Below are 113,321 nucleotides of genomic sequence, written 5' to 3'. Positions count from 1 at the left end.
TTTGACGAACGACAGATCGAGATATTCGTCCGGCTGGTGGGCCTGAGCGATGTGGCCGGGCCCCAGCACTATGGTTTCACAACCGAGCTGCTGGATGAAGGGGGCCTCGGTGCAATAGTTCACGGATTCGGCGGCCCGCCCGCTGGCCCGTTCGGCCTCGCGCACCAGCTCCGAGTCATCGGCGCAGGCGTAGGCGGGGATGGGCTCGTGCAGGTGCTGCAGGTGCAGGCAGCCCGGCTGGTGGATCTCGATGGGGGAGAGCGCTTCTTTGAGCATGCCCATCAGCTCGTCTGGGCCCACCTGCGGAGTGGGGCGCATGTCGATGTGCAGTTCGCAGCAGCCGCAGATGCGGTTCGGGCTGTCGCCCCCCTGGATGTAGCCGAGGTTCAGGGTCGGCTGAGGCACGGCGAATCTGTGGTCGGCGTACTTCTCCTTCAGGCTGTGCTGCAGCTTGAGCACCTGGCCCATAGCCTGGTGCATGATCTCCAGCGCGTTGACGCCGTTGGCAGGATCCGAACTGTGACCGCTCTTGCCTGTGATGCGGATGGCTTCCGACATGTGCCCCTTGTGGGCCACCACCGGCACCAGTCCGGTCGGCTCGCCGATCACCGCATAGTCGGGTTTCAGCTCAGCTGCAGCGGCGATGGCGCGGGCCCCCGCCATGGTGGTCTCTTCATCGGCGGTGGCCAGGATGCGCAGCGGCTTGTTGAGCGTCTTGAGATCGATCTCCTTGAGCGCCTCGACGATAAAGGCGAAGAAGCCCTTCATATCGATGGTACCGAGGCCATAGAGGCGGTTGCCCTCTTCGGTCACCTTGAAGGGATCCTTGCGCCAGGCTCCCTCATCGAACGGCACCGTATCTGTGTGGCCCGCCAGCAGCAGCCCCCCTTCACCCTGACCTATCGTCGCCACCAGATTGAACTTGCCCGGCAGCTCGGGCAGGGCGGTCACCTCGCACTGAAAGCCGAGCTGACCGAACCAGTCGGCCAGCAGCCGGATCACCGCCTCATTGCTCTGATCCCAGCGGGGATCCGTGCTGCTGATGGACGGAATCGCAATAATATTCTTGTAGAGTGAAAAAAAATCCAGATTGGCCACCTGCTCCTCCTTGCTTCCCCGGAATGTTTCTGTTAGAAAATACAAATGCAAAGTGAGTGCATGAATATTCTGTAAGTTTGCCTGAATACGTGGCTCATCGACAAGGCTTCTAGTTGTAAGGGAAAGTTAATGTTCTGTCACCTGATCTATAACCGACGACACACACCCGCCTGAATTGCCCCTCCGCACTCGTGCATGGGGCATCGAACCCCCTTGTGCACCGCAGCACCATGCTGTGAATCTCGAACTCTGACTTGGAATACTCAACATGCTTAACACCGTTATCGTCGGTGCCAGTGGCTACGCGGGAGCCGAGCTGGCCGCCCTGGTCCAGAACCATCCACAACTCAAGCTGTTCGGCCTCTATGTTTCCGCCGGCAGCCAGGACGCCCACAAGCGTTTCTCTTCCCTGCATCCCCAGTGGGTCGGCGCGCTCGATCAGCCGCTGCTGCCGCTGGACGAAGATGGCATGACCCGGATCCTGACCCAGGCCGACCTGGTGCTGCTGGCCACCGCCCATGAGGTGAGTGCCGAGCTGGCGCCCAAGTTCCTGGCCAAGGGGCTGCCGGTGTTCGATCTCTCCGGTGCCTTCCGGGTCAGGGATCAGCAGTTCTACGCCTCCTACTACGGCTTCACCCATGAGAGCGAGCAGTGGCTGGATCAGGCCGCCTACGGCCTGGCCGAGTGGAATGCCGAAGCGGTCAAGGCGGCCCAGCTGATTGCCGTGCCCGGTTGCTACCCGACCGCCTCCCTCTGCGCCCTCAAGCCGCTGCAGCAGGCCGGTCTCATCGCCAAGGGGTGGCAGCCCATCATCAACGCCGTCTCCGGGGTCTCCGGTGCCGGTCGCAAGGCGGCCATCAACACCAGCTTCTGCGAAGTGAGCCTCAACCCCTACGGCACCTTCAATCACAGGCACCAGCCGGAGATCAGCCACCACCTCGGCAAGGAGGTGCTGTTTCAGCCTCACCTTGGCAACTATGTGCGCGGCATCCTGGCCACCATCTATGTACAGCTGGCAGACGGTGTGACGCCGACCCAGGTGGATCAGGCCTACCTCAAGGCCTACGAGGGCAAGCCGCTGGTGCGTCTGACCGGCCAAATGCCCTCCATTCGTGGCGTCGCGGGCACCCCTTACTGCGACCTCGCCTGGCAACAGCAGGGCAACATGCTGGTGGTGGTATCCGCCATCGACAACCTGCTCAAGGGCGCCGCCTCCCAGGCCATGCAGTGCATAAATATCAAATTCGGATTTGAACCGGCCACCGGCCTGATTTAAGGACTCAAGGAAGGATCGTAACGATGAACAAGCAGACTCTGGTAATCAAGCTGGGCGGCGCACTGATCGAGAACGACGAGGCGCTGACCGCCCTGTTCGCCACCCTCAAAAGCTTTCTGGACGAGCAGCACAGACCCCTGGTGCTGGTGCACGGCGGTGGCTGCCTGGTGGATGACCTGCTCAAGGGGCTGGGTCTCACCTCCACCAAGAAGAACGGCCTGCGGGTGACCCCGTTCGAGCAGATCCCCTTCATTGCCGGCGCGCTAGCCGGTACCGCCAACAAGCAGATGATGGCCAAGGCCATCGCCACCGACATCCCGGCGGTGGGGCTCTGTCTGGCGGACGGCGGTCTGTGCCAGGTGACCCAGCTCGACCCGGCACTCGGCGCTGTGGGTGACTGCCAGCCGGGCAACCCGGCGCTGGTGGCGGGGATCCTCGCTCAGGGCTTCCTGCCGGTGGTGAGCTCCATCGGCATCACCGCAGACGGCCAGCTGATGAACGTCAACGCGGATCAGGCGGCTACTGCCATTGCCGAGGCGCTTGGCGCCGACCTGGTGATGCTGTCGGATGTGAGCGGCATCCTGGATGGCAAGGGCAAGCTGGTGCCTCAGCTCGACAAGCTGACTGCACTGGATCTGATGGAGAAGGGGGTGATCAGCGACGGCATGGCGGTCAAGGTGAAAGCCGCCCTGCATGCCGCCGAGACCCTGGGCAAACCGGTCTGTGTCGCCAGCTGGCGCTACCCGGATCAGCTGCTCAAGCTGCTGGCTGGCGGTGCGGTTGGCACCCAGGTCTCTCTCTGATCTCTACCGGAACAAGGAACATCCGATGCAACATCTTCTGAAAGACAGCGACTTGAGCAAGGCCCAGATCGAGGCGCTGATCGCGCTAGGCAAATCGGTCAAGGCCGATCCGAAAAAGTACGGCCAGGCACTGGCGGGCAAGAGCGTGGTGACCCTGTTCGAGAAACCCTCCCTGCGCACCCGGGTTACCTTCGACATCGGCATCGCCAAACTGGGTGGCCACAGTGTCTATCTGGATCAGCAGAACGGCGCACTCGGCAAGCGCGAATCGGTGAAGGATTTCGCCGCCAACCTGTCGCGCTGGTGTGATGCCATCGTCGCCCGGGTGTTCGATCACCAGACCCTGGTCGAGCTGGCGGAGCACGGCACTGTGCCGGTGGTGAACAGCCTGTGCAACCTCTACCACCCCTGTCAGGGGCTGGCGGACTTCATGACCATCAGCGAGCACTACGCCGATCTGTCCAAGGTGAAGCTGGCTTATCTCGGCGATGGCAACAACGTCAGCCACTCACTGCTGCTGCTGGGTGCGACCCTCGGCACCGACGTGACCCTGGTCTGCCCGAAAGGCCACGGCCCGGATACCCAGATCTTCCTGCAAGCCCAGGCGCTGGCGGCCCAGTCGGGGGCGACCATCCACATCAGCGACGACGTGGCGGCCATCGAAGGGTTTGACGTGGCCTACACGGATACCTGGGTCTCCATGGGTGACAACACGCCAATGGAGCAGGTAAAAGATATCTTTATGCCTTATCAGATCAACCAGGCCCTGCTCGACCGCACCGGCATCCAGCACGTGCTGCACTGCCAGCCGGCGCACCGGGAGCTGGAGATCACCTCTCAGGTCATGGACGGGCCTGGCTCCCTCATCATGGACGAGGCTGAAAACCGGATGCATATCCAGAACGCCGTACTGCTGACCTTGCTTGGACATGGTCAGGGGCACAAATAACGGCAACCGACCCCAAATCACACCCTTTTATCGAATCATCATGGAGAGAAGTAAATGAGCGGAATCAACAAGATCGTACTGGCTTACTCGGGCGGACTGGATACCTCGGCCATCATTCCCTGGCTGAAGGAAAACTATGATGCGGAGATCATCGCCTTCGTCGCCGACGTCGGTCAGGAGCGTGACGATCTGGAAGGGATCGAGCAAAAAGCCATCGCCTCCGGCGCCACCAAGTGCATCGTCAAGGATCTGCGGGAAGAGTTCGTCAAAGAGTACGTCTACCCGACCCTGAAGACCGGCGCCGTCTATGAGGGCACCTATCTGCTGGGTACCTCCATGGCCCGTCCGGTGATCGCCAAGGCGATGGTCGAGGCGGCGCTGGCGGAAGGGGCTGACGCCATCTCCCACGGTTGCACCGGCAAGGGCAACGACCAGGTGCGTTTCGAAGGTGCGGTGGCCGCACTGGCGCCCCAGCTGAAAGTGATCGCCCCCTGGCGTCTGTGGGACATGCGCTCCCGGGAAGATCTGCTGGCCTACCTGGAAGCCCGTCAGATCCCCTGCAAGGCGACCCTGAAGAAGATCTACAGCCGTGACGCCAACGCCTGGCACATCTCCACCGAGGGTGGCGAGCTGGAGAGCACCTGGAACGAGCCGTCCGAAGCGGTGTGGCAGTGGACCGTTTCCGCCGAACAGGCACCGGATCAGCCGGAGTACGTCAAGCTGACCGTGGCCCAGGGTGAAGTGGTGGCCGTTGACGACCAGCCGCTCAGCCCGCACCAGATCCTGATGACCCTGAACGAGCGTGCCGGCAAGCACGGCGTGGGCCGCATCGACATCACCGAAAACCGGATGGTGGGTATGAAGTCTCGTGGCTGCTACGAGACCCCGGGCGGTACCGTGATGGTCGCTGCTCTGCGCGCGGTAGAGGAGCTGGTCTTGGATCGCCCGACCCGCGCCTGGCGGGAAAAGCTGGGTGCCGAGTTCTCCCACCTGGTCTATGACGGTCGCTGGTTCACCCCGCTGTGCAAGGCCATCGTCGCCTCTGCCAACGCCATCGCCGAAGATCTGGACGGTGAAGTGGTGCTGAAGATGTACAAGGGTCAGGTCACCGCGGTGCAGAAGAAGTCGCCGAACAGCCTCTACTCCGAAGACTTCGCCACCTTCGGCGCCGACGAAGTGTACGACCAGAGCCATGCCGAAGGCTTTATCCGTCTCTACACCCTGGCGAGCCGGATCCGCGCCATGAAGGAACAGCACCAGGCCATCGGTGGCGATCACACCCACGGCTAACCCTATAGGTTCCAAGCCGCAGAAACAGGTGAGGGGGCTTGGCCCCCTCACTCATAAGCGGCGACCTGATTCCCTCGCCTGTGAGCGGGAGAAGGATAACCGATGAGCTGTGACAAGAGGGCTGCGCCTGGGACATGTCTATGAGATAACAGGGGCGGCTTTCAATGAGGGGTGTGCTTTGCCCCCTTCTCCCGCTTACGTGGAAAACAGGGGGAGAAGGGTTGGGGATGAGGGGGGAAATTGCCCTCACCCTAGCCCTCTCCCAAAGGGAGAGGGGACCGGTTCGCAGTTGCTGGATGCGACATGTTCAACGGCAACAGCACTCCTCACCACCGCACTGTTATACAGGAAAATACAGGGCAAGATTTCTGCGCGCAGGCCAAGGGGCCGCGCGAGTACGGCAGGCGCAAACGCCTACCGACAACGCATTCAAGGAGAGCAGTATGGCACTTTGGGGTGGACGCTTCAGTCAGGGAGCCGATAGCCGGTTCAAGCAGTTCAACGATTCGCTGCGGTTCGATTACCGGCTGGCGGAGCAGGATATTCAGGGCTCCATGGCCTGGGCCAAAGCGCTGGTCAAGGTGGGTGTATTGACTGCCGATGAGCAGGGCAAACTGCAACAGGCGATGGAAGTGCTGCTCACCTCGGTGCAGCAGGATCCCCAGCAGATCCTGAGCTCGGACGCCGAAGACATTCACTCCTGGGTCGAGAGCCAGCTTATCGCCGCCGTCGGCGATCTTGGCAAGAAGCTGCACACCGGCCGCTCGCGCAACGATCAGGTCGCCACCGACCTGAAACTCTGGTGCAAGGCACAGGGTGAGCTGCTGCTCGGCTCCATTACCGCCCTGCAACAGGGGTTGGTGGCCTCCGCCCGTGCCAACCAGGCCGCGGTGCTGCCCGGCTACACCCACCTGCAGCGGGCCCAGCCGGTCACTTACGCCCACTGGGCGCTGGCCTATGTGGAGATGCTGGAGCGGGATTACTCCCGGCTGCAGGATGCCATCAAACGCCTCGACACCAGCCCGCTCGGCTGCGGCGCGCTGGCAGGCACCGCCTACGCCATCGACCGCGAAGCCTTGGCGCTCGACATGGGTTTTGCCGGCGCCACCCGCAACAGTCTGGATTCGGTCTCTGATCGGGATCACGTGGTGGAGCTGATGCACGTGGCGTCGCTGTCCATGACCCACCTGTCGCGCTTTGCCGAAGATCTCATCTTCTACAACACCGGCGAGGCTGGCTTTGTCGAGCTCTCCGATGCGGTCACTTCCGGCTCGTCGCTGATGCCGCAGAAGAAGAACCCGGATGCGCTGGAGCTTATTCGCGGCAAGACCGGCCGGGTGGTCGGCGCCCAGATGGGCATGCTGATGAGCCTGAAGGCGCTGCCGCTGGCCTACAACAAGGACATGCAGGAAGACAAAGAGGGGCTGTTCGATGCCCTCGACACCTGGCACGACTGCCTCGACATGGCGGCGCTGGTGCTGATCGATCTGAAGGTCAATGGCGAGCGCACCATGGCGGCAGCCCAGGGCGGCTACGCCAATGCCACCGAGCTGGCAGACTATCTGGTGGCCAAGGGCATCCCGTTCCGTGAGGCGCACCATATCGTCGGTGAAACCGTGGTCTACGCGATCCAGGTGAAGAAGCCGTTGGAAGAGCTCTCCCTCCCCGAGTTCCAGCGCTTCAGTCCCGTGGTGGGGGAAGATGTCTACCCGAATCTGGAGCTGGAGGCGACCCTGGCCAAGCGGGTTGCCAAGGGCGGCGTCGCCCGCGAGCTGATCGAATCGGCCCTCACCGCCGCCGAACAGTGGCTGGCCAAACGCGCCTAAGCGCACAGGAACATCAAGAGAGGGCGTCAGCCCTCTTTTTTATGTCGGCTTATCAGCCTGTTTCGCTTGCCCCGAGGGCGGCAAAGCGGGCATAAATCCCTGACCAGGCTGAATGGAACTCAGCGCCAACCAGAAGGAACCTGCATGTACTTGCCACCCCATTTTGCCGTCACCGACTCCGAGACTCTGCACCAGCTGATCCGGGCCTATCCGCTGGGGGCTCTGATCACCCATGGTGAAGGGGGGCTGGATGCCAACCACCTGCCGTTCGAATTCGATGCTGGAGCAGGGGAACATGGCGTCCTGCGCGCCCACGTTGCCCGCAACAATCCGCTCTGGCAGGAGGTGAAAGACGGTGACGAGGTGCTGGTGATCTTCAAGGCTGCAGATGGTTACATCTCTCCCAGCTGGTATCCGGGCAAGCAGGAGCATCACAAGCTGGTACCGACCTGGAACTACAGCGTGGTGCATGCTCACGGTCGCATCCAGATCCGCGACGATGCCCGCTTCGTGCGCCGTCTGCTGGCAAATCTGACCCGCACCCATGAAGCCGCAGAGCCAACTCCCTGGAAGATGGCGGACGCGCCGCGAGATTATCTCGAGGCCATGGTGCAGGCGGTCGTCGGCATTGAAATCGAGATAACCGGGCTGGTCGGCAAGTTCAAGCTGGGTCAGAACAAGGAGGCGGCGGATCGCCTGGGGGCGGCCAATGCCTTGCAGGATCGTGGGCAGAGCGCGCTGGCAGAGGCGATGCTGACTCCACCTTCCTCACTACCCTAGCGTGGCATCATGGGATCCGGCCCGGCAAAAACGGCAACCAGGAGGTTGCCGTTTTTTATTGCTCACCGCCGTTCACGCACTGGCATTGAGCAGCTTGCCGACGCCTTCCCCCTTGCCATTGGGCAGGGTCTGCTTGAAGGCGAAGAGCAGCTGATCGAGGCTGAGGTCGCTGTTGCCAAGGGAGCCCTTGAGGGTGTCGAGCTCGCCCTGCAGGGCGTCGAGGCGGGTGCTCTGGGTGCCGTTTGCCAGCTGGGTGCGAGCGGCGTCGATGGCCTGGGGCAGCGACTGGCCCGAGTACTCCTGACCCAGGGTCTGCATCAGCGCTCCCATGAAGTGGTTGATGGCGGGACGGTTTTGCTCGCTGTTGGCCTCCTTGACGCCGAGGCGCTGGAACAGGCTCTGCACCGTGGGGGCGAGCCGCTCTTCCTGCACGGGGGGCTCGGTCTGGGCCGGTGGCGTGCTGTCCCCAAGCAGCTTGCTGCCGAGCTTGAGGGCGAGGGAGGCGAGGGGAAGCAGGGTGCCGATGGCGATCATGATGTCACTCTCCGTACTACTGATGTCATGACGGAGCAGGGAACGGGCCAATTTGGCGAAAATTTAGTCTTAGAGTGGCAGGGGACTGATCCTGCTGTGAATTTAGTTTTGGCCAGGCAGAGGGCGGGCGAGTGCGAGAGAGGGCGGCGGCAAACCCTTGCAGCCCGGGGGCTGGCGGTTTGCCACCCGGCTTGCCGGATCAGAGCTCCTTGAACGGGCGGCGCTTCTCCTCCTCGATGACGATGGCCTCCAGATTGGCGATGCGCTCCTGCAGCTCGTTGATGAGCATGTCCTGCTTGCCGAGACGATCGGTGATGCGGGCATCCCCCAACTGGTAGCGGGCCCGCTTGCTGAGAAAGCCGAACAGAGCGCTGATGAAGACGATCAGCACGATACCGGTCCACATGGTCATGAATGACTCCTTGCCGATGAACAAACGAGAAAACAACCTTGTTGCCATCTGTTGTCTCATACCCGATTGCCGGCTGCAATGGCCGGCAAGGGGGTAGACGGGAATGTCGAGGGGCTGTTTTGCCCGCGTCAGACCGTCTGCCAGAGCGGACGGCCGAGCCAGAGCCCCCACAGGGTCAGGTGCAGCAGCACGATGAACCAGAATACCCTGCGATAACTCCCCTTCTGGGTCTTGTGGCGCAGCCAGTGGCGGGCCACCAGGGCGCCGGGCCAGCCGCCGAACAGCTCGAGCAGGTGGAGCCGGGACTCGGGGATGCGCCAGCCGCCGCGCACCGCCTGGCGCTTGTCGTGGGCGTAGGCCAGCATCGTCAGCAGACTCATTGTGGTGATGATGGCCAGCGGCCACCAGTTGGCGTCGGCCAGGCCGAGCCAGGCGGTCCACAGCAGGGGGAGCAGGGCGAGCCAGATCACAGGGCCAGCTCCCAGCCACGGGGGGCGTCCGGGCTCAGGCTGCGGATCACGCGCGCCGGGTTGCCCACCGCCACCGAGTCGGCCGGGATGTCGCGGGTGACCACGGCGCCGGCCCCTATGATGGAGCGCGGCCCTATGGTGACGCCGGGGCAGATGATGGCGCCGCCGCCAATCCAGCAGTCATCGCCGATCCGCACCGGCTTGTTGTAGGCGGTCCAGTTGCGTCGCTCCAGATAGTCCATGGTGTGGGTGGCGGTGTAGATCTGCACGTTGGGGGCCAGCAGCACATGGCTGCCGATGTGTACCTCGCCCACGTCGAGAATGGTGATGTTGAAGTTGAAGAAGGTCTTCTCGCCGATGTGGATGTTGCGGCCGAATTCGCAGGTGAAGGGAGTGCTGATCCAGCAGGAGTCGGGGCAGTGGCCGAACAGCTCGCCGCACAGGCGCTGGCGCAGGGCTTGGTCACCGGCCGGGGAGGCGTTGAGTTGTGCCAGCAGCGCCTGACCGCGGATCCGGTCGTTCGCTATCTCCTCGCTCTGGCTGTCCAGGGCACCGCCCGCCAGTACCTTGTCCCAATCGCTTGCCATGCTACCGCTCCTCTCATGTGCCAAGAGGAGCCAGTATACGCGAGCACTTTGGCGGCGTCAGGCTGTCACTTGCTGCAAGATCAGGCGCCGGGCCAGATCAGCGGCAGGATCAGCAGGGCCGAGACGAAGTAGGGCAACAGCACCCGCAGCCCCAGCCGGCGGCCGCCGATCCCCAGGGCCAGCAGCCCCTTCACCAGCGAGTTGACCAGCCCGGCCAGCAGGATGCCACGGGCCGCCACCTCCAGCGCCAGCTCCTTGTGGGAGAGCTGGGAGAGCGACAAGGTGATGGCGTCCACGTCGGTGATGCCGGAGACCAGCGACAGCAGGTAGACCCCGGAGTTGCCCACCTTGTTCTGCAACAGGGTGGCCATGAAGCCGATCAGCGCCAGCAGCAGGCCGAACTTGATGGCGGTGGCGAGATCGAGCGGGTTGCTGGTCTGGGGCTGCACCGGGCCGTCGGTCAGCTCCTCGCGTTGGCGCCAGAACCAGAAGGCGAAGCCGTAGACGGTGGCCGCCAGCAGCAGCAGGGGCGCCGCCAGGCGCATCGCCAGCTCGTTGTGGATGAGCAGCACCAGCACCAGCAGTCGCAGCCACATGGTGGCTCCCGCCAGCAGGATGCCGGTGGCCAGCAGCCGCTCCAGCCCCCCCTGCTCCTTGTTGAGACGGGCAAACTGCAGGGTGAGGGCGGTGGAGGAGGCGAGCCCGGCCAGCATGCTGGTGAGCACCAGCCCGGCGCGGGTGCCGAGCAGGCGTACCGCGAAGTGACCGCAAAACGAGATGCCGGCGATCACCACCACCATCAGCCAGATCTTGAAGGGGTTGAAGGCATCGAGCGGGCCCATCTCCTCATTGGGCAGCACCGGCAGCAGCACCAGGGAGATGAGCAAAAAGCGCAGGGTGGCGTGAAATTCGGTCTCGCTCAGAAACAGCATCCCCTGCTGGATCTTGCCCTTGAGCCCCATCAGCAGGGCCGCCAGCACGGCGCAGGCAACCGCCTCGCTCGGGCTCAGCAGCACCGACATCAGCCCCAGCAGATAGGTGAGCAGCATGGCCACCGAGCTGGTGAGGCCGAACTCCCCCTGCCAGCGCTGGGCCAGCCAGACCGAGAGGCCGCAGCCAATCACCACCGCCAGCAGGCCGAGCAGCGGCAGCCAGGGACCCAGGGTGGGCAGCAGCAGGGCGCAGACCCCGCCGAGCAGGCCGATGAGGCCGTAGGTCCGCATCCCGGCGATGCGTTGGTTGTCCCCCAGCTGGCGCACCTGCCAGCCCCGCTCCAGCCCTATGATGAGGCCGATGGCCAGCGACACCAGGGCACCATTGACGGGTTCTGCGTTAATCCACATAACGACTTCCTGTTCGTCATCTGCCTGCCTTGTTTCCATGATGGCACAGCCGGCACCGGGCCAGCGCGGCCTGGCTCACAGAGTGCGCGAATGGCGCCTTTGCCCTCCTGATATGAGCAAATGAGATAAGCAAAGCGTTATTTCTTGGTTCTCGGCATAACAAGCCCGCGGCATGCTGAACTCAACCCAACGAGATATGGAGTATCCCCATGAAACTGCGAACGACAGCCCTGACCCTGCTCTCCCTGCTGGCCCTCGGTCAGGCCAATGCCGCCGAAATCCGCCTGCTCAACGTCTCCTACGATCCGACCCGCGAACTGTTCCAGGAGTACAACGGCGCCTTCGCCAGGGAGTGGAAGGTGAAGACCGGCGACGATGTTGTGGTCAGCCAGTCCCATGGTGGCTCCGGCAAGCAGGCGCGCGCCGTGGTGGACGGGCTGGAAGCGGACGTGGTGTCGCTGGCGCTGGCCTACGATGTCAATGCCGTGGCCAGGCAGGGGCTGATTGGCGCCGACTGGCAGAGCCGGCTGGCCAACAATGCGGCGCCCTACACCTCCACCATCGTGTTCCTGGTGCGCAAGGACAATCCCAAGCAGATCAAGGACTGGGATGATCTGGTGCGCAAGGACGTGGCCATCGTCACCCCCAACCCCAAGACTTCCGGCGGGGCGCGCTGGAACTACCTGGCTGCCTGGGGCTACGCCCTGAAGAAGAGCGGCAGCGAGGAGGGGGCCAAGCAGTTCGTCGGCGATCTCTACAAGAACGTGAAGGTGCTGGACTCCGGTGCCCGCGGTGCCACCACCAGCTTCATCGAGCGCGGCCTCGGCGATGTGCTGCTGGCCTGGGAGAACGAAGCCCTGCTGGTGCTGGGTCAGCCCGGCAATCGCGACAAGTTCGAGCTGGTGGTGCCGTCGGTCTCCATCCTGGCCGAGCCGCCGGTGGCGGTGGTGGACAAGGTGGCCAAAAAGCACGGCACCGAGGCGGTGGCCAAGGCTTACCTCGACTACCTCTACTCCGACGAGGGGCAGCGCATCGTCGCCAAATATCACTATCGCCCCAGCAACCCGGCGATCCTGAAGGAGACCGCAGCCCAGTTCCCGCAGCTGACCCTGTTCACCGTCAAGGATCTGGAAGGGGACTGGGACAAGGTGCAGAAGAAGCACTTCGCCCAGGGCGCCCTGTTTGACCAGATCTATCAGCCGGGTCGCTGAGCGGCCGGCCATCGTCAACTGAACTGGCCCCTGTGCCAGCTGATAGGAGCACCAAGATGAACAAGATCCTCCTGGTTCCCGGTCTGCACAACAGCGGGCCGGATCACTGGCAGAGCCGCTGGCACCAACAATTCCCCCACTGGCAGCGGATGGTGGGGCTGCCGTGGGATCGGCCCGACCTCACGGTCTGGAGCGCCAAGCTGGCGAGCAAGCTCAAAAGCCGGCGCGGGCGGGCTCACCTGGTGGCCCACTCCTTCGGCGCGCTGGCAGCCATCACGGCGGCGCGCCGGCAGCCCGACAAGGTGGCCTCGCTGTTTATCGTGGCGCCGGCGGATCCGGCCCGCTTCGGCTTGCCAGACGAGCTGCTGGCAGGCTCGCTCAAGGTGTCGGCCCAGCTGGTGGCCAGCCGCAACGATCCCTGGATGAGCTTCGAGCGGGCCGAATACTGGAGCCGCCAGTGGCAGGTGCCGCTGTTCGATGCCGGCGAGGTAGGCCACCTCAATGCCCAGTCCGGCCACGGCGAGTGGCACCAGGGGCTCAACCTGCTCGGCACCCTCTATCGGCGGGCCGAGATGGTGGTGGCGCCGACGCCGGCGGTGTGGGAGCGGCGGGCGGCCTTGAGTTTTCGCTAAGCGGCGAGCGTTGATCACAGAGGTTTGGAACAGAGAGGGAGGGCAGGCAGCCGACACCACGACAGTCTGATTTAGATAGCTTGGTACATTGCACGACGCTCCATTTTTAGGTCTTTTATTTATATAAAAGACCTTTTTTTCATTTTATGGCTCTAAAAGCCTTGTATGTCGTTGTTAGATAAAAAAGTGCTTAGCAAAGGCGTTATTGGTGTTTGTTGCCCCTGACAGGAGTGCGCAGAATCGCTGTATCTAATGTTTTTCATAACAAACGGATGCGTTATGCGATTTGGTTCTTACTCCGTGCTGCCGGGCTTCGGCCCGACCCTCGGCTTCAGCCTGCTCTATCTGGGCGTGCTGGTGCTGCTACCGCTCTCGGCGCTGGTGCTGTTCGCGCTGAACAATCTGACCCTGGCCGAGTTCTGGCAGGTGATAGGTTCGCCGCGGGTGCTCGTCTCCTTTCGTCTGAGCTTCGGGGCCGCTCTGGTGGCTGCGCTGCTCAACGCCCTGTTCGGCCTGATCCTGGCCTGGGTGCTGGTGCGCTACACCTTCCCCGGTCGTCGACTGGTGGATGCCCTGATCGACCTGCCGTTCGCCATGCCCACCGCCGTCTCCGGCATCGCCCTGTGCGCCATCTTCGCCCCCAACGGCTGGATCGGGCAGTGGGTCGCCCCGTTTGGCATCGAGCTCGCCTACAACCCCATCGGCGTGGTGATCGCTCTCACCTTCATCGGGCTGCCCTTCGTGGTGCGCACTCTGCAGCCGGTGCTGCGGGAAGCCGAGACCGAGCAGGAGGAGGCCGCCGCCAGCCTGGGTGCCAACCGCTGGCAGACCTTCATCCGGGTGCTGTGGCCGACCCTGGTGCCGGCCCTGCTCACCGGCTTTGCCCTCGCCTTCGCGCGGGCGGTGGGGGAGTACGGCTCCGTCATCTTTATCGCTGGCAACCTGCCGATGGTGTCGGAGATCGCGCCGCTGATGATCATGAGCCACCTGGAGGAGTACGACTACGCCGGCGCCTCCGCCATCGCCGTGGTCATGCTGCTGATCTCTTTCATTTTGTTACTGCTTATCAACAAGTTGCAGGCCTGGAGCTGGGCCCGTATCGGGGGGAGCCGGATATGAACGCATCCAACGCAAGCCTGGCGCTGGCCACGGGTGAGGTGGCGCCGACCACCTCGGTGCGCCAGCCCCCCGTCATCCGCGAGCCGGTCTGGGTCAAGTGGCTGCTGATCACGGTCGGCCTCGGCTGGTTTGCCGCCCTGCTGCTGCTGCCGCTGGCCACCGTCTTTATCCAGGCCTTGTCCCCCGGATTGAGTTTCTTCTGGCACGCCATCAGCGAGCCGGACGCCCTCAGTGCCCTCGGCCTCACCGCCCTGGTGACCCTCTGCTCGGTGCCCCTCAACCTGCTGTTCGGGGTCGCCGCGGCCTGGGCCATCGCCCGCTTCCGCTTCCCGGGCCGGCAGTTGCTCATCACCCTTATCGATCTGCCGTTCTCCGTGTCGCCGGTGATCGCGGGCCTGATGTTCGTGCTGATGTTCGGCAGCCGCGGCTGGTTCGGCGAATGGCTGAGCGAGCACGACATCAAGGTGATCTTCGCCACCCCAGGCATCATCCTGGCCACCACTTTCATCACTGTGCCCTTCGTGGTGCGCGAGCTGCTGCCCCAGATGGAGGCGCGCGGCCCGGAAGAGGAGGAGGCGGCCATCATGCTGGGGGCGAGCGGCCTGCAGATGTTCTGGCGGGTCACTCTACCCGGCATCCGCTGGAGCCTGATGTACGGCCTGCTGCTCTGTACCGCCCGGGCGGTGGGGGAGTTCGGCGCCGTGTCGGTGGTCTCCGGCCACATTCGCGGCCAGACCAACACCCTGCCGCTGCACATCGAGATCCTCTACAACGAGTACCAGACCGGCGCAGCCTTCGCGGTGGCCAGCCTGTTGGCCCTGTTCGGGATCTTCACCCTGCTGGGGGAAACCCTGCTGGCCCGGCTGCGTGCCCAGCCCGTTCACTCTCACTGATCACCGAATTCAAGAGGCTGCCATGAGCATTCAGGTACAAGGACTCAACAAGCATTTCAACCAGTACGCGGCGCTGGCCGACATCAACCTCGACTTTCACGACGGTGAGCTGGTGGCGCTGCTCGGCCCCTCCGGCTGCGGCAAGACCACTCTGCTGCGGATCATCGCCGGGCTGGAGCAGGCCGACAGCGGCCACGTCATCATCCGCGGCGAGGATGCCTCGGATCTGCACGTGCGCGAGCGCAACGTCGGCTTCGTGTTCCAGCACTACGCCCTGTTTCGCCACATGACGGTGTTCGAGAACGTGGCGTTTGGCCTTAGGGTCAAGCCGCGCCGCGAGCGACCGGCCGAGGCGGCGATCCGCGCCCGGGTCAAGGAGCTGCTGGATCTGGTGCAGCTCAGCCACGTGGCCGCGCGCTACCCGACCCAGCTCTCCGGCGGTCAGCGCCAGCGGGTCGCCCTGGCCCGCGCGTTGGCGGTGCAGCCCAAGGTGCTGCTGCTGGACGAGCCCTTCGGCGCCCTCGACGCCCAGGTGCGCAAGGAGCTGCGCCGCTGGCTGCGCGAGCTGCACGACGAGCTGCACGTTACCAGCCTGTTCGTCACCCACGATCAGGAGGAGGCGCTGGAGGTGGCGGACCGGGTGGTGCTGATGAATGCCGGCAAGGTCGAGCAGATCGGTACCCCGGCCGAGGTCTACGACCAGCCCGCCAGCTCCTTCGTGCACAGCTTCCTCGGCAGCGTGAACCTGTTTCGCGGCCGGGTGGCCGGGCAGGGGCTCGGCATCGGCGAGCAGCTGCTGGGCGGGCCCATCAGCTCCCAGCTGGCGGAGGGCAGCGCCGCCGTCGCCTATGTGCGTCCCCACGAGCTGGAGATAGTGCCGGCGGATGCGCCGGGCGGCATCAGCGCCACCATTACCCGATTGCTGCCCATGGGGCCGCGCATCCGGGTGGAACTGCGTGGCAATGGGGATACAAACGGTGCACACTTCGAGGCCGAGCTGAGCAAGGAGGCAGCCCGTGCCTTCCACCCGGGCCAGGGGGTGCGGCTGGTGGCCAGACAGGCCCAGCTCTACCCGGATTACCAGATTTAAGTAGCAGGCCCCTGGCGGGCCGCGCAGGCAAGCAGCATGACCAGGGAGGGGTCTGCCCACCTGGGATGCAACAGGGTCAGTATGGCGGCCAGAGTTCAGGCTCGGGCAGTCAGACAAGATAACAACAAGGCGGCGGGGAGGGCCCCGACCGGCCGGTCAGCGCAGGAGGCGATGACGTGAATTTTCAGCAGTTGCGAATCATTCGGGAGGCGGCACGGCGGGATTACAACCTGACCGAGGTGGCCAATGCCCTGTTTACCTCCCAGTCCGGGGTCAGCCGCCATATCCGCGAGCTGGAAGAGGAGCTGGGGATCGAGTTGTTCATCCGCTACGGCAAGCGGCTGCTCGGCATGACAGAGCCGGGCAAGGAGCTGCTGGTGATCGCCGAGCGCATCCTCGGGGATGCCGAGAACATCCGCAAGCTGGCCAGCACCTTCGCCAACCGCGACTCGGGCCGGCTGCTGGTGGCGACCACCCACACCCAGGCCCGCTACGCCCTGCCGCGGGTGGTGAAGGCGTTTCGCGAGCAGTTCCCGCTGGTGCAGCTGGAGCTGCGCCAGGGCGGTCCGGAGGAGATAGTGCGGCTGGTGCAGACCGGCGAGGTGGACATCGGCATCAGCAGCGAGCAGCTCGACAAGAGCGAAGGGGTGGTGGCGTTTCCCTACTACCGCTGGCACCACAACATAGTGGTGCCGGAGCAGCATCCGCTCAGTGCCGAGCAGGAGCTGACCTTGGCGGCGCTGGCCCAGTGGCCCATCATCACCTATCAGGCCGGGCTGACCGGGCGGGCGCGGGTGGACGAGGCGTTTGCCGAGGCCGGTATCGCCCCGCAGATCCTGTTGACCGCACAGGACTCCGACGTCATCAAGACCTATGTCGAGCTGGAGATGGGGGTGGGCATACTGGCGGACATGGCGTTCGACACCCAGCGCGACAAGGGGCTGGTGCAGCTGGACGGCAGCCGGTTGTTTGCGCCCCACACCGCCTGGATCGGTCTCAAGCAGGGGCAGTTCCAGCACAACTTCGCCTGGCAGTTCATCCAGCTCTGCAACCCTGAGCTGGCGCTGGCGGACATTCAGGCCCGCGCCATGGGCGGCGAGCCCGCCATCGACTTCCAGATCTGAGCGGTCACAGCAGAGAACACCAGAGAAAACGGGGAGCCAGTGGCTCCCCGTTTTGTTGATGGCGTCATGCTGCGCCTGCGGATCAGTTCACCAGGATCCAGGCATCCTGCCAATTGCTACCGACCCCGGGTTCATACTGGGTGGCGCTGGCCGACCACTGGCTGCACCAGCCGCGATAGGGGAAGGGCTTGCACTGGTAGATCTTGCCGTTCTTGGGCTGCAGCACCCTGGTGCCGTCGGTGTAGGACTTGAGCCCCTCCGGGAAGGTGAACTGGTAGTCACCGCCGGCGGCCGGATCCTTGAGCATCAGGTCCAGAGTCTGCTGCACCGCCTCGCCACCGGCCTTGGGTTTGCCTTCGATCACCAGCTGGTGGTGACCGGCGCTGAGCCCGGTGAGAGGCATGGTGAAGCTGTGGCTGCTGTCCTTGATGTCGGCGCTGGTCTGTCCCTTGGCGGCCCCACCGTGATCATACAAGGTGTTGGTGACGGTCAGATCGCCCTCGGCGGCCACGGTAAAGTTGAGGGTGAGTTTGCCCTCGTCGAGCAGGTAGTCGCTCTCCAGGCCGCTCACGCTGACACCGTTGCTCACCGGCGGCTGCTGCTGTTCGAGCTGAATCTCGACCCGCTCCAGCGCGCTGCCGGCCTTGAAGTAGACCGGGTTCTGGCCGTAGACGGGGTTGAACTGGCCTTCGCCGCTCTGCTGGCCAGCGCGGATCTGGCTTTGCTCCGCATTGATCTTGCTCGCCAGGGCGTGGGTCCAGTTGTTCTTCTGGCCCTGCTCCGGGCTGGCGATGGTCAGCTCGGTCTGCAGATCGGGGCGCACGCCGTTGGCGTCGAACACCAGGGTTCTGGCCTTGTCGCCGACCGCCAGCTCGGTGGAGGGGTAGATGGTGCCGCCCTGGCTCCATTCCAGCGGTGGCTGGGTGCCGCCCTTGAAGTTGGCGTCGATCACGTTATAGAAGCTGTTGCTGGTGTCACCCACTTCCCACACCCCCAGGATCACCTGATAGCCGGTGCGCTCGGGCAGGTTGCACTGGTGGGTGACCTGCTTGGGCGGCTGGGTCATGTTGCCGTCCACCACGCAGAAGGGGGTGAGCTCGAAGGCGGCGCGAGTCAGCGGCTGGTTCGGGTTCCAGTCCTGCTTGGTGAGGTAGTAGCGCCAGTTGCGGGTGACGTGGTTGGCGGTGAAGGTCCAGCTGATGGCGAAGGGGCCGGCCTGTACCTCGCGGCGGGTCCAGCGGTCGCTGGTCTGGGCGTTCAGCTCGCCCCAGCTGGCGCTACCGGCCGAGGCGATCTGGCCGTCGGCAGGGCCACCATTCGGGAAGCCGGAGGGGCCTTCCACGCTCTGGGGTTCCCATTGCACCGCGCCGCACTGGCTGTTGCCGCCGGTCTTGCACAGGTAGTTGCGCGACTCCGGCTGGCTGATGTAGCCGTGGGCGAGCACGCTGCCACTGACCAGCAGGGCCAGCGTTGCAGCGACGTGATTGAGTTGGATTTTTGCTGCCATACATTCCTCTGTTCGACAGATGTGGGCAGTCAAGTTGGCAGGGGCGTGCCCCGAAACACTGTGTGGCAACCCCGCTATCCTGGACGACATGTCTTTAGACCGGAGGCTTTGCGTCCTGGCCTTTCAACCAGTTTGCCAAATGACTACATAAAGGGTCATGGTGTCGCGTTTGGCGACAACTCATCATGACTATTTTTGATTAAATAATTAAGTGTAAATCTTTACAGCTTGACCTCATCGGAGTAGAGCAAACACTTAACTTTCTGTTTTTAAATGGCTATTAACTCGGCGTCACGGCATCAAGTTCGTCGAACAGGTCGACAAGATGCAAATATTTGGCATTTTTTCGCAATGAAAAACGCCCCCGCCAGCCGATCTGGCGGGGGCGTGCGCTGCGACAAGCCAGGACGGATCAGTGGCGGATGCGCGGGCGATCCTCCTGCTGCGGCGGTTGCGGCATCCGTGGCTGGGTTGCCGGCTGGTGGTTGGCCGAGCCCAGTTTGAACAGGGCCAGCCGCTCGTCCAGGCTGCGGGAGAGTCCGGCCAGCAGCTCGCTCTCCTGAGCCAGCTGGGAGGCGGACTGGGACATCTCCAGCGCCGAGTCGTTGATGCCGCTGACGTTGCGGTTCATGTCCTCCGCCACCATGCTCTGCTGTTCCGCCGCGGTGGCGATCTGGGTCGCCATGTCGCTGACGTGCTGGATGTGGTTGACGATGAGGGAGAGATCCTGGCCCGCCTTCTCGGACTGGCCGACGCTACTCTCCGCCAGCTTGCGGCTGGCGTCCATGGCGTCGGCCGCACTCACCGCCCGCTGCTGCAACTGGGCTATGGTGCTCTGGATCTCCTCGGTGGACTGGCGGGTGCGGCTCGCCAGCTGGCGAACCTCGTCGGCCACCACGGCAAAGCCGCGGCCCTGCTCGCCGGCGCGGGCCGCCTCGATGGCGGCGTTGAGGGCCAGCAGGTTGGTCTGCTCCGAGATGGCGCTGATGACCGCTGTCACCTCGCTTATCTGCATCACCCCCTCCTTGAGCTGGTTGACCTGCAAGGTGGCCTGCTCCACCTCGCTGGCCAGCGCCTGGATGCCGTGCACGCTGGCGTGCACGTCCCGGTTGCCGAGGCCGGCCTCGCTGGTGGCGTCCTGGGTATCGCGGGCGGTGTTCTCGGCGTGGCCGGCCACGTCGGCGATGGTGGCGCTCATCTCGTTCATGGCAGTGGCGAGCTGGGCCAGCTGATCCCGCTGGCTGTTGACCGCCTGGTTGGTCTGCTCGGCGGAGGCGGCGATGCGCAGGGCGGCATCCGCCACGTTGCCGGCCCCCTGGCTTGCCTCCAGCAGGGCGTGCCGGATGGCGCTGAGTCCCTGGTTGGTGCAGCTGGCGACGGCCCCCAGCTCATCCTTGCCGTGCACCGGGATGCTCACCACCAGATCGCCGGCGGCCACCTGCTGCATGGCCCGGTTGATCTCGGCCAGCGGGTTGACGATGGAGCGGCTGATGGCAAAGCCCAGCAGCCCCATCAGCAGGGTCACCAGCAGGGTGGCGCCCCCCATCAGCTGGTACTGGGACCAGATGGTGGCCTGGATGTCCTGCAGCAGTACGCCGGAGCCGAGGATCCAGCCCCAGGGCTGATAGCCGGCCACCAGCGACAGTTTCTGGGCCGATTCGCCGGAGGGGGAGACCCACTGGTACTCCAGCCGACCCTGCTGACCCCCTCTGCCGAGATCCACCATCCGCTGCCAGTGCGCGCCGGCGGTGGCGGATCCGCTCTCGCCCATCTGCTGGCCGACCAGCTCGGGCCGGACGGGGTGCACCAGCATCCGGCGGTTCTCGTCCAGCACGAACAGGTAGTTGTCACCGTCAAAGCGCATGCTGTTGAGCATGGCCCTGGCCTCGGCCTGTGCCTGCGGGGCGGGCAGGGTGGCGGCCAGCGCCTGGATCCGGCTCATGGCCAGGTCCAGCACAGCCTGCAGCCTGGCTTCCCGTTCACTCATCAGATTACGCTGCAGGGCACTGGCGGAGATGAGCAGCAGTGCGATGAAGCCGACCAGCGCCAGTGAGAGCAACAGCATCAATTTGCGGCTCACGGCAATATCACCGAGCTTGAACATAGTCTCTTCCTTAACTTTCCCATGCGGGTCTGGTGGTGACCAGTCTGTCGGCTGGCCCTGATTATTTTTCATTTAACATTTAATTAACTTTCAAAGGCTTGGCGCGACAGCACGCCAATTGAGAAGTTTGACACCAGTATAGCCAGCAGACAGAAACCCTCGCTTTTGGTAGCGTGTTCGCGCGCATCCCGGCGCACCATTTGCCGGATTATTTGCAGAAAATGTGAATGAGTCGGCATTTCACCAAAAAGGAGTGGGCACCCCGTGCTGCCCCATAACAAGAGGGAATTTATGAGTTCCATTGCCAGGAATTATCTCAACCAGCTCAACGCCGACTACCTGCAGGTGCACAGGCGCAAGGAGGATCTGTTCTGGTCCACCTACATGGGCACCAGTGACGATCAGGCCGGCTTCACCGCCGCCGAGCAGGCCTACAAGGCCTTCTGCGCCGACCCGGCGCGCCTGCCGGTGCTGCGGGAGATGCATGCCATGGCCGAGGAGACCGAGCTCAAGCGCGGTCTGGCAGGCTGGATCGCCTTCTTCGAATGCAACGTCATCGAGGCGCCGGCCGCCGCTGCCCTGATGGACGAGCTGGTGGCCGCCGAGGCGGCGCTGTTTGCCCGCCGTCGGGAGCTGAAGCTGACCTTGCTGGACGAGCAGGGCCGCGAGGTGGCAGGCAGTCTGCCCGCCGCCAGCACGGCACTGGCCGCCAGTAGCAACGAGGCGGTGCGCCAGAGCGCGCTCGCCATGTTCCACACCCTGGAAAACTGGGTGGTCGACAACGGCTACCTGGCCATAGTCGCGCTGCGCAACCGCTTCGCCCGGGCCATGGGGTATCGCGACTACTTCGACTACAAGGTGCACAAGAACGAGCAGATGAGCCCGGCGCAGCTGTTCGCCATCCTCGACGACTTCATCGCCGGCACCGAGCAGCGGCTGCACCAGAGCCTGGCCGAGCTGAAAGCGGCCAAGGGGGAGGCGGCCCTGCTGCCCCACAACCTGCGCTACAGCGTGAGCGGCGACGTGACTCGCCAGCTCGACCCTTACGTGCCTTTCTCCCGTGCCTTGCAGGATTGGGTCGAGAGCTTCCGCCGCCTCGGCATCCAGTACCGCGGCGCCAGCCTCACTCTGGATCTGCTGACCCGGGAGGGGAAATACGAGAACGGCTTCTGCCACGGCCCGGTGCCGAGCTTCTGGCAGGAGGGGGAGTGGGTGCCGGCGGTGGTCAACTTCACCAGCCTGGCCGACCCGGCCCAGGTGGGCAGCGGCTGGAGCGGGCTCAACACCCTGTTCCACGAGGGGGGCCATGCGGCGCACTTTGCCAACGTCACCGGCAACGCCCCCTGCTTCTCCCAGGAGTTCCCGCCCACCTCCATGGCCTACGCCGAGACCCAGTCCATGTTCTGCGACAGCCTGCTGGATGACGCGGACTGGCTCAAGCGCTATGCCAGGAATGCGGCGGGGGAGCCGATCCCGGATGCGCTGATCAAGGCGATGATCGAGGCACGCCAGCCGTTTCGCGCCTTCAACGAGCGCCAGATCGCGCTGGTGGCTTACTTCGAGCGTGATCTCTACGCCATGGACGAGGCCGAACTCACCCCGGCTGCCGTGCTGGCGCTGGCCCGCCGCTGGGAGCGCCAGATCCTGGGGGTGGAGAGCCCGCGTCCGCTGCTGGCCATCCCGCACCTGCTCAACCAGGAGTCGGCCTGTGCCTACCACGGTTACCTGCTGGCGCTGATGGCGGTGGAGCAGACCCGCGCCTATTTCCTGAAGCGCGACGGCTACCTCACCGACAACCCGCGCATCGGGCCGGATCTGGCCGCCCACTACTGGGGGCCGGGCAACGGCATGACCCATGACGAGACCCTGCGTAGCCTGACCGGCAAGGGCTTCAGCGCCGGCCCGCTGGCCGCGGTGTGCAACCAGAGCGTGGCCGAGGCGTGGCAGCAGGCCGAGGCTTGCATGGCGGCGGCCCGTCAGCGTCCGCCGGCCGGCGAGGGGGCACCGCTCGATGCCCGCATTCGGGTAGTTCACGGCGACCAGCTTATCGCCGACAATAGCGACTCAGAGGAAGCCATGTTGGCCGGCTTCGAACGCTGGATCCGCCACCACTACCAGGAGGCGGCCACCAGTCACTGAGGCGCAAGCCGGTGAACATGCGTTATGTCAGACCCCTGCCACGGCAGGGGTCTGTTTTTCATGGGAAGGAGTCGAGGGTGGGAACAAGATCGCGGTGGAGGTGGCTGCTGGCCACGCTGCTGCTGACGGGGTCGCTGGCGCAGCCGGCCCGGGCACTGCAGGCGCTGACCGAGCAGATGCCCCCTTACAACTACCAGCTGGCCGGCCAGCCGGTGAGCGGTTTCTCGGTGGATCTGCTGCACGCCCTGCTGGCGCGCAGCGGCCTGGCGCTGCGCGGCGACATCCAGCTGCTGCCCTGGGCGCGGGCCTATCAGAATGCCCGCTATCGGGCGGGCAGCATCCTCTTCTCGGTGGCGCGCACCCCGGAGCGGGAGCACCAGTTCCAGTGGGTGGGGCCGGTCGGGCCGCGCACCATCAGGGTGTGGCGGCTGAGCTCGCGCACCAATATCCAGCCCCGCAGCCTGCAGGAGGCGAGCGACTACCGGATCGCCGTGGTACGCAACTCGGCCTCGGCCCAGCAGCTGATCCGCCAGGGGCTGGCGCCGGTCAGCGTCAACAGCGAGGAGGACAAGTTTCGCATGCTGCTGCGCGGCCGGGTGGAGCTGGTGACGGCGCTGGATCTGGGGGCGGCCTTCCACATGCACCAGCTGGGGCACGGCTTCGAGGCGCTCACCCCGCTGTTTGTCTATGACGACAGCGAGCAGTACTACTTTGCCCTCAACCTGGCGACGGAGCCGGCCAAGGTGCAGGCCCTGCAGCAGGCCCTCGACCAGATGCGCCAGGATGGCTCGCTGGAGACCCTGCGCCGGCGCTGGCTCAACCTCCATTCGCAGCCCACCGTCTCGCTCGGCGGGGCTGCCCCTTTCTGATCCCCCGTCACCCCGCCGGGCCTAGCCCTGGATCTTCAGCACGCTGACCGGTTTGCCCTTGAGCGCCACCAGCAGCTGCCGGCCCGCCAGTTTGTGGCCGTCTATCATGATGGAGTTGTGGCTGAAGTTGGCCACCAGTCGGCTGCCGTCGGAGAAGCGGGTCTCCTGCACCCGGCCCACCCCGTCACGCCAGCGAAAGCCCACCAGCGCCTTGTCCCACAGCGCCTCGTGCAGCGGGGCGAACTGCTCGCTCAGCCGGGTCAGCTCCGGCAGGCGACTGGCCAGCGTGCTGCGGCTCAGGTTGACCAGCGGCGGGGTGTTGTAGAGCAGACCGAGCAGGGCGCGCTCCTCCTTGATGCCGGGGAATTTGAGGTTGTCCAGCAGCCAGTGGTGGCTGTTGAGCACGGAGTCGTGGAATACCGCCTGATAGAGGGGCAGCCGATCCGCCGGATTGAACACCGTCTTCAGGTAGCGCGGCTTGAGCCGGGCGGGCTGGAAGAAGACCTGCGGCGCCTCGTCCGGCCACCACTTGCCGAGGTAGTAGGGGGACTTGGCCTGCTTGCGCATGGCGGCATCCTCCCAGCCAAAGCCCCAGCTCTGGATGCCGTGGGCAAACAGCAGCGGCTTGCTGGTGAGGGCGTTGCCATCCTCCGAGCCCAGCACCAGCCCGAGTCGCTCTCCCACCCAGCGCATGCGGGCGTTGCGGTCGGCGATCATGGCCTGGCTGCCCTGCTGGTGGGCCGGGTTGTAGTCGTTGGAGGCCATGGCGGTGCCATCCACGTCGAGGAACAGGCTGTTGATGCCGCTGGCCTTGGCCAGCTCGCTCATGCGCCCCTTGGCAAAGGGCAGGGTGCAGCCGGGGTTGAGATAGACCCCCTCGCCGCCAAAGCCCGGCTTGGGCTTGCCGTTGGCCTCGACGATGGCGCAGCGCTTGCCGATCTCCGGCGGCAGCTGGGCGGTGAGCCAGCTGTCGTTGGTGCCGGGCGCGATGGCGGTGTCGTAGGAGTCATAACTGCCCACCAGATAGCCCTGGCGCTGGGCGGCGGTGAGGGCATAGCCCTGCTGCAGGGCCGCCGTCCACTGCGGAGTGCCGAGCCACAGCTTGCGCAGTCCCGCCTGCTGCAGCGCCTCGATCACCGGCAGCGACAGCCCCTGGCCCCAGCGCTCCTGGGGCACCAGCAGATCCCCCAGCTGACCCTTGACCCACTGCTGGCGCAGGGCCAGCACCTTGCTCTGGGCCTGCGGGCCCTGCTGGGCAGGCAGCGGCAGCTGGCTGGCAATCAGCCGGTTGAGGCCGGCCATGATCAGGCTCTGCTGCCAGATCTCGGGATGGGCGGCGGCCAGCGCCTCCCGCTCCTCGGCATTGAAGATCTGCAGCCACTCTGGCTTTTGCTGCAATCTGGCCTGCAAAGCGGGCCACGCTTTCACGTCCTGCCGATCGAGCAGGGCATCCCCCCACAGGTAGACATGGCTGGCGCCGATCAGTCGCCGGCCGGCCGGGACGCGGGCAATCTTGTCGGCCAGGGATTGCCAGGCCCCCTCGCTCTGCAACCACGCCCGGTAGCGGCGGGCGCCGGCCAGCCAGTCATCCCCCACGCTCAGCCGCACCACCATGGGCGCCTGAGCGTTGAAGCTGCTGAACTCGTGGCTGGCGCTCAGCTGCAGCCGGCCCCCCTGGCGGCTGAACTTGAGCCGGTTGTCGTAGGGGCTCTGCAGGATCCAGCTGTAGGTCTGCTTGCCCGCATCCTGGCTCCAGAGCGGCAGCTTGAGGTCGTAGTGGGTGTTGAGCTCGGCCAGCTCGTCGCCGACATAGCCGAGCCAGTCGCTGTCGCGCACCGAGAAGCGGCTGCCCTCACCGATGGCGAGGGAGAGGTGGGTCTGGTTTCTCGGCAGGCTGTACCAGGTCAGCTGACGGGGACTGTCGCTGGCAAGCGTCAGCAGCAGGTCGTCGCCATCCAGCCTGACCTCCACCCTGGCCTCCTGGGCGGGCCAGCGCCAGCTGGCCTGCTGGTCATCCTGCTGCAGCTGATCGACCTGGCGGGCGGGCTGGCCCGCGCTGACCGGGATCCGGTTCACCGCAATGGCCAGGGTATCGGGATCGATGCTGTAACTTTGAGTCCCGCCCTGCAGGGTCAGAGGGGCGGCGGCGAGTGGCGCCGCCAGCCATGAAATTGCCAGCCAGCCCAGTGCTGGCGCCGTTATCCGCAAACCGTTCATGCAACATCCTTGACCTGATCAATGCCATCAGGGTACGCCGCCGCCCGCCTCCCGGTACAGCCAAATTTGTTTAACCCATATGGGGTGAAGGGAGTCATGCCGGTCGTTTTCACGGACGTTTTATCGCAGCAAAAAAGCATCATTCGAACCCTTCCTCAGCCCCCGCCAGCGCTGGCTTTGTCGACTCAAATGGATGTGAGCAAACACCACCGTCGATTTTTCAGACGCCCCATATAGGGGGGTGCCAGTCTTGTCGCCAGTTTCTAGCATGCCCCCTCAATTTGAATGCAATCCATTGTTTTATAAGGATTGTTTTTGACTGGAGTATCAGTATGAAGAGAGCGAAGTGGGGGCTTGGGCTGGCGTTGTGTGCCCTCTTGGTCGGGGTGATCGGCTGGTGGCTGTGGTCGCAGCCGGTGGCGCCCGGCGCAGTGACGGCAGGGGATGAGGCGCGTGGGGCAGAGTCGGCCCCGCTGGCGGAGCTGACGCCACTCGCCGCCATGCCGGCACCCGAGCTCAAGCCGGCGCCGGTCACGCCCCCCGCCAAGCCGGATCGGCTGCGGGAAGATGGCAGCCAGCAGCTGGAGACCCCCTGGCAGGCGGCCGAGGTGGATGCGGACTTTCCGCTGGCGGAGCCGGGCGATGCGGTCGAGCAACCCCAGCCGATCGCCCTGCAGGGCAGCGATCTGGAGCGGGCTCAGGTGGGTGACAGCGTGGCGTTGCCGCTGCCGGATGGCAGCACCCTGCAGGCCAGGGTGACCAAGGTCGAGCTGCAGCGGGGCGGGGAGCGCAACTGGCAAGGGGAGATTCGGGTCGACGGTGACAGCTATCCGGTCAATTTCACCGTCGGCAAGCAAGCGACTTTCGGGTTCATCGGCACGCCGCAAGGCAGTTACTCCGTCGAGACCCTGGGAGGCAAGGGCTGGGTTTACAAGAACCCGCCGCTGGATCTGGGTCATGGCGGCGATGACGCCCTGATCCCGACTCACCAATAACAACAGAAAAGGAAGATCACATGCAGAAAACTACCTTGGGGATCATGATTGCGGGATTGCTCGGGGCGACCCCCGTGCTGGCGGAAACCATCGACCTGATGGTGCTGCACAGCCCGGGGCTGGCGGCCCGCTATCAGGGGGATGCGCAGACCCGGATCCAGCACATGATCAACGTCACCAACCAGATCTATGCCGCCAGCGGCCTGGATCTGACGGTGCGGAGCGTGCACGACCAGCAGGTCAATTACCCGGATGGCGGCACCGACGAATCCGCGCTCAACGCGGTGACCTACCAGCAGGATCCGGCTTTCAAGCAGGTACCGACCCTGCGCACCCGTTATGGCGCCGACATGGTGGTGCTGATGCGCCCCCAGACAGGTGATCACGGCAGCTGCGGGCTGGCCTGGGTTGGTGGTTCCGCGACCTATAGCGATGGCCGCAAGGCGTATGCCGACGGGGATGTCTCCCAGGATGCCGGCAGCATGTTCAGTCATGTCACAGCCACCGGCTGTGGCGACGTGGTGCTGGCGCACGAGCTGGGTCACAACATGGGGCTCAACCACTCCCGCCTGCAAGATGGCACGGGGGGCACTTATCACTATGCGCTGGGGCACGGGGTGCGGGGTTCCTTCGCTACCGTGATGGCCTATCCCTCCAGCTTCGGGGTCTACAGCCACGAGTACAAGTTCTCCAGCCCGGACCTGGTCTGCAAGGGGCAGCCGTGCGGCGTGGATTACCGGGATCAGGCCAACGGGGCCGATGCGGTGCGGGCGCTGAAGGTGACCACGCCGCAGATCGCCGCCTTCTACCCCACCATGGTGACGGAAGCGCTGCCGGATCTGGGCGAGCTGGAACGCTCCCTCGAAACCCGGCGCCAGGACCTGGCGGCGGCCCAGGAGCACTACAGCCAGCAGGTGGCGGCCAGAACCGCCCTGCAGGATCGCCAGCAGACGCTCAAGGGCAACTTTGATCGCTACCAGCGCGAGCTGAACCAGCTGAACCAGCGCAACCGCCAGACGGTGCAGGAGATCAACCGGCTGGTGCGCGAGTACAACAGCTACAGCGGCAGCTACGGCCCGGAAGAGTATCGCCGGATCCGCGCCATCCAGGCGGGCCTGAGCACCCGCATCGATCAGCTGCACGATGAGAACAACGCCATCATTCGCCAGTCCAACGAGATCAGCCAGCGTTACCAGGCCGAGGTGAAGGAGTACAACGGCAGCTGGGATCGCTACAACCAGCTGGTGGCGGCGGTGAAGAGCGCCGACGGCAAGGTGGACGAGGCGCGCCGTGAGCTGGAGCTGGCCGAGCACAGGTATCAGCTGGCACTGGCCCGCCAGCCGGCCGAGACGCAGCCGGCCTGATGCAACAAGGGCGCCCCGCAACAGGCGGGGCGCCCTTGATGTCTGTCTGTCAAAGGAGCCGACCGGGCAAGCCCGGCCGGCTCCTCTTTTTATGGCGGACCTATCTGGCCGCCGGTAGCTGGGCGAGGGCGGCCTGCACCGCGGCTTCCAGCTGGGGATCGCGCCCCGTCACCATGTCGGCCGGGGTCAGCGCCACCTGCACGTCCGGGACCAGCTCCTGGTTCTCGTACAGGGTGCCGTCGGGGTTGCGCAGCCCCAGGGTCGGGATGCCGTAGGCAAGGCCCGGGATCAGCCTGGAGGTGTGGCCGTACACCATGGTGCCGGTGCCCGGCACCGGCTCGCCGACGATGGGCCCCACCTTGAGGGTGCGGTAGTACTGGGGAAAGGCCGAGCCTTCCGAGTAGCTGCCCGCATTGACCAGCACCACCGAGGGCTTGGTCCACTGGCGGGTGGCGGCGTCCGTCTCACCCTTGCCAAGGCGCGGCCAGCTGCTGGCCATGCCCTGGGCGCTGCCGCTGCCGGTCAGGAACTCCACCAGGGTGTTGGCCAGATAACCCCCCTTGTTGAAGCGCACGTCGACGATCAGCGCCTCGCGGTTGCGCTGGCGACCGAGGGCGTCGGCCACCACCTCCTCATAGACGGCGCTGTTCATCCCCGGCAGATAGACGTAGCCGACCCGCCCCTGGCTCAACTGTTCTACCTGGTTGCGGCGCTTGGCGACCCAGCCGTCGAGCTGCAGCTGATACTCCTGCTGCTGGTCGATGGCGGTGACCTCCAGCTGGTGCGGCTCCTTGGCCCCCTTGGGCAGCAGGGTGAGGGCCAGTCGCTGGCCGGCCTGATGGTTGAGCAGGGCATCCAGCTCGTTGAGGCTGTGCAGCTCGGTGCCGTTGATGGCCAGCAGGCGGGCGCCCGGCGCCAGATCCGTCTCCTGCTCCAGCGGGCCGCCGGCCAGCAGGGCGGCCAGCTCGACTGCTCCCTGCCGCTCGCGCCAGTAGCCGCCGAGGCTGGCGGTGTCGTCCGGCATGCGCTGGGAGGAGTCGGGGACGCTGCCCCAGGTGTGAGAAACATTGAGCTCGCCGGCCAGCTCCGCCAGCAGGTTGCCGAAGTCACGCTCGTTGCTGATGCCGGGCAGCAGGCGGCGATAGGCGGCCACGTAGCCGTCCCAGTCCACCCCGTTCATGTCGGCCTGGTAGAATTCGTCCCGGGTGAGGCGGGTGATCTGGTCGAAGGCAGCTGTCATCCGATCCTGCCAGCTGGCGGTGATCAGCAGATTGAAGGGGTGGCTGCTGGCCTCGCCGGAGCGGGTATCGATGAGGGCGATCTCCCCCTCCCGCACCAGGGTGGCGAGGCTGGCATCCTGGTTGAGGCTGGCCAGCGCCGGCCCCGGCTGTTCGGCAAACAGCAGCTTGGTCTCGCCCTTGCGCAGATCCCGGGCGTAGCCCTTGATCTCGTTCTCGCCGTTGGCCCCGCTGGTCTCCACCAGATAGACCAGGTGATCGTCGACGATGCGGCTGGCGAGGACGGTGCCTTCTGGCTGCAACTGCAGCGCCTCGCGGTGTGCCAGCCGGTCGGTTTCGAAGCCGTAGCCCGCCTTGGGCGGCGCCTGTTCGGCAAGGAAGTCGCTTCTGGCGGTGCGGCTGCTGTAGAGGCCGAGCAGGCTGCCGCCGAGGGGCTCGCCATCGGCGCCCAGCACGCCGTACTTGGTGGACTGCCAGTAGAGGATGCCGCCATCCTGACTCCAGGCTGGCTCGCCATCCCGATAGCCGTTGAGGCTGACGTTGACCGGCTTGGCCTTGGCATCCCGGGTGTCGATGACGGCGATCTCCTGCTGGCTGGAGTCGGGCTGCACGGTCAGCGCCAGGTAGCGCGAGTCGGGGGCAAAGGCGAGCTCCACCGCATGGCGGGAGGGATTGAACTCGGCGGCGACCAGCTGGCGCTGCTTGCCGCTGGCCAAGTCCAGCAGGTGCACGGCCTGGCCATCCACCACGAAGGCGAGCTGCTTGCCGTCGGGGGAGAGGGTCGGCACGCTGATGGCGGCGCCCGGGATGGCCAGCAGCTTCTCCTCGATCAGGGTGCCGGGGGCGCTGAACAGGGTGTCAGGCTGCTCCTTCTTGAGGCGATACAGCGCCGCCGGCCCCTCCTGTTCGGAGAGGTAGATGAGCGCCTGCTCTTTATCCAGATAGCGCGGCGCTGACTGCTCGCTGGGGTGGCGGGTGAGCTGGCGTACCCGCTCACGCCGGGTGTCGACTGCGTAGAGATCCCCCTGGCTGACCAGGATCACCTCTTCTCCGTCCTGGCGGGCGATGGCCTCGTCGATGGGGCCGGGCTGCCAGCTCTGTTCGGCCGGCACCTTGGCGAACAGCGGCTGGATGGCGAGCTTGTGCGGGGTGTTGCTGCCGGCATCGAGGCGGTAGAGCTCCCCCTGCCAGGACCAGACCAGATCCCCCTGGCGGGAGGCACTGAGGCCGCGCACCGGGTGACCCTTGAAGTGGGTGAGCTGGCGATCCTGGCCGCTGGCCAGATCCCGTTGCCAGACGTTGAAGTCGCCGCTGCGCTCGCTCAGGTAGTAGAGCTGCTTGCCCTGCTCATCCCAGACCGGATCGCTGGCGGCTACCCTGTCTTCGGTCAGCTGGCGATGCTGCTTGCCGTCGAACAGCCAGAGCCGGGAGACGGCGAACGAATGCTGATGCTTGCGAAACGGCTGATCCATGCCCGGCATCTGGTAGGCCAGCTGGTTGCCGTGGGGGCGGGCCAGGGTGGCGGGCAGGGGCTGGGCCGGGGTCAGCGGGCCGCCGGTAACCGGCGTCCAGTAGAGGTTGCTGGCCCGATACCCCTCCGCCACGAAGTGATCGGCGTCGGGGTTGGTCAGGCGCTGGCTGCTCAGCAGCAGCTGTTTGCCGTCGGCGCTGAAGGCCTGGGGCAGATCGGGGCGCGAGTCGCGGGTCAGCCGCACCATCTCGCCGCCGCGGCTCGGCACCACGAACACGTCCTCGTTGCCGTAGAGGTTGGCGGCAAAGGCTATGAGCTTGCCATCCGGCGACCAGAGCGGGCGCTGGCTCAGATAGCTGCCGTCGGTGAGGGGCACGGCGGGGCCACCATCCCCCGCACTCAGGTAGACGCGACCCTGCCAGGTGAAGGCAAGCTGCTTGCCGTCGGGGGAGAGGGCGGGCTCGCGCAGCCAGAGTGGCTCGGCCGCCTGCAGGGGGGAGCAGATCAGCAAGAGCAGCAGGGAGAGTCGGTATCGCATCGTGAGGTTCCTGAGAGGTGAAAAGCGCCTTATCTTCCCCCAATGTCCCGCCCGGGACTATCCCGAGATAGGGGGGTTATCCCGTTGTTTTGGCAGTTAATTGTAACAATCTATAAAAGATGGCGCGGGATATGTTTCTCTGGATATATTGAGTATTGATGGCGATCCAATATGATGGCGCTCGCCCGCCACACCAGGCGGTGCAGTTCAGATGATTTGGTAACAGAAAAGCCCTTACCAGAGGCTTGCCGAGGGATGGAATGAGAGCCGTATTACTGTGTTTGCTGGGGCTGTGGCCCGCATTGAGTTTTGCCACCCTGTCCGCCGATATGGTGGTGGTGAAGAAATCGAGTTATAGCCTGACCCTGATGAAGGATGGCAAGGAGGTCAAACGCTACTGGATCGCTCTGGGTCCGGCTCCCAAGGGGCACAAGCAGCGGGAAGGGGATCAGCGCACGCCGGAAGGCCGTTACATCCTCGACTACAAGAAGACCAACTCCAACTATTACAAGGCCATCCACATCAACTACCCGAATCTGGACGACATCAAGGCGGCCAACGAGATGGGTGTGCGACCGGGCGGCATGATCATGATCCACGGTCAGCGCAACAGCATAGGCAACACCCGTTTGCAGCCGTCCAACTGGACCAATGGCTGCATCGCCATGCTCAACAAGGATCTGGACGAAGTGTGGAACGCCATTGAACCCGGCACCCCCATCATCATTCAGCCCTGACTCTCTGCAGCGCGCCACCTCCGGGTGGCGTTTTGTTTTTTGGCTCCCTCCTTTCTTTACCCGCAGCCTCTTGGTATCCGTCCCCGTGCTGTGCTAGTTTTTCCGGCTCGCCGTGGCCGCAACAAGGATGATCCCATGCCGTCAGCAACCCTCTCTCAGTCCGTCGGGGCAGAGAGTACCCGCGCGCTCTGGTGGCGCGCCTCCATCGATATTTTGCCGCTCTCCGTCTCGGTGATCCCCTGGGGGATCCTATGCGGCGCCCTGGCGCTGCAGGTGGGGCTGAGCCCGCTGCAGGCCCAGCTGATGTCGCTGCTGGTCTATGCCGGCGCCGCCCAGCTATCGGCCACTACCCTGTTCGGGGCCGGCACGCCGCTGCTGCCCATCATGGGCTCCACCTTCGTCATCACCTCCCAGCACCTGCTCTACGGCTTTACCTTTCGCCGCGACGTGCTGCCGCTCTCCCTGCGCTGGCGCGCCAGTCTCGCCTTCTTCCTGACCGACGAGATGTTCGCGGTGGCGCTCAAAGACAGGGAGCGCAGCGGCCGTTTCGATCCGGCCTATGCGCTCATCGCCGGCTTCGTCTTCTATCTGTTCTGGAATGTGGCGACCCTGCTCGGCATCGCCGCCGGCCAGTACATCGACGGGCTGGATCAGATGGGGTTGGACTTTGCCATCGCAGCCACTTTCATCGCCATGACCATTCCCGCCATGAAGAACCTGCCCATGGTGGCGGCCACCCTGGTGAGTGGTGCCATGGCGCTGCTCACCAAGCCGCTGCTGGCGGAGGTCTACATCATCATCTCGGCGCTCTCCGGCATGCTGGTGGGTTATGTGTTGCACCGGATGAGGAGGTAATCATGAGCTGGCTGATGATAGGCCTGCTGGCCCTGATCACCTTCTTCAACCGCTTCGCCTTCTTCTCGCGGCTGACCCGCTATCAGCCAGGGGCCGAGATGGGGGCCTTTCTCAGTTTCTCGGCCCAGTCGGTGCTGACCGCCATCTGGCTGCCCATCGTCTTCAGCTACCAGCCGGGCATGGGGCTGAGCTGGGATCCGGACTATCTGGTCGCCACCCTGCTGGTGACGGCGCTGACCCTGCTGCGGCTGCCGACCCTGCTGGTAGTGGTGGTCGGCATGGGGGGCTTCTTCCTGCTGCGCTGGCAGGGGGGCGTGGCACAGCTGCTGCCCTGGCTGGGCTAGGCCCGTGATCCTGCATGGCGGATGTCTTCATTGGATATCCGCCATGTTGTGAATGTCACTTCAAAAAACACCTCTCAAGTGTGAGGATTTAGCTCCCATCCGTCGAGGAGCGAGCCATGTCCTTCACCGAAACCTGCCAGCGCATCGTGCGCGATCCCCTGTTGTCACCGGCCCAGAAGAGCCATGCCCTGGCGCTGGCCGCCGAGAATGCGCTGCCCTATCCCGAGCTGCCCGCCGAGGTGAGCGAGGCGATGGCCAAAGGCTTTGTCTGCGACATGTTCGAGGGGCACGCCCCCTACAAGCCGCGCTATGTGCTGCCGGATTACGAGAAGTTTCTGCGCCAGGGCTCCGCCTGGCTGGAGCTGGCACCGCCGCAGGATTTCGACGAGGCGCTCGATGCCCTGCGCATCCTCTACCACCACGTGCCTTCCGTCACCGGCATGCCGGTCTGGCTGGGCCGGCTCGACCACCTGCTGCTGCCCTTCGTCAGGGATCTGGATGACGAGACCCTCTATCGCAAGCTGAAGGGGTTCTGGATCTACCTGGACCGGGTGCTGCCGGATGCCTTTATGCACGTAAATATCGGCCCGGACGACAACCGTCTCTGCCGCCTGATCCTGCGCATCGACGGCGAGCTCAAGCAGGTGGCCCCCAACCTCACCCTGCTCCACGATCCGGCGCAGACCCCGGACAGCCTGCTGCTGCAGGGGGTACAGAACATAGCGGCTTGCAGCAAGCCCCACATCGCCAACTACCCGCTGCATCGCAACACCTTCGACGAGCGCGGCTTCGGCATCGTCAGCTGCTACAACGCCCTGCCCCAGGCGGGCGGCGCCAATACCCTGGTACGGGTCTCCCTCAAGCGGGTGGCCGAGCAGGCCCACGGCATCGACGACTTCCTGGGTTGCCTGCTGCCCCACTACTGCCGCCTCGCCTCCCGCCTGATCGAGGCGCGTGCCGCTTTCCTGCACCAGGAGTCCGGCTTCTTCGACAGCTTCCTGGTGCAGGAGGGGCTGCTGGAGGAGGGGCGCTTCGTGCCCATGTTTGGCATCTACGGCATGGCCGAGGCGGTCAACCTTCTGATGGACAAGGAGAATCTGCCGGAGCGCTACGGCCGTGACGAGGAGGCGAACCAGCTGGGCTATCGCATCTCGGCCCAGCTAGCCCGCCACGTGAGCGAAACGCCGCAGCGCCACGCCTGGGGCGGCCGCGCCCTGCTCCACTCCCAGGGCGGGCTCAGCGTGGATCGCGGGGTCACCCCCGGGGTGCGCATCCCCTATGGCGAGGAGCCGGATCCCGCCAGCCACGTGCTGGCGCTGGCGCCCCACCACGGCTTCTATCACTCCGGGATCAGCGAGATCCTCACCCTGGATCCCACCATCCGCCAGAACCCGCAGGCGCTGCTGCAGCTGTGCAAGGGGGCGCTCGCCATCGGCATGCGCGAGTTCACCGCCAACGTGGCAGACAGCGACTTGGTGCGGGTGACCGGCTACATGATCCGCAAGAGCGACGTGGCCCGCTTCGCGGCAGAAGGCTCACGGCTGCAGACCACCTGCCTCGGCGCCGAGGCGAGCGAGCTGACCGGGATCCGCCAGCGGGCACCGCGGGTGGTGGGGCGCGAGGCGACCCTGTGTGACTACTGAGTGCGGCAGGCGGGCAGGGGCGGCGCGCACCGCGACGGTGAGCCGCTGGCTGCCCTTCTCCTGCGTGGACGGCCCCGGCAACCGGCTGGTGCTGTTTCTGCAGGGCTGCAACTTCGCCTGCCCCGGTTGTCACAACCCGCACACCATCGGCCTCTGCGATCACTGCGGTGACTGCGTGCCCGGTTGTCCGAGCGGGGCGCTGACCCTGCACGAGGGGCGGGTGAGCTGGCAGGCGGCACGCTGCACCGACTGCGATGCCTGTCTCGATGTGTGCCCCCGCAGCGCCAGCCCCAAGACCGCCACCATGACGGTGGCCGAGGTGCTGGCCCTGCTGCGCCGCTACGGCCCGCTGCTGACCGGCATTACCGTCTCCGGCGGTGAGGCCACCACCCAGCTGCCATTCGTGATCGCGCTGTTCACGGCCATCAAGGAGGCGCCGGATCTGGCCCATCTTGGCTGCCTGCTCGACAGCAACGGTTCGCTCGCCGAGGCTGGCTGGCAGCGGCTGCTGCCGGTGCTGGACGGCGCCATGATCGACCTCAAGGGGTGGCGCGACTCTGTGCATCACACGCTGACCGGCTATGGCCGCGAGCGGGTGCTGGCCTCGCTGCAACTGCTGGCGCGGGCGGGCAAGCTGGCGGAGGTGCGCCTGCTGCAGGTGCCGGGGCAGAGCGATTATCTCGCCGCCGACGGCAGTCTGGATGGCGGGCTCGCCGCCTTCTTGCGCGCTCTCGGGCCCGTGCCCATCCGCCTCAACGGCTTTCGCCATCACGGCGTGCGCGGGGCGGCGCAGGGCTGGCCAGAGGCGACGCGAGAGGAGCTGGAGCAACTGGCCGCGGCGCTGGCGGCGGCGGGGCTTGGCCCCGTCACTCTGCCGCCGCTGCTCTGAATAGCTGGATGCTAATCAGCTGATCGCAAAGGGATTTAATACGACAAGGCAAGATTGGGCGGCGAACCGAGCGGTTCGGCGTGGCTTTTATGTTGCCTGAGTCTTGAGATGACGTAACTGTGATTGCTGTCTATTTGAGCTCTGCGAGGGGGCGGCTAGAATGGGTCAATCGCCCACCATCAACAGACGAACATGAGTGAATCCAACGCCTTATATCGAGTGCAGTTCATTTGTCACAACGAGCGTTACGAAGTCTATGTCAGGGAAGTGAGCCAGGGTCAGCTGTTCGGCTTTATCGAGATCGCCAACTTCGTGTGGGACAACCACACGGCGCTTATCGTCGACCCCAGCCACGAGAAGTTGAAGAGTGAGTTTGCCGACGTCAATCGCACCATGATCCCCATGCACCACGTGCTGCGGGTCGATCAGGTGCGCAAGCAGGGGGCTGCCCGCATCACCGAGCTGGGCAACAACGTCTCTCCTTTCCCCGGCCCCATCTACACCAAGAAACCCTGAGCACAGTCGTGCCTGGCACAGCCTGTGCCGGGCACGGCCCTCATCATGCCAACTCGCGGGCCAGCTGCAGGATCCGCTGGCGAAACCAGCGTCGCGCCGGCTCCTCTCCGGCCGGGCCGTACCATACCAGGCTGTGGGTGACGGCGCCGTAATCAAACGGTACCGGCCGGCTCACCAGATCGTGCGGGGCCGCCTGCTCGGCCCAGCCGTTGACGGCGGTGAGGATCAGATCGCTCTGGCGCAGCAGGGTCGCCGCACTGCCAAAATCGGGCAGGATGGCGGCGATCTGCCGGCGCACCTGCAACTGGGCCAGGCTCTGCTCGAAGAAGGGGTTGGCCAGCTCCTGATCACGAATGGCGATATGGCGCCAGCTCAGGTAGGCATCGAGATCCCAGGGCCGCGCCAGCGCCGGGTGATCCGCGCGCAGCAGGCAGACCAGCTTGTCCTCTCGCAGCGTCTCCCACACCAGCCCTTGCTGGCGGGGCAGGGGCTGGCTCTGGTCGTGGGGCAGGATCACGAAGTCCAGCTTGCCCGCCGCCAGCGCCGCCAGCCCCTGCTCATCCTTGTTGCGAATGTCGGGCACCAGGCCAGGCACCTCGCGCATCAGCTGTGCCAGGATGGGCCCCATGGGCCAGACCATGCCGCTCTCGCGCAGGGCGAATTTCAGCTGCCCCTGCCAGCTGGCAGGATCGAACCCGCCCTGGCCGGTGAGGCCGTTGAGCTCGCTCAGCAGCCGGTGCAGGGTGGGGCCGAGCCGCTCGGCGAACGGGGTCAGCAACAGCTGGTTGCCCTGGCGGTAGAGCAGCTGATCGCCGAGCAGATCCCGCAACTGATTGAGGGTCTTGCTGACGGTGGAGGGGGTGGTGCAGAGCCGCTCGGCGGTGCGGGTGACGCTCTGGCTGTCGAGCAGCAGGTGCAGGGTAACCAGGTGGCGGCCGCCGAGGCGGGAGAGGGCAATGAGATCCATAACGGTTCCACGAGCAAACGGGACAAACAAAAAGCCCCGCCTGAGCGGGGCTTGCGGGGATCAGCCCTTGAGCACGGCGGCCATGGCGTCGGCCACATAGTCGACGTTGCGGCTGTTGAGGCCCGCCACGCACATGCGACCGGAGCGCACCAGATAGACGGCGAACTCTTCGCGCAGGCGGTCCACCTGCTCCGGGGTGAAGCCGGTGTAGCTGAACATGCCGCGCTGGTTGATGAAGTAGCCAAAATCGCGGCCCGGCACCTTGGCGCTCAGCACCTCGAACAGCTTCTGGCGCATCGCCTTGATGCGAGTGCGCATCTCGGTCACCTCGTCGACCCACATGGCGTGCAGTTCGGGCTGGCTCATCACGGCCGCGGTGATCTGGCCGCCGTGGGTGGGGGGGCTGGAGTAGTTGCGGCGCACGGTGGCCTTCATCTGGCCCAGTACCCGACCCGCCTCTTCGGCATCCTGGCAGATGACCGACAAGCCGCCACAGCGCTCGCCGTAGAAGGAGAGGTTCTTGGAGAAGGAGTTGCTGACGAAGAAGCTGACGCCGGCGGCCACCATGGCGCGAATGGCGTAGGCATCCTCTTCCAGCCCGTCGCCAAAGCCCTGGTAGGCGATGTCCATAAAGGGGATCAGGTTCTTCTCGGCCACCAGCGCGATCACCTGGTCCCACTGGGCGCGGGAGAGATCCACCCCGGTCGGGTTGTGGCAGCAGGGGTGCAGCAGCACGATGCTTTTCGCCGGCAGGGCGCTCAGGCAGTCGATCATGGCGTCGAACTGCACGCCGCCGGTGGCTGCATCGTAGTAGGGGTAGTCGTGCACCTTAATGCCGGCGCCCTCGAACATCGCCTTGTGGTTGTCCCAGGTGGGATTGCTGACCCACACCTCTGAGGTCGGGAAGTAGCGCTTGAGCAGATCGGCGCCGATCTTCAGGGCGCCCGAGCCGCCGATGGTCTGGATGGTGGCGATGCGACCCGTCTTGACCGCTTCGTGGTCGGCACCGAACAGCAGGTGCTGCACCGCGGTGCGGTAGTTGGCGGCGCCTTCCATCGGCTGGTAGGGGCGCGGGGCCGGGGCGGCGGCGCGCTGGGCTTCGGCCTGCTGGACCGAGGCCAGCAGCGGAATGCGGCCCTGCTCGTCGTAATAGAGGCCGATCCCCAGGTTCACCTTCTGCTCGCGGGTGTCTTTGTGGAAGGTCTCGACCAGGGTCAGGATGGGGTCGCCAGCATAGGCATCGACGTGTTCAAACATGGGGGGTCCTTGCGAAATGGAATCCAGGGTATGGCGATCAATGATCGGCGGTCATCATGGCGTAAAGCCGGCGAGGGCTCAAGTCTGAAAGGGGCGGGGAGCGTGGGGCCGATGCCGCCCAGCCGTAAACGGGATGAGGCGGGTCGCTCGCGGCCCCCTCCACCGGCCTTACTTCAGATAGGATCGCAACACCCGCACCACCTGATCCAGATCCTCCAGCCGCTCGGCCGGGGTCGCCTCTTCGGCGCCGAGATGCTCGCGCATGTGGCCCTCCAGTACCTCCAGCATCAGGCCGTTGACGGCGCCGCGAATGGCGGCGATCTGCTGCAAGATGGCGGCGCAGTCACTCTCCTGCTCCAGCGCGCTCTCCAGTGCCCCTGCCTGCCCCTTGATGCGGCGCACCCGCGCCAGCAGCTTCTTCTTGCCGTGAATGGTGTGTGACATGCAGGATCCTCTCGATCAATAAAACTATACTGGGGTATAGTATATTGCATCCTCGTCCTCAGGAGAAATCCATGTCATCCCTCGCCTCATCCCACTGCCACCAACCCGTCGTCCACGAAGGGAATCCGCTGGCGGAACAGAAGACCCGCTGGGCCGTGCTGCTGACCGTCGTCATGATGGTGGCGGAGATCGGCGGCGGCTGGTTCTACAACTCCATGGCGCTGCTGGCCGACGGCTGGCACATGAGCTCCCACGCGCTGGCGCTCGGCCTCTCGGTGCTGGCCTACCGCGCCGCCCGCTACTTCGCCCGCGACCACAGATTCAGCTTCGGCACCTGGAAGATCGAGGTGCTGGGGGGCTTCACCAGCGCCCTCTTGCTGGTGGGGGTGGCCGGTATGATGCTGTTCGAGTCGGTGTTCCGGCTGCTGGATCCCAGCCCAATCCACTACCAGCAGGCCATCGCCATCGCCATCGTCGGCCTGCTGGTGAACCTGGCCTGTGCCTGGCTGCTCAAGGATGATCACGGTCATCATCACCATGGGCATGGCCACGACCACCATCATGATCATCACGACCAGGATCACTCACACGATCATCACGGCCATCAGGATCTCAACCTGCGCGCCGCCTACATCCACGTGCTGGCGGATGCGGCCACTTCGGTGCTGGCGATTCTGGCGCTGGTGGGGGGCATGCTGTGGGGGGCCGACTGGCTCGATCCCCTGATGGGCATAGTGGGCGCCGTGCTGGTGGCGGTGTGGGCTTGGGGCCTGCTGCGCGACTCCGGCCGGGTGCTGCTGGATGCCGAGATGGATGCGCCGCTGGTGGCAGAGATCCGCGAGGTGATAGCCGAGCTGCCACAGACCGAGATCCGCGATCTGCACGTCTGGCGGGTGGGGCAGCAGCAGTATGCCTGCGTGCTTTCCCTGCTGATGGCGGTGCCGCTCTCCGCCAGCGAGATCCGCGAGCGGCTCGCCATCCACGAGGAGCTGGTGCACGTCACCATAGAGGTGGGCACCCCCTGATCCTGGCCGGTTGGCCGCAACAGCAGGAAGGGGCCAAGGCCCCTTCCTGTTTTCTGGCTCAGTGCGGCGGGCCCTGCACATCGTCCGGTTTGTGCTGCCAGATGGCGCCGAGCAGCAGCTTGAGCAGCAGCCCGGGCGGATTGTCCAGCAGCCGGCCCGACTCCAGCTGCAGCTGGCCGTCGGGATGAAAGCCGAGGCTGGCGTGGACGGTGCCATCCTCGCCGCACACCTGGATGAGACCGCTCAGGCTGCCGCGCTCCCCCGGCTGGCAGCGCAGCCGCAGCTCCCGTGGCTCCCCCAGCAGGGTGAAGGCGCGGGCGAGGGGCGGGGTATCCTCGTAATCCGGCCAGTTGAAGAAGTGGTACTGCTCGGCCAGGGTGCCCGCCTGCTGGCAGAACTGGTCGAACAGCTGGGCAATCCCCTGATACTCCTGATCCAGCCGCCTGGCCTGCTCTTCAATCCGTTTCATCTCCGGTTGCTCCTTTGCTCGCTCTTGTTCACTTATCCATTTGATCGGAAATCTTTTTTTCCGAAATTGGACGCGCCTTCCGCTGGTATGGGCCGAAACGGACGACGGGTCTGTGAGCCCGATCCGATTTTCGTTATGAAAACGTTATCTTGTTGAAAGAGGTTAACTTTTTTGCCTTCCTGCTCACATTTGAAACGATTTCAGCTGATTAATATGGCCCCGCTCGGCAATGACCGGGTACTCGAATATCGAGACTAACTACAGCGGGAATTATAAAAAAATGGATATGAAAAAGACCAAGGTGGCGCTGGTAACAGCCTCACTGCTCGCGCTTTTGTCCGGCTGCAATGACAACAGCACTTCCCCCACCCCGGAACCCTCGGACGGCCCAGTCGCCCGTCTGCCCAATGTACAACCCCCGGCCGAACAGCTGGTGGCCGGGCCCGATCAGGCGGTGATCGCCCTGGTGGATACCCAGACCAGCGCCGCCCGCGGGGTCACTGGCCCCTTCGCCAACTACAGCCTGCACCTGTGGAACAACGACGCCTGCAACGCCACCGCCGAGAGCGGCCTCAACGCGGGCTGGGACGACAAGGCCAACACCCCGGCCGCGGTCGACGGCTTCGGTCCGAGCTGGGTGGTGCCCCTCAGCAAGGTGGAAGGGTGCATCAACTTTATCGCCCGCAACGGCGATCTGGCCAACCTGACCGGCAGCGACATGAAGGTGGTCTTCAGCGATCATCCGGACCGCACCGTGGCCATCGTCGCCGGCAAGAACGAGATCTTCGGCAGCCGGGCCGAGGCTTTCACCGCCGCCTTCGGCGTGGCGGGGGCCAGTGCCCACCTGATCGACGGCAACACCCTGATCTGGCAAGGGGGCAAGGACAAGCCCCATGTCCGTCTCTACTACACCGACTCCGGCACCATCAAGGCCAACGCGGAAGGGGTGTTCGACTTCCCCTACATCACCCTTACCCCGACCAGCCTGACTGCCGAGCAGCAGGCCAAGTATCCGCATCTCAAGGATGCCGCCGCCTTCGCCCTGCCGGCCGGGAAAGATCTCAAGCCGCTGCTCAAGGGTGAGCTGGTGGCCATCGGTACCGACGCCGACGGCATTCTGCAGGGGGCGACCCTGGTACAGAGCGCCGGCGCCCTCGATGCCCTCTACAGCGAGGCGGCCACCAAGCTGAGCTATGGCGCCGTGGTGGAGGGGGGCAATGTCACCTTCCGGCTGTGGGCGCCGACCGCAAGATCGGTCAAGCTGGCGCTGTTCGACGAGCAGCACAAGTCGCTCGGCGAGCGCACCATGACCCTGGACGAGGCCAGCGGCAGCTGGAGCGTGCAGGGCGGCAGCGAGCTGGTGGGCAAGTTCTACCGCTACGACATCCAGGTCTATCACCCGGTCAGCCGCAAGCTGGAATCCTATCAGGTGACCGACCCCTACTCCCTGAGCCTGGCGATGAACTCCGAGTTCAGCCAGGTAGTGGATCTCAACGATCCGGCCCTCAAGCCGGAAGGGTGGGACAGCCTGAAGGCGCCCCACAGCCAGCAGAACCCCGCCGACATCACCATCTATGAGGCCCATGTCCGCGATCTGACCGGTAACGACGATTCCACACCGGCCGAGCACCGCGGCAAGTTCCTCGGCCTGACCGATACCGACACGGCGCCGGTCAAGCACCTGCAGGCGCTGGCCAAGAGCGGCGTCAGCCACCTGCACTTGCTGCCGGTGTTCGACATCGCCACCGTCAACGAAGATCCGGCCAAGGTCGCCAACATCGGCGACGACTTCGGCAAGCTGTGCCAGGTCAACCCCGAGGTGCAGAACTCCAAGTTCGCCGGCTACTGCAGCAGCGGCCAGACCATCGAGGCCGTGCTCGGCGATCTGCAAGGAAGTGACAGCAAGGAGAACCCGCAGGTGCAGGAGCTCTACGGCTATCTGCGCGGCGTCGACTCCTTCAACTGGGGTTATGACCCCTACCACTACACCACCCCGGAAGGCTCCTACGCCACCAACGCCGAAGGCAGCCAGCGCATCCTGGAGTTCCGCGAAATGGTCAAGGCCATCAAGCAGAACATCGGCATGAACGTGGTGATGGACGTGGTCTACAACCACACCAACGAGGCGGGCCTGGGGCCCAAGTCGGTGCTCGACAAGATAGTGCCCTGGTACTATCAGCGCCTCAATCCGGAGACCGGCTCGGTGGAGAACTCCACCTGCTGCTCCAACACGGCGCCGGAACACGCCATGTTCGCCAAGCTGATGGATGACTCCCTGGTCACCTGGGCCCGCGACTACAAGATCGATGCCTTCCGCTTCGACCTGATGGGCCACCACCCGAAAGATCAGATGGTGCAGGCGCTGGCCGCGGTGAAGCAGGTCAACCCCGAGATGTACTTCTACGGCGAGGGCTGGAACTTCGGCGAGGTGCAGGATGACAAGCGCTTCGTGCAGGCGACCCAGAAACACCTGGCCGGCACCGGCATCGGCTCCTTCTCCGACCGGCTGCGGGATGCGGTGCGCGGTGGCAGTCCGTTCGACGGCGGTGACACCATTCGCAAGACCCAGGGCTTTGGCAACGGCGCCCTGGTGGATGCCAACGAGATGGATGGCGTCGATCGCGCCACCGCCCTGCATCAGAGCGACCTGGTGCGCCTCGGCATGGCCGGCAACCTGAAGGACTTCATTCTGACCGACAAGGACGGGATGCCGAAGAAGGGTTCCGATATCGACTACAACGGTCAACCGGCGGGCTATGCCCAGGATCCGACCGAAATCCAGAACTACGTCGACAAGCACGACAACCAGACCCTGTTCGACAACCTGATCTACAAGGCGCCGCAAGGGGCTGATCTGGTGCGGATGCAGGGGGTATCGCTCGCCACCGCCATGCTGGGGCAGGGCATTCCCTTCACCCACGCCGGTGTCGAGCTGCTGCGTTCCAAATCCATGGAGCGGGACAGCTACGACTCCGGTGACTGGTACAACCGGGTCGACTACACCCTGGCCGACAACAACTTCGACAAGGGGCTGCCGCGCAAGGACAAGGATGGCGACAACTATCCGCTGATCGAGAAAGTACTCGGCAAGCACGTCAAGCCGAGCGGTGCCGACATGGCGACTATGGTGGGCTTCTATCAGGAGCTGGCCGAGCTGCGTCAATCCTCCCGTCTACTGCGTCTGGGCAGTGGCGCCGAGGTGATCAAGCGGGTCGATTTTCGCAATACCGGCCCGGATCAGGTGCCCGGCCTCATCGTGATGACGGTGGATGACGGTGTCAATGCGGGGGCGGATCTGGATCCGGCCATCGACGGTCTGGTGGTGATGATCAACGCCACCAATGCTCCCCAGAGCATCGGCGACTTCCGTGACGGCAACGATCAGCCCATCGACCTGACCAGCCTGCAGCTGAGCCCGGCCCACCACGGCGGCGAGAGCATCGCCCGCGATGCCGCCGTCAATGGTGGTACCCTGACCCTGGGAGCCTGGTCGGCGGCGGTGTTCGTCAAGCCGCAGAGCGGTGCCCAGGGTAGCGGCCTGCCGGTCGGCAAGAAGACGGATCTGAGCACGGTACCGCCGTTCGGTGACACCGCCGTCTATCTGAAGGGGTTCCTCGATGAGTGGGGCAACACCAACCAGATGACCTTCAGCAGCAACTTCATGTACGAGTTCACCACCGAGGTGAGCAGCGACAAGCTGGGCACCACCAACGTCAAGATCGCGGACGCCAGCTGGGGTCCCCTCAACTACGGCAGCTGCAACGCCGGTGACAAGCTGGTGGTCGGCACTCCGCTGACCCTCTGCAAGGGTGGCGATACCGGCAACATCGGGCTCGATCTGGCCAAGGCGGGCAGCTACAAGTTCGTGTTTACCGCCATGAACAAGGACAAGCCCACCCTGAGCGTCAGCTTTACCGAGCCGGTGCAGAGCTGCAAGGTGCTGGACACGGTGGCGGGCAATCCGCTCGGCTACAACCTGTTCGTCAAAGGCGAGCTCTCCGGCTGGGCCGCTCAGCCCCAGTACCAGTTGAGCTACAAGGGGATGGATGGCGATCTGGCCATCTATCAGGCGGCCTTCAACTACACCGGCAGCACCGAGTTCAAGGTGGCCAACGAGGACTGGAGCAAGGAGTACCTGCTCAACGGTGGCGGTGCGCTGAAGGCGGAGACCGGTTACCCGTTCGCCTTCTCCCAGGCGGGTAGCGCCAACAACAGCATCACCTTGCCGCAAGGGCTGTGGAGCGTGCTGGTGAAGGTTGACCCGGCCGGTGCCAAGGCCGGTACCGCGGTGATCCAGGAGTGCAGCGCCAAGTAGTCATTCCCATCGAGCCCGGGGCTGGCTCGGCAGCCCAGGGTTGAATTCCACCTTGCCAAGGGTGGGATAACACCGAGAGAGTAAGCAAAGCGCGACTGCCGACCGGCAGCCGCGCTTTTTCTTTGCTCGTGGGCGAGGCAATAAAAAAGCCGCCCCGTTGGGGCGGCTGTTGGTTGTGCCGTCAACGGCCGGCTTAGCGCTTGCGCAGCAGGCGCAGGGCGTTGGCGGTGACCAGGGCGGTGGCGCCGGTATCGGCCAGCACCGCAATCCACAGGCCGGTGATGCCGAGCAGGCTGGTGACCAGGAAGATGGCCTTGAGCCCCAGCGCCAGCGCTATGTTCTGGTGGATGTTGGCCAGTGCCGCGCGGGAGAGCCGGATCATGGCGGCGACCCCGCCGAGCTGGTTGTGGGTCAGCGCCGCATCGGCGGTCTCCAGCGCCACGTCGGTGCCGCCCCCCATGGCGATGCCGATGCTGGCCCGTTTCATGGCCGGCGCGTCGTTGATGCCGTCGCCGATCATCGCAACCTTTTGCGTGAGGCCGAGCTTGGCGATCTCATCGACCTTGCCCTCCGGCAGCAGGCCGGCGCGCCAGCCCATGCCGAGCTCGCCGGCGATGGCCTCGGCGGCGCGGGGGTTGTCACCGGTCAGCATGATGCTCTGCAGGCCAAGCTCGCTCAGCTCGCGCAGGGCCGGGGCCGCCTCGGGGCGGATCTGGTCGCGCAGAGCCAGCAGGGCCGCCGGGGCGGCGTCAGGCTGACCGAGCACCACCACCGTCTTGCCTTGCTGCTCCAGGGTGGCAACCCGGGCCTGCATCGCCGCATCCAGGGTGGCGACCCGGCTCGGTGCCAACAGCTGCCAGAGGGTACCGTCGATGCGACCCTCCACCCCCATGCCGGGCAGGGCGCGCAACTCCTGGGCCGCAGCGGGGCTGAGGCCCCGTTCGCCGGCCGCCGTCACCACGGCGCGGGCCAGCGGGTGGTGGGAGCCCTGCTCGATGGCCGCCGCCAGTGCCAACAGCTCGGCCTCAGGCTGGCCATTGAGGCTCACCAGTTCGGTCAGCTGCGGCTTGCCCAGAGTCAGGGTGCCGGTCTTGTCAAAGGCCAGGGTATCGATGTGGGCGAGGCGCTCCAGCGCGGCGCCCCCCTTGATGAGGGCCCCCTGCCGGGTGGCTGCCGCCAGCGCCGAGGTGACCGCCGCCGGGGTGGAGATGACCAGGGCGCAGGGGCAACCGATCAGCAGCAGCGCAAGCCCGCGATAGACCCACTCGTCCCAGCTCTGGCCGAAGGCGAGCGGCGGCACCAGTACCACCAGCAGGGCGACCAGCATCATGGCCGGGGTATACCAGCGGCTGAAGCGGTCGATGAAGCGCTCGATGGGCGCGCGCTGGGTCTCGGCCTCCTCGATGAGATGCAGGATGCGGTCGATGGCGTTGTTGCCGGGCTCTGACACCACCTCGAGGCGCAGCACCCGATCCGCCGCCAGACTGCCGGCGGGCACCTTGTCACCCTGACGGCGCTCCACCGGGATGGATTCGCCGGTCAGGGCACTCTCGTCAAAGGCGCCGAGGGCGTCGAGCAGGCGGGCATCGGCGGCCAGGCGGGCACCCGGGGCGATCTCTATGATGTCGCCGGGGCGCAGCTGGTCGGCAGCGACGTCTTCCCGCTCCTCGCCCTCGGTAGTAGTGCGGATGCGCAGCGCCTTGTCGGGCACCAGCGCCATCAGGGCGGTGACCCCGGCGCGGGCGCGGCCGGCGGCGTAGGCCTCCAGGTGTTCGCCCAGCATGAACAGCAGCAGCACCATGGCCGCTTCGGCGGTTTCACCGAGGAACAGGGCCCCCACGGCAGCGACCGTCATCAGGGTCTCGATGGCGAAGGGGGAGCCGCTTTTGGTCAGTGCCCACGCCTTGCGGGAGATGGGCCACAGGCCCCAGAGGGTGGCCAGGGTAAACAGCGGCTGACCGATCTGGCTCGGCAGCAGGGCCGCCACCAACATCAGGCCGGCCAGCGACAGCGGTTGCCAATATTTGCCGAGCAGGGTCTGCAGCGGGCCGCGTTCGCGGCCGGACTCCGGCTTGGCAGCGCGCTCGCCCTTGAGCTGGAAGCCGGCGGCCAGCACGGCGGCGGTGACGGGATCGGGGGAGAGGCCGGGGGCCAGATCCACCACCAGCTTCTCGGTGGCAAACAGCACGCGGGCCTGTTGCACGCCGTTCACCCGGCTGACGGCGGTCTCTATCTTGCGGGCGCAGCTGGGGCAGTCCATCCCCAGCACCTGCCAGCTGTGGCGGCGGCTGTTCTGCTCGGGGGCGTCCAGCGGCGGCTCGTCCGCGGGGGAGGCGTGCTCGTGCGCATGACCCTGCTCATGGTGCTGGCCGTGGTCGTGTTTGGTGTCGGTGCAGCAGCCCCCTCTGGGGGGCTCTTCGTCGCCGGGGACGTCGGCGACCCCGCGCGCCTGATGATCGTGGGGAGCCGGGGTGGCCGCGCAACTGGCCGTTGCCGTGTTGTCACAGCAGTGGCTGGTGTGGCTGTGCTCGGCCTGGGAGGCGGCCGCCTTGCTGACGGCCTTGATGGGGGCGGCGTGTTGATGGCTGCAGCAGGATTTGCTCATGGTGCGTTCCTCTTGAGGGACCCCGCCCCTGCGGGATCCTGGATGACTGAGTCGAGTGTAAACCTTGGTGTTTAGTCCAAGGTCAACCCCCTTTCTCTCCGCTTCTCCAGACGGGTGCTTTGGCGATCCTATATCCCTGTGATTGGCGGGTGTTTGTCCCCGCCCGGCGGGCCTATACTGGAGGCCCTGATCCTCCCTCGATAATCAAGGACATAACATGAGCAATACCGTTACTCTGCAAGGCAACCCGGTTTCCGTCGCCGGTCACTTCCCGGTTGTTGGCGAACAGGCCAAGCCCTTCTCCCTGGTGGCCAAGGATCTCTGTGACGTGACTCTGGCGAGCTTCGCCGGTCAGCGCAAAATCCTGAACATCTTCCCGAGCGTCGATACCCCGACCTGCGCCACCTCAGTGCGCAAGTTCAACGAGCAGGCAAGCAGCCTGAACAACGCCGTGGTGCTGTGCATCTCCGCCGACCTGCCGTTCGCCCAGGCCCGCTTCTGCGGCGCCGAGGGTCTGGACAAGGTGGTGAACCTGTCCACCCTGCGTGGCGTCTCCTTCCTGCAGGACTACGGTGTGGCCTTCTCCTCCGGCCCGCTGGTGGGTCTGGCTGCCCGCGCCATCGTGGTGCTGGATGAGCACGACAAGGTGCTTCACAGCGAGCTGGTGGCCGAAGTGGCCGACGAGCCGAACTACGCCGCCGCCCTGGCCGTGCTGTAATCGCGTCGGATCGACAAAAATCCCGCCGGGGCCATGCCGCGGCGGGATTTTTTTATGGGCGGCTGCCGTCAGGGGGAGGTGGCGAGCGGCTGTGATGGGGGCTTGGGTTGCCACTCCACGTAGGGGCGGTGCAACCTGGCGTAGATCTCGGCCAGCTTGCCGGAGGCGGCGAGCCGGTCAATCGCCTCGCCGAGGAAGCGATCCATCTCGTCGCCGGCGGGTCCTTTGGCGATGATGAAGACATCCTCGAAATCCCCCAGGTGTTCCCGATGGATGTTGGTGAGCTTGAGCCGGCGCAACATCAGGTCGGCCTCCTCCTGGGCCCAGATGAAGGCATCGATGCGACCGCGGGATAGCTTGCGCAGGGACTGCTCTATGCTCATCGACCGCTGCAGCGGAATGGGCAGAAAGCCGGGGGTCGCCTCGATCAGCAGATCCCGCTTGGTGGGCACTATGCCGTAGGCCATGTCGGGGGTGATGATGTGGTCGGTATTGCTGTAGAGCACGTGGGTCACCTTGCCGAAACTGCGGGTGCTGAAGCGATAGGGCAGCAGGTCGGCATCCTGCAGGTTGCGGATGGCGGGCAGGCTGAAGTCGGCGGTGCCGGCGATCACCCCGGCCATGGCCCGGGCGAGGGGATAGATGGTGATCCGGATGCTGATATCCGGATAGAGATCGTCGATGGCGCGCACCAGATCGACGAAAGGACCCGTCTTGTCGGCATTGATCAGGCCCGGCAGCTCGCCGAGGTGGGCGTTGATGATGCGTACCGGCTTGGCGGCGGGGGTGGTCTGGGGAGCGGCGCGGGAGAGCCCCAGGCTGGTCAGCCCCAGCAGGGCGAGCAGCAGCAAGAGAGGCAGGGTGGGGGATCGGGTCATGGTCGGGTCGCTCCGCCTTGAGAGGTTTTCTGAAGTGTAGCCAGATGCACCCTGTCGCGGCGGTACTGCCCGGAACCGGCATCTGGGCGGATTGGGTTTTACTTATGGGCCCCCGCTCACTAGACTTCGCCCTCCCACTTGCTTATCCGTACCGTGCCATGACCTTTGACCAGCTCGCCCTTGCCCCCGCCCTGCTGGCGGCCTTGCCAACCAATCTTCAGCACCCGACCCGGGTACAGCAACTGGCCATTCCCGCCGCGCTGGCGGGACGGGATCTGCTGGCGCTGGCCCGCACCGGCAGCGGCAAGACCCTGGCGTTCGGCTTGCCGCTGCTGCAGCGGCTGGATCCCGCCCTGGCAGAGGTGCAGGGGCTGGTGCTGGTACCGACCCGCGAGCTGGCGGTGCAGGTGAGCGAGGCGTTGCAGGGGCCGGCCGCCGGGCTGGGTCTGCGGCTGGTGACCCTGTGCGGCGGGGTGGAACAGGCGCAGCAACAGGCCGAGCTGGCGCTGGGGCCGCAATTGCTGGTGGCGACCCCGGGGCGGCTGCGGGATCTGCTGGGCCAGCAGCTGCTGACCCTGGCCGGCCTGCGCACTCTGGTGCTGGACGAGGCGGACAGGCTGCTGGAGATGGGGTTCTGGCCCGATATCCAGTGGCTGATGAAGGCGATGCCGGACGCGCGGCAGCAGATGCTCTTCTCCGCCACCCTGCCTGCCGAGCTGGAGGCGCTGGCTACCGGTCTGCTGAAAGAGCCCGCTCGGGTGGAGGCGGATCCTCGCAACAGCGTGGCCGACGACATCGAGGAGCGGCTCTATCTGGTCAACAAGAGCAGCAAGGTGCCGGCGCTCATCAGCCTGCTCAAGGCCCACGAGTGGCCGCAGGTGCTGGTCTTCATCAGTGCTCGCGACGACGCCGACGGGGTGGCCCGCAAGCTGGCCAAGGCGGGCATCGCGGTGGCGGCCCTGCACGGTGAGAAGGAGCAGGCGGTGCGCGAACAGGCGCTTGGCGACTTCAAGGTGGGCAAGGTGCGGGTGCTGGTGGCCACCGATCTGATGGCGCGCGGCATTCACGTGGAGGCGCTGCCGCTGGTGATCAACCTGGACTTGCCCGCCAGCGCCTCCGTCTACGTGCACCGCATCGGCCGCACCGCCCGGGCAGGGCGCAGCGGGCTCGCCATCTCGCTCACCTGCCATGGCGAGGCCGACACCCTGGCGGCGATCCGCACCCTGACCGGGCGCGAGTTGCCGCTGGCGGCGCTCGCCGGCTTCCCGGTGACCGACAAGCCAGCCAGCGGGGAGGGCAAGCGTGCGCCGCGGGACAAGCAGGCAAACCGCCGCACCCAGGCCAAGCGCAGCGTCAAGCAGTTCAAGAGCAAGGCGTAGCGCCCCCCGCCATGGCCGGTGTGACAGGCCGGTTCATCGCAGCACCAAACAGTGAAAGGGTCGGGGCCAAACCCTGACCCTTTCTGTTTGCCCACCTGGTCACTATCAAATAGCGGTCGCTTCGCTATGCTCCATGGGTTTCACCATGGAGGGATGACGAATGACCAGTCTGGTAATGGGCCCCCTGCTGGGCCTCGAGTCAGAGACCGAGTACAGCATCTGTTTTATGGCGCAGGCCAGTTGCAAGAGTGCAGCCGTGCGGATCAACGGCGAGCTGCTGGCTGCCAGCAAGCAGGCGGATACCCCGAGAGGCGGCTTCTGGCGGCTGGTCTGGCAGGCCAGCCCCAAGAGCAAGGCCGGCACCCCCGTCGACTACGAGATCCTGCTGGACAAGCAGCCGGCGCAGGATCTGGCGGGATACGACAAGTGGCAGTTCCATCTGCCGGGCAAGAAGGAGCCGGTGCGGATAGGCTACGCCTCCTGCAACGGCTTCTCCGACTTCAAGCTGCTCACCTCCACCCCGGCCCCCTACGTCATGTGGGACAAGCTGGCCGCGGAGCACAAGGCCCATCCCTTCTCCCTGTTGCTGATGGGAGGAGATCAGGTCTATGCGGACTCCCTCTGGACGAGCGTGCCGACCCTCAAGGCCTGGAACGAGCTGGACCGGGCGGAGAAGGTCAAGCGCAAGGCGACCCGGGCCATGGTGGAGCAGCTCGACCGCTTCTATTGCGATCTCTACTGCAAACAGTGGGGCCGCCTCGAGGTCGCCTTCATGCTGGCCCGGGTACCGAGCGCCATGATGTGGGACGACCACGACATCTTCGATGGCTGGGGCAGCTACCCCGAGGATCTGCAGCGCTGCGAGGTCTATCAGGCCATCTATGCCGCCGCCACCAAGTACTTCCGGCTGTTCCAGCTGCGCACCGGTGCCAACGGGGCGCTGCTGGACAAGGGGCTGAATCACCACTCCTGGCGGCTCGGTTTCAGGGGCTACCAGATCCTGGCGCTGGACAACCGGGCCAATCGCACCCGCGACCAGGTAATGAGCCCGTCCCAGTGGGATCAGGTCAACGCCGCGCTGGCCGCCTGCGACACGGGCCACCTGCTGGTACTGGCGGGGGTGCCCGTGGTCTATCGCGACTTCTCCTTCACCGAGGCGGCGTTCGATGCCACCCCCTGGGAGGAGGAGCTGACCGACGATCTCAAGGATCACTGGCGGGCCAAGGCCCATCAGGGGGAGCGGGCCCGCCTCATCATGCGGCTGCTGGACAACGCCAGGCAGCGGCGCCAGAAGGAGCCTGGCTGCAAGACCCTGATCCTCTCCGGCGACGTGCACGTGGGTTGCCTCGGGGTCATTCAGGACAAGCGGGAGGGGCTCAACGTGCACCAGCTGGTCTCCTCCGGCATCGTCCACCCCTGTCCCACCCAGTTCCAGTGGATGGGGATCCTCGCCATGACCAACGACGATCCCGAATACCTCGACGAGAGCCGGCTGATCCGCGCCGAGCTTATCAAGCCGTTCGGCGCCCCCGTCTACCTGCGTACCCGCAACTTCGCCACCCTGCTGATGGGCAGTGACGACAAGCTGTGGGCCAACTGGCATTGCGAGAACGGCCTGGCGGCCAGCTACCCGCTGGCCTGATGGCCGGGGAAATACGAAGGGCCCGTCAGGGCCCTTTTTTCATTGCGTTGGTGTGGCGGAGTCACGGGCGAAGAAGTCGCGCCGGAACTGGCCGAGCACCGCCTCCCTGTGCTGCTGCCAGCTCGCCTCGTCCATGTTGCCCCGGCTGGCCGCCAGCTGCTGCTCGAGCTCGGTCAACTGCTGCTGGTAGCGGCTGCGCTGATCCAGCTGCTGCTGGCGGCTGGCGGCAAACTGCAGGGTCGCCTCGGCCTCTGCGGCCGGCAGGAAGTGGCGGGCCAGGGTGGCGAGCTCCTCGTCCCCCCACAGCTGGCGTGCCTGCTGCAGCCGGGCCGCCGGGTTGAACAGTTCAGTCGCCAGATCCGGGTGCTCCGCCACCCACTCATCCTGCAAGCGGCTGAGGGCATCCAGCCGCTCGGCCAGCGGCAGCTGCTCGCTCTCCTGCGCCATCTGCTCGAGCGCCAGGGAGTAGCGCCCCTGCAGCCGAAACAGGCTCTCTCCCTCGCCAAGCCAGCTGGCCTCTGCACCTTCCAGATTGGCCAGCCGCTCGGCCAGCGGCAGATCGCTGTCGCTTACCTCGCTGGCGAGCTGCTGGCTCAGCGCCTCCGGCATGGCCCGCCAGCTGGCGGGAGGCGGCTCGGAGCCGGTCTGTGTGGCTGCAACCGGCAGGGCAACCGGCGAGGCGAGCGCCGGGGAGCCTGGCAGCTGTGCCTGCACGGGCGCAGCGGCGCCCGATGGGGGCTGACTGGTTGAGGCCGGGCGCGCCGGCTCCTCCTGTGCGCCCAGGTTGAGCAGCAACAAGGCCAGCAGCGCCAGCGCCAGCAAGCCGTAACGGCGCTTCATCGGCTGATCTCTCCCTTGACCGGGAAGTGATCGGAGAGGTTGCTGGCGGGCCAGAGGCTGCCGTCGCTGCTGCGCGGGATCCAGACGCTGTTGAGGTTGTGGCTTGCGGCGCCGTACTCCCGGCTCACCACCAGATAGTCGAGGTACTCCACGTTGGCGCCGCCGGAGAGCGGGCCGCCGGCATAGGGGTTGATCCTGGGATCGAAGGTGGCCTCGGTGTAGCCGCCGTAGGCCGGCTCGTCGGCGTTGAGATTGGCCAGCATGCCGGCGTAGTCATCGGCAAACTTGCGCTTGTTGACGTTGAAGTCGCCGCCGTAGATGACGGTGTCGCTGGCGGGAATATTGAGGCTGGCGGCCAGGGTGCGCATCTGGCCGAACTGGATCTGGCGCAGGCGGCGCGCCTCGTCGGTGTCAAAGCTGGCGGTGTGGGTGGCGAACAGGTGCCAGGCCTTGCCCCCCTTGATCACCTCCGCATACATCACCCCCTTGTCGGCGAAGCAGTCGGTGCCGGTGCACTGGGGATAGACCAGCTGGGCCTCGCGCACTATGGGGTAGCGGCTGACGATCACCACGCCGCCGTCGTGGATGTTGACCCCCGGCTTGTCGAGCACCTTGGTCTGGTAGGGGTACTCTTTGGCCAGCGCCTGCAGGAAGCCCTCGCGGCGGCCATCGAACACCTCCTGCAGCAGCAGGGCGTCATAGCCCTTGAGGTGTTCGGGCAGCAGCGCCAGCCGCTCGCCAATGCTGGAGGCGATCACCGGCAGCGCCCAGACGTTGTAGCTGGCCACCTTCAACCTGGTTTCGGCAGGCTCGGGTTGCTCCACCTGTTTGGGCGGGGTCAGCATGTAGTGCAGATCGTCGTAGCGACCGGTGAACTTGGCGGCGAAGGCCAGCTCCTGCGGCCCGTTCAGGCGGTGGATGGCGCGATCGCTCTGCCAGCCTGAGCTGTCTGCCGGCGTCTCGCCGCCGTGTTGCAGGGTGCTGTTCCACCAGGTGCCCTCCATCCGCTGGTTGAGGCGATAGGTGTCACCGCTGGGGGTGGTGACCCGGGTTTCGAACAGATAGCTCTTGCCCGCCTTCACCCCCTCGTAGCGGTTGAAGCTGAGCACCATGGCGCTCTCCCAGGGGCCCAGCTCAGTCCTGTGCTGGAGCCACTGGCTGCCGGCCTGCAGCTCGCCGGAGCCGCTCTGGCGGATCTCCAGCTGGACCGGATCCGGGCTGTTGTTGGTGAGGTAGACATCGGTATCGGCTAGCGCCTGCAGCGGAAACTGGCTGGCCAGCAGCAGGGCGGCATAACTGACGGGCTTGTGCATCATGAAGTCCTTTTGGTTGAGACACGCAGGAAAGTGACTGTTATGGCGGGCACAGAGGTCATTTCATTTACATTTTTGTTACAAATAAATGAAAGGCCCCATATGGGGAGGTAGGGCGAGCGGACAGGTTGGCGAAGAGGCGGGGCGTGCCGGTTGGCACGCCCCCGAGGGGCTCAGCGGCTGGCCAGCGGGTAGGTGAAGAGGGCCAGGTGGGCGAAGTTGAACAGGAAGTGGATCGCGATGGCGACGCTGAGGCGCCCGCTCAGCAGGAACGCCAGACCATAACAGGCCCCCGCCAGCGCGGCGAACAGCACCAGCAGCGGGCCACCGGCCAGGTGGGCGGCGCCGAACAGCAGGCTCGCTACCAGCACCCCAAGCCAGCGCCGGCTGCGTGCGGCTATCCCCTGCTGCAGGAAGCCGCGAAACAGCGCCTCTTCCGCCACGCAGGTGAACAGCAGGTTGTTGATGGCAAACAGCCACCACCAGCCGGGCAGTCCTACCTCGGGTTTGAGGGCCCCCAGCTGCCAGGCGGCGATCAGCAGGGCCGCCAGCGGCACCAGCAGCAGTGCCAGCCTGCGCCACTGAACGGCGCCGCCTGGGCCGAGCAGGGCGGGCCAGGCCAGCAGCAGACCGAAGAAGACCAGCGGCTTGTCGAGGTTGAGGTACATGTTGAAGGGCACGCTGGCGGGGCCGGCCTGCACCTGATCCAGCACCTTCAGGTTGGTGAAGCCGGGGATGAGGTGCAGCATCAGCGCCACCGCCCACAGCAGTACGGCGCCCAGGGCGACGGCGCGCCAGGGCTGGGGCAGGGAGGGGGTACGCCAGGCCAGCAGCAGACCTGCCGCGCTGGCCAGCAGGGCGACAGGGCTCAGGTGGCCGAGGCCAAGAGCCGCCAGCAGGGCGACCGCCAGCATGATGAAGCCAGGCAGACGCTGCCGGGCCAGACAGAGCAAGACGGCCAGCGCCAGTGCTCCCCAGATGAGTGAATCAGGTAGAGGTAACATTGAGTCTCCAGGGCCGATGAAAGTGCCGCACCTTAACAATGGGACATCCCATGAGACAAGGCTCAATAAGCTGGTCGGATCCCCACGCGGCAGGAGAGAGCAGGCGAGCGGCCATAAAAAAACCGGAGCTGGGCTCCGGTTTTGGCAAGGATGCGACGCTATCAGCGGCCGGATTCGGCGATCACCCGAGCGATGATGTCGGCGCGCAGGTTGGCGTCCAGCTCGCCCAGGGCGATCAGGCCGGCCTTGAAGATCACGTTCTTCGGCAGGCTGACGTCGTCCAGGGTGGTGATGGCCTCCACGTGCAGGCCGTTCAGGCGGCTGGCATCGCGCGGGCTCAGGTTGACCTGGGTATTCAGCACCTGCTTGCCCTTCTTCTTGGGCTGGGCGGGTTTCTTCGGCTGCTCTTCCAGCTCGTCTTCCGGCAGTTCGTCATCAAAATCGTAAATAGACATAGTCAATCCTGTTGGTTGGGCGAGGGGCCGTGAGCCCGACGTGGTTGTTCCGATGGGGTCAATCAGCCCATATCCTCGTTGCGGATAAAGGCGCGCCAGGAGACGAGCACCTGGGCAAAATCTTCCAGCCCGCACATGGCCAGCTGTTCATCATCGTAGTAGGCGAGATCGTCGAGATCCTCATCCTGCTCGATATTGAGGACGTTGGCCTTCACCTCGGCCTCCTCGTGGGTCAGCAGCAGGGAGTAGTCGCCGCCAAGCAGCCGGTATTCGGTGCGGGCCCGGCTGGAGAGCTGATCGATGATGGCGAACAGCTCGTCGAGTTTCTCCTCGTCCTTGCCCACTTCGTCGATCAGCCACTGACCGATGGCCTCGTGGCCCATGGAGAACCGGGCGCGATAACCGCCGAACGGATCGCGGCGAAATTCATAATCCATAGTTCAGTCCATAGCGGAAGGGTGAGTCGTCATGGGCAGGGGAAAATCCTGCTCCATGGCGGGGCGCATATAGCGTAAAGTGGCCTATTCTAGCGAGCCCCCCCTCGCTTGTCTTGAAGATGTGGCATCTTTGCCCCGCTACCGGCGCTTTGTGGCCGCTCCGGCCCCCGCTTTGGAGATGTGATGCAGCTAAACGATACCCTCGCGCGCCAGAGAATCAGTCGGGCGATGAAGATCCTCTCTTCTTCGGCCAAGGTGATGGATGAGCCACAGCGACTCATCATCGCCTCAAGCTATGCCCTGTTCGTTCAGCGGAGTACCTATGCAGCTCAATGACACGCTTGCACGGCAGATTGTCAGCCGGGCGATGAAGATCCTCTCTTTTTCGGTCAACGTGATGGACGAGCCACTGCGACTCATCATCGCCTCAGGTTATGCCCGGTCTGTTCAGCGGAAGTAGCTATGCAACTCAATGACACCCTCGCACGGCAGATTGTCAGCCGGGCGATGAAGATCCTCTCTTTTTCGGTTAACGTGATGGACGAGCACGGTCTTATCATCGCGTCCGGCAACCCGGAGCGACTCCATCAGCGTCATGAGGGGGCCGTGCTGGCGCTGACCGAGAACCGGGTGGTGGAGATCAGCGACGCCACCGCCCGCGAGCTCAAGGGGGTGCGCCCCGGCATCAACCTGCCCATCGCTTATCAGGGGGAGCTGCTCGGGGTCATCGGCATCTCGGGCGATCCGGACGAAGTGCGTGCTTACGCCGAGCTGGTGCGGATGACGGCCGAGCTCATTCTGGAGCAGGCGGCGCTCACCGAACAACTGCAGTGGGACAAGCGCCACAAGGAGGAGCTGGTGTTGCAGCTCATCCGTGGTGAAGGGCGCGAAGATCAGTTGCAGCAGGCGGCCCGCTTCCTCGGGCTGGATCTGGCCCAGCCGCGGGTGGTGGCGGTGCTGGCGCTGGAGGAGGCCGACCCGGCCCGGCTGCGGGAGCTGGTACACCTGCTGGAAAACCCGGAGCGGGACAATCTGGTGGCCATCAACGGCCTGGACGAGATAGTGGTGCTCAAGCCCGCCCAGCTCAGTGACGGCATCTGGCAGTCAGAGCAGGAGCGCAGTCGCATCAAGCAATTGCTGGCCCGCATCCCCCACTTTCGGGTGCGCATCGGGGTGGGTGATTACTTCGCCGGCACCGGCGGGCTGGCGCGCTCCTACCAGACGGCGCGGGACACCTTGCGCCGCGGCATGCGGCAGGCGCCGCGCAAGCAGGTCTATTTCTTCGAGGATTACCGGCTGCCGGTGTTGCTCGGCAGTCTGGCGGACTCCTGGCAGGCGGATCAGCTGCGGGCTCCGCTGCACAAGCTGGCGCAGGAGGATACAAAGGGAACACTGCTGAAGACGCTGCGCCAATATTTCTTGCAGGATTGTGATCTGCATCCCTGTGCCGAAGCCCTGTTCATCCACCCCAATACCCTGCGCTATCGGCTGACCCGGATCGAGCAGATAACCGGGTTGAATTTCAACAAGTTAGATGACAAGTTCCTGCTCTATCTCGGGCTCAATCTCGATAGCTGACTTGTTCATTCATACAAAAACCAGCGTTTTTATAAGGTGATGTTTGGTTTTTTGACCAAAGCATTCCGATCCCGGATCACCATAATGGCCACCATTCACTCACTAGAAAGGTGCCCGTCATGACCCCGGTTACAGCCCTTGGCGCCCTCGCGGCGCTCTCCATCGCCATCTTCCTGATCCTGAAGAAGGTGCCACCCGCTTACGGCATGATCGTCGGCGCCCTTGCCGGCGGCCTGATCGGCGGTGCCGATCTGACCCAGACCGTCGCCCTGATGATCGGCGGTGCCCAGGGGATCACCACGGCGGTGATGCGGATCCTGGCGGCGGGTGTATTGGCCGGCGTGCTGATCGAATCGGGCGCCGCCACCACCATCGCCGAGACCATCGTCAAGAAGCTGGGCGAAACCCGCGCTCTGCTGGCGCTGGCGCTGGCCACCCTGATCCTGACCGCGGTCGGCGTATTCGTGGACGTGGCCGTCATCACGGTCGCCCCCATTGCGCTGGCCATCGCCCGCCGTGCCGATCTCTCCAAGGCGGCCATCCTGCTGGCGATGATCGGCGGCGGCAAGGCGGGCAATGTCATGTCGCCCAACCCCAACGCCATCGCGGCGGCGGACGCCTTCCACCTGCCACTCACCTCCGTCATGGCGGCCGGCATCATCCCGGGCCTGTTCGGGCTGGTGATGGCCTACTGGCTGGCCAAGCGCCTCAACAACAAGGGCAGCAAGGTGGCCGCCGACGAGGTGGTGAGCTTCGATGGCAGCAAGCTGCCGGGCTTTGCCGCCGCCATCAGTGCGCCGCTGGTGGCCATCCTGCTGCTGGCCCTGCGCCCCATCGCCGGCATAGTGGTGGATCCGCTCATCGCACTGCCTCTCGGTGGCCTGGTCGGTGCCCTGATGATGGGCAAGTTCGGCAAGGTGAACCAGTTTGCCGTTTCGGGCCTAGCCCGCATGGCGCCGGTGGCCATCATGCTGCTGGGTACCGGTACCCTGGCGGGCATCATCGCCAACTCCGGCCTCAAGGATGTGCTGATCAGCGGCCTGACCGCCTCCGGCCTGCCCTCCTACCTGCTGGCCCCCATTTCCGGTGCCCTGATGTCGCTGGCGACCGCCTCGACCACCGCCGGTACCGTGGTAGCCTCCAACGTGTTCAGCTCCACCCTGCTCGAGCTTGGCATCAGCAGCCTGGCGGGGGCCGCCATGATCCACGCCGGTGCCACCGTGTTCGACCACATGCCCCACGGCTCCTTCTTCCATGCCACCGGCGGCAGCGTCCACATGGGCGTGGGTGAGCGGCTCAAGCTCATCCCCTACGAAACCGCGGTCGGTCTGACCATCGCCGTTGTCTCCACCCTGATGTTCGGCGTGTTTGGCCTCGCCTAAGGAATTGATATGAAAATTGTTATCGCCCCCGATTCATTCAAGGAGAGCCTCAGCGCCATGGCGGTGGCCGATGCCATCGAGGCCGGTTTCAAGCAGGTGCTGCCGGATGCCACCTACGTCAAATTGCCGATGGCCGATGGCGGCGAGGGGACTGTGCAGTCCCTGGTGGATGCCACCGGTGGCCGCATTCTGCCCTTCCATGTGACCGCCCCCCTCGGCAACAAGGTAGAGGGCTTCGTCGGTCTGCTGGGGGATGGCGAGCGCGCCGTCATCGAGATGGCGGCGGCCTCCGGCCTGCATCTGGTGGCGCCTGAGCTGCGCAATCCGCTGCACACCTCGAGCAGTGGCACCGGCGAGCTGATCCTGGCGGCTCTCGACATGGGGGTGAAGCACCTGATCCTCGGCATCGGCGGCAGCGCCACCAATGACGGCGGTGCCGGCATGATCCAGGCGCTTGGCGGCAAGCTGCTCAAACGCGACGGCAGCCCCATTGCGCCGGGCGGCGCCGGTCTGGCCGAGCTGGCCACCATCGATCTGAGCGGGCTGGATTCGCGCCTCGCCAAGATCACCATCGAAGTTGCCTGCGATGTGGACAACCCGCTGTGCGGGCCGAAAGGGGCCTCCACCGTGTTCGGTCCGCAGAAGGGGGCGACCCCCGCGATGGTGGCGCAGCTGGACGACAACCTGGCCCACTACGCGGATTGCATCGAGCAGGCCCTCGGCAAGCAGGTGAAGGAGATCCCGGGGGCGGGCGCCGCCGGCGGCATGGGGGCGGCCCTGGTGGGCCTGCTCGGCGCCGAGCTCAAGCCCGGCATCCAGATCGTCATCGAGGCGTTGAAACTGGCCGAGGCGGTGGCCGACGCGGATCTGGTCATCACCGGCGAGGGGCGCATCGACAGCCAGACCATTCACGGCAAGACGCCAATCGGTGTCGCACGCTGTGCCAAGCGGTTCGGCAAGCCGGTGATCGGTATCGCGGGTTGTCTGACCGACGACTGCGGCGTGGTGCACGAGCACGGGCTGGATGCGGTGTTTGCCGTGGTCAACCGCGCCATGTCCCTGCCGGAGGCGCTGGCCACCGCCACCACCAACCTGCAGCTCACGGCCCGCAACGTGGCGGCGCTCTATCTGCTGCGATCCTGACCTTCTTCTGGCCGGTGCCTGGCGCTGGCCAACCCCGCCCCGTGTCGCGGTGACGACCCGCTCAACTGCGGGTCAGCCCGAAACACCTTGCCGATCCGTCGATCGGCTTTTTTCATTATCCCGCTGTATCCCCAGTGCTTTTCTGCGGTTTCTGTATTCTGGCCGCCGACTTTGCGGCATAGTGATCCCCCATAGTACAAGGAGCGACCCATGATCTTGCTGACCCTGGGGGTACTGCTGTTTACCCTGACTCACCTCTACCCCTGCTTCGCGCCCGACCACAGGATCCGGCTGCACGAGCGGTTGGGGGAGCATCGCTACAAGGGACTCTTCTCGCTGGTGCTGTTTATCGGCATCGCCTGCATCATCGCCGGCTGGCGCACCTCCAGCCCCTTGCCGCTCTATTTTCTGCCCGCCTGGGGACCGACCCTGATGATGGCGGTGATGCCCATCGCCCTGATCCTGTTCTGCTCCGGTCAGGGCCCCAACCACCTGCGGCGCTGGCTGGTGCATCCCCAGCTGCTCGGCACCCTGCTCTGGGCCGGTGCCCATCTGGCGGTCAACAGCGAGGCCCGCTCCCTGGTGCTGTTTGGCGGCATCGGCCTGTGGGCACTGGTGAGCATCGTCTGGATTTCGGTGCGGGACTGGCAGCGCCATCCCCGTCCGGCGGCCAACTGGTATGGCACCGGGCTCAGCGTGGGGGCCGGGCTGGCGCTCACCGCCCTGCTGATCTTCTGGGGACACGGCATGCTCACCGGCATCCCGCTCTATTGAGCCGGTGAACCGGCCGGCGTGTTCGCGCGTATGTCACTCATCTGCCTGACAGGAGTCACTCGATGAAAAGGATTGTCTTGTTGCTGACGCTGACGCTGACGCTGACGCTGGCATCCGGCATGGCCGGCGCCGCCTGCCCCGACTACTTCAACGTGGAGATGCGGGAGCTCAACAGCACCCAGCGCCACAACCTCTGCCAGCTGACCGAAGGTAAGGTGGTGCTGGTGGTCAACACCGCCTCTTATTGTGGCTACAGCGGCCAGTTCCGGGATCTGGAGCGGCTCTATCAGGGCTACAAGGAGCAGGGACTGGTGGTGCTGGGCTTCCCCTCCAACGACTTCAGACAGGAGGCGGGCAACGAGAACAAGACCGCCGAGGTGTGCCGGCGCGACTACGGGGTCACCTTCCCCATGTTCAACCGGGTGGCGGTGCGGGGCTCGGATGCGGTACCCCTGTTCAAGGGGCTGGCGGCGGCAGCCGATGGCGATGCCCCCAACTGGAACTTCCACAAATACCTGGTGGGGCGCGACGGCAAACTCATCGGCAGCTACGGTGCCAACCAGAATCCGGCGGACGATCCCCTGCAACAAGAGGTCAAACGGGCGCTCGGCCTTTAGCGCTACCCCGCGGCGGGCCGCTCTGGAATAATGGGGGCCCGCTCTTCTCTCTGGTAATCCCGTGCTGCAACGTCTGCCCCAAATGGTGATCTTCGATGCCCTGGTCCGTGAACAGGGGATCTCTGCCGCCGCCCGGCGGCTCGGCGTCTCCAAATCCCACATCAGCAAGCAGCTGGCCCAGCTGGAGACCGAACTCGGCGCCCAGCTGGTGCAGCGCACCACCCGCCGCTTCTCCCTCACCGAACTCGGCCAGGAGTATGCCCGCCACTGCCGTGCCCTGGTGGCGGTGGCGCTGGAGGCGGACTCCATGGTGGCGGAGCGGCGCGGCAAGGTGAGCGGCGTGCTCCATCTGGGGGTCGGTCAATCTTTCGGCCGGCTGCACGTGATCCCGCGCCTCAAGGCGTTTCAGGATCGCTACCCCGAGCTGGAGCTGGAAGTCTCCCTGTTCGATCACCGCACCAATCTGGTGGATGAGGGGCTGGATCTCTGGATCACCACCTACGAGGACAAACCCGAGGCCCTGGTGGGGCAGCGGCTGGCGGACATCGGCTTCGTGCTGGTGGCTTCGCCGGACTATCTCTTGAGCCACGGCACCCCGCTCCATCCCAAGGATTTGGCCCAGCACAACTGCATCACCTACCAGAGCCGGGAGCGGCGCTACCACGAGTGGTCGTTTCGCCAGGGCAAGGAGCGCCAGACGGTGCAGGTGGCCGGCAACTACCGGGTGGATCTGGCGGAGGCGGTGCGCGACGCCGCCCTGGCCGGGCTCGGCATCGCCTACGTGGCCAACTACCTGCTGGACAAGGAGCTGCAGTCCGGCCAACTGATCCCGCTGTTGCCTCAGTGGCGACCAAATCAGAAGATGGCGGTACACGCCGTCTATGCCAGGCGCGAGCACCTGGATCCCAAGATCCGGCTGTTCATCGATTTCCTCAAGGAGGGTTTCGGCCCCCATCCCTACTGGGAACAGCGGCTGGCCCCCTGGCTCGGCGGCAAATTGTCCGGTACAGAGGAATAATCGTTTCCATATAAGAACACTGGCTTTCGCTTGATACCAAAATCGAGCCAAATCAGCCAGTTGCCGCAACCGGTATCGTGAAAACGTTTTTGCTAACAGGGCTGTAACCAACTGGACTTGCAGTAGTGAGGCTGGGAGCGCAGAATCCGCGCCCATCTTTTGCCCCACCTGATGGAGTCCCTATGATTGCCCTGCTCGGCATCCTGAGCATCCTGGCCCTGGCCACGCTCTGCTCTGATAATCGTCGTCGTATCCCGTTGCGAACAGTGGGCCTGGCCCTCTGCTTGCAGATCCTCTTCGCCGGCCTGGTGCTCTGGCTGCCCGCCGGTCAGCACGTGCTGAACGGGGTGAGCGAGAGCGTTAGCAGCGTGATCGGTTACGGTCAGGAGGGGATCGCCTTCCTGTTCGGCGATCTGGCCAAGTTCAAGCTGGGCTTCATCTTTGCCTTCAACGTGCTGCCGGTCATCATCTTCTTCTCTGCGGTGATCGCCATCCTCTACCACATCGGCCTGATGCCGAAAGTGATCGCCCTGCTTGGCGGCGGCCTGCAGAAGCTGCTGGGCACCGGCCGCGCCGAGAGCCTCTCCGCCACCGCCAACATCTTCGTCGGCATGGTGGAGGCGCCGCTGGTGGTCAAACCCTATCTCTCCAAGATGTCCGATTCCCAGTTCTTCGCGGTGATGAGCTGCGGCCTCGCCTCCGTGGCTGGCGGTACCCTGGTGGGTTACGCCAGCATCGGGGTCGAGCTGAAATACCTGATCGCGGCGGCCTTCATGTCGGCGCCGGCCGGTCTGGCCATGGCCAAGATCCTGGTGCCGCCTGCCGCCGAAGAAGAGGACCATCATCAGGACGTGGTGATCCCGCGTGCCACCAACGTGATTGAAGCGGCCGCCGATGGTGCCATGTCCGGTCTCAACATCGCGGTCGCCGTGGGGGCCACCCTGCTGGCCTTCGTCGGCGTGATCGCCATGCTCAACGGCCTGCTGGGCTGGGCCGGCGACCTGGTGGGGCTGGATCTGAGCTTCCAGATCATCTTGGGCTGGCTGTTCGCTCCCGTCTCCTGGCTGATCGGCATTCCCTGGGAACAGGCTCAGGCCGCCGGCGCCCTGATCGGCACCAAGATAGTGGTGAACGAATTCGTCGCCTTCATCGCCCTGGTGCAGGACCAGACCCTGAGCGAGTCGAGCAAGGCCATAGTCACCTTCGCCCTGTGCGGTTTCGCCAACATCTCCTCCATGGCGATCCTGATCGGCGGCCTGGGCGCCATGGTGCCCGAGCGCAAATCCTTCATCGCTCGCTACGGTATGCGCGCCATCCTGGCGGGGGTGCTGGCGAACCTGATGAGCGCCTCGCTGGCCGGCCTGTTCCTCGCCCTCTGATTGACCCCAGAAGTTAGCACATTCCGGTCAGAGCCCGCTTCGGCGGGCTTTTTTGCGCCCGTCTGCCGGCAAAAAAAAGCGCCTCAGGGAGGCGCGGGGGAAAAAGACAGATTGGAAGCGTCACATGGGTGCCACTTGAATGAGGGATGAGCCATGCCATCCAAGTGTGAAGCCATGATGCCTGAGGCTGTCTGAAGCCCTTCTGAGGCGATTCTTCATACTATGTTCATTTTGCTAAACGCAGTGGAGGCTGGTTGGGGGGGAGCGCGACGCCGTCTGCGGTTTGCTGTTCCAGCGCCGGCAACCAGGTTGCTAATGGGATGCCGGCCGCGGCTCAGGGGGTCAGCACAAAATGATCGGCGGTCTGCTGTTCCAGTGCCAGCAGCCAGCGTTTGATGGGGATGCCGCCGGCATAACCGGTCAGCTCGCCGCTGCGGCCGATCACCCGGTGGCAGGGCACTATGATGCTGAGCGGGTTGCGGCCGTTGGCGGCACCCACCGCCCGCACCGCCTTGGGATTGCCGATGGCCTGGGCTATCTCGAGGTAGCTGACGGTCTCACCGTAGGGAATGTCGCCCAGGGCGCGCCATACCGATTGCTGAAAAGGGGTGCCCCGGGCGGCGAGCGGCAGATCGAAGCGGCGCAGGCGACCGGCGAAGTAGGCAGCGAACTGCTCGACGAAAGGGGCGAGCGCCAAGTCGTCCCGCTGCCACTGGTCGGTCGGGGTCACCGGTTGCTCGCCTCGCACGAACTCCACGTAGCGCAGCCCGTCCCGATCGATGGCGATGAGCAGGGGGCCATGGGCGCTGTCGCAAAAACTGTATTGCATGTTGTCATCCTCGGGTGTCGGGCCTAGTCCACGACCGGCTTGCCGCGGGTCGATTTGATCTCCCCCTTGCGCTTCTTGGCATCGACCCGCTTGCGCTGGGAGCTGCGGGTCGGCTTGGTGGCATGGCGCGCCTTGGGACGCCAGGCTGCTTTTTTCAGCAGTTCCACCAGGCGGTTCATCGCCTCCTTGCGGTTCATGTCCTGACTGCGATGGGTCTCGACCCGGATCAGGATGAAGCCGTCGTGAACCCGGCTGTCGCTCAGCTTGTCGAGCCCCTCCTTGTAGAGCGGGGTGAGGCTGGGGGAGCTGCGGTAATCGAAGCGCAACCAGACGGCGGAGTCGGTCTTGTTGACGTGCTGGCCGCCGTTGCCCTGTGCCCGCATGGTCTGGAATTGCAGTTCATGCCAGGGCAGGGTGACGCTGTTGGAGATGACTAACATACTGCTGTGCTCTTGTTTGGTGCAGCGGCGCTGGCTGGTTCAGCTTGGTGCCTCATAATGGGGCGAGCTGCGCTCCCTTGGTGATGTCGGGAGAGTCCTGCTCCAGACGTAAATGCTATCTTTTTGAAATTAAACAATAAAAAGACTTGGCACAAGAATTGATTCCCCATTCATGACATACCATGGATTGGGAGCAACCAGATGAAGCTGATTACTGCGATTATCAAACCCTTCAAGTTGGATGACGTGCGCGAGGCCGTCGCCATCTTGGGGGTCGAGGGTCTGACCGTGTCCGAGGTCAAAGGGTTTGGCCGCCAGAAGGGGCACACCGAATTATACCGGGGAGCCGAGTATCAGGTCGACTTCCTGCCCAAGGTCAAGCTGGAGATCGCCACCGCCGATGACAACGTCGAAGGGGTGATCGAGGCGATCTGCAAGGCCGCCTACACCGGCAAGATAGGTGACGGCAAGATCTTCGTCTACGACCTGCTGCAGGCCGTGCGCATTCGGACCGGCGAGAACGACGACGAGGCGCTCTGACGGCCCTGACGGGGCTGGTGGTCGATGGGTGTCGCTGATTGACTCCATGGCGGGGCTGGATAGGATTCTATCCGGCCCCTTTGTTTGAACGGCGTTTAAATATGTGATCCCGCAACGTCAGGATTTCTTGATCCCGCTGTCGAGCTCAATGCAAAATGCAAACAGCAATGGTTCTCACTCGATATAGCAACTCAAGGAATGGATGATGAAAATGAAGATGTTGGCACTGGCTTTCTCTGCGTTGGCGGCTCAGTCGGCGTTTGCCGCAGGGGAAGTGAATGTCTACTCCAACCGCCAGGATGAGCTGATCAAGCCCATCATCCAGCAGTTCGAGAAAGAGTCTGGCATCAAGGTCAACGTGGTGTTCGCCAAAGAGGGTCTGAACGAGCGTCTGGAGCGGGAAGGCAAGCTCTCCCCGGCGGATCTGATGCTGACCGTCGACATCAGCCGGCTGACCGATCTGGTGGACAAGGGGCTGGTGCAGCCGGTGGACAGCAAGATCCTGCAGGAGAACATCCCCGCCATCTATCGTGACCCGGACAACCGCTGGTTCGCCCTGACCACTCGCGTGCGCGCCATCTATTCCAGCAAGGATCGCCTCGGCAAGCTGGACACCATCAGCTACGAAGATCTGGCCAAGCCTGAATTCAAAGGAAAAATCTGCACCCGCAGCGGCAAGCATGAGTACAATGTGGCGCTGGTCTCCTCCATGATCGCTCATCACGGCATGGCGGATGCAAAAACCTGGCTGGAAGGGGTCAAGGCCAATCTGGCTCGCAAGCCGCAGGGCAATGACCGGGATCAGGTCAAGGCGATCAAGGATGGTATCTGTGACGTGTCGCTCGGCAACAGCTACTACCTGGGCGCCATGCTGAAGGATCCGGCGCAGAAGTCCTGGGCCGATGCCGTCTACATCAACTTCCCGAACCAGGGGGATCGCGGTGCCCACGTCAACGTGAGCGGCGTGGCCATGACCAAGTATGCCAAGAACAAGGCCGAGGCCCAGAAGCTGATGGAGTTTCTGGCCGGCGACACCGCCCAGCACATGTATGCGGACGTGAATGCCGAGTATCCGGTCAAGGCCGGGGTCGAGCCTTCCGCCATGGTCAAGTCCTGGGGCAGTTTCAAGTCTGACGCCCTGCCGGTCAGCGATTACGCCAAGCACCGCAAGGACGCCTTGCAGCTGCTGGATGAAGTGAAATTCGACTTGTAATCAGATGGGGCCAATGGCCCCATCAACCTCCGTGGTCTCATGAAAAATTTTGGATGGATTACCGGCAGCTGGGCCAGCGCCCTGCTGCTGGCCTTGCCGGTGCTTGCCCTGGTCTTCTCCGCCTTCTCGGCCGACGGAGATCTGTTTAGCCACCTCGCCGATACCGTACTGTTCGACTATCTGGCCAATACCCTGGGGCTGGTGGTCGGGGTCGTGCTGCTCAGCCTGCTGTTCGGCGTGCCGACCGCCTGGCTGGTGGCCATGTGTCAGGTACCGGGGCGGCGGGCCCTGCAGTGGGCGCTGATGCTGCCCATGGCCATGCCCTCCTACATAGTGGCCTACGTTTACACGGATCTGCTCGACTACTCGGGCCCGCTGCAGGCGGGGCTGCGGCAGCTGTTTGGCTGGAGCAGTCCGGCCGATTACTGGTTTCCGGCCATCCGCTCCCTCGGCGGCGCCGCCTGGGTGCTGGCGCTGGTACTGTTTCCCTACGTCTATCTGCTGACCCGCGCCTCCTTTCTGGAGCAGTCGGTCAGCCTCATTCACTCCAGCCGCCTGCTCGGTTGCAGTCCCTGGCAGAGCTTTCGCCGCCTCAGCCTGCCGCTGGCACGCCCCGCCATCATGGTGGCGGTATCCCTGGTGGCGATGGAGACGTTGGCGGATTTTGCCACCGTCCACTTCTTTGCCATCAACACCCTGACCACGGCGGTCTACGACACCTGGCTTGGCTACGGCAGTCTGGCCACCGCCGCCAAGCTCTCCTGCCTGATGTTGCTGGCGGTGGTGTTGCTGATCGCGCTGGAGCGCCGCTCCCGCAGCCGGCAGCAGGTGTTCCAGAAGTCCATGGGCCACGAACAGCCGCTGCGCTACCCGCTCAAGGGTGCGCGGCGCTGGCTGGCCGGTCTCTGGTGCTGGGGACTGGTGCTGGCCGGCTTCGGTCTGCCGTTCGTCATCCTGCTGAATTACGGCGTGCGCTACTTCGAATTGTCGTGGACGCCGGAGTTTGTCCGCTTCGCTGGCAACAGTCTGCTCATCTCGGCGCTGACCGCTCTGCTGGCCATGGGCATCGCCCTGTTGCTCGGTTTCTGCCGTCGCCTCGATGGCGGGCCCAAGAGCCTGTTGCCCCTGCGCATCGCTGCCATGGGTTACGCCATGCCGGGTACCGTGCTCGCCATCGGGGTGCTGGTGCCGCTCACCGCCCTCGACTTTGCCATCAACGATCTGGCCGAGTGGCTGGGGCGTCAGGGGCCTGGGTTGCTGCTGACCGGCACCCTCACCGCCATCGTGTTCGGCTATCTGGTGCGCTTCGTGGCCATCGCCATCGGCTCGGTGGAGAGCAGCATGGGCAAGATCTCCCCCAGCCTCGACATGGCGGCCCGCTCCCTGGGGCAGGGAGATGGCGCCATGCTGCGGCGGGTGCACCTGCCACTGGTGCGGCGCGGCCTGTTTGCCGGTGCCATGCTGGTGTTCATCGAATCCATGAAAGAGCTGCCTGCCGCCCTGCTGCTGCGGCCGTTCAACTTCGATACCCTGGCGACCCACGTCTACCAGTTCGTGTCGGACGAGATGCTGGAGCGCGGCGCGCTCGGCGCCATCGTCATCGTGCTGGTGGGGTTGTTGCCGCTCATCTGGGTCAACCGCAACCTGGATGGGGCGGGGCACTGAGTTCGCCCACCCTGGAGTGGCGTCTGGCCGCCGGTCGGTCTGGTTCAAAAGAATATGAGGAAGTCAGCCTTGTCCTGTTTGCAGGTTGAAAATGTCAGTTGCCGTTACAACGGCCGCAATGTGCTGGAACAGCTCTCCCTGACGGTGGCCGACAACGAGATCGTCTGCCTGCTGGGGGCGAGTGGCTGCGGCAAGACCACGCTGCTCAAGGCCATCGCTGGCCTGCTGCCGTTGGCGGAGGGGGCTATTCGCCTCGGCGATATCCTGCTCGACGGACCCGGTACCAGCGTGCCGCCCGAGGCGCGCAACATCGGCATGATCTTTCAGGATTACGCCCTCTTCCCCCACCTGACGGTGGCGGACAACGTCGGTTTCGGTCTGACCCGGCTCGATCGCCGTGTCCGCCAGCAGCAGGTGGACGAGGCGCTGGCGCTGGTCAATCTGCAGGGGCTGGGGGATCGCTATCCGCACCAGCTCTCCGGCGGCCAGCAGCAGCGGGTGGCCATCGCCCGCGCCTTGGTGTGCAAGCCGCGGCTGATGCTGCTGGACGAGCCCTTCTCCAACATCGACACCCAGGTGCGAATGAAGTTGATCCTTGAGATCCGCGCCCTGCTCAAGCAGCAGGGGATCGGCGCCATCTTCGTCAGCCACAGCAAGGAAGAGGCCTTTGCCTTCGCCGATCGGCTGGCGCTGTTTCGCGCGGGTCACATCGAGCAGGTGGGCCAGCCTGAGCAGCTCTATCGTCGCCCGCAGAATCGCTTCGTGGCGGAGTTTCTCGGCGGGGTCAACTACCTGGCGGCCGAGGTGGTGGACAGTCACTGCGTGCGCACGGCGCTCGGGGTCATCTGCGGCAGCGAGCCTCACGGCCGGGCTGTGGGTGAGTTGCTGCAACTGATGCTGAGGCCCCAGCAGTTGCTGCTGGAGAGCGCCGCGGATGGCGAGCTCAAGGTGGTGGAGCAGCAGTTCTTAGGCCACCACTGCCGGGTGCTGTTCGAGAGTGGCGAGTTGCGGCTGGAGGCGAGCATCGGCGAGCCGCTGGAGGGCGCGCGGGCACGGGTCAGGGTGACCCCTCACGCCCTGGTGTTGTTTGACCCTTTACCCTGAACGCGTGATATCGTCGTGAAATCAATGAACTGGAACCGCGCTGGTTTATAATCGCGCAACGCTAACCGCCCATATCGCCAATGCCTGTTCAGGGGAGAGATATATGAAAGCCCAAGCCGGGATCTGTGCCGAGCCCAATCTGCACGCCCTCTATCTGATGTTCAACCGCACCGGTGACGCCGCCGAACTGGTGGCCCGTCTGGCCAGGTTGCCGGCCCTGTGGGAGGCGGTGGCCGCCGATTTCCCCGCTGCCGGCTTCAGCGGTCTGGTGGCCGTCGGCGCCGACGCCTGGGATGGCCTCTATCCCGCCGCCCGTCCGCCCCAGTTCCGTGGCTTCATGGCGCAATCCGCCAACGGCCAGGAGGCCCCCAACACCCCGTTCGATCTGTTCGTGCAGCTGCGCGCCGATCGGGTGGATGTGCTGCACCACGCCGGTCAGCGCGTCATGGCCCTGCTGGCCGGGCTGGTGGAGCTGGCGGAAGAGGTGCGCGGTTTTCGCAACCTCGACTGCCGCGACCTGACCGGTTTCGTCGACGGCACCGAGAACCCGCAAGATGAGCACCGCGCCGAAGTGGCGCTGCTGGCCGATGGCGAGTTTGCCGGCGGCTCCTACATCCACGTGCAGCGCTGGGTCCACGCCATGAGCGACTGGGAGAAGCTGGCGCAAAAAGAGCAGGAAGACATCATAGGTCGCACCAAGGTCGACAACATCGAGTACGAGTCGGCCGACAAGCCGCTGACCGCCCACATCAAGCGGGTCAACCTCAAGACCCCGAAGGGGGAGTCCATGGAGATCCTGCGCCAGAGCATGCCCTGGGGCACCATGACCGAGCAGGGGCTCTACTTCATCTCCTGCTGTCGCACTCCGCTGCACTTCAACGCTATGCTGGCCAGCATGTACAAGGGGGAGGGCAGTCACTTCGATCACCTGCTGCGCTTCACCAGGGCGGTGACCGGCGCGGCTTTCTTCGCCCCTTCCGAAGATTTTCTGGTAGGGCAGGGCAAATAAGCCCGACCTGCAGATAACAAAAATCCCGGCCTTGGCCGGGATTTTGCGTTCTGGTGCAACCGCCACAGGGCGGTTGCCACCCTTACGGCGTCTGTTCGAACAGCTCGAGGGCGGAGAGATAGAGCTCCTCGATGTCGGTGTCGCTGGTCGGGGTGATGAAGATGGTGTCGTCACCGGCGATGGTGCCGAGGATCCCTTCGGCCTTGCCGAGGGAGTCGAGCAGGCGGGCGATCAGCTGGGCCGCACCCGGGCTGGTGTGGATCACCACCAGAGCGCCGTTGTGGTCGACATCCAGCACCAGATTCTTGAGCGGGCTGGAGGTGGTGGGCACGCCCAGTTCCACCGGCAGGCAGTAGACCATTTCCATCTTGGCATTGCGGGTGCGAACGGCGCCGAAGCGGCTCAACATGCGCGATACCTTGGACTGGTTGATGTTTTCGAAGCCCATCTCTTGCAGGGCAGTCACTATCTCTGCCTGGGAGCCAAATCGTTCTTCTTTCAGCAAGGCTTTAAAGGCCTTGGCCAGTTTTTCTTGCTTGTCGTTATGCTTCATCTTGGACTCACGAATGAGGAGGTTTGGCTGCCTGTCACGCTCAGGCGGCAGATATGAACAGCGTGCCCATTTTGCATTCATATGCCTATTTTTGCAAGGAAGCGGCGCTTGTTCTGCATATTGATTCAAATATAGCTTGCATCCACCCATGCCAGCGTTAGAATCAGGACGAAATTTTGAAAACTTATTCAATTGGGCTGTATGGGTATTGAATTAATCGGTATCGAAAAATCCTGGCACAAGGTGCCGGTACTGCAACAGGTCAGCTTTCGGACCGCACCCGGTGAAACCCTGGTGCTGCTGGGTCCGAGCGGTGCCGGCAAGAGCTCTCTGCTGCGCATGATGAACCTGCTGGACACCCCGGATGCCGGTGTTCTGCGCATCGGTGAAAGTGAATTTTCTTTCCCCTCCAGCCTCTCCACCGCCGAGTTCAACCGCCAGACCCAGGCGCTGCGGCGCAAGGTGGGCATGGTGTTCCAGCAGTACAATCTGTGGCCCCATCTCACCGTGATGGAGAACCTCATCGAGGCGCCCGTCAAACTGCTCGGCATGAGCAAGGCGGCGGCCATGGAGAAGGGGGGCTATCTGCTGGCCCAGCTGCAACTGGCCGACAAGCGCGACGCCTGGCCGGCGCGGCTGTCCGGCGGTCAGCAGCAGCGGGTGGCCATCGCCCGTACCCTGATGATGGATCCCCAGGTGCTGCTGTTTGACGAGCCGACCGCAGCCCTCGACCCCGAGATCACCAAGGAAGTGGCGGAGATCATCCGCAACCTGGGTCAGACCGGCATCACCCAGGTGGTAGTGACCCACGAGGTGGAGTTCGCCCGCAAGGTGGCCAGCCAGGTGATCTATCTGGAGAAGGGGCGGATCATCGAAGCGGGCTCCGCCTCCATTTTCCAAGCCCCGCAAACCAGCCGGTTTGCCGAATTCTTGATGCATTGATATTCAAATCGATAAGGAAGCTGTCATGAAAAAGAGTCTGTTGCTGATCGCGGCCATGGGTCTGCTGAGCACCCAGGTGCTGGCGAAAGAGATCAAGTTCGCCACCGAGGCCACCTACGCACCGTTCGAATACCTGGACGACAAGAACGAGTTCCAGGGGTTTGACATCGACCTGGCCCGCGCCATCTGTGAACAGGCTAAGCTGGAGTGCAGCTTCCACAACCAGGCTTTTGACAGCCTGATCCCCAGCCTGAAATTCCGTCGCTACGACGCCGCCATCGCCGCCATGGACGTGACCCCGGAGCGGGCCGCCCAGGTCGACTTCTCCGACATCTATTACCAGAACTCCGCCGTGTTCGTGACCAAGAAGGGTGACTTCAAGGGGCCGGAAGATCTGGTGGACAAGACTGTTGGCGTGCAGAACGGCAGCTCCCACCAGTCCTATCTGGTGGACAACTGGGTGAGCAAGGGGCTGCTGACCGTGCCCTACGCCAGCTACCAGAGTGCCTTCCTCGACATGATGAACGGTCGCACCGACGGCGTGTTTGCCGATACCGCGGTCGCCGCCGACTGGCTCAAGCAGCACAAGGAGTATGCCGTGATCGGCACGCCGGTGACTGACGCCAAGTACTTCGGTACCGGTTTTGGCATCGCGGTGGCCAAGGGCAATCAGGAACTGCTGACCCAGCTGAACAAGGGGCTGGCCGACATCAAGGCCAACGGTACCTATCAGAAGATCTATGACAAATATTTCGCGCACTAAGCCATGTTGAGCCTGTTGTTGGATGCAGCCTGGATGACCCTCGGGCTGGCCCTGGCCTCCCTGGTCGGGGGCATGGTGCTGGCGCTGGCGTTCAGCGCCGCCGAGCTGAGCAAGCAGCGGTGGCTGGTGTGGCCGGTGGCCACCCTCACCACGCTTATTCGCGGGTTGCCCGAGTTGCTGGTGGTGCTGTTCATCTACTTCGGCTCTACCCAGGTGCTGTTCCTCATCACCGGCGAGTACGTGGAGTTCAGCCCGTTCGCCTGCGGCGTGCTGGCGCTCTCCCTGCTGTTCGCCAGCTACGCCACCCAGACCCTGCGGGCCGCCCTCAATGCGGTGCCTGCCGGGCAGCGGCTGGCGGCGCTGGCGCTCGGCCTTGGCAAGCGTCACATCTTCTTTCGCATCGTGCTGCCCCAGGCCTGGCGTCACGCCCTGCCGGGACTCGGCAACCAGTGGCTGGTGCTGCTCAAAGACACCGCACTGGTGTCGCTTATCGGGGTGAACGAGATGATGCGCCAGGCCCAGATGGCCTCGGCCAGTACCTATCAACCCTTCACCTGGTATGCCGCGGCGGCCCTCATCTACCTAGCCATCAGCCTGGTGAGTGAGTTCGGCTTGAAGCAGGCGTCCCGTTACACCCGCCGTTACGGAGGCTGATCATGCAGGATTACCTGATGACCCTGCTGGGTGGCCTGGCGATTACCCTGCAACTGACCGCCGGCAGTCTGCTGCTGGGCGTGCTGATGGCGGCGGCCATGACCTGGGTGCTGGAGCGCCGCATCCCGGTGGCGACCCAGCTGGTGCAGCTGTGGGTGCTGATCTTCACCGGCACGCCGCTGCTGATCCAGATCTTCCTCATCTACTACGGGCCGGGCCAGTTTGCCTGGCTCAAGGAGGGGCCGCTCTGGCCGCTGCTCAAGCAGCCCTGGTTCTGCGCCGTGCTGGCGCTCGGTTTCAATACCGCCGCCTACTCCACCCGGCTGTTCAAGGGGGCGCTCGATGCGATTCCGGCCGGTGAGGTAGAGGCCTGCCGCGCGCTCGGCTTCTCCGCTAGCCAGACTTTGTGGATGAAGGTGCGTCACGCCGCCCGGCGACTGGTGCCCGCCTACTCCAACGAGGTGATCCTGGTGCTCAAGGGGAGTTCGCTCGCCAGTACCATCACCATCATGGATGTGATGGGGCTGGCCCAACGCCTCAATGCCCAGACCTATGACACCCTGGCGGTGTTCACCGTGGCCGGTGCCCTCTACCTGACCATGAACGGATTGTTAACAATTGGTTTTCGTTGGTGTGAACGCCGGGCGCTTGCCTTCCAGGGCTGAAGTCGGCAGATCTACCTATTAATGGTGAGGGGGAGTGCAGGAAATCTGTGCTTCCCCTCCAATTTTTTGCATTTTCCCCCATTTTTATTCGCCGCCTGTTTATTGGCTCACAGAACCTGTGATTACAACTGTTATCAGATTGTTTTTTAGGGGGGGATCCTTTAAGGTTGGGCGCACAACAAGAAACAACCTTAAACCTACGCTTAAACATGGAGTTGATCATGAAAGTTGCCGTTCTGGGTGCCGCCGGTGGCATCGGCCAAGCCCTCGCTCTGCTGTTGAAAAACCGTCTGCCTGCTGGTTCCGAATTGAGCCTGTATGACATCGCTCCGGTGACCCCGGGCGTGGCGGTCGATCTGAGCCATATCCCGACTGACGTGAAAGTAAAAGGTTTCTGCGGTGAAGATCCGAGCCCGGCTCTGGTCGGCGCCGATGTCGTGCTGATCTCCGCCGGCGTGGCTCGCAAGCCCGGCATGGATCGTTCCGACCTGTTCAACATCAACGCCGGCATCGTCAAGAATCTGGTGGAAAAGTGCGCCGCCTCCTGCCCGAAAGCGCTGATCGGCATCATCACCAACCCGGTCAACACCACGGTCGCCATCGCCGCCGAAGTGCTGAAGAAAGCCGGTGTCTATGACAAGCGTCGCCTGTTCGGCGTCACCACCCTGGACGTGATCCGTGCCGAGACCTTCGTGGCCGACGCCAAGGGTCTGAACGTCGACAAGGTGCGCGTCAACGTGATCGGTGGCCACAGTGGCGTGACCATTCTGCCGCTGCTCTCCCAGATTGAAGGTGCCAGCTTCACCGCCGACGAAGTGGCCGCCATGACCAAGCGTATCCAGAACGCCGGTACCGAAGTGGTGGAAGCCAAGGCCGGTGGCGGTTCCGCTACCCTCTCCATGGGCCAGGCTGCCTGCCGTTTCGGTCTGTCGCTCATCAAGGGTCTGCAGGGTGAAGCCAACGTCATCGAGTGCGCCTACGTGGAAGGCGACGGCAAGCACGCCACCTTCTTCGCCCAGCCCATTCTGCTTGGCAAGAACGGCGTCGAAACCGTGCTGGACTACGGCAAGCTGAGCGCCTTTGAACAAGAGGCGATGGATGGCATGCTGGCCACCCTGAAAGCCGATATCCAGCTGGGTGTCGACTTCGTCAAGTAAGGCGTCCGGATGGACAGCAAGGGGAGCTTCGGCTCCCCTTTGTCGTTATGGGCAGGCGGTGCCGGACTAAGGGGATGCCGCCGGCTGCCGATAACAGGGTGCTGCAGGAGATCCTTATGATGAAACCCATTACCCTTGTCGGCCTGCTCTGTTTGCTGACGCCCCCATTGCTGACGGGCCAGGCGCAGGGGGCCGAGCCTTCCACCTCTGCCGCCGCCGCGACGAGCGGGGCCACGCCGGCGACCAGTGCGCCGGCGCAGCCGGAGGTTGCCGCCCAGCCCTCTGCGGCTGCCCCGTCCTCTGCTGCGGCTCCCGCACCGGCTGCCGTGCAAACTACGGCAACGCCATCCGCCAACCCCTCTGCACCGGTTGCGGCAGCGAGTGCAACACCCGCCGCTGCGCCAGCGGCAGCCCCCATTCCCGCGCCTGTCGCTGCAGAGGGCGACCGTTCGCCGAACAATCGTCCCATGACCAGCACCCCGGCCAGCGGTCTGACCGTGGACAGCGGCGCGCTGCAGGCGGTGCCGCTCTATCGCCAGGACGAGCTGCTCAACTGGATTGAGCAGGGCCGCCACCTGCAGCAGGTCAAGCAGGACAGGTGCCAGCTCACCCAGGATATTGAGGTGCGGGCCGAGGTGATGAAGATCCCCTCTTATCAGTTTCTGTGGGGGGACATGCTGGCCTGGGGGGTCTGCATCAAGCCCAATGCGGAGCTGGGGGTGAAATTTATGTGGGATGCGGCCAACCAGGGGCTGGCGCCGGCGCTGGAGCAGCTGGGTCGCTACTACTGGAAGGGCACCCTGGTGCAAAAGGACCTGCTCAAGGCCGAGACCCTGATGCGGGAGGCCGCCAGCCTGGGCTTCCAGCGGGCGCAGATCGAGTGGGTGGAGATGCTGTTGCAGGGGATGGGCAGCCCGCTCGACTATGAAGAGGCCTACCACTGGCTGCACAGCACGGTGATCGGCGACAAAGCGCTGCACCAGAAGGCGACCGGTCTGTTGAGCCGGCTCGGCAACCGGATGCCGGCCAACGCCATCGCCCGTGCCAAGGCGATGCACTGATCCAAAAAAATGACCCACGGATCTGCATCCGTGGGCCGGGAGGGGCCAGCCGCCGTGCCGTGACAGGCTGGTCCCTCATCAGGTTATAGTGATCCGCCCGCCTTACAGATCTTGGTGGGGACCAAAAACTTCGTAATGGAGCTGGCCGGCCGGAATGCCCGCCGCGATCAGCTGCTGCTTGACCGCCTGCATGAAGCCAAGAGGGCCACAGAAGTAGTAGTGGGCCTGTGGCGTGATGCGCTCCTTCACTGCACCCAGATCCATGGTGCCAGCATGATGGTACTCTTCGCCCTGCACGTCACTGGCCTGTGGCTCCCGATACCAGACCCGGCTCAGCAGATTGGCGTGCTGGCGGGATTTTTGCTGAATATCTTCCCTGAAGGCATGCACGGCGCCCTGTTCGCAGGCGTGCAGCCAGGTGATGTCGGCCTGATGGCTGCTTGCCAGCAGCTGGTTGAGCATGCTCATCATCGGCGTGACACCCACACCGGCCGAGAGCAGCACCACCGGGGTACGGTTATCGGCTCTCAGGTAGAAATCGCCGGTGGGCGGCATCAGTTCCACTTGATCGCCCTCCTGCAGATGATCGTGCAGCAGGTTGGAGACCTGGCCCTGCGGCTCGCGCTTGACGCTGATGCGGTAGTGCTGGCCGTTGGGGGCATCTGAGAGGGAGTACTGGCGGATCTCCTGATACTCGAGCTCGGGATGGACCAGCTTGATGCTGAGATACTGACCCGGCTTGAAGTCCAGCACCGGCTTGCCATCTACCGGCGCCAGCAGGAAGGAGGTGATGAGCTCGCTCTCGACCCGCTTCTCCTTGATCAGGAAGGGGCGGGGGCCTTGCCAGCCACCGATCTCGTTCGCCTTCTCCTGATAAATCTCGCTCTCGCGGCCGATGAAGATGCTGGCGAGCACGCCATACGCCTTGCCCCAGGCATCCAGCACCTCGTCGGTGACCGCACTTCCACCCAATTCTTTGAGCGTGGCCAAGAGATGACTACCTACAATGTGATATTGTTCTGGCTGGATCAGGAAACCCGTGTGTTTGTGGGCGATGCGTTCCACGGCACCGGCCAGTGCCCCCAGGTTGTCGATGTTCTTGGCGTAGGCCGCCACCGCATTGAACAGCGCCAACGGCTGACCGCCGCTGCGCTGGTGCGCCAGGTTGAAAATGTCCTTCAGCTCCGGATTATGGCTGAACATGCGTTGGTAGAAATGCTGGGTGAGCGCGGGGCCCGCCGATTCGAGCAAAGGGATGGTGCTTTTGATGACGGCGATGGTGGCTTGGTCTAACATAGGGGTTCCTTGCTAATTGAACATCTAGAATGTCACTTAATAAGCTGCATCCTAGATGTTTATTTGATCTGAATCAATAATCAATTTCCGCGTGATGCGACACAGGCACTATGAGACTAACTAGCTATACCGATTTTGGATTGAGAGCCCTGCTCTATCTGGCGACCCTGCCGGAGGGCGAATTGTCTAGCGTGGCCAAGGTCTCCGCCTTGTATGACGTCTCCCGCAACCACATGGTGAAGGTGGTGAACCAGCTGGTGAAACTGGGTTACCTGCAGTCCCAGCGCGGCAAGAATGGCGGCATTCGCATGGCCTGCGCGCCGGAGAGCATCAACATCGGTCAGGTGATCCGGGCGCTGGAAGGGAACCTGGACGGCATCGACTGCAACTCGCCGGCCTGCCACATCGTCTCTGTCTGCCTGCTGAAGGGTGCCCTGAAAGAGGCGATGAATGCGTTTCTGGCGGTGATGGACAGCTACACGCTGCAGGATCTGCTGGCCAATCGCGACGAGCTGCAGCAGGTATTCGGCGAGTTGATCCCGACCCTGGTGCTGGAGCTTGGCGACGAAGATGAGTGAGCCGGGCAACGGCCAATGACGCAATAGAAAAAGGCTGCCATCGGCAGCCTTTTTTCAATCTTCCAGTCCCGACTCGTTTCGGTACAACGCCGGCATGATCCGCGCCATCTTCACCATGTTGTTCTCCACCTCCAAGATCTCGATGGGGTAGCCGGCCAGCCGCAGGCTGATGTTGGGCTGGGGGATCTCCTCCAGATATTCGAGGATGACGCCGTTGAGGGTACGGGGCCCGTCTATGGGCAGTTGCCAGTTCATCTCCTTGTTGAGCTCGCGGATGCTGGCCGAGCCCTCCACCAGGAAGGAGCCATCCGGCTGGGGATGGATCTCGTCGCTGGGAGCCGGGGTCATGGAGGTGGTGAAGTCGCCCACTATCTCTTCCAGGATGTCGTCCAGGGTGATCAACCCCTGAATGTCGCCATACTCGTCGACGATGAGACCAATCCGCTCCTTGTTGCGCTGGAACTTGGCCAGTTGCACGTTGAGGGGCGTCCCTTCCGGAATGAAGTAAATCTCGTCCACTTCCCGCAGCAGGCTCGACTTGTTGAACTGATCCTTGGCCATCAGGCGCAGCGCGTCGCGGGCGTGCAGAAAGCCGACCACGTCGTCGATGTTGTCGCGATAGAGCAGGATCTTGGTGTGGGCGCAGTGGGCCAACTGGCGCAGTATGGTCTTCCAGTCATCGTTGATGTCGATGGCGTAGATCTCGCTGCGTGGCACCATGATGTGCTCCACCGTCATCTTGTCCAGATCCAGGATGCTGAGCAGCATCTCCTGATGGCGCTGGGGGATCAGACTGCCCGCCTCGTTGACGATGGTGCGCAGCTCCTCGGTATTGAGGGAGTCATCCTTGTTCGGATTGATCTTCAGCAGCTTGAGCAGGCCGCTGGTGATGCCATTGATCATCCAGACGAAGGGGGCAAGCGGCACCATCAATCCCTTGAGCACCCAGGAGGCGGGATAGGCGACTTTCTCCGGGAACATGGCCGCCAGGGTCTTGGGAGTCACTTCGCCAAACACCAGCACGATCAGGGTCAGGCCGAAGGTGGCGATGGCCACACCCAGATCCCCGAACAGACGAATACAGACGATGGTGGCGATGGCCGACGCCAGGATGTTGACCAGGTTGTTGCCGATCAGGATCAGCCCCAGCAGGCGGTCGGGCCGGGAGAGCAGTTTCTCCACCCGACGGGCAGCCTTGTGCTTGGTCTGGGCCAGATGCCGCAGCTTGTAGCGGTTGAGCGACATCATGCCGGTTTCAGAACTTGAGAAGAAGGCAGACATGAGGATCAAGATAACGAGAACAATCAGCAATGTACTCGTTGAGATACTGTCCAAGAAGGGCTCCTGTGGGACTGGGTGATGAAGAAGTAGTGGGCGATCAGCTCAGCAGCACTTCTTTGACGAAGCGGCTGCCGAAGTAGGCCAGGGTCAGAATGAAGCTGCCGATCAGGCTCAGGGTGATCACCTTGCGACCGCGCCAGCCACGGGTATGGTGGCCCCACAGCAGCAACACGTAGACGCACCAGGCCAGGATCGAGAGGATGGCCTTGTGGGATTTGCCCTGGGCGAACATGTCTTCGAGGAAGAAGAGGCCGGAGGCAATGGAGAGGGTCAGCAACAGGACGCCGGCCGAGATGAGCTGGAACAGCCGCTTCTCGACCGTCATCAGAGGCGGCATGGCCGGCAGCTGGCTGATCTTGCGCGTCTTCAGTTGCCGGTCCAGACAGGCAAGTTGCAGCGCAAACAGGCAGGCGATCATCAATACCGAGTAGGCCATCAGCGCGAGGCCGATATGCAGCAGCAGCTGGGGATGGGCCTCCAGGTGGGTGATGTAGCGACCGGGAATGAGGGCACTGGCGGCCAGCAACAGGGCCGAGAAGCTGTAGACCACCGGCAGCAGGATCCAGCCGTTGAAGCGGCGGGTGACGCAGGTCATGAAGCAGCTGATGATGAGACTGACCAGCGATGCCACGTTGAGCATGCTCAGATTCTGCCCGGAGTGGGTCACCAGCACCTCGCCGGAGAGGGCGGCGCCATGGGCGATCAGGGCCAGTCCGATGCAGGCAAACAGGGGGGCTTGTCCCACTGGTTTGGCACTGAGCAGCAGGTGCAGAGAGGCGATGATGGCCAGCAGATAGAACGCCAGGGCCAGAACAGAGATCACGATCATAACCGGGTCGTTGTCGAGCAAGCGATTGGGAATAGGAAGGGCAGTATACCTTGCACAAGATGTGCTCGCCAGTTGTGCTGCCGCCGATCTGCCCATATATAGGCAGCATGTTGGGTCAGCCGCACAGGGCTGGCCGCAGCCGAGTGCGGCGAATAATCGTCCTCATCGTGCGAGTGAGGTATAATGCCTCCCATTTGTTACGCCAAGAACCGGAATGCGTCATGTTTGAGAATTTGACTGAACGACTCTCGCGCACCCTGCGCAACGTCAGCGGCCGTGGCCGTCTGACCGAAGAGAACATCAAGGATACCTTGCGCGAAGTTCGCATGGCGCTGCTCGAGGCGGACGTCGCCCTGCCGGTGGTGCGTGACTTCGTGGCTCGTGTCAAGGAGCGGGCGGTGGGCCAGGAAGTGGCCAAGTCCCTGAGCCCGGGCCAGGCCTTCATCAAGATTGTGCACGGCGAACTGGTCTCCGTGATGGGGGAGGCCAACGAGCAGCTCAATCTGGCGGCCCAGCCGCCGGCCATCATCCTGATGGCGGGTCTGCAGGGTGCCGGTAAGACCACCACGGTCGGCAAGCTGGCCAAGCTGCTCAAGGAGCGCAACAAGAAGAAGGTGCTGGTGGTCAGTGCGGACGTCTACCGCCCGGCGGCCATCAAGCAGCTGGAGACCCTGGCCGGCGACATCGGCGTCGACTTCTTCCCGAGCGATGCCAGCCAGAAGCCGGTGGACATCGCCAACGCGGCCATCGATCAGGCGCGCAAGAAGTTCTATGACGTGGTGATCGTCGATACCGCCGGTCGTCTGCACGTCGATGGCGAGATGATGGAGGAGATCAAACACCTTCACGCCACCATCAAGCCGGTGGAGACCCTGTTCGTGGTGGATGCCATGACGGGTCAGGATGCCGCCAACACCGCCAAGGCGTTCAACGAGGCGTTGCCGCTCACCGGCGTGATCCTCACCAAGGCGGACGGCGATGCCCGCGGCGGCGCCGCCCTGTCGGTGCGCCACATCACCGGCAAGCCGGTCAAGTTCATCGGTATGGGCGAGAAGACCGACGCGCTGGAGCCCTTCCACCCGGATCGTCTCGCCTCCCGCATCCTCGGCATGGGCGATGTGCTCTCTCTCATCGAGGAGGTGGAGCGCACTGTCGATAAAGAGAAGGCAGCCAAGCTGGCCAGCAAGGTCAAGAGTGGCAAGGGCTTCGATCTGGAAGACTTCCGCGAGCAACTGGCCCAGATGCGCAACATGGGCGGCATGATGGGGATGCTCGACAAGCTGCCCGGCATGTCCGGCCTGCCGGACAACGTCAAGGATCAGATGGATGACAAGCTCACCGTGCGGATGGAGGCCATCATCAGCTCCATGACTCCCAAGGAGCGTGCCCATCCCGATCTTATCAAGGGCTCCCGCAAGCGCCGTATCGCCGCGGGTTCCGGCATGCAGGTGCAGGACGTCAACAAGTTGCTCAAACAGTTCACCGAGATGCAGCGCATGATGAAGAAGATGTCCGGCAAGGGCGGCATGCGCAAGATGATGAGCCAGATGAAGAACATGCTGCCTCCCGGCTTCGGTGGCGGCCGCGGTCCGTTCTGATTATTCGGGCTGACGTAGCGAGTGAGGGTCTGCCATTGGCAGACCCTTTTCATTGCGGCTCTGCGCAAAAAATGGCTGGCTTGGTTGCAATTATTACGAATCCAAGTAGAATTATGCGGCTTATTTTAAGCTAGGGTCCGCGTGTTTGCGGGCCTTGTTCATTAGATGTTAATGAGGACGATATGGTAACCATTCGTTTACAACGTGGTGGCGCGAAAAAGCGTCCGTTCTACCAGGTAGTAGTTGCTGACAGCCGTAACGCCCGCGACGGTCGTTTCATCGAGCGCGTTGGTTTCTTCAACCCGGTTGCTTCTGGTAACGCTGAAAAGCTGAACCTGGACCTGGCTCGTATCGAGCATTGGGTTGCTACTGGTGCCGCTGTTTCTGACCGCGTTGCCAAGCTGATCAAAGACGCTGCCAAAGCTGCTTAATCAGCCAAACGGTAAGGAGTTAAGGTGGAAAAACCTGTAGTTCTGGGCACCCTGGGTACCGTTTACGGCATCAAGGGCTGGCTTAAAGTGAACTCCTTCACCGATGTTGCCGAAGCGATTTTCGATTACAACCCCTGGCTGATCAATCAGAACGGGGTGTGGCGTGAAATTCAGGTTTCATCCTGGAAGCGTCACAACAAGGGTCTGATCTGCAAACTCGATGGTATCGACGTGCGCGAGGATGCCCTGGCATTGACCAATGTCGAGATTGGCGTAGCCGCCGATCTGTTGCCTGCGTTGCCTGAGGGCGAGTTCTACTGGCGTGACCTGATTGGTTGCTCGGTAGTGACCACCAAGGGATACGACATGGGCAAGGTGACCGAATTGATGGAAACCGGCTCCAACGATGTGTTGGTGGTTGAGGCAAATGTAAAAGATGCCTTTGGTGCAAAGGAGCGGTTGATTCCGTTCCTGGAAGAGCAGGTGATCAAGAATATTGATCTGACTGCTCGAACAATCGAAGTTGATTGGGATCCTGGTTTCTAGTTTCCCGCGGTAACACGAGTGCCGGAGGTTTCTTATGTGGATTGGGGTGATTAGCCTCTTCCCTGAAATGTTCCGAGCCATTACCGAGCACGGGGTAACGGGTCGGGCCGTCAAGAGTGGCCTGCTGCAGATTGAGTGCTGGAACCCCCGGGACTTTACCCACGACAAACACCGTACGGTCGATGATCGTCCTTATGGTGGTGGGCCCGGCATGCTAATGATGGTTCAGCCGCTGCGTGACGCGATTCATGCAGCCAAGCAAGCGGCGGGAGACGGGGCGAAAGTCATCTATCTCTCTCCTCAGGGGCGCAAGCTGACTCAAGCGGGCGTGACCGAGTTGGCGACGAATCAGAAACTGATTCTGGTAGCCGGTCGATACGAAGGTATCGATGAACGCGTGATACAAACCGAAGTCGACGAAGAGTGGTCTATCGGGGATTACGTGTTAAGTGGTGGCGAGTTGCCTGCCATGACCCTGATCGATGCGGTTTCGCGTCTGGTCCCAGGGGTTTTGGGTGATCAGGCCAGTGCCGAGCAGGACTCCTTTACGGACGGTCTGCTGGATCATCCCCACTATACTCGGCCGGAGGTGTTGGATGGGCTGGCGGTGCCCGAGGCGCTGACAAGCGGCAATCACGAAGTGATTCGACGCTGGCGTCTCAAGCAATCGCTCGGACGAACCTGGCAAAGAAGGCCGGAACTTATTAACAACCTAGCTCTGACTGACGAGCAAGAATCACTTCTTGCCGAGTATGTCCGCGAAGTGCGTGACAGCGTTAAGTAGAGTTTTCAGTTTATCCTAGGTAAGGAAAGACAATGAGCAAGATTATTCAGCAGCTTGAACAAGAGCAAATGCGTACCGACATCCCGGCTTTTGCCCAGGGCGACACCGTACGTGTTCAAGTTCGTGTTAAAGAAGGTGGTAAAGAGCGTCTGCAGGCTTTCGAAGGCATCGTGATTGCCAAGCGTAACCGCGGTCTGCACTCTGCTTTCACCGTTCGCAAGATCTCCAACGGCGAAGGTGTTGAGCGTGTATTCCAGACTCACTCTCCGCTGATCCACAGTGTAGAACTGAAGCGTCGTGGTGATGTTCGCCGCGCCAAACTGTACTACCTGCGCAACCTGTCCGGTAAAGCTGCTCGTATCAAAGAGAAGCTCAACTAATTCGATTCGAATTGGTGTCGATATGTCGGCGAAATGCTCGACAGGTAGTGAAAAGGCTCGCCAATGGCGAGCCTTTTTTGTATCCACTTTCGGGTGTGCCGGCTCAACCTGGCTGGCTGACCCGCACCACTGAGTTGTCTCGCCCGAAGGGGCCGGGTACGTAGTCATCCGCCGCCCAGTCGTTGTCGTAGCGGGTCTCCCCGTTCGGCTGAACCAGCTGATAGCAGTATTCGAAATGGCTGGGGCCATCGGTCGGCAGGTTGAGGGTGGTCTTGAACTCACCGCTCTTCATCCGCTTGAGCTCGATGGGTTGCCACTGGCTGAACTCTCCCAGCAACAACACCTGCTCGGCCTCTCCCGCGGCCTCTCTTTCCACCGCAAAGGTCACCTTGACCTCGGGGCGGGACTTGAGAAATTGCTTGTTGATCGGCATGACGCCTCCTTGTCCTGATTGCGAAAAATAGCGACTGTCTATTTTTATATCACTTTATGACAAGGATGTTGATAACAGAGATCAAGCGGGCAGGGCAAAGTGGCGCTGCAGCAGGCCGTGGGTGAAACCTATCTTGAGGTAAAAACCGCGGGGCAGGGTCAGGATCGGCTGGCCATTGCGACCGATGGCCCGGGTCAGCGCCTTGTTGTTGGCCGCCTTGGGACGCAGTTGCAGCACCTGGCCGTGGCGGGCGCTGATCTGCTCCACCTCTCCCAGCACTATCATGTCCATCAGCTCTTCCCAGTCCTGGCGCAGCAGCATCTCCTCCTCTTCATTCGGACTCCACAGCAGCGGCATGCCGATCCGGCGCTCGCCGATGGGGATCTCTCGGCTGCCCTCCACCGGGATCCAGAGCACGCGGGAGAGCTTGTTGCGCACGTTGGACTCCTCCCAGTGCTGGCCGCTGACACCGATCAGCGGTGCCACGCAGACGAAGGTGGTTTCCAGCGGCTTGCCCTGAGGATCGATGGGGATCGTCTTGAGCTCGATGCCGAGATCCGGGAAGTCCTGCTCCGGCTTGCTGCCGGCGCTCGCTCCCAGCTGCCACTCGATTAGCTGGCCGACCCAGCCCTTGTCCCGACGCAGATCCGCCGGCACGGCGATGTTGGCGTCGGCGGCCAGCTGGGCCAGGGTGAAGCCGGCCATGGCGTAGGCGCGGGCCAGCAGTTCCTGTTCGGAGCGGGGGTTGGCGGGCATGAGTGACTCCTGCAAAGAGGGATTATTCTAGCAACTCTGATCCTCCCTGAGGATCGCTGTTTTTATAACCGATCCTGGCAGGGGTATGCACAGGGGGGGCTGTTTTGTGTGTAAGTGTTTATCTTAATGATTTAAAAGGAATTTGTCTCCAATTTATCGATGGGCGTAGCGCTGGATCCTGACTTGAAATAGTTGTCCAAGGGTTTGCTCGCGCTGTTTCACACAGTTATCCACAGAAATCTTGGATAACTGCTTAAAAGTAGGAATAGTCACCCTGTTGTTACAAAAAAATGTGAAACGGCACCGATTTTTGCGGCGATATCGGGGCAGATAGTGTGCCACTCCTGTGGATAAAATGGCCGTGGTGGATCTTTGAACAGTCGAACTTGTTCACAATCCGGATCCCGGATCGCCGGCGGTAAAAGACATGGATCTTGATCCAGCATTCTTTGTTTAACACCATGTATTTAAATACATATTTTGTTTTCTATCACATCCTGTATGCTGTGGGGCAGTTTGGAGCAGATAAATAAAACTACTGTATATACCCGCTTGCTCACAGGCTTATGCACAGTCTGGGTGGGCAACTTGCGGGATCTGATCCTTTAATTTGTTTATAAGTTCGCTTGAAATCGAAAGTTATTCATGAATGGGGGATTGCAGTCCTTGTTTGCTGCCACGAGGTGAATGTGGAACAATCCCCTTATAGATTCAGCCTTTATAAGGTGATCACGTGATAGATGGCGACGGGTTTCGTCCCAATGTCGGAATCGTGATCTGTAACCGTGACGGACAAGTATTGTGGGCCAAGCGTTATGGGCAGCACTCCTGGCAGTTTCCGCAGGGAGGAGTTGATGACGGTGAGACGCCAGAGCAGGCCATGTATCGTGAGCTGTATGAGGAGATAGGCCTCAAGCCCGAGGATGTGACCATCATGGCGACCAGTCGCAACTGGTTGAAGTATCGCTTGCCAAAACGCCTCGTTCGTTGGGACAGTTCACCGGTCTGTATTGGCCAAAAACAAAAATGGTTCCTGCTGCAGCTGGATCCGGGCAGGGAGTCCAGGATCCAGTTCGGTTGTCATGGTCATCCGGAGTTTGATGACTGGCGTTGGGTCAGCTTCTGGTACCCGGTGCGTCAGGTGGTTTCCTTCAAGCGGGAAGTCTATCGCCGGGTGATGAAGGAGTTTGCCCCGCTGGCGATGCCGGTGCCGGCAGTGCAGGTCAACAAGAAGGATGGGCGGCGTAATCGCGCCCGCTAAGGAGCACAGATTAGTTGTTAACGGAACTCAGACGCATCGTCGAAAGCATGGCCGAAGCCAATACCCTCGAGCTGGCCTTGCAGGCATTGGTCAGCCAGACCCGGCTGGCCATGTCGGTGGACTGCTGTTCCGTTTACGTCTCCGAACCTGAAATGCGCCGCTACCGGCTGGCTGCGACCGACGGTCTGGCCGAGTCGGCGGTGGGCAAGGCCACCCTGCCGTTCGAGCAGGGTATCGTCGGCCTGGTGGGTCAGCGTGAAGAGCTGATCAACCTGGCTGATGCCCCCTCCCATCCCAGTTTCAAATTCCTGCCCGATGTGGCCGAAGAGGCGTTTCGCTCCTTCCTCGGCGCCCCCATCATGCATCAGCGCCAGGTGGTGGGTATTCTGGTGGTGCAGCAGAAGGAGAGCCGTCTCTTCGATGAGGGGGAGGAGTCCTTCATGGTCACCCTGGCGGCCCAGCTGGCGGCGCGCATCGCCCAGGCGCAGGCCAAGGGGTGGCTGCAGAAGACCGACTGGAGCAAGCCGCTGCGCGGCATTGCCGGGGCCAGCGGCATCGCCATGGCCAAGGCCTGGGTGTGGCGGCCACGCAAGGAGCTGAGCTCCATCACCCCGCGCAAAGATGAGGATCACGCCAGCCAGCTGGCGCGGCTGAACGTGGCGGTGGAAGAGGTGCGCCACGACCTGGAGAGCCTGGCCCTGCGTTTTCGCGAGAGTTACAGCCAGGACTCGGTGGCCATCTTCGACATCTATCTGCATCTGCTGGACGATCCCGGCTACATCAAGCCCATCCGCAACAAGGTGAGCAAGGAGCACTGGACGGCGGTCTCGGCGGTCAAGCTCATCAGCGATCGTCTCATCGAGCAGTTCAAGGGGATGAAGGATCCCTATCTGCAGGAGCGCTCCACCGATGTGAAGGACATCGCTCAGCGGCTCATCAGCCGGCTGGTGCAAAACGAGCCCGAGCACATCGCCATCGGCGAGCCTGTGGTGCTGGTTGCCGACGAGGTGACGGCAACCATCCTCGCCGAGGTGCCCCGCGAGTTCCTGACTGGGGTGGTGTCGCTCAAGGGGGGGACCAACTCCCACGCCGCCATCCTGGCCCGCGCCATGGGGGTGGCGGCCATCATGGGGGTGGATCTGCCGCTCGGCGACATCGGTGGTCGCATGCTGGTGGTCGACGGTTACAGCGGCGATCTCTTCATCGAGCCCAATCAGGTGATCCTGACCGAGTATCGTCAGCTGCTGAGCGAAGAGCGGGCGCTCGATACCCTGGTGCGCAGCGTTGACAACCAGCCCTCCGAGACCGCCGATGGCGTGCCTGTCTCTCTGCTGCTCAACGCCGGCCTCAGCGCCGACACCGAGATCTCTCTCAATCAGCTGGCGGACGGGGTCGGCCTCTATCGCACCGAGATCCCCTTCATGCTGCAGGACAGCTTCCCCTCCGAGTGGGAGCAGACCGCCCGTTATCGCGGCATTCTGGAGACCTATCGCAACCGGCCGGTCTGCATGCGTACCCTGGATGTGGGGGGTGACAAGCAGTTGCCCTATTTCCCCATCGTCGAGGAAAATCCCTTCCTTGGCTGGCGGGGGATCCGGCTCACCCTGGACCACCCCGAACTGTTCCTGGTGCAGCTCAAGGCGATGCTGCGAGCCAGCGAAGGACTGGACAATCTGGCCATCATGCTGCCGATGATCAGCAGCGTCAGCGAAATCAAGGCTTCCCGCCGCCTGCTGGATCAGGCCTGGCGCGAAGTGTCGGAAGAGGCGGCCAGCCGTGAGGCGGTGATCCGCTACCCGAGCCTCGGGGTGATGATCGAGGTGCCCTCCGCTCTCTACATCCTGCCCGAAATGGCCCCGCTCATCGACTTCTGGTCGGTGGGCAGCAACGACCTGACCCAGTACCTGCTGGCGGTGGATCGCAACAACGCCCGGGTCGCCAACATCTACGACGCCTTCCATCCGGCGGTGATCCGCGCCCTGCAGCTGCTGGTCGATGCCTCCCATCGCTACCACAAACCGGTCTCGGTCTGTGGCGAGCTGGCCGGTGATCCGGTCGGGGTGTTGCTGCTGCTGGCCATGGGCTATCGTCGCTTCAGCATGAACACCCACAACATCGCCCGCATCAAGTACGTACTGCGCCAGGCCAACCTGAGCGAGCTGACGGTGCTGCTGACCGACGGCCTCAAACACGACAATCCCCATGTGCTGCGTGGCCTGTTTGCCCGCTATCTGGAAGAGCACGGTCTGGGCGGTTTGCTGCGCGCCGGTCACAAAGCGAAACAGATTGATTGATAATCATGCCTTGTCCCTGCTGACGAATGATCGGAAAATGCGGCTTTTCTTATGACTGGGGCCGCTTATGCAGCACGATGGATATTGGGTTTTCTCGCAGATTGATCCCGTAGCATTCAGTTTGGGACCACTATCGGTACGCTGGTATGGTCTCATGTACTTGTTTGGCTTCGCTTTTGCCATGTGGCTGGCGGGGCGTCGCGCCGATGCGCCGAACAGCGGCTGGACCCGTAACGAGGTGTCCGACCTGCTGTTTTACGGCTTCCTCGGGGTGATCCTGGGTGGTCGGGTCGGTTACGTGCTGTTCTACAACTTCGACATGTTCCTGGCCGATCCCCTCTACTTGTTCAAGATCTGGACCGGTGGCATGTCGTTCCACGGCGGCCTGATCGGGGTCATCACCGCCATGGTCTGGTTTGCCCACAAGACCAAGCGCCACTTCTTTACCGTGGCCGATTTCGTGGCACCGCTCATTCCGTTTGGCCTCGGCGTCGGCCGCATCGGCAACTTCCTCAACGGCGAGCTATGGGGTCGGGTCACCGATGTGCCCTGGGCCATCATCTTCCCGGAGGCGGGCCCCGAGCCGCGCCATCCCTCCCAGCTCTACCAGTTTGCACTGGAAGGGGTGGTACTGTTCATCATCCTCAACCTGTTCTGGCGCAAGAACCCGCCGCGCGGCGCCATCTCCGGCATGTTCCTGCTGTTCTACGGCCTGTTCCGCTTCCTGGTGGAATTCGTGCGCCAGCCTGACAGCCAGCTGGGGCTCTACTTCAACGAGATCAGCATGGGCCAGATCCTCTCTACTCCGATGATCCTCATCGGTGCCCTGATGATCTGGGCCGCTTACAAGCGCCCGCAGCTGTTTGGCAACGCCGTGAAGGAGGCAAAACAATGAGAGCCTATCTCGACCTGATGCAGAAGATCCTGGATGAGGGGACCGTCAAGTCCGACCGTACCGGCACCGGTACCGTCTCCCTGTTCGGCCATCAGATGCGCTTCAACCTGGCCGAAGGCTTCCCGCTGGTGACCACCAAGAAGTGCCACCTGCGCTCCATCATTCACGAGCTGCTCTGGTTCCTCAACGGCGACACCAATACCGCCTATCTGAAAGAAAATGGTGTCAGTATCTGGGACGAGTGGGCCGACGAGAACGGCGATCTTGGCCCGGTCTACGGCGCCCAGTGGCGCTCCTGGCCGGCGGCTGACGGGTCTGTCATCGACCAGATCCAGAAGGCGGTGGACGACATCAAGCACAACCCGGATTCCCGTCGCATCATCGTCTCTGCCTGGAACGTGGGCGAGCTGGACAAGATGGCGCTGGCCCCCTGCCACGCCTTTTTCCAGTTCTACGTGGCGGACGGCAAACTCTCCTGCCAGCTCTATCAGCGCAGCTGTGACGTCTTCCTCGGCCTGCCGTTCAACATCGCCAGCTATGCTTTGCTGACCCACATGATGGCCCAGCAGTGCGACCTGGAGGTGGGGGACTTCGTCTGGACCGGTGGTGACGTGCACCTCTACTCCAACCACATGGAGCAGACCGCGCTGCAGCTCTCCCGCGAGCCGCGCCCGCTGCCGACCCTGCTGATCAAACGCAAGCCGGACTCCATCTTCGACTACCAGTTCGAGGATTTCGAGATCGAGGGTTACGACCCCCATCCCGGCATCAAGGCGCCCGTCGCCATCTGATGTGAAAGGCGCCCATGAGGCGCCTTTTTTATGCATAAAAACCACAGAATATTCATTCTTATGGGGGAGTTTCGAGTGATATCTGCCCGAGAGAAAACCTGCTTATAGCAGGCATGTTTGATTTTGCCTTCGGTTTTTTCGTTGTATTTCGCAGTAAGAAACGATTTTTCACGGATTGTTATCGGATATAGACTCAAATCAAAGTAAGACTGTGGATATTTTAACCATGAGCGACGTAATCAAGAAGTTCCTCAAGCTGGAGGCCGCCTCCGGAATAATTCTGATCATGGCAGCCATGCTGGCCATGATCCTGGCCAATAGCGGCCTGGCCGGCAGTTATCAGGCTTTCCTCGATACCCAGGTGCAGGTGCGCATTGCCGCCCTTGACATCAACAAGCCGCTGCTGCTCTGGATCAACGACGGCTTCATGGCTGTCTTCTTCCTGCTGGTCGGCCTCGAGGTGAAGCGCGAGATGCTGGAAGGGGCCCTCTCTTCCCGGGTGCAGGCCACCTTCCCGGCCATCGCGGCGGTGGGTGGCATGCTGGCGCCGGCCCTGATCTATGCCTTCTTCAACTACTCGGACGAAGTGGCGCGTGCCGGCTGGGCCATTCCCGCCGCTACCGACATCGCCTTTGCCCTCGGGGTGATGGCGCTGCTGGGCAAGCGGGTGCCGGTGAGCCTCAAGGTGTTTCTGCTGGCGCTGGCCATCATGGATGACCTGGGGGTCATCATCATCATCGCCCTGTTCTACACCCAGCAGTTGTCGCTGACGGCGCTGGCGATCGGCATCCTGGCGACCCTGACCCTGCTGTGGATGAATCGCCGCGGTGAGGATCGGATCAGCCTCTACATGCTGGTCGGGCTGGTGCTCTGGGTGGCGGTGCTGAAGTCGGGCGTCCATGCGACCCTGGCCGGCGTGGTGGTGGGCTTCATGATCCCGCTCAACGGCAAGCGTTATGCCTCGCCGCTCAAGCATCTGGAGCATGCCCTGCACCCCTGGAGCGCCTACCTGATCCTGCCGCTGTTCGCCTTTGCCAATGCCGGGGTGTCGCTGGAAGGGATAGGTCTCTCCTCCCTGCTGAGCCCGGTGCCCATGGGCATCATGCTGGGGCTGTTCATCGGCAAGCCGCTCGGGGTGTTCACCATCAGCTGGCTGTCGGTCAAGCTGGGCATTGCCCAACTGCCACCCGGGGTCAACTTCAGGCAGATCTTTGCGGTCAGCATTCTGTGCGGCATCGGCTTTACCATGTCGATGTTCATCGCCTCGCTGGCCTTCGAGCACGGCGGATTGGATTACGGCAGCTACTCTCGCCTCGGGATCCTGGTGGGATCCACCCTGGCGGCGATCGTCGGTTATCTCGCCCTGCGCATGGCGCTCCCGAACCGGGAGGCCGATCAAAGCACGGAGGGGTTATGAAAAGAGTAGGATGGTTGGCCATGCTGGCGCTGAGCCAGGCGGCCTGGGCCGGCAGTCTGCAGGATTGCCAGCAGGATGCAGCCTCGGCCAGCTGCTCGGCCTACCTCAGCGGCGTGGTCGACAGTGCCCTGCTGCTGGGGGACAAACAGGCCAAGGCGCAGTTTGGCGAGACCTTTGCCGAGCGGGCGCTGAGCAGCCGGGCCGGCGAGCGGGTCAAGCAGTCCAACAAGCGCTACTGCGGGGAACGGATGCCGGATCCGGCCCGCCTCAAGGCCCACCTGCAGGAGCAGTTCGGCACGAACAAGGTTGACTCGATCAGCGACATGTATGACATTCTGGCGGCTGAACTCAGTTGCTACCGGAGCCCGCGCCAGGCGGGAACCCCATCGGATGTCACACCTTAACTACAACCATCTCTATTATTTTTGGATGACCCAGAAGAAGGGCTCCGTCACGCAAGCGGCGGAAGCCCTCTTTTTGACCCCGCAGACCGTCACTGGCCAGATCAAGCTGCTGGAGCAGCGCCTTGGCGGCAAATTGCTGATAAGAAAGGGGCGCTCCCTGGAGGCGACCGAGCTGGGCCAGCTGGTATTCCGCTATGCCGATAAGATGTTCAGCCTCTCCTACGAGATGCTGGATATCGTCAATTACCGCAAGGAGAGCCAGATCCTGTTCGACGTCGGCATCGCCGACGCACTCTCCAAACGCCTCGCCAGCCGGGTGCTGCTCTCCGTCATCCCCAATGATGGCTCCATCCACCTGCGCTGCTTCGAATCGACCCACGAGTTGCTGCTGGAGCAGCTGAGCGAACACAAGCTCGACATGATCCTCTCCGACTGCCCGGTGGACTCCAGCCAGCACGCCGGCCTGCTCTCCAAGCGACTCGGTGGTTGCGGGGTCAGCTTCTTCTGCAAGGCGCCGCTACCGTCGCTGCCGTTTCCCGCCTGTCTGGAGGAGCGCAAGCTGCTGATCCCGGGCCGGCGCACCGCCATGGGTCGCCAGCTGACCCAGTGGTTCGAGCAGCAGGGGGTCTCCCCCAGCATTCTCGGTGAGTTTGACGATGCGGCCCTGATGAAGGCGTTCGGCTTCTTCAACCAGGGCATCTTCATGGCACCCACCATCTACCGGGAGGAGATCCTGGAAGGGGAGGGAGTGATGCTGCTGGGCGAGACCCAAGATCTGATGGAGGAGTACTACGTCATCTTCGCCGAGCGGATGATCCAGCACCCGGCGGTAAAACGGGTGTGCGAGAGTGATTTCTCCTTCCTGTTTGCCGGCCAGGAGGACTTTGCCATGATTCAACCGGCAACCCTGTCATTTTAAATTGACGGGCCACAGAGTATGATTCTTGCCTCGAACGAGAGGGAATGAGATGCAACTGGAAGAGATGGAGGCCAATGCGAGCCGGGCGGTGGCACTGCTCAAGGCGCTGGCCAATGAACGGCGGCTGTTTATCCTGTGTCAGCTGCTGGAGCGGGAACTGTCGGTGGGGGAGCTCAACGAGCGGCTTGGTCTGAGTCAGTCGGCGTTGTCACAACACCTGGCCGTGCTGCGGCGGGATGAACTGGTGGAGACGCGCAAGGAGGCCCAGACGGTCTACTATTCGCTGCGCAGCTACGAGGTGCGCGAGATGATAGGGTTGCTGCACAAGTTGTACTGCAGCGAACAGAAATAAAAAACCGGCACAAAGGCCGGTTTTTTCAGCTTTATCAGCAGACGCTGATTAAGCCATAGCTTTGATCTGGGCAGACAGGCGGCTCTTGTGACGAGCAGCTTTGTTCTTGTGGATCAGGCCTTTGGTCGCCATACGATCCATGATCGGCTGAGCAACAGCGAAAGCGGCAGTCGCAGCAGCCTTGTCGCCGGAGGCGATGGCAGCGATGACTTTCTTCAGGTAGGTACGGGTCATGGAACGACGGCTGGCGTTGTGCTGACGACGTTTCTCTGACTGAAGAGCGCGCTTCTTAGCAGATTTGATGTTAGCCAAGGTAAAACTCCTAAAACTGTCTTAGCGAGTGTATTGAAAAGGCCCGGAAATATGCCTTCTCAACCACATATTGTCAAATGATTTGTGCAAATAAACACCGCCCCCCGGTGGTGTGTCAGGTGGGAGACGGTTAAACTGTCGGCCGATTCTATCAGCATTCTTTTCATTCCGACAGTTCCAGAGGCCTCGTCTTGAGTAAGAAATTGATCAAATCCGGCATGATAGTGTCCGGAATGACGTTGGCGTCCCGCGTGATGGGCTTGGTTCGCGATGTGGTCATCGCCAATCTGCTTGGCGCCGGGGTGGCCGCAGACGTCTTCTTCTTTGCCAACCGCATTCCCAACTTTCTGCGCCGCCTGTTCGCCGAAGGTGCCTTCAACCAGGCCTTTGTTCCCGTGATGACGGAGTACAAGAAAAAGGGCGACGAGAGCGAAGTGCGCGAGTTGCTGGCTGCGGTGGCGGGCACCCTGGGGGGGATCGTTACCGTGGTCACCCTGCTCGGGGTGCTGGGGTCAGGCGTGCTGACCGCCCTGTTTGGCTGGGGCTGGTTCTGGGACTGGCTGCACGGCGGGCCGGCGGCCGAGAAGTTCGAGATGGCCAGCCTGATGCTCAAGATCACCTTCCCCTACCTCTGGTTCATCACCTTTACCGCCATGGCGGGGGCCATTCTCAATACCTTCGGCCGCTTCGGGGTCTCCTCCTTTACCCCCATCTTCCTCAACATCACCATGATTGCCGCCGCCTGGTGGATTTCCCCCTGGCTCGACAATCCCGAGCTGGCGCTGGCCATCGGTGTCTTCCTCGGCGGTCTGGTGCAGTTCCTGTTCCAGTTCCCCTTCCTGCGCCAGCTCAACATGCTGGTGTGGCCCAAGTGGGGTTGGCACCACCCGGGTGTGGTGAAGATCCGCACCCTGATGATCCCGGCCCTGTTCGGGGTTTCGGTCAGCCAGATCAACCTGCTGGTCAACACTATGCTCGCCTCCTTCCTGGCGACCGGTGCCATCAGCTACCTCTATTACTCGGATCGGCTGCTGGAGTTCCCGCTCGGCATGTTCGGCGTCGCCATCAGCACCGTCATTCTGCCGGCGCTGGCCAAGAAGCACGTGGATGCCGACCCGGCCGACTTCTCCCGCACCATGGACTGGGGGGTGCGGATGGTGATGCTGCTCGGCCTGCCGGCCATGGTGGGCATCGCCGTGCTGCGCGAGCCCATCCTGCGGGTACTGTTCATGCGCGGCGAGTTCGGCCTGCACGAGGTGAGCATGTCGAGCGCCAGTTTGCTGGCATCGACCACGGGTTTGCTGTCGCTGATGCTGATCAAGGTGCTGGCACCGGGCTACTACGCCCGCCAGGATACCCGCACGCCGGTGCGGATCGGGATGATCTCGATGGCGGCCAACATGGTCTGCAACCTGCTCTTCATCTATCCGCTTGGCTACGTGGGGCTGGCCCTCTCGACCGCCTGCTCGGGCACACTGAACGCGGCTTTGCTGTTCAGGGGGCTTCATCAGCAGAGTGTCTACCGCCCGTCCCGTCACACCGGGATGTTCTGTCTCAAGCTGCTGACCGCCAGCCTGCTGATGGGGGGCGTGCTCTTGTACCTCTCTCCGGATCTGGCCCAGTGGGGCGCCTGGCACATGAGCAAGGCGACCATGCAGCTGGCCATGCTGCTGGTCGTGGGGGGCGCCATCTATGCCGGTGTCCTGCTGGCGCTTGGGATCCGGCCAAGAGATCTGAGAGCGGGGCGGGACGACTGAGTCAGCCCCTGCGGCGAGATAGCCCCACCTGAACCTGTTGTCGGGGCGGAGCGGCTGAAATCGGGTCAGCAACAGGGCTGACCCGGCGTGCCGCCTGATATATAATCCGGCGATTTTCATAGCAGCAAAGCACAAGGCACTGATGGAGCTTATCCGCGGTATTCACAATATCAAGCCCCGTCACCGGGGGTGTGTATTGACCATTGGCAACTTTGATGGGGTCCATCAGGGTCATCATGCCGTGCTGGCTCGCTTGCAGGAAAAGGCCGCCCAGCTCGGCCTGCCTGCCTGCGTCATGCTGTTCGAACCCCAGCCGCTGGAGCTGTTTGCCGGGGCCGCGGCGCCGGCCCGCCTCAGCCGCCTGCGGGAGAAGTACGAGGCGCTCAAGGGGATGCAGATCGATCGCATGCTCTGCGTGCGCTTCAACCACCGCTTTGCCGAGCAGTCCGCGGACACCTTCATCGAGCAACTGCTGGTGGAGAAACTCGGCGTGCACTATCTGGTGGTCGGCGACGATTTTCGCTTCGGCAAGGGGCGGGAAGGGGACTTCCACCTGCTGGAGGAGGCCGGCCGGCGCTTCGGCTTCGAGGTGATCAGCACCCAGAGTTTCCAGTTGTCCCGTCAGCGGGTGAGTAGCACGCTAGTGCGCGAGGCCCTCGCGGCCGGCCGGATGGCGGAGGTGGAGCTGATGCTTGGCCGTCCCTATACCATCAGCGGTCGAGTGGCCCACGGTGAAAAGCTGGGCCGCACCATAGGTTTTCCCACCGCCAATCTGGCCCTCAAGCGTCAGGTGATCCCGGTCGGTGGCGTGTTCGCGGTGGAAGTGATATGTTCCGGCAAGACCTTCCCCGGTGTCGCCAATGTGGGTGTACGGCCGACCTTGAGCGGTACACAAGCCAGATTGGAAGTACATCTATTTGATTTTTCTGGCGACCTTTATGGTCAACAGGTCAAGGTGCTGCTTCGCCACAAGCTGCGCGAAGAGCAGAAGTTTGCCTCTTTCACCGCCTTGAAAGAGCAGATCGAACGAGATGCCCTGGCGGCCCGAGCCTGGTTCGGGCTGCCACAATTTCATTTACCCAGCACTCTTTTAGAAAAGAAGGGAACCCAGGACTGATGAGCGACTATAAACACACCCTGAATCTTCCGGAAACCGAGTTTCCGATGCGTGGCGATCTGGCCAAGCGCGAACCCAACATGCTGAAACGTTGGTACGATCAGGATCTTTACGGCGCCATTCGCCGCGCCAAAGCGGGCAAGCCTTCGTTCATTCTGCACGATGGCCCCCCCTATGCGAACGGCAGCATTCACATCGGTCACTCGGTCAACAAGATCCTCAAAGACATCATCATCAAGTCCAAGGGCCTCTCCGGCTTCGACTCCCCCTACGTGCCGGGCTGGGACTGCCACGGTCTGCCCATCGAGCTGAAAGTGGAAGGCATGGTCGGCAAGCCGGGCGAGAAGGTTTCCGCCGCCGAGTTCCGCGCCGAGTGCCGCAAATATGCCAAGACCCAGATCGAAGCGCAGAAGACCGACTTCATCCGTCTGGGCGTGCTGGGTGACTGGGAACACCCCTACCTGACCATGGATTTTGGCACCGAAGCCAACATCATTCGCTCCATGGCCAAGATCGTTGAAAACGGCCACCTGCACAAAGGCTCCAAGCCGGTGCACTGGTGTACCGATTGCGGCTCCGCGCTGGCTGAAGCCGAGGTGGAGTACTACGACAAGAACTCCCCCTCCATCGACGTGCGTTTCAAGGCCGTCGACGAAGCTGCCGTTGCCGCCAAGTTTGACTGCGCCGAAGGCCACACCGGCAAGGGGCCCCTCTCTGCCGTGATCTGGACCACCACCCCGTGGACCCTGCCGGCCAACCGCGCCATCGCCATGCACGCCGATCTCGACTATGCACTGGTACAGGTCGAGGGTGACAATCCCGAGCGTCTGATCCTGGCCGCTGAGCTGGTGAAGGACGTGATGGATCGCGCCGGCATCGAGCACTTCCACAACCTGGGCTACGCCAAGGGGGCGGCGCTCGAGCTGCTGCGCTTCAACCACCCCTTCTACAGCTTCGACGTGCCTGTGGTGCTGGGTGATCACGTCACCCTGGACGCCGGTACCGGCGCGGTGCACACCGCCCCTGGCCACGGTCAGGAAGACTTCGTGGTCGGTCAGAAGTACGGTCTGGAAGTGGCCAACCCGGTTGGCAGCAACGGCGTCTATCTGCCGGATACCGAACTGTTTGCCGGCCAGCACGTGTTCAAGGCCAATGCGGCCGTGGTCGAGGTGCTGACCGAGCGTGGCGCCCTGCTGCATCACAAGGTGTTCAACCACTCATACCCGCACTGCTGGCGTCACAAGACCCCGATCATCTTCCGTGCCACCCCCCAGTGGTTCATCAGCATGGAGCAGAAGGGTCTGCGCAAGCGTGCCCTGGAAGAGATCGAGCGCATCGAGAAAGAGGGCATTGCCCAGCATGGCCAGAGCGGCTGGGTGCCGGCCTGGGGCAAGAACCGCATTCAGGCGATGGTCGAGAACCGTCCTGACTGGTGTATCTCCCGTCAGCGTACCTGGGGCGTGCCCATCTCCCTGTTCGTCCACAAGGATACCCAGGCGCTGCACCCGGATTCCGTGCGCCTGATGGAAGAGGTGGCCAAGCGGGTCGAGCAGTCCGGTATCCAGGCCTGGTGGGATCTGGACAAGGCCGAGCTGCTGGGCGCGGACGCCGACAACTACGAGAAAGTGCCCGATACCCTGGACGTCTGGTTTGACTCCGGCTCTACCCACGCCTCCGTGGTCGACGCCCGTCCCGAGTTCAACGGCAAGCCGGCCGACATGTATCTGGAAGGCTCTGACCAGCACCGTGGCTGGTTCATGTCCTCCCTGATGATCGGCGTCGCCATGAAGGACAAGGCACCCTACAACCAGGTGCTGACTCACGGCTTCACCGTGGACGGTCAGGGCCGCAAGATGTCCAAGTCCATCGGCAACGTGGTGAGCCCGCAAGATGTAATGAACAAGCTGGGTGCCGACATCCTGCGTCTGTGGGTCGCCAGCACCGATTACACCGGCGAGATGACCGTCTCCGACGAGATCCTCAAGCGCTCCGCCGACGCCTATCGCCGTATTCGCAACACCGCCCGCTTCCTGCTGGCCAACCTGAACGGCTTCAATCCGGCGACCGACATGGTGGCACCGGCCGACATGGTGGTGGTGGATCGCTGGGCCGTGGGCCGTGCCAAGGCGGTACAGGCCGAGATCGTGGCGGCGTTCGACGAGTACAACTTCCACGGCGTGACCCAGAAGCTGATGCAGTTCTGCTCCATCGAGATGGGCTCCTTCTATCTGGACGTCATCAAGGATCGTCAGTACACCGCCAAGGCCGACAGCCTGGCCCGTCGCTCCTGCCAGACCGCCCTCTATCACATCGCCGAGGCCATGGTGCGCTGGATGGCGCCCATCATGAGCTTCACTGCCGACGAGATCTGGGCCCTGCTGCCGGGCGAGCGCGGCGAGTTCGTGTTCACCGAGGAGTGGTACGACGGCCTGTTCGGGCTGGAAGCGGGCGAAGTGCTGAACGACGAGTTCTGGGCCGAGATCCTCACCGTGCGCGGTGAAGTGAACAAGGCGCTGGAAGTGGCCCGTGGCGAGAAGCGCATCGGCGGTTCTCTGCAGGCCGAACTGACCCTGTTCGCCAAGCCTGAGCTGGCGGTGCGTCTGAACGCCCTGGCCGATGAGCTGCGCTTCGTGCTGCTCACCTCCAAGGCCAAGGTGGTCAGCGTCGATGCCGCACCGGCTGAGGCCGTGGCAACCGAGCGTGATGACCTGTGGCTGAGCGTGGCCCAGTCTGCCGCCGCCAAGTGCGACCGCTGCTGGCACCATGTGGAAGACGTGGGCACCATCGCGGGTCACGAAGAGATCTGTGGCCGCTGCGTCACCAACGTCGAGGGTGACGGCGAAACTCGTCAATTTGCCTGATGAACATGACTCACCATAAAAGCGGCCTGCGTTGGCTGTGGCTGGCAGTGCTGGCCTTTGTACTGGACCAGGCGAGCAAGCTCGCCGTGGTCAAGCTGCTGCCATTTGGCTACCCGGGGGTGGAGATCACCCCCTTCTTCAACCTGGTCCATGTCTACAACAAGGGGGCTGCTTTCAGCTTCCTGGCCGATCAGGGCGGCTGGCAGCGCTGGTTCTTCGCGGTGCTGGCGTTTGCCATCTGCGGCTTGCTGATCCACTGGCTGCGCAAGCAGTCCGTCACCCAGCGCTGGAGCGGCATCGCCTACAGCCTGATCATCGGCGGGGCGCTCGGCAACGTGTTTGACCGGCTGGTGCTGGGCCATGTGGTCGACTTCCTCGACTTCTACTGGCAGCGCGCCCACTGGCCGGCGTTCAACCTGGCCGACAGCTTCATCTTCATCGGTGCCGCTATGATCGTGCTGGACGGCTTGCGTGGCGAGAAAAAACAGGACGCGAACTCATGAGCCAGCTGATTGCTGCGGACAGCAGCGTACTGTTCCATTTCTCCATCAAGCTGGAAGATGGTTCGGTGGCCGACAGCACGGCGCTGCACGGCAAGCCGGCTCGTCTGCGGATGGGAGACGGCAGTCTGACGCCGAGCTTCGAACAGTGCCTGCTGGGGCTGCGCGAGGGGGAGAGCAAGAGCTTCACCCTGGCGCCGGAAGAGGCGTTCGGACTCTCCAACCCCGACAACATCTACCATCTGGACCGCGCCAAGTTCGGTGCCGATGTGGAGCCGAAAGTCGGCACCATCATACTGTTCGACCAGCCCAACGGCAGCGAGCTGCCGGGTATCGTCCGGGCGGTGGCAGGGATGTCGGTGACGGTCGATTTCAACCACCCCCTGGCCGGTCACACCGTCACCTTCGAGGTGGAGATCCTGGGGGTTGATGACGAGGAGAAGGTGCACTGATGGATATCCTGCTGGCTAACCCCCGTGGCTTCTGCGCCGGTGTCGACCGTGCCATCAGCATCGTCGAGAGCGCGCTGGAGAAGTTTGGTGCCCCCATCTATGTCCGTCATGAAGTGGTGCACAACCGCTACGTGGTGAACAAGCTCAAGGAGGCGGGTGCCGTCTTCGTCGAGGAGCTGGATGAGGTGCCGGACGACAGCATCGTCATCTTCTCCGCCCACGGCGTCTCCAAGGCGGTGCGCGAGATGGCCAAGTCCCGCGCCCTCAAGGTGTTCGATGCCACCTGTCCGCTGGTGACCAAGGTGCACATGGAGGTCCATCGCGCCAGTCGCAAGGGCTCCGAAGCCGTGCTCATCGGCCACGCCGGCCACCCCGAGGTGATCGGCACCATGGGGCAGTACGAGAATCGCGAGGGCGGCATGTATCTGGTGGAGACGCCGGCAGACGTGGCCAGGCTCAAGGTGAAGAACCCGGACGATCTCTGCTTCGTCACCCAGACCACCCTCAGCGTGGACGAGACCTCGGACGTGATCGATGCGTTGCGTGCCCACTTCCCCAAGATCCAGGGGCCGCGCAAGGATGACATCTGCTACGCCACCCAGAACCGCCAGGATGCGGTGCGGGAGATGGCCGGGCTGGTGGACGCCATGCTGGTGGTGGGATCGCGCAACTCCTCCAACTCCAACCGCCTGCGGGAGCTGGCCGAGAAGGTGGGCGCCAAGGCCTACCTCATCGACGACGCCTCCATGATCGAGGCCGGTTGGCTGGCGGGAGTAGAGGCGATCGGTGTCACCGCCGGTGCCTCCGCCCCCGAGGTGCTGGTGCAGTCCGTCATCACCCGTCTGCGCGAGCTGGGCGGCAAGGTGGTGGCCGAACACCCCGGTCGTGAAGAGAACGTGGTGTTTGAAGTGCCGCCGGAACTGCGCATCCTGTGAGTGATGCGTCCCTTGCGGGACTACACAGTCTCTGATTGAGCCACCTCCAGCGAGGTGGCTTTTTCATGGGTGATTCTTATGGCTCTTGTTGGCCGCTTTGCCGTGAGATCGCAGCGAAATTTGATGATGTATGTCCAAGATTTGAGTAGATTGAATTGCAAGCGAAGGTTCGCGGCCTAGACTGCTGATGAACTTATCACCGGCTTGATGGCAGATGGATGTGCAGCCGGCCCCCCGACAAAATCAGAGCGAAACAGGATGTTTTTGCGTTCAGGTTTTAGCCTCATCGAGCTGATGGTCACCATTGCGCTCGTCTCTATCCTGCTGACGCTGGGAGTCCCCTCCTTCAGCGCGATAATGCGCAACATGACGTTGACTAGCCAGGCCAACAACTTCGTGGCCGCCATCAACCTTGCCCGCTCCGAAGCCATTCGCCGCAATACGGCGGTCACTCTCTCCGCCTCCACCAGCAATCTGACCCAGAACCACTGGGAATCAGGTTGGCAGATCTGGGTCGACAGCAACGGCAACGGCACCCTGGACAACGGCGAGTTGCTGCGACTCTTTCCCGACATGGGAGCAGGCACCCTGGTCAGCAATACGTCGCTGGTACGTTTCAGTGGCAATGGCTTTCTCGATGGTCGCACCCAGGCGGCGCTGGTGTTTTCCCTGCAGCCGCCCGACTGCGCTCAGGAGGCATCGCGCGACATCACGATCACCCCGGCCGGCCGCCCTTCAATCACGGAGACCAGCTGCATATGAAGCACCAGCAAGGCGTCTCGCTGCTTGAAATCATGATCGCCGTGCTGGTGTTGTCGATCGGCATCCTCGGCATGGCGACCCTGCAGTTGCAGGCACTCAAGAGCAACCAGTCGGCCCTGACCCGGACCGAGGCGACCCAGTTTGCCTACATGATCACCGACATGATGCGGGCCAACCGCAGCGCGGCTCTGCTCGGCCAGTACAACGTCGGCCTGGGGGAGGCGGTCTCCGGCAGCTCGATGGCGATACAGGACGTGCAGTACTGGAAACAGGCGCTCGGCGGCCTGCCCGGCGGTGATGGGGCCATTGCCGTGAGTGCCGGACAGGCGACCATCACCATCCAGTGGGATGCCAGCCGGCTGGCCACCGAGCCTGCGCTGCGCAGCATGACCCTGAGGACGGATCTGTGAACGGGCGGCGCACCTTGCCGCGCCAGGCCGGTGTCGGTCTGGTGGAGGTGATGATCGCCCTGCTGCTGTCGCTGCTGACGGTCGGGGTCATCATCCAGGTGCTGCTTGGCAACCACAAAACCTACCTGACCGGTGAAGCCATCGCCCGGGTGCAGGAGGACAGCCGGTTTGCCGTCAACCTGCTGCAACAAGAGCTGCGGATGGTGGGCTACCAGGGCTGCCTCAGCAAGCAGGGGGTCAACATCACCAATACCCTCAACGGGGCGACGGCGTTGCCCTACAACTTCACCGTCTATCTGCGCGGCTATGACAATGTCACGGCGACGCTGCCTGCGCCGCTGTCGGCCCTGTTTACCGCGGCCGAGCCCAAACCCAAGCCGGGAACCGACGTGCTGCTGGTGCAGGGGCCTACCGGCAGCGGTGTGCCGGTGACCCGCAACAACAGTGCGGCCCAGCTGTTCGTGCAGCAACTCTCCAGCAAGGCCAACTACTGCGGCACTGGCAAACAGGGCTACAGCGACCTGTGCGAGGGGGACATCGTCATGGTCTCCGACTGCCAGAAGGCGCGGATCTTCCAGATCACCCAGACCCAGGTGGTGGGGGGCGGCAGCGAGGTCAACATCGGCCACTCCAACGACAACAAGTACACCCCAGGCAATGCCGTCAGCTCCTGGGGTGGGGCCAGCAGCCCGGTCGAGGAGCGCTTCGGCGCCGGTTCGGTATTGAGCCGGATGGAAACCCGGGTCTATTACATCGCCCGTCCCTCGGCCGGCGCGCCCTATGCCCTCTATCGCAAGAGCGGGCTGGGAGCAGGCATACCGCTGGTGGACGGGGTCACCGACATCCAGCTGACCTTCGGTGAGGATCAGAATCGGGATCGGGCGGCGGATCGTTACGTGAGTGCCGCCAGCAACCCGAACTGGGACAACGTGCTGGGGATCGGCGTTCAGCTGTTGATTCGCAGCAACCAGGGTAATGTGGTGTCGGATCCGCAGGCCATCAGTTTCGCCGGCTCGACCTTCCAGGCAACCGACAGCCACTGGTACTGGGTGGCCGAAACCACGGTCGCCTTGCGCAACCGGCTGCCATGAGGAGGGGGGCATGATGGGGCGACAAGGGGGAATGGCACTGGTGATCAGCCTGATTTTTCTCGCGGTAGTGAGCCTGCTGGCGATGGCCAGCATGCAGAGCGCCCTGCTGCAGGAGAAGATGGCGGGCAACCAGAAGGAGTCGCAACAGGCGCTGCAGGCGGCGGAGGCGGCACTGCGCGCTGCCGAGCGCTATCTGGAGGCAGGCAACTCAGGCCCCTACGACAACAGCGCCGGCCTCTATGAGTTCGTCAGCGTGGCGGTGGATCCCGCTTCTCCCTCCACGGCCTGGCGTACCTATGCCAATAGCGGGCTGGCGGGACGGGCCCCAGAGTACTTCATCGAGCGGCTGCCCTACACCCAGAGCAGCAACGAGAGTCTGGCGGTGGACGAGCCAATCAGCGAGCGCCGTCTTTATCGCATCACGGCTCGGGGATTCGGCCTCTCGGACGAGAGCCGGGTGCTGTTGCAATCGACCTACAGCCGCTAGGAGGGAACCATGCGTGCATCTGGCTACGGATTTTGTGCCCTGTTGCTCTGCAGCCAGGTGCAGGCGGCGCTCGACATCGCCCAGGTTCCCCTCTATCTCGGCACCCGGGCCGAACCCAACATCATGTTCAGTCTGGATGACTCCGGCTCGATGCACTTCGAGCTGATGCCGGAGGATTTGATCGAAAACAGCGCTCGCTACGTCTATCCCCGTGCCGACAACGTCTATGGCAGCGAGGACTATGACAACCGGACCGTGACCTTCACCAGCAACAACGATCGCAACGCCTACACCCGCTCGAGCAACAACAACAAGCTCTACTACAACCCCTTGCTGAGCTACCGCCCATGGGCCAAGGCGGACGGTACCCTGATGGCGAATGCCAGCATCAGCTGCGCGCCGCACAACCCCTTCAACACCGCCGCCGGCTGCCGTGATCTGACCAAGAACAACCGCTCGAAGTCGTTGCGCTACTACACCGGGTTCTCCTCCAGCGACTACAACGATGACGAGACCTTCTGGCCCGCCGTCTATTTCGCCTACAAAGGCAGCGGTGACGTAAAGAGGGCGAGCAGCTATACCCGGGTCGAGATAAAGTCCGGCAGCACCTATGGCGGGCGCCCCAATCGCAACGACTGCAAGAGTGCTCCTGTCTGTACCTATGAGGAGGAGATCCAGAATTTCGCCAACTGGTACACCTACTATCGCTCCCGGATCCTGGCGGCCCGGGCCGGGGTCGGTCGTGCCTTCGCCAGTCAGGGACAGGCCCTGCGGGTGGGGTTTGCCACCATCAATGCCAGCGGCAGCGTGATCCGCGGGGTGGCGCCCTTCTCCGGCACCGATCGCAGCGCCTTTTTCAGCGACCTCTACAGCCGCGACATTCCGGCCGCCGGCACGCCGCTGCGCACCAGCCTGAAGGATGTGGGGGAGTATTTCTCCCGCACCGACAACAATGGCCCCTGGGCGGCCAGCGCCGGCAGCACCTTGCCCCACCTCACCTGCCGGCAGAGCTACAACATCCTGATGACCGATGGCTACTGGAACGGGGATACCCCCTCGGTGGGGGATCTGGACAAGGATGGCTACAGCAATACCCTGGCCGACGTGGCCTACAAGTACTGGAAAACAGACCTGCGTGCCGATCTGGCCGACAAGGTGCCGACCAGCACGGCAGATCCCGCCAACTGGCAGCATCTGGTCAACTTTACCGTGGGGCTCGGGGTCAACGGGTCGCTCAATCCGGCCAACGGCATCCCGAACAGCTGGCCCAATCCCCATGATCCGGATGACAAGGAGTACAAGAACGCGACCTACATTCCGGAGTACAAGATAGATGACCTGTGGCACGCGGCGCTCAACAGCAAGGGCAGCTTCTTCAGCGCGGGTGATCCCGACGTCTTTGCCGCGGCCCTGAGCAGTACCCTGGCCCAGATTGCGGCACGCAACAGCTCCGCCAGTTCGGTGACCGCCAACGCCACCCGGCTGGACAGCAATACCCACATCTATCAGGCCCGCTACAACAGTGGCGACTGGTCCGGGCAGCTCATCTCCATTCCGCTCAACAGCGACGGCTCGCTGGGCAACATGGCCTGGGATGCCGCAACCCAGATCCCTGCCCATACCGCCCGCAGCCTCTTCACTCGCCAGAACGGGGTCGGCATTCCCTTCACCTGGGCCGATCTCAACGCCACCAATCGCGCCCTGTTCAACCTCGCCGGTGACAACCAGGGGGAAAACCGGGTCGCCTACTTGCGTGGTGATCGCAGCCGTGAGCAGAGCAATGGCGGCCTGTTCCGCAGTCGCAGCGACCTGCTGGGGGACATCATCAACTCGGACCCCGTCTATGTCGGCAACCGGGACTACGGCTATGGCAGCGCCACCGGCCTGACCCAGGCCGAGCGGGAGGGCTACCAGAGTTTCCTTGGCTCGACGGCCATCAGTCGCCGTACTCCCATGCTCTACGTGGGGGCCAACGACGGCATGCTGCACGGTTTTCGGGTCGTCAACGGGGTGGAGACGCTGGGCTACATCCCGGCCAGCCTGTTGGGGGATCTGAGCCTGCTGACCAAGCCGGATTACAGCCACCGCTACTATGTGGACGGTACGCCCAAGGTGGGGGATGCCTATCTTGGCAGCAGCTGGAAAACCGTGCTGCTGGGGTCGACCGGAGCTGGAGGCAAGGCGGTCTTTGCCATCGACGTGACGGCCCCCGACAACTTCACTGCCGACAAGATGTTGTGGGAGTTTACCAATGCCGAGATGGGGGTAGCGCTGGCTGCGCCGACCCTGGTCCGGGTTAAGTCCGGCAACAAATGGGTGGCGCTGGTGGCCAACGGCTACAACAGCACCAGCCAGACCGCTCGGCTGTTTGTGCTGGATCTGGCGACCGGCGCCGTGATCAAGGAGATAGATACCCAGGTGGGCTCGGCCAGCGAACCCAATGGCCTCTCATCCCCCCTGCCGGTAGACGAGGACGGTGATCGGGTGGCGGACTATGTCTATGCCGGCGATCTGCAGGGCAATCTGTGGAAATTCGACCTGACCGACAACAACAGCGCCCAGTGGGGGAGCGCCTTCAAGACCGGCAACAAGCCAAAACCGCTGTTTCAGGCGTGCAACGGGACCTGCTCTGCCAGCACGCGCCAACCCATTACCATGCGTCCGTTGGCCATCCGCCATCCCAAGGGGGGCATCATGGTGCTGATGGGAACCGGCAGCTATTTCACCAATGACGACAAGCTGTTGCCGGCAACCCCCAGGCTGGAGGCCGTCTACGGCATCTGGGATGCGGGGGCGACCGTGCTCGCCAGCCAGTTGCAGCAGCAGAGCATCACCCACGAATACTCCGCCAATGGCACCACCATCAAGTTCAACGTGAGGGTGGTCTCCAACACGGCGGTCAACTACACCAGCCAGAAAGGGTGGTATCTGGTACTGAAGTCCCCTGCGTTGAGCAAGGGGGTAGGGGAGCGAGCCGTTTCGGAGATGCTCTACCGCAACAAACGGCTGATTTTCAATACCCTGATCCCCTCGGCGGATGCCTGTGACTTTGGTGGGCGCTCCTGGCTGATGGAGCTGGATCCCGTCTCGGGGGCGCGTCTGAGCTACTCGGTGTTCGACGTCAATGGCGATGGGGCCGTCAACGATGACGACTATGTGGGGATCAAGGACGGCAGCGGCAACGACATCAAGGTGCCGGTCAGCGGCAAGCAGTTTGACGAGCTCACCACGACGCCGAGCGTGGTGGAGGATGCCGACATGGAACGCAAGTACATCAGCGGTTCCAGCGGCAATATCTCGGTCACGCTGGAAGAGGGGGCGGGTGACCTTGGGGGTCGCCAGTCCTGGTTGCAACTGGAGTAGAGGTGGAGATGGCGCGTGGATTTTCCCTGCTGGAGCTGATGATTGCGGTAGCCGTGATGGCGATTCTGACCCTGATTGCCTACCCCAGCTACAACAGCTACATGGCATCGGCCAAGCGGGCCGAGGCCAAGGCGGCGCTGCTCGAGGCGGCGCAATACATGGAGCGGCAGTTTACCGCCGACGGCAACTATGATGGCGGCAATCTGGCCTCAGCCGGACTGGCCACCTTGCCCAGGGATGGCGGGGCTGCCTATTACAATCTGGCGCTCAATGCCAGCGGTGCCCGCTATACCCTGACGGCGATCCCGACCGGAGTGATGAACGGCGATCCCTGCGGCTTGCTGACTCTGGATCAGGGGGGACAGCAGGGGGTGTCGATGGCCAGCATGACGGCCGCCGAGTGCTGGTAATACGTTACCAGCAGGCGGCCGGGGTCTTGATGTCAGCCTTGTTGAGGGTGAGGGTATCGCAGGCGGTGCTGCCACTCTTGTCACCCACCTGCGCTCCCTTGCTGGTGGCGATCAGGGTGTAGGTGGTTGCGGTAGCCCCGGAGATGGTGAAGTCATAGTAGCTGCTGGTGGGGTTGCCCACCTGGGACGGGGTCGTGCCGTAGCTGGTGTTGGAGACTCTGAACTCTTCCTGTTTCAGCTGCATGCTGAGCAAGCCCTTGAACGCCTCGGCTCGACGGGATTTGCGCAAACCGTCGCTGAAACTGGGGTAGGCGATGGATGCAATGATGGCGACGATGGCGACTGCAACGAGCAGTTCCAGCAGCGTGATTCCGGACTGTTTGGCTTTCATGGGGCGGCATGCTTCGTGAAACAGGTTGATACTATAGGATAGTACTGACGGTGTGCTCTACTGGCATGTGCAAAAAGAAAGGAGTCTTGAACGATGGAAGGCAGAAAGGGCAGATCCGCCGGTTTTACCCTGATAGAGCTGATGGTTGCCCTGTCTCTGGTCGCTCTGCTGCTGACCGTTGCGATTCCCAGTTATCAATCACTGCGCCAGGAGCAGATGGTCAAGGCCGCCACCCAGGCGGTGTATACGGATGTGATGTTGCTGAAGTCCGAGGCCATCAAGCGTAATCGCACCCTGCAATTCATCATCTTCAACAGCGGCACCAGCAATTGGTGTTACCGCATTTTTATTGATGGCAGCTGCAACAGTTGTAGCGATCACTGTTCCATCATTGAGGGGCGCAAGGGGGGCGATGCCAGTGAATATCCCGGTATCAGCCTGGTTGCCAGCTACAGTGAATCGTCGAGCAACATCAGGCCCCTGAGTATCTCTCCCAGAAGGTCTTCCTTGACGGCGGGGAATATTGCCATCTCATCCGGTACCTATTCCATGCAGGTCAAAACCAACAATGTCGGGCGTGTGCGTACCTGTGGTGTCAGCAATGTCAGTGGGGTGCCTGCATGTTGAGAGCGCCAAGGGGATTCAACGTGGTGGAGCTGATGGTTGCCATGGTCGCAGGCCTGCTGCTGGTCGCCGCGGTGACATCCTTGTTCGCCACCATCCTCAGGGTCAATCAAACCTCCATGCAGGTGAGCCGCCTCAATCAGGAGCTGCAGAGCGTCACCGACATGATCGCCCGTGATGTGCAGCGCACCGGTTATGATCAGGGGGCGACAGCCTTTCTCGGCGCGGCATCGGGAGCCAGATCTCCTTTCTATTTCGATACCAGCAGCGATCTGATGAATGAGACGGTCACTGGCTCCAAGATTTATCGCTGCATCCGGCTGAAATACGATGATGATAACAACGGCGTGCTTGGGGCTGATGAAACCTATATCTACAGCTACGACAGTGCCGACAAAGGGGTACAGCTTGGCACCACTTGCAGCACCGGCAGCCTGCTGAGTACCGACAATACCATCGAAATTACGGATCTCACCTTCTCGCTGTTGAGTGGCAGCGTCTCGTCAGGTGCACGGACGGTGCGGCTGAACATATCGGGCCAGTTCAAGGCCAACACCGCACTCAAACTCACTCTGCAGCGTGATATCAAGCTGCGCAACGACGGGTATTGATGTCATGCAACGTCATCTTGGTTTTACCACCTTCACCGTTACCTTGCTGCTTACTGTGATGTTGCTGAGTATCTCGCTGCTGGTGGGCAAGCTGATGGTGTCTGACCGCCGTGTCAGCCTCAACGAAGTGCAGTATCGACAGGCGCTGGCCCTGGCCGAACTGGGTTTGTCCGACGGGGTCGGCCGCTTGGCGCAGGACGCAAGTTGGCGTAGCGCCAGCAGTGGCGTGTCGGTCAATGTGTCGGCCGGTACCTATACCCTGTTTGCGCTGGACGACACAGCCGTGACCGTGGGCGGGGCAAGCGTGACGCCGGTCAGGGTGCGAGCCCAGGCTACCCTGGTTGACAGTACTGCCAATGCTGATGTGGAGATCAAGACAATCAAGGTCAGCGTATTGGCTGGCACCCCGGCTGCCCCTCTGACGGTTGCCGGTGGCATGGCCGTTTCCGGCAACTTTACCGTGGTGGCCAATCCCAACGGGGGCGGGCCTGGGGTGCCGCTCTCCATCTGGACCAACGGTAATGTGGACCTGACCAATGGCTCCGGTCAGACCTGCCATCAGGGGGATTACAGTGGAGGGTGCAGTGCCTACATCAGCCAGAAGGGGGACAAGCAGTCGGACATCAAGGACAACGATACCGCCTTCCCAAGCGACCTGGTCTGGTATCTGTTCAACGAGAATGACGATGCAACAGGATGGGCCAATCTGGAGTCGCGGGCAGTGCAGATGTTGACCAATTGCGATTCGTTGTCGACCGCCTCCCGTGGACTCATCATCGTCGATGGGGACTGCAAGCCGGGCGGTTCGATCGGTTCGGTTGCTGCACCTGTGGTGCTTATCGTGCGCAACGGGGATCTGATGGTCAACGGCAACGCCACCCTCTATGGGTTGGTGTTCGCCTACTCCTCTACTCCCGCCACGGCTACCACCGATATCAGTCTGAAGGGGGGCGCCATCGTCAATGGCGCTGTGGTTGCCAACTACCAACTGGGCAAGACCGCCAACGGGACCTTCGACGCCAAGTACGACCAAGCGGTGCTGAGCAATATCGAAAACGGGGCCGCATTTCAGATCATTAACCTAGTGCCCGGTAGCTGGCGGGACTGGTAGGAGCGAACATGAAGCAGCACAAGGGATTCGGGCTGTTGGAGATCTTGATCACCCTGGTTCTGCTCGGGGTGGGGGTGGCCGGGCTGGTGGCCATGTCGCGCGGGATCCTCGGGGCCTCCCAGGACGGTCGACGCTATGAGGTGGCGATGCGGCTGGCCGAGTCGAAACTCGATGATTTTCGTACCTTCAACGGCGTAGTGAGTGCCGTCTCTCCGCTCACGGCCTATAACAGCATTGCGGCGGGCACCAGTACGGTCACCCCCGCCGACGGCGGCGGGACCTATACCCTGAGCTGGACCGTCAACAACCAGTACTGGAATGGTACGATCTGGCAGACGACGGCCCCGGCGGGATACCTGCAGTCCTACCCGGGTCGCAAGGTCGTCAACGTGACCGTCAGCTGGAGCGACAATGACGGGAATCCGATCTCGCTGTTATTGGCCGGTGCAGTGTCGCCGGCAGAGTCACTGGCCCAGAACCAGTTGAATGGCGGGCTCGATACCAGTCGCGAACCTCCCCAGGTGGTCTATACCCCGGGGGTGGCGCCGGACGTCATCTCCATCCAGATCGATCAGGAAGGGCGCAAGCAGGAGACCAGCAAACCGCTGCCGACGGTGACCTCCAAGGATGGCACCGTCGGCAAGCTGGTGCAGTTCGAGACGGTCACCTACAAGCCCGACAACGGCGGCAACACCCAGCAGGTGCTGCAGGATCTGGCCTCGGTCTCCTGCTCTTGCAGTTACGGCTCGAGCGTCAATGCCTACCTGCCGGGCCAGGCGATCCTGACCGACAGCAATCTGCTCTACTGGAGCGTCGGCTCCCAGGTCACCAAGCAGACCGGCATCCTCAACAGCAGCGTCAAGGATCAACCCACTCTCTGCACCAGTTGCTGCAAGAACCACTTCGATGGCAGTGGCAGCAGCTTTGATCAGTTCTACTCCCCGCTGCACACCAACAGGCAGCGCTATAACAGCTCGCTCACCTCGGTCAACAGTGGCGACTATGTGGATGCCTGCCGTTTCGTCCGGCTCGATGGCTATTATCGCCCTCTGCCCGAGTGGAACCTGATCAAAGTCATAGTGACCAGCGCCGACTTCCTCGCCAAGACGGCCAATCAGACCAGCTACCAGAATTACATCAAGTACGTGGTCACCACCTACATCACCTGGCAGAAGAACACCCTCAACTGGACCGCGAACCCCACCGCCACGCCACCGACCATCACCGAGTTTGCCGACTGGTTGCCTGCCAACGCGGCGGCTGGAGGGGATACCACGACCAAGGTCACCATGAGCACGGGCACGGCCCAGCTGATCGCGCGTGGCATCTATGTGGATGTGCTCTCGCCCACCTATCTGGCCGCACTCGACCTGACCTCGCAGGATCTGCTGGCCAGGGTGCCATTCCAGGATATCAACCTGACCATGCTGGCCGAGTGGAGTCTGGTGCCCTTGAGTGGCCAGCTGACCGGCAGTGTCTCCGACTATGTGGGGGTGACCAACGAGACGGTCAAGACGGTGGTCGATCTCAACAACTACTACTTCGGCAGCTACAGTCGCGGCTACCTGTCTGCCAAGAAGAGCACCAAGGATGCCTCCAACGTGTTGCAGAGCGCGTCGATCAAGGTGACCGCCTATCAAGGCAACTCGGGGATCACCGCCTCGCTCATCTCTCCAGTGGATCAGAGTGAAGCCAAGAGCGCCAGCATGCCGGTGGCGATCGATA

107 protein-coding genes and 1 riboswitch (2 of these 108 only partly in view) are annotated in these 113,321 nt (G+C 63.3%); of the genes, 76 read left to right on the top strand and 31 right to left on the bottom strand.

Translation table 11 applies throughout. From position 1 onward, the window contains the following. Nucleotides 1-1,098, bottom strand: the 5' portion of a protein-coding gene (gene argE, locus G5134_RS00805) for an acetylornithine deacetylase (RefSeq protein WP_065018342.1). It extends 48 nt beyond the left edge of the window; 1,098 of the gene's 1,146 nt are visible here — the first part of the coding sequence; its start codon is at nt 1,096-1,098; its stop codon lies off the left edge, out of view. A gap of 268 nt (nt 1,099-1,366) precedes the next feature. Between argE and argC the strand changes: the two genes are divergently transcribed. From argC to G5134_RS00775, 6 genes are all read left to right on the top strand, one after another. Next, nucleotides 1,367-2,374, top strand: a complete 1,008-nt coding sequence (gene argC, locus G5134_RS00800; RefSeq protein ID WP_024942337.1) for an N-acetyl-gamma-glutamyl-phosphate reductase — start codon at nt 1,367-1,369, stop codon at nt 2,372-2,374. 23 nt (nt 2,375-2,397) lie between these two features. Next, nucleotides 2,398-3,177: an acetylglutamate kinase gene (argB, locus tag G5134_RS00795; protein WP_065018341.1), complete on the top strand. Its 780-nt coding sequence runs from the start codon at nt 2,398-2,400 to the stop codon at nt 3,175-3,177. Between the two features lie 25 nt (nt 3,178-3,202). Next, nucleotides 3,203-4,126, top strand: coding sequence for an ornithine carbamoyltransferase (locus G5134_RS00790; protein WP_065018340.1), 924 nt, complete (start codon nt 3,203-3,205; stop codon nt 4,124-4,126). Nucleotides 4,127-4,180: 54 nt separating this feature from the next. After that, on the top strand, nt 4,181-5,416 hold the full coding sequence (locus tag G5134_RS00785) for an argininosuccinate synthase (protein WP_010635203.1): 1,236 nt from the start codon (nt 4,181-4,183) through the stop codon (nt 5,414-5,416). 443 nt (nt 5,417-5,859) lie between these two features. Next, nucleotides 5,860-7,242, top strand: a complete 1,383-nt coding sequence (gene argH / locus G5134_RS00780; protein WP_065018339.1) for an argininosuccinate lyase — start codon at nt 5,860-5,862, stop codon at nt 7,240-7,242. Between the two features lie 144 nt (nt 7,243-7,386). Beyond that, nucleotides 7,387-8,022 carry an FMN-binding negative transcriptional regulator gene (locus G5134_RS00775; RefSeq protein WP_065018338.1) on the top strand — a complete coding sequence of 212 codons (636 nt, stop codon included), beginning with the start codon at nt 7,387-7,389 and terminating at the stop codon, nt 8,020-8,022. A 72-nt stretch (nt 8,023-8,094) separates the two neighbouring features. Here G5134_RS00775 and G5134_RS00770 read toward each other — a convergent pair whose 3' ends face one another. From G5134_RS00770 to G5134_RS00750, 5 genes are all read right to left on the bottom strand, one after another. Then, nucleotides 8,095-8,556, bottom strand: a complete 462-nt coding sequence (locus G5134_RS00770; protein ID WP_043169350.1) for a hypothetical protein — start codon at nt 8,554-8,556, stop codon at nt 8,095-8,097. A gap of 199 nt (nt 8,557-8,755) precedes the next feature. Then, nucleotides 8,756-8,968 (bottom strand): hypothetical protein, encoded by a 213-nt coding sequence (locus G5134_RS00765; RefSeq protein WP_005308557.1) that lies wholly within the window; start codon nt 8,966-8,968, stop codon nt 8,756-8,758. 128 nt (nt 8,969-9,096) lie between these two features. Further along, entirely contained in the window at nt 9,097-9,438 is a 342-nt protein-coding gene (locus G5134_RS00760) for a DUF1294 domain-containing protein (protein ID WP_017782262.1), read from the bottom strand. Beyond that, nucleotides 9,435-10,025 carry a sugar O-acetyltransferase gene (locus tag G5134_RS00755; RefSeq protein ID WP_010635198.1) on the bottom strand — a complete coding sequence of 197 codons (591 nt, stop codon included), beginning with the start codon at nt 10,023-10,025 and terminating at the stop codon, nt 9,435-9,437. Before G5134_RS00755 ends, G5134_RS00760 begins: the two co-directional genes overlap by 4 nt. A gap of 80 nt (nt 10,026-10,105) precedes the next feature. After that, the gene (locus G5134_RS00750) at nt 10,106-11,368 is read right to left on the bottom strand and encodes an MgtC/SapB family protein (protein ID WP_005308564.1); all 1,263 of its coding nucleotides are present in this window, start codon (nt 11,366-11,368) and stop codon (nt 10,106-10,108) included. Nucleotides 11,369-11,577: 209 nt separating this feature from the next. Here G5134_RS00750 and G5134_RS00745 point away from each other — a divergent pair, with 209 nt between their 5' ends. The 6 genes from G5134_RS00745 (at nt 11,578) to cbl (ending at nt 17,437) form a co-directional block, all read left to right on the top strand. Next, entirely contained in the window at nt 11,578-12,579 is a 1,002-nt protein-coding gene (locus G5134_RS00745) for a sulfate ABC transporter substrate-binding protein (RefSeq protein WP_065018337.1), read from the top strand. Nucleotides 12,580-12,635: 56 nt separating this feature from the next. Beyond that, entirely contained in the window at nt 12,636-13,211 is a 576-nt protein-coding gene (locus G5134_RS00740; protein WP_010635195.1) for an RBBP9/YdeN family alpha/beta hydrolase, read from the top strand. A 279-nt stretch (nt 13,212-13,490) separates the two neighbouring features. After that, nucleotides 13,491-14,330, top strand: coding sequence for a sulfate ABC transporter permease subunit CysT (gene cysT / locus G5134_RS00735; RefSeq protein ID WP_421231814.1), 840 nt, complete (start codon nt 13,491-13,493; stop codon nt 14,328-14,330). Then, the gene (gene cysW / locus G5134_RS00730; protein ID WP_024942351.1) at nt 14,327-15,223 is read left to right on the top strand and encodes a sulfate ABC transporter permease subunit CysW; all 897 of its coding nucleotides are present in this window, start codon (nt 14,327-14,329) and stop codon (nt 15,221-15,223) included. Before cysT ends, cysW begins: the two co-directional genes overlap by 4 nt. A gap of 22 nt (nt 15,224-15,245) precedes the next feature. Continuing rightward, the gene (locus tag G5134_RS00725) at nt 15,246-16,313 is read left to right on the top strand and encodes a sulfate/molybdate ABC transporter ATP-binding protein (protein WP_010635192.1); all 1,068 of its coding nucleotides are present in this window, start codon (nt 15,246-15,248) and stop codon (nt 16,311-16,313) included. Between the two features lie 176 nt (nt 16,314-16,489). Continuing rightward, the gene (gene cbl / locus G5134_RS00720; RefSeq protein WP_005308577.1) at nt 16,490-17,437 is read left to right on the top strand and encodes an HTH-type transcriptional regulator Cbl; all 948 of its coding nucleotides are present in this window, start codon (nt 16,490-16,492) and stop codon (nt 17,435-17,437) included. A gap of 82 nt (nt 17,438-17,519) precedes the next feature. On the opposite strand, the gene gbpA is transcribed toward cbl, so the two are convergent. Further along, on the bottom strand, nt 17,520-18,944 hold the full coding sequence (gene gbpA, locus G5134_RS00715; RefSeq protein ID WP_065018335.1) for an N-acetylglucosamine-binding protein GbpA: 1,425 nt from the start codon (nt 18,942-18,944) through the stop codon (nt 17,520-17,522). A 61-nt stretch (nt 18,945-19,005) separates the two neighbouring features. Beyond that, a riboswitch (cyclic di-GMP riboswitch) is annotated at nt 19,006-19,091 on the bottom strand. 265 nt (nt 19,092-19,356) lie between these two features. Beyond that, complete coding sequence (locus G5134_RS00710) at nt 19,357-21,048, bottom strand: methyl-accepting chemotaxis protein (protein WP_065018334.1); 1,692 nt, start codon at nt 21,046-21,048, stop codon at nt 19,357-19,359. A 291-nt stretch (nt 21,049-21,339) separates the two neighbouring features. On the opposite strand from G5134_RS00710, the gene G5134_RS00705 reads away from it, so the two are divergent. After that, on the top strand, nt 21,340-23,187 hold the full coding sequence (locus G5134_RS00705) for a M3 family metallopeptidase (RefSeq protein ID WP_421231813.1): 1,848 nt from the start codon (nt 21,340-21,342) through the stop codon (nt 23,185-23,187). Between the two features lie 77 nt (nt 23,188-23,264). Further along, the gene (locus G5134_RS00700; protein ID WP_065018332.1) at nt 23,265-24,056 is read left to right on the top strand and encodes a substrate-binding periplasmic protein; all 792 of its coding nucleotides are present in this window, start codon (nt 23,265-23,267) and stop codon (nt 24,054-24,056) included. A gap of 21 nt (nt 24,057-24,077) precedes the next feature. Here G5134_RS00700 and G5134_RS00695 read toward each other — a convergent pair whose 3' ends face one another. Continuing rightward, nucleotides 24,078-26,273: a glycoside hydrolase gene (locus tag G5134_RS00695; protein ID WP_065018331.1), complete on the bottom strand. Its 2,196-nt coding sequence runs from the start codon at nt 26,271-26,273 to the stop codon at nt 24,078-24,080. Between the two features lie 332 nt (nt 26,274-26,605). On the opposite strand from G5134_RS00695, the gene G5134_RS00690 reads away from it, so the two are divergent. Together G5134_RS00690 and G5134_RS00685 are read left to right on the top strand one after the other, a co-directional pair. Further along, on the top strand, nt 26,606-27,268 hold the full coding sequence (locus G5134_RS00690) for a hypothetical protein (protein ID WP_421231812.1): 663 nt from the start codon (nt 26,606-26,608) through the stop codon (nt 27,266-27,268). Nucleotides 27,269-27,288: 20 nt separating this feature from the next. Beyond that, the gene (locus G5134_RS00685) at nt 27,289-28,632 is read left to right on the top strand and encodes a zinc-dependent metalloprotease (RefSeq protein ID WP_017765261.1); all 1,344 of its coding nucleotides are present in this window, start codon (nt 27,289-27,291) and stop codon (nt 28,630-28,632) included. Between the two features lie 100 nt (nt 28,633-28,732). Here the strand turns inward: G5134_RS00685 and G5134_RS00680 are convergent, their stop codons facing one another. Further along, the gene (locus G5134_RS00680; RefSeq protein ID WP_421231811.1) at nt 28,733-31,879 is read right to left on the bottom strand and encodes a S41 family peptidase; all 3,147 of its coding nucleotides are present in this window, start codon (nt 31,877-31,879) and stop codon (nt 28,733-28,735) included. A 260-nt stretch (nt 31,880-32,139) separates the two neighbouring features. On the opposite strand from G5134_RS00680, the gene G5134_RS00675 reads away from it, so the two are divergent. The 6 genes from G5134_RS00675 to G5134_RS00650 all read left to right on the top strand — a co-directional run bounded on the left by G5134_RS00675 (nt 32,140) and on the right by G5134_RS00650 (nt 36,863). Then, nucleotides 32,140-32,616, top strand: coding sequence for a L,D-transpeptidase family protein (locus G5134_RS00675; RefSeq protein WP_005308598.1), 477 nt, complete (start codon nt 32,140-32,142; stop codon nt 32,614-32,616). Between the two features lie 135 nt (nt 32,617-32,751). After that, on the top strand, nt 32,752-33,471 hold the full coding sequence (locus G5134_RS00670; protein ID WP_206866362.1) for an AzlC family ABC transporter permease: 720 nt from the start codon (nt 32,752-32,754) through the stop codon (nt 33,469-33,471). 2 nt (nt 33,472-33,473) lie between these two features. Beyond that, on the top strand, nt 33,474-33,815 hold the full coding sequence (locus tag G5134_RS00665; protein ID WP_102989513.1) for an AzlD domain-containing protein: 342 nt from the start codon (nt 33,474-33,476) through the stop codon (nt 33,813-33,815). 116 nt (nt 33,816-33,931) lie between these two features. After that, a complete protein-coding gene (locus tag G5134_RS00660) occupies nt 33,932-35,458 on the top strand; it encodes a YjjI family glycine radical enzyme (RefSeq protein ID WP_025202251.1) in 1,527 nt (508 codons plus the stop codon). 37 nt (nt 35,459-35,495) lie between these two features. Further along, nucleotides 35,496-36,347: a YjjW family glycine radical enzyme activase gene (locus G5134_RS00655; protein WP_065018325.1), complete on the top strand. Its 852-nt coding sequence runs from the start codon at nt 35,496-35,498 to the stop codon at nt 36,345-36,347. Nucleotides 36,348-36,539: 192 nt separating this feature from the next. Further along, nucleotides 36,540-36,863: a DUF1820 family protein gene (locus G5134_RS00650; protein WP_005308607.1), complete on the top strand. Its 324-nt coding sequence runs from the start codon at nt 36,540-36,542 to the stop codon at nt 36,861-36,863. Nucleotides 36,864-36,906: 43 nt separating this feature from the next. Here the strand turns inward: G5134_RS00650 and G5134_RS00645 are convergent, their stop codons facing one another. From G5134_RS00645 to G5134_RS00635, 3 genes are all read right to left on the bottom strand, one after another. Continuing rightward, nucleotides 36,907-37,830, bottom strand: a complete 924-nt coding sequence (locus G5134_RS00645) for a LysR family transcriptional regulator (RefSeq protein ID WP_010635177.1) — start codon at nt 37,828-37,830, stop codon at nt 36,907-36,909. Nucleotides 37,831-37,890: 60 nt separating this feature from the next. After that, nucleotides 37,891-39,087 (bottom strand): aromatic amino acid transaminase, encoded by a 1,197-nt coding sequence (locus G5134_RS00640; protein ID WP_065018323.1) that lies wholly within the window; start codon nt 39,085-39,087, stop codon nt 37,891-37,893. A 168-nt stretch (nt 39,088-39,255) separates the two neighbouring features. Further along, entirely contained in the window at nt 39,256-39,531 is a 276-nt protein-coding gene (locus tag G5134_RS00635; protein ID WP_005308614.1) for a metal/formaldehyde-sensitive transcriptional repressor, read from the bottom strand. Between the two features lie 71 nt (nt 39,532-39,602). Between G5134_RS00635 and dmeF the strand changes: the two genes are divergently transcribed. Continuing rightward, nucleotides 39,603-40,556, top strand: coding sequence for a CDF family Co(II)/Ni(II) efflux transporter DmeF (dmeF, locus tag G5134_RS00630; protein WP_065018322.1), 954 nt, complete (start codon nt 39,603-39,605; stop codon nt 40,554-40,556). 58 nt (nt 40,557-40,614) lie between these two features. Here dmeF and G5134_RS00625 read toward each other — a convergent pair whose 3' ends face one another. Then, nucleotides 40,615-41,025: a hypothetical protein gene (locus G5134_RS00625; RefSeq protein WP_005308618.1), complete on the bottom strand. Its 411-nt coding sequence runs from the start codon at nt 41,023-41,025 to the stop codon at nt 40,615-40,617. A gap of 280 nt (nt 41,026-41,305) precedes the next feature. On the opposite strand from G5134_RS00625, the gene pulA reads away from it, so the two are divergent. After that, on the top strand, nt 41,306-45,340 hold the full coding sequence (pulA, locus tag G5134_RS00620; protein WP_156559935.1) for a pullulanase-type alpha-1,6-glucosidase: 4,035 nt from the start codon (nt 41,306-41,308) through the stop codon (nt 45,338-45,340). 193 nt (nt 45,341-45,533) lie between these two features. On the opposite strand, the gene G5134_RS00615 is transcribed toward pulA, so the two are convergent. Continuing rightward, on the bottom strand, nt 45,534-47,945 hold the full coding sequence (locus tag G5134_RS00615) for a zinc/cadmium/mercury/lead-transporting ATPase (RefSeq protein ID WP_065018320.1): 2,412 nt from the start codon (nt 47,943-47,945) through the stop codon (nt 45,534-45,536). Nucleotides 47,946-48,162: 217 nt separating this feature from the next. On the opposite strand from G5134_RS00615, the gene tpx reads away from it, so the two are divergent. After that, nucleotides 48,163-48,663: a thiol peroxidase gene (tpx, locus tag G5134_RS00610; RefSeq protein ID WP_065018319.1), complete on the top strand. Its 501-nt coding sequence runs from the start codon at nt 48,163-48,165 to the stop codon at nt 48,661-48,663. Between the two features lie 68 nt (nt 48,664-48,731). Here tpx and G5134_RS00605 read toward each other — a convergent pair whose 3' ends face one another. Beyond that, complete coding sequence (locus G5134_RS00605; RefSeq protein WP_043169304.1) at nt 48,732-49,541, bottom strand: transporter substrate-binding domain-containing protein; 810 nt, start codon at nt 49,539-49,541, stop codon at nt 48,732-48,734. 158 nt (nt 49,542-49,699) lie between these two features. Between G5134_RS00605 and G5134_RS00600 the strand changes: the two genes are divergently transcribed. Both G5134_RS00600 and G5134_RS00595 read left to right on the top strand, forming a co-directional pair. Further along, nucleotides 49,700-50,920 (top strand): DEAD/DEAH box helicase, encoded by a 1,221-nt coding sequence (locus tag G5134_RS00600; protein ID WP_065018318.1) that lies wholly within the window; start codon nt 49,700-49,702, stop codon nt 50,918-50,920. A gap of 160 nt (nt 50,921-51,080) precedes the next feature. Then, the gene (locus G5134_RS00595) at nt 51,081-52,562 is read left to right on the top strand and encodes an alkaline phosphatase D family protein (protein WP_065018317.1); all 1,482 of its coding nucleotides are present in this window, start codon (nt 51,081-51,083) and stop codon (nt 52,560-52,562) included. Between the two features lie 39 nt (nt 52,563-52,601). On the opposite strand, the gene G5134_RS00590 is transcribed toward G5134_RS00595, so the two are convergent. The 5 genes from G5134_RS00590 to G5134_RS00570 all read right to left on the bottom strand — a co-directional run bounded on the left by G5134_RS00590 (nt 52,602) and on the right by G5134_RS00570 (nt 56,611). After that, nucleotides 52,602-53,402, bottom strand: a complete 801-nt coding sequence (locus tag G5134_RS00590) for a hypothetical protein (protein ID WP_065018316.1) — start codon at nt 53,400-53,402, stop codon at nt 52,602-52,604. Further along, entirely contained in the window at nt 53,399-54,715 is a 1,317-nt protein-coding gene (locus tag G5134_RS00585; protein WP_065018315.1) for a sphingomyelin phosphodiesterase, read from the bottom strand. Before G5134_RS00585 ends, G5134_RS00590 begins: the two co-directional genes overlap by 4 nt. Before the next feature lie 173 nt (nt 54,716-54,888). Beyond that, nucleotides 54,889-55,719 carry a CPBP family intramembrane glutamic endopeptidase gene (locus G5134_RS00580; RefSeq protein WP_017765276.1) on the bottom strand — a complete coding sequence of 277 codons (831 nt, stop codon included), beginning with the start codon at nt 55,717-55,719 and terminating at the stop codon, nt 54,889-54,891. 161 nt (nt 55,720-55,880) lie between these two features. Next, nucleotides 55,881-56,174, bottom strand: coding sequence for a hypothetical protein (locus tag G5134_RS00575; protein WP_005308637.1), 294 nt, complete (start codon nt 56,172-56,174; stop codon nt 55,881-55,883). 62 nt (nt 56,175-56,236) lie between these two features. Further along, entirely contained in the window at nt 56,237-56,611 is a 375-nt protein-coding gene (locus G5134_RS00570) for a YacL family protein (protein WP_005308639.1), read from the bottom strand. 322 nt (nt 56,612-56,933) lie between these two features. Here G5134_RS00570 and G5134_RS00565 point away from each other — a divergent pair, with 322 nt between their 5' ends. The 8 genes from G5134_RS00565 to G5134_RS00530 all read left to right on the top strand — a co-directional run bounded on the left by G5134_RS00565 (nt 56,934) and on the right by G5134_RS00530 (nt 64,502). Further along, complete coding sequence (locus G5134_RS00565; protein WP_231939800.1) at nt 56,934-57,071, top strand: sugar diacid recognition domain-containing protein; 138 nt, start codon at nt 56,934-56,936, stop codon at nt 57,069-57,071. A 2-nt stretch (nt 57,072-57,073) separates the two neighbouring features. Then, nucleotides 57,074-58,189, top strand: coding sequence for a sugar diacid recognition domain-containing protein (locus G5134_RS00560; protein WP_005308641.1), 1,116 nt, complete (start codon nt 57,074-57,076; stop codon nt 58,187-58,189). Between the two features lie 119 nt (nt 58,190-58,308). Further along, nucleotides 58,309-59,571, top strand: a complete 1,263-nt coding sequence (locus G5134_RS00555; RefSeq protein ID WP_005308643.1) for a GntP family permease — start codon at nt 58,309-58,311, stop codon at nt 59,569-59,571. Nucleotides 59,572-59,580: 9 nt separating this feature from the next. Further along, nucleotides 59,581-60,714, top strand: coding sequence for a glycerate kinase (locus tag G5134_RS00550; protein WP_065018314.1), 1,134 nt, complete (start codon nt 59,581-59,583; stop codon nt 60,712-60,714). A gap of 210 nt (nt 60,715-60,924) precedes the next feature. Continuing rightward, nucleotides 60,925-61,488: an NnrU family protein gene (locus tag G5134_RS00545; protein WP_017787490.1), complete on the top strand. Its 564-nt coding sequence runs from the start codon at nt 60,925-60,927 to the stop codon at nt 61,486-61,488. Nucleotides 61,489-61,550: 62 nt separating this feature from the next. Continuing rightward, nucleotides 61,551-62,105 (top strand): glutathione peroxidase, encoded by a 555-nt coding sequence (locus G5134_RS00540; RefSeq protein WP_421231810.1) that lies wholly within the window; start codon nt 61,551-61,553, stop codon nt 62,103-62,105. 82 nt (nt 62,106-62,187) lie between these two features. After that, nucleotides 62,188-63,123, top strand: a complete 936-nt coding sequence (locus tag G5134_RS00535; protein ID WP_010635159.1) for a LysR family transcriptional regulator — start codon at nt 62,188-62,190, stop codon at nt 63,121-63,123. Between the two features lie 182 nt (nt 63,124-63,305). Then, nucleotides 63,306-64,502, top strand: coding sequence for a NupC/NupG family nucleoside CNT transporter (locus tag G5134_RS00530; RefSeq protein ID WP_017787492.1), 1,197 nt, complete (start codon nt 63,306-63,308; stop codon nt 64,500-64,502). Nucleotides 64,503-64,836: 334 nt separating this feature from the next. Here the strand turns inward: G5134_RS00530 and G5134_RS00525 are convergent, their stop codons facing one another. Together G5134_RS00525 and arfB are read right to left on the bottom strand one after the other, a co-directional pair. Beyond that, nucleotides 64,837-65,331, bottom strand: a complete 495-nt coding sequence (locus G5134_RS00525) for a methylated-DNA--[protein]-cysteine S-methyltransferase (RefSeq protein WP_005308651.1) — start codon at nt 65,329-65,331, stop codon at nt 64,837-64,839. A gap of 23 nt (nt 65,332-65,354) precedes the next feature. Next, complete coding sequence (arfB, locus tag G5134_RS00520; RefSeq protein WP_005308653.1) at nt 65,355-65,771, bottom strand: alternative ribosome rescue aminoacyl-tRNA hydrolase ArfB; 417 nt, start codon at nt 65,769-65,771, stop codon at nt 65,355-65,357. A gap of 201 nt (nt 65,772-65,972) precedes the next feature. Between arfB and glnK the strand changes: the two genes are divergently transcribed. The 5 genes from glnK (at nt 65,973) to G5134_RS00495 (ending at nt 71,302) form a co-directional block, all read left to right on the top strand. After that, a complete protein-coding gene (glnK, locus tag G5134_RS00515; protein WP_005308655.1) occupies nt 65,973-66,311 on the top strand; it encodes a P-II family nitrogen regulator in 339 nt (112 codons plus the stop codon). 205 nt (nt 66,312-66,516) lie between these two features. After that, a complete protein-coding gene (locus G5134_RS00510; RefSeq protein ID WP_065018312.1) occupies nt 66,517-67,524 on the top strand; it encodes a Fe(3+) ABC transporter substrate-binding protein in 1,008 nt (335 codons plus the stop codon). 39 nt (nt 67,525-67,563) lie between these two features. Further along, nucleotides 67,564-69,189 (top strand): ABC transporter permease, encoded by a 1,626-nt coding sequence (locus tag G5134_RS00505; RefSeq protein WP_065018311.1) that lies wholly within the window; start codon nt 67,564-67,566, stop codon nt 69,187-69,189. Nucleotides 69,190-69,258: 69 nt separating this feature from the next. Then, complete coding sequence (locus tag G5134_RS00500) at nt 69,259-70,293, top strand: ABC transporter ATP-binding protein (RefSeq protein ID WP_065018310.1); 1,035 nt, start codon at nt 69,259-69,261, stop codon at nt 70,291-70,293. A 103-nt stretch (nt 70,294-70,396) separates the two neighbouring features. Continuing rightward, on the top strand, nt 70,397-71,302 hold the full coding sequence (locus G5134_RS00495) for a Dyp-type peroxidase (RefSeq protein ID WP_024942028.1): 906 nt from the start codon (nt 70,397-70,399) through the stop codon (nt 71,300-71,302). Between the two features lie 82 nt (nt 71,303-71,384). Here G5134_RS00495 and argR read toward each other — a convergent pair whose 3' ends face one another. After that, nucleotides 71,385-71,855: a transcriptional regulator ArgR gene (gene argR / locus G5134_RS00490; RefSeq protein WP_005308670.1), complete on the bottom strand. Its 471-nt coding sequence runs from the start codon at nt 71,853-71,855 to the stop codon at nt 71,385-71,387. Between the two features lie 201 nt (nt 71,856-72,056). Here argR and G5134_RS00485 point away from each other — a divergent pair, with 201 nt between their 5' ends. The 6 genes from G5134_RS00485 to G5134_RS00460 all read left to right on the top strand — a co-directional run bounded on the left by G5134_RS00485 (nt 72,057) and on the right by G5134_RS00460 (nt 77,097). After that, complete coding sequence (locus tag G5134_RS00485; RefSeq protein ID WP_065018309.1) at nt 72,057-72,797, top strand: ATP-binding cassette domain-containing protein; 741 nt, start codon at nt 72,057-72,059, stop codon at nt 72,795-72,797. Nucleotides 72,798-72,822: 25 nt separating this feature from the next. Then, complete coding sequence (locus G5134_RS00480; RefSeq protein ID WP_042051429.1) at nt 72,823-73,560, top strand: transporter substrate-binding domain-containing protein; 738 nt, start codon at nt 72,823-72,825, stop codon at nt 73,558-73,560. A 3-nt stretch (nt 73,561-73,563) separates the two neighbouring features. Then, nucleotides 73,564-74,214 carry an arginine ABC transporter permease ArtQ gene (gene artQ / locus G5134_RS00475; protein WP_017787497.1) on the top strand — a complete coding sequence of 217 codons (651 nt, stop codon included), beginning with the start codon at nt 73,564-73,566 and terminating at the stop codon, nt 74,212-74,214. Between the two features lie 2 nt (nt 74,215-74,216). Further along, nucleotides 74,217-74,879 (top strand): arginine ABC transporter permease ArtM, encoded by a 663-nt coding sequence (artM, locus tag G5134_RS00470; protein WP_010635150.1) that lies wholly within the window; start codon nt 74,217-74,219, stop codon nt 74,877-74,879. A 221-nt stretch (nt 74,880-75,100) separates the two neighbouring features. Continuing rightward, nucleotides 75,101-76,036 carry a malate dehydrogenase gene (gene mdh / locus G5134_RS00465; protein ID WP_017780273.1) on the top strand — a complete coding sequence of 312 codons (936 nt, stop codon included), beginning with the start codon at nt 75,101-75,103 and terminating at the stop codon, nt 76,034-76,036. Between the two features lie 467 nt (nt 76,037-76,503). Further along, nucleotides 76,504-77,097, top strand: coding sequence for a tetratricopeptide repeat protein (locus G5134_RS00460; protein ID WP_005308682.1), 594 nt, complete (start codon nt 76,504-76,506; stop codon nt 77,095-77,097). 102 nt (nt 77,098-77,199) lie between these two features. Here G5134_RS00460 and hmpA read toward each other — a convergent pair whose 3' ends face one another. Beyond that, entirely contained in the window at nt 77,200-78,393 is a 1,194-nt protein-coding gene (gene hmpA / locus G5134_RS00455) for an NO-inducible flavohemoprotein (protein WP_065018307.1), read from the bottom strand. A 110-nt stretch (nt 78,394-78,503) separates the two neighbouring features. Here hmpA and G5134_RS00450 point away from each other — a divergent pair, with 110 nt between their 5' ends. Continuing rightward, entirely contained in the window at nt 78,504-78,971 is a 468-nt protein-coding gene (locus G5134_RS00450; RefSeq protein WP_065018306.1) for an Rrf2 family transcriptional regulator, read from the top strand. 54 nt (nt 78,972-79,025) lie between these two features. Here the strand turns inward: G5134_RS00450 and G5134_RS00445 are convergent, their stop codons facing one another. Together G5134_RS00445 and G5134_RS00440 are read right to left on the bottom strand one after the other, a co-directional pair. Continuing rightward, the gene (locus G5134_RS00445) at nt 79,026-80,306 is read right to left on the bottom strand and encodes an HlyC/CorC family transporter (protein ID WP_005308688.1); all 1,281 of its coding nucleotides are present in this window, start codon (nt 80,304-80,306) and stop codon (nt 79,026-79,028) included. 43 nt (nt 80,307-80,349) lie between these two features. Continuing rightward, nucleotides 80,350-81,141, bottom strand: a complete 792-nt coding sequence (locus G5134_RS00440; protein WP_005308690.1) for a cytochrome C assembly family protein — start codon at nt 81,139-81,141, stop codon at nt 80,350-80,352. 221 nt (nt 81,142-81,362) lie between these two features. Between G5134_RS00440 and ffh the strand changes: the two genes are divergently transcribed. The 5 genes from ffh (at nt 81,363) to rplS (ending at nt 84,880) form a co-directional block, all read left to right on the top strand. Beyond that, complete coding sequence (gene ffh, locus G5134_RS00435) at nt 81,363-82,739, top strand: signal recognition particle protein (RefSeq protein WP_005308693.1); 1,377 nt, start codon at nt 81,363-81,365, stop codon at nt 82,737-82,739. A gap of 182 nt (nt 82,740-82,921) precedes the next feature. Next, entirely contained in the window at nt 82,922-83,170 is a 249-nt protein-coding gene (gene rpsP / locus G5134_RS00430; RefSeq protein WP_005308695.1) for a 30S ribosomal protein S16, read from the top strand. Nucleotides 83,171-83,194: 24 nt separating this feature from the next. Then, nucleotides 83,195-83,716 carry a ribosome maturation factor RimM gene (gene rimM / locus G5134_RS00425; protein WP_005308697.1) on the top strand — a complete coding sequence of 174 codons (522 nt, stop codon included), beginning with the start codon at nt 83,195-83,197 and terminating at the stop codon, nt 83,714-83,716. A 34-nt stretch (nt 83,717-83,750) separates the two neighbouring features. Then, nucleotides 83,751-84,500: a tRNA (guanosine(37)-N1)-methyltransferase TrmD gene (gene trmD / locus G5134_RS00420; RefSeq protein WP_005308699.1), complete on the top strand. Its 750-nt coding sequence runs from the start codon at nt 83,751-83,753 to the stop codon at nt 84,498-84,500. Nucleotides 84,501-84,532: 32 nt separating this feature from the next. Next, nucleotides 84,533-84,880 (top strand): 50S ribosomal protein L19, encoded by a 348-nt coding sequence (gene rplS, locus G5134_RS00415; protein WP_005308701.1) that lies wholly within the window; start codon nt 84,533-84,535, stop codon nt 84,878-84,880. 103 nt (nt 84,881-84,983) lie between these two features. On the opposite strand, the gene G5134_RS00410 is transcribed toward rplS, so the two are convergent. Both G5134_RS00410 and mutH read right to left on the bottom strand, forming a co-directional pair. Next, nucleotides 84,984-85,313, bottom strand: a complete 330-nt coding sequence (locus tag G5134_RS00410; RefSeq protein ID WP_005308703.1) for an isoamylase early set domain-containing protein — start codon at nt 85,311-85,313, stop codon at nt 84,984-84,986. 81 nt (nt 85,314-85,394) lie between these two features. Continuing rightward, entirely contained in the window at nt 85,395-86,069 is a 675-nt protein-coding gene (gene mutH, locus G5134_RS00405) for a DNA mismatch repair endonuclease MutH (protein WP_201881980.1), read from the bottom strand. Between the two features lie 733 nt (nt 86,070-86,802). On the opposite strand from mutH, the gene rppH reads away from it, so the two are divergent. The 8 genes from rppH to G5134_RS00365 all read left to right on the top strand — a co-directional run bounded on the left by rppH (nt 86,803) and on the right by G5134_RS00365 (nt 94,402). After that, nucleotides 86,803-87,330, top strand: a complete 528-nt coding sequence (gene rppH, locus G5134_RS00400; RefSeq protein ID WP_005308708.1) for an RNA pyrophosphohydrolase — start codon at nt 86,803-86,805, stop codon at nt 87,328-87,330. Between the two features lie 14 nt (nt 87,331-87,344). Further along, the gene (gene ptsP / locus G5134_RS00395; RefSeq protein WP_065018305.1) at nt 87,345-89,624 is read left to right on the top strand and encodes a phosphoenolpyruvate--protein phosphotransferase; all 2,280 of its coding nucleotides are present in this window, start codon (nt 87,345-87,347) and stop codon (nt 89,622-89,624) included. Between the two features lie 67 nt (nt 89,625-89,691). Continuing rightward, nucleotides 89,692-90,519: a prolipoprotein diacylglyceryl transferase gene (gene lgt, locus G5134_RS00390; protein ID WP_017765294.1), complete on the top strand. Its 828-nt coding sequence runs from the start codon at nt 89,692-89,694 to the stop codon at nt 90,517-90,519. Then, nucleotides 90,516-91,310, top strand: coding sequence for a thymidylate synthase (thyA, locus tag G5134_RS00385; RefSeq protein WP_017780268.1), 795 nt, complete (start codon nt 90,516-90,518; stop codon nt 91,308-91,310). The genes lgt and thyA overlap by 4 nt, the downstream gene beginning before the upstream one ends. Nucleotides 91,311-91,536: 226 nt before the next feature. Next, nucleotides 91,537-92,727 carry a Na+/H+ antiporter NhaA gene (nhaA, locus tag G5134_RS00380; RefSeq protein WP_010635142.1) on the top strand — a complete coding sequence of 397 codons (1,191 nt, stop codon included), beginning with the start codon at nt 91,537-91,539 and terminating at the stop codon, nt 92,725-92,727. Nucleotides 92,728-92,747: 20 nt separating this feature from the next. After that, nucleotides 92,748-93,131, top strand: a complete 384-nt coding sequence (locus tag G5134_RS00375; protein ID WP_195878703.1) for a hypothetical protein — start codon at nt 92,748-92,750, stop codon at nt 93,129-93,131. Continuing rightward, on the top strand, nt 93,118-94,050 hold the full coding sequence (gene nhaR / locus G5134_RS00370; protein ID WP_005308802.1) for a transcriptional activator NhaR: 933 nt from the start codon (nt 93,118-93,120) through the stop codon (nt 94,048-94,050). Before G5134_RS00375 ends, nhaR begins: the two co-directional genes overlap by 14 nt. A 49-nt stretch (nt 94,051-94,099) precedes the next feature. Continuing rightward, a complete protein-coding gene (locus tag G5134_RS00365) occupies nt 94,100-94,402 on the top strand; it encodes an ArsR/SmtB family transcription factor (protein WP_005308804.1) in 303 nt (100 codons plus the stop codon). Nucleotides 94,403-94,450: 48 nt separating this feature from the next. Here G5134_RS00365 and rpsT read toward each other — a convergent pair whose 3' ends face one another. Then, nucleotides 94,451-94,714 (bottom strand): 30S ribosomal protein S20, encoded by a 264-nt coding sequence (gene rpsT, locus G5134_RS00360; RefSeq protein ID WP_005308808.1) that lies wholly within the window; start codon nt 94,712-94,714, stop codon nt 94,451-94,453. 191 nt (nt 94,715-94,905) lie between these two features. On the opposite strand from rpsT, the gene murJ reads away from it, so the two are divergent. The 12 genes from murJ (at nt 94,906) to tppA (ending at nt 108,859) form a co-directional block, all read left to right on the top strand. After that, complete coding sequence (gene murJ / locus G5134_RS00355; RefSeq protein ID WP_017780266.1) at nt 94,906-96,471, top strand: murein biosynthesis integral membrane protein MurJ; 1,566 nt, start codon at nt 94,906-94,908, stop codon at nt 96,469-96,471. Nucleotides 96,472-96,613: 142 nt separating this feature from the next. Continuing rightward, nucleotides 96,614-97,588 carry a bifunctional riboflavin kinase/FAD synthetase gene (gene ribF / locus G5134_RS00350; protein ID WP_017763993.1) on the top strand — a complete coding sequence of 325 codons (975 nt, stop codon included), beginning with the start codon at nt 96,614-96,616 and terminating at the stop codon, nt 97,586-97,588. Next, nucleotides 97,588-100,449, top strand: coding sequence for an isoleucine--tRNA ligase (ileS, locus tag G5134_RS00345; protein WP_017780265.1), 2,862 nt, complete (start codon nt 97,588-97,590; stop codon nt 100,447-100,449). The genes ribF and ileS overlap by 1 nt, the downstream gene beginning before the upstream one ends. Next, nucleotides 100,449-100,952 (top strand): signal peptidase II, encoded by a 504-nt coding sequence (gene lspA / locus G5134_RS00340; protein WP_065018302.1) that lies wholly within the window; start codon nt 100,449-100,451, stop codon nt 100,950-100,952. Before ileS ends, lspA begins: the two co-directional genes overlap by 1 nt. Further along, nucleotides 100,949-101,401: an FKBP-type peptidyl-prolyl cis-trans isomerase gene (gene fkpB / locus G5134_RS00335; protein WP_065018301.1), complete on the top strand. Its 453-nt coding sequence runs from the start codon at nt 100,949-100,951 to the stop codon at nt 101,399-101,401. The genes lspA and fkpB overlap by 4 nt, the downstream gene beginning before the upstream one ends. Continuing rightward, entirely contained in the window at nt 101,401-102,336 is a 936-nt protein-coding gene (ispH, locus tag G5134_RS00330) for a 4-hydroxy-3-methylbut-2-enyl diphosphate reductase (RefSeq protein ID WP_017782214.1), read from the top strand. Before fkpB ends, ispH begins: the two co-directional genes overlap by 1 nt. A 258-nt stretch (nt 102,337-102,594) precedes the next feature. Beyond that, nucleotides 102,595-103,098 (top strand): type IVa pilus pseudopilin TppE, encoded by a 504-nt coding sequence (gene tppE, locus G5134_RS00325; RefSeq protein ID WP_010635136.1) that lies wholly within the window; start codon nt 102,595-102,597, stop codon nt 103,096-103,098. Beyond that, the gene (tppB, locus tag G5134_RS00320; RefSeq protein WP_005308826.1) at nt 103,095-103,508 is read left to right on the top strand and encodes a type IVa pilus pseudopilin TppB; all 414 of its coding nucleotides are present in this window, start codon (nt 103,095-103,097) and stop codon (nt 103,506-103,508) included. Before tppE ends, tppB begins: the two co-directional genes overlap by 4 nt. Beyond that, the gene (locus G5134_RS00315; protein WP_065018300.1) at nt 103,505-104,599 is read left to right on the top strand and encodes a PilW family protein; all 1,095 of its coding nucleotides are present in this window, start codon (nt 103,505-103,507) and stop codon (nt 104,597-104,599) included. Before tppB ends, G5134_RS00315 begins: the two co-directional genes overlap by 4 nt. 10 nt (nt 104,600-104,609) lie before the next feature. Further along, nucleotides 104,610-105,086 carry a pilus assembly PilX family protein gene (locus tag G5134_RS00310; RefSeq protein WP_005308830.1) on the top strand — a complete coding sequence of 159 codons (477 nt, stop codon included), beginning with the start codon at nt 104,610-104,612 and terminating at the stop codon, nt 105,084-105,086. A gap of 9 nt (nt 105,087-105,095) precedes the next feature. Further along, nucleotides 105,096-108,449: a pilus assembly protein gene (locus tag G5134_RS00305; protein WP_065018299.1), complete on the top strand. Its 3,354-nt coding sequence runs from the start codon at nt 105,096-105,098 to the stop codon at nt 108,447-108,449. 8 nt (nt 108,450-108,457) lie between these two features. Beyond that, nucleotides 108,458-108,859, top strand: coding sequence for a type IVa pilus pseudopilin TppA (gene tppA, locus G5134_RS00300; RefSeq protein WP_010635132.1), 402 nt, complete (start codon nt 108,458-108,460; stop codon nt 108,857-108,859). Between the two features lie 4 nt (nt 108,860-108,863). On the opposite strand, the gene G5134_RS00295 is transcribed toward tppA, so the two are convergent. Further along, nucleotides 108,864-109,250, bottom strand: coding sequence for a type IV pilin protein (locus G5134_RS00295; protein WP_005308836.1), 387 nt, complete (start codon nt 109,248-109,250; stop codon nt 108,864-108,866). A 93-nt stretch (nt 109,251-109,343) separates the two neighbouring features. On the opposite strand from G5134_RS00295, the gene G5134_RS00290 reads away from it, so the two are divergent. The 4 genes in view from G5134_RS00290 to G5134_RS00275 are tightly spaced (at most 20 nt apart) and all read left to right on the top strand, a layout consistent with a single transcriptional unit that may run on beyond the window. Then, entirely contained in the window at nt 109,344-109,877 is a 534-nt protein-coding gene (locus G5134_RS00290; RefSeq protein WP_065018298.1) for a GspH/FimT family pseudopilin, read from the top strand. Nucleotides 109,878-109,897: 20 nt separating this feature from the next. Continuing rightward, the gene (locus G5134_RS00285; protein ID WP_065018297.1) at nt 109,898-110,485 is read left to right on the top strand and encodes a PilW family protein; all 588 of its coding nucleotides are present in this window, start codon (nt 109,898-109,900) and stop codon (nt 110,483-110,485) included. 4 nt (nt 110,486-110,489) lie between these two features. After that, nucleotides 110,490-111,596, top strand: a complete 1,107-nt coding sequence (locus tag G5134_RS00280; RefSeq protein WP_065018296.1) for a hypothetical protein — start codon at nt 110,490-110,492, stop codon at nt 111,594-111,596. An 8-nt stretch (nt 111,597-111,604) separates the two neighbouring features. Next, nucleotides 111,605-113,321, top strand: partial view of a type IV pilus modification PilV family protein gene (locus G5134_RS00275; RefSeq protein ID WP_065018295.1) — the 5' portion only. 392 nt of this gene lie beyond the right edge of the window; 1,717 of the gene's 2,109 nt are visible here — the first part of the coding sequence; it begins with the start codon at nt 111,605-111,607; its stop codon lies beyond the right edge, outside the window.

The sequence above is a fragment of the Aeromonas sp. 600276 genome, from assembly GCF_049175815.1.
GTDB lineage: Bacteria > Pseudomonadota > Gammaproteobacteria > Enterobacterales > Aeromonadaceae > Aeromonas > Aeromonas dhakensis.
Note: the sequence above shows the minus strand (reverse complement) of the source record. Positions and strands in the feature narration are given on the sequence as shown.

Coding starts and splice junctions, on each gene's coding strand:
- argC (WP_024942337.1), top strand. CDS start 1,367: ATGCTTAACACCGTTATCGTCGGTGCCAGTGGCTACGCGGGAGCCGAG.
- argB (WP_065018341.1), top strand. CDS start 2,398: ATGAACAAGCAGACTCTGGTAATCAAGCTGGGCGGCGCACTGATCGAG.
- G5134_RS00790 (WP_065018340.1), top strand. CDS start 3,203: ATGCAACATCTTCTGAAAGACAGCGACTTGAGCAAGGCCCAGATCGAG.
- G5134_RS00785 (WP_010635203.1), top strand. CDS start 4,181: ATGAGCGGAATCAACAAGATCGTACTGGCTTACTCGGGCGGACTGGAT.
- argH (WP_065018339.1), top strand. CDS start 5,860: ATGGCACTTTGGGGTGGACGCTTCAGTCAGGGAGCCGATAGCCGGTTC.
- G5134_RS00775 (WP_065018338.1), top strand. CDS start 7,387: ATGTACTTGCCACCCCATTTTGCCGTCACCGACTCCGAGACTCTGCAC.
- G5134_RS00770 (WP_043169350.1), bottom strand. CDS start 8,556: ATGATCGCCATCGGCACCCTGCTTCCCCTCGCCTCCCTCGCCCTCAAG.
- G5134_RS00765 (WP_005308557.1), bottom strand. CDS start 8,968: ATGACCATGTGGACCGGTATCGTGCTGATCGTCTTCATCAGCGCTCTG.
- G5134_RS00755 (WP_010635198.1), bottom strand. CDS start 10,025: ATGGCAAGCGATTGGGACAAGGTACTGGCGGGCGGTGCCCTGGACAGC.
- G5134_RS00750 (WP_005308564.1), bottom strand. CDS start 11,368: ATGTGGATTAACGCAGAACCCGTCAATGGTGCCCTGGTGTCGCTGGCC.
- G5134_RS00745 (WP_065018337.1), top strand. CDS start 11,578: ATGAAACTGCGAACGACAGCCCTGACCCTGCTCTCCCTGCTGGCCCTC.
- G5134_RS00740 (WP_010635195.1), top strand. CDS start 12,636: ATGAACAAGATCCTCCTGGTTCCCGGTCTGCACAACAGCGGGCCGGAT.
- cysT (WP_421231814.1), top strand. CDS start 13,491: ATGCGATTTGGTTCTTACTCCGTGCTGCCGGGCTTCGGCCCGACCCTC.
- cysW (WP_024942351.1), top strand. CDS start 14,327: ATGAACGCATCCAACGCAAGCCTGGCGCTGGCCACGGGTGAGGTGGCG.
- G5134_RS00725 (WP_010635192.1), top strand. CDS start 15,246: ATGAGCATTCAGGTACAAGGACTCAACAAGCATTTCAACCAGTACGCG.
- gbpA (WP_065018335.1), bottom strand. CDS start 18,944: ATGGCAGCAAAAATCCAACTCAATCACGTCGCTGCAACGCTGGCCCTG.
- G5134_RS00710 (WP_065018334.1), bottom strand. CDS start 21,048: ATGTTCAAGCTCGGTGATATTGCCGTGAGCCGCAAATTGATGCTGTTG.
- G5134_RS00705 (WP_421231813.1), top strand. CDS start 21,340: ATGAGTTCCATTGCCAGGAATTATCTCAACCAGCTCAACGCCGACTAC.
- G5134_RS00695 (WP_065018331.1), bottom strand. CDS start 26,273: ATGAACGGTTTGCGGATAACGGCGCCAGCACTGGGCTGGCTGGCAATT.
- G5134_RS00690 (WP_421231812.1), top strand. CDS start 26,606: ATGAAGAGAGCGAAGTGGGGGCTTGGGCTGGCGTTGTGTGCCCTCTTG.
- G5134_RS00685 (WP_017765261.1), top strand. CDS start 27,289: ATGCAGAAAACTACCTTGGGGATCATGATTGCGGGATTGCTCGGGGCG.
- G5134_RS00680 (WP_421231811.1), bottom strand. CDS start 31,879: ATGCGATACCGACTCTCCCTGCTGCTCTTGCTGATCTGCTCCCCCCTG.
- G5134_RS00675 (WP_005308598.1), top strand. CDS start 32,140: ATGAGAGCCGTATTACTGTGTTTGCTGGGGCTGTGGCCCGCATTGAGT.
- G5134_RS00670 (WP_206866362.1), top strand. CDS start 32,752: ATGCCGTCAGCAACCCTCTCTCAGTCCGTCGGGGCAGAGAGTACCCGC.
- G5134_RS00665 (WP_102989513.1), top strand. CDS start 33,474: ATGAGCTGGCTGATGATAGGCCTGCTGGCCCTGATCACCTTCTTCAAC.
- G5134_RS00660 (WP_025202251.1), top strand. CDS start 33,932: ATGTCCTTCACCGAAACCTGCCAGCGCATCGTGCGCGATCCCCTGTTG.
- G5134_RS00650 (WP_005308607.1), top strand. CDS start 36,540: ATGAGTGAATCCAACGCCTTATATCGAGTGCAGTTCATTTGTCACAAC.
- G5134_RS00645 (WP_010635177.1), bottom strand. CDS start 37,830: ATGGATCTCATTGCCCTCTCCCGCCTCGGCGGCCGCCACCTGGTTACC.
- G5134_RS00640 (WP_065018323.1), bottom strand. CDS start 39,087: ATGTTTGAACACGTCGATGCCTATGCTGGCGACCCCATCCTGACCCTG.
- G5134_RS00635 (WP_005308614.1), bottom strand. CDS start 39,531: ATGTCACACACCATTCACGGCAAGAAGAAGCTGCTGGCGCGGGTGCGC.
- dmeF (WP_065018322.1), top strand. CDS start 39,603: ATGTCATCCCTCGCCTCATCCCACTGCCACCAACCCGTCGTCCACGAA.
- G5134_RS00625 (WP_005308618.1), bottom strand. CDS start 41,025: ATGAAACGGATTGAAGAGCAGGCCAGGCGGCTGGATCAGGAGTATCAG.
- pulA (WP_156559935.1), top strand. CDS start 41,306: ATGGATATGAAAAAGACCAAGGTGGCGCTGGTAACAGCCTCACTGCTC.
- G5134_RS00615 (WP_065018320.1), bottom strand. CDS start 47,945: ATGAGCAAATCCTGCTGCAGCCATCAACACGCCGCCCCCATCAAGGCC.
- tpx (WP_065018319.1), top strand. CDS start 48,163: ATGAGCAATACCGTTACTCTGCAAGGCAACCCGGTTTCCGTCGCCGGT.
- G5134_RS00605 (WP_043169304.1), bottom strand. CDS start 49,541: ATGACCCGATCCCCCACCCTGCCTCTCTTGCTGCTGCTCGCCCTGCTG.
- G5134_RS00600 (WP_065018318.1), top strand. CDS start 49,700: ATGACCTTTGACCAGCTCGCCCTTGCCCCCGCCCTGCTGGCGGCCTTG.
- G5134_RS00595 (WP_065018317.1), top strand. CDS start 51,081: ATGACCAGTCTGGTAATGGGCCCCCTGCTGGGCCTCGAGTCAGAGACC.
- G5134_RS00590 (WP_065018316.1), bottom strand. CDS start 53,402: ATGAAGCGCCGTTACGGCTTGCTGGCGCTGGCGCTGCTGGCCTTGTTG.
- G5134_RS00585 (WP_065018315.1), bottom strand. CDS start 54,715: ATGCACAAGCCCGTCAGTTATGCCGCCCTGCTGCTGGCCAGCCAGTTT.
- G5134_RS00580 (WP_017765276.1), bottom strand. CDS start 55,719: ATGTTACCTCTACCTGATTCACTCATCTGGGGAGCACTGGCGCTGGCC.
- G5134_RS00575 (WP_005308637.1), bottom strand. CDS start 56,174: ATGTCTATTTACGATTTTGATGACGAACTGCCGGAAGACGAGCTGGAA.
- G5134_RS00570 (WP_005308639.1), bottom strand. CDS start 56,611: ATGGATTATGAATTTCGCCGCGATCCGTTCGGCGGTTATCGCGCCCGG.
- G5134_RS00565 (WP_231939800.1), top strand. CDS start 56,934: ATGCAGCTCAATGACACGCTTGCACGGCAGATTGTCAGCCGGGCGATG.
- G5134_RS00560 (WP_005308641.1), top strand. CDS start 57,074: ATGCAACTCAATGACACCCTCGCACGGCAGATTGTCAGCCGGGCGATG.
- G5134_RS00555 (WP_005308643.1), top strand. CDS start 58,309: ATGACCCCGGTTACAGCCCTTGGCGCCCTCGCGGCGCTCTCCATCGCC.
- G5134_RS00550 (WP_065018314.1), top strand. CDS start 59,581: ATGAAAATTGTTATCGCCCCCGATTCATTCAAGGAGAGCCTCAGCGCC.
- G5134_RS00545 (WP_017787490.1), top strand. CDS start 60,925: ATGATCTTGCTGACCCTGGGGGTACTGCTGTTTACCCTGACTCACCTC.
- G5134_RS00540 (WP_421231810.1), top strand. CDS start 61,551: ATGAAAAGGATTGTCTTGTTGCTGACGCTGACGCTGACGCTGACGCTG.
- G5134_RS00535 (WP_010635159.1), top strand. CDS start 62,188: ATGGTGATCTTCGATGCCCTGGTCCGTGAACAGGGGATCTCTGCCGCC.
- G5134_RS00530 (WP_017787492.1), top strand. CDS start 63,306: ATGATTGCCCTGCTCGGCATCCTGAGCATCCTGGCCCTGGCCACGCTC.
- G5134_RS00525 (WP_005308651.1), bottom strand. CDS start 65,331: ATGCAATACAGTTTTTGCGACAGCGCCCATGGCCCCCTGCTCATCGCC.
- arfB (WP_005308653.1), bottom strand. CDS start 65,771: ATGTTAGTCATCTCCAACAGCGTCACCCTGCCCTGGCATGAACTGCAA.
- glnK (WP_005308655.1), top strand. CDS start 65,973: ATGAAGCTGATTACTGCGATTATCAAACCCTTCAAGTTGGATGACGTG.
- G5134_RS00510 (WP_065018312.1), top strand. CDS start 66,517: ATGAAAATGAAGATGTTGGCACTGGCTTTCTCTGCGTTGGCGGCTCAG.
- G5134_RS00505 (WP_065018311.1), top strand. CDS start 67,564: ATGAAAAATTTTGGATGGATTACCGGCAGCTGGGCCAGCGCCCTGCTG.
- G5134_RS00495 (WP_024942028.1), top strand. CDS start 70,397: ATGAAAGCCCAAGCCGGGATCTGTGCCGAGCCCAATCTGCACGCCCTC.
- argR (WP_005308670.1), bottom strand. CDS start 71,855: ATGAAGCATAACGACAAGCAAGAAAAACTGGCCAAGGCCTTTAAAGCC.
- G5134_RS00485 (WP_065018309.1), top strand. CDS start 72,057: ATGGGTATTGAATTAATCGGTATCGAAAAATCCTGGCACAAGGTGCCG.
- G5134_RS00480 (WP_042051429.1), top strand. CDS start 72,823: ATGAAAAAGAGTCTGTTGCTGATCGCGGCCATGGGTCTGCTGAGCACC.
- artQ (WP_017787497.1), top strand. CDS start 73,564: ATGTTGAGCCTGTTGTTGGATGCAGCCTGGATGACCCTCGGGCTGGCC.
- artM (WP_010635150.1), top strand. CDS start 74,217: ATGCAGGATTACCTGATGACCCTGCTGGGTGGCCTGGCGATTACCCTG.
- mdh (WP_017780273.1), top strand. CDS start 75,101: ATGAAAGTTGCCGTTCTGGGTGCCGCCGGTGGCATCGGCCAAGCCCTC.
- G5134_RS00460 (WP_005308682.1), top strand. CDS start 76,504: ATGACCAGCACCCCGGCCAGCGGTCTGACCGTGGACAGCGGCGCGCTG.
- hmpA (WP_065018307.1), bottom strand. CDS start 78,393: ATGTTAGACCAAGCCACCATCGCCGTCATCAAAAGCACCATCCCTTTG.
- G5134_RS00450 (WP_065018306.1), top strand. CDS start 78,504: ATGAGACTAACTAGCTATACCGATTTTGGATTGAGAGCCCTGCTCTAT.
- G5134_RS00440 (WP_005308690.1), bottom strand. CDS start 81,141: ATGATCGTGATCTCTGTTCTGGCCCTGGCGTTCTATCTGCTGGCCATC.
- ffh (WP_005308693.1), top strand. CDS start 81,363: ATGTTTGAGAATTTGACTGAACGACTCTCGCGCACCCTGCGCAACGTC.
- rpsP (WP_005308695.1), top strand. CDS start 82,922: ATGGTAACCATTCGTTTACAACGTGGTGGCGCGAAAAAGCGTCCGTTC.
- trmD (WP_005308699.1), top strand. CDS start 83,751: ATGTGGATTGGGGTGATTAGCCTCTTCCCTGAAATGTTCCGAGCCATT.
- rplS (WP_005308701.1), top strand. CDS start 84,533: ATGAGCAAGATTATTCAGCAGCTTGAACAAGAGCAAATGCGTACCGAC.
- G5134_RS00410 (WP_005308703.1), bottom strand. CDS start 85,313: ATGCCGATCAACAAGCAATTTCTCAAGTCCCGCCCCGAGGTCAAGGTG.
- mutH (WP_201881980.1), bottom strand. CDS start 86,069: ATGCCCGCCAACCCCCGCTCCGAACAGGAACTGCTGGCCCGCGCCTAC.
- lgt (WP_017765294.1), top strand. CDS start 89,692: ATGCAGCACGATGGATATTGGGTTTTCTCGCAGATTGATCCCGTAGCA.
- thyA (WP_017780268.1), top strand. CDS start 90,516: ATGAGAGCCTATCTCGACCTGATGCAGAAGATCCTGGATGAGGGGACC.
- nhaA (WP_010635142.1), top strand. CDS start 91,537: ATGAGCGACGTAATCAAGAAGTTCCTCAAGCTGGAGGCCGCCTCCGGA.
- G5134_RS00375 (WP_195878703.1), top strand. CDS start 92,748: ATGCTGGCGCTGAGCCAGGCGGCCTGGGCCGGCAGTCTGCAGGATTGC.
- nhaR (WP_005308802.1), top strand. CDS start 93,118: ATGTCACACCTTAACTACAACCATCTCTATTATTTTTGGATGACCCAG.
- G5134_RS00365 (WP_005308804.1), top strand. CDS start 94,100: ATGCAACTGGAAGAGATGGAGGCCAATGCGAGCCGGGCGGTGGCACTG.
- ribF (WP_017763993.1), top strand. CDS start 96,614: ATGGAGCTTATCCGCGGTATTCACAATATCAAGCCCCGTCACCGGGGG.
- ileS (WP_017780265.1), top strand. CDS start 97,588: ATGAGCGACTATAAACACACCCTGAATCTTCCGGAAACCGAGTTTCCG.
- lspA (WP_065018302.1), top strand. CDS start 100,449: ATGAACATGACTCACCATAAAAGCGGCCTGCGTTGGCTGTGGCTGGCA.
- fkpB (WP_065018301.1), top strand. CDS start 100,949: ATGAGCCAGCTGATTGCTGCGGACAGCAGCGTACTGTTCCATTTCTCC.
- ispH (WP_017782214.1), top strand. CDS start 101,401: ATGGATATCCTGCTGGCTAACCCCCGTGGCTTCTGCGCCGGTGTCGAC.
- tppE (WP_010635136.1), top strand. CDS start 102,595: ATGTTTTTGCGTTCAGGTTTTAGCCTCATCGAGCTGATGGTCACCATT.
- tppB (WP_005308826.1), top strand. CDS start 103,095: ATGAAGCACCAGCAAGGCGTCTCGCTGCTTGAAATCATGATCGCCGTG.
- G5134_RS00310 (WP_005308830.1), top strand. CDS start 104,610: ATGATGGGGCGACAAGGGGGAATGGCACTGGTGATCAGCCTGATTTTT.
- G5134_RS00305 (WP_065018299.1), top strand. CDS start 105,096: ATGCGTGCATCTGGCTACGGATTTTGTGCCCTGTTGCTCTGCAGCCAG.
- tppA (WP_010635132.1), top strand. CDS start 108,458: ATGGCGCGTGGATTTTCCCTGCTGGAGCTGATGATTGCGGTAGCCGTG.
- G5134_RS00295 (WP_005308836.1), bottom strand. CDS start 109,250: ATGAAAGCCAAACAGTCCGGAATCACGCTGCTGGAACTGCTCGTTGCA.
- G5134_RS00290 (WP_065018298.1), top strand. CDS start 109,344: ATGGAAGGCAGAAAGGGCAGATCCGCCGGTTTTACCCTGATAGAGCTG.
- G5134_RS00280 (WP_065018296.1), top strand. CDS start 110,490: ATGCAACGTCATCTTGGTTTTACCACCTTCACCGTTACCTTGCTGCTT.